79 protein-coding genes, 1 pseudogene and 1 riboswitch (1 of these 81 cut by a window edge) are annotated in these 102,096 nt (G+C 72.5%); of the genes and pseudogenes, 61 read left to right on the top strand and 19 right to left on the bottom strand.

Annotated elements, in window-relative coordinates:
• The 3 genes from AB0M92_RS25590 to hflX form a co-directional block, all read left to right on the top strand.
• Nucleotides 1-1,246, top strand: partial view of an HD domain-containing protein gene (locus AB0M92_RS25590; RefSeq protein WP_366104617.1) — the 3' portion only. Its footprint begins 839 nt before the window's first position; 1,246 of the gene's 2,085 nt are visible here — the last part of the coding sequence; its start codon lies off the left edge, out of view; it ends in the stop codon at nucleotides 1,244-1,246.
• Nucleotides 1,247-1,359: 113 nt separating this feature from the next.
• Nucleotides 1,360-2,805, top strand: a complete 1,446-nt coding sequence (locus AB0M92_RS25595; RefSeq protein WP_366104692.1) for a M1 family metallopeptidase — start codon at nucleotides 1,360-1,362, stop codon at nucleotides 2,803-2,805.
• Nucleotides 2,806-2,974: 169 nt separating this feature from the next.
• Nucleotides 2,975-4,480 (top strand): GTPase HflX, encoded by a 1,506-nt coding sequence (hflX, locus tag AB0M92_RS25600; RefSeq protein ID WP_366104618.1) that lies wholly within the window; start codon nucleotides 2,975-2,977, stop codon nucleotides 4,478-4,480.
• Between the two features lie 88 nt (nucleotides 4,481-4,568).
• Here hflX and AB0M92_RS25605 read toward each other — a convergent pair whose 3' ends face one another.
• Entirely contained in the window at nucleotides 4,569-5,744 is a 1,176-nt protein-coding gene (locus tag AB0M92_RS25605; protein ID WP_366104619.1) for a hypothetical protein, read from the bottom strand.
• A 353-nt stretch (nucleotides 5,745-6,097) separates the two neighbouring features.
• Here AB0M92_RS25605 and AB0M92_RS25610 point away from each other — a divergent pair, with 353 nt between their 5' ends.
• The 5 genes from AB0M92_RS25610 to AB0M92_RS25630 all read left to right on the top strand — a co-directional run bounded on the left by AB0M92_RS25610 (nucleotide 6,098) and on the right by AB0M92_RS25630 (nucleotide 14,168).
• On the top strand, nucleotides 6,098-7,462 hold the full coding sequence (locus tag AB0M92_RS25610; RefSeq protein ID WP_366104620.1) for a diaminobutyrate--2-oxoglutarate transaminase family protein: 1,365 nt from the start codon (nucleotides 6,098-6,100) through the stop codon (nucleotides 7,460-7,462).
• A gap of 17 nt (nucleotides 7,463-7,479) precedes the next feature.
• The gene (locus AB0M92_RS25615; protein ID WP_366104621.1) at nucleotides 7,480-9,474 is read left to right on the top strand and encodes an IucA/IucC family protein; all 1,995 of its coding nucleotides are present in this window, start codon (nucleotides 7,480-7,482) and stop codon (nucleotides 9,472-9,474) included.
• A 6-nt stretch (nucleotides 9,475-9,480) separates the two neighbouring features.
• The gene (locus tag AB0M92_RS25620) at nucleotides 9,481-10,182 is read left to right on the top strand and encodes a GNAT family N-acetyltransferase (RefSeq protein ID WP_366104622.1); all 702 of its coding nucleotides are present in this window, start codon (nucleotides 9,481-9,483) and stop codon (nucleotides 10,180-10,182) included.
• An 82-nt stretch (nucleotides 10,183-10,264) separates the two neighbouring features.
• The gene (locus AB0M92_RS25625; RefSeq protein WP_366104623.1) at nucleotides 10,265-12,145 is read left to right on the top strand and encodes an IucA/IucC family protein; all 1,881 of its coding nucleotides are present in this window, start codon (nucleotides 10,265-10,267) and stop codon (nucleotides 12,143-12,145) included.
• A gap of 52 nt (nucleotides 12,146-12,197) precedes the next feature.
• Entirely contained in the window at nucleotides 12,198-14,168 is a 1,971-nt protein-coding gene (locus tag AB0M92_RS25630) for an ATP-dependent DNA helicase (RefSeq protein WP_366104624.1), read from the top strand.
• 110 nt (nucleotides 14,169-14,278) lie between these two features.
• Here AB0M92_RS25630 and lexA read toward each other — a convergent pair whose 3' ends face one another.
• Complete coding sequence (lexA, locus tag AB0M92_RS25635; RefSeq protein WP_363179251.1) at nucleotides 14,279-15,070, bottom strand: transcriptional repressor LexA; 792 nt, start codon at nucleotides 15,068-15,070, stop codon at nucleotides 14,279-14,281.
• A 472-nt stretch (nucleotides 15,071-15,542) separates the two neighbouring features.
• On the opposite strand from lexA, the gene nrdR reads away from it, so the two are divergent.
• Together nrdR and AB0M92_RS25645 are read left to right on the top strand one after the other, a co-directional pair.
• On the top strand, nucleotides 15,543-16,055 hold the full coding sequence (gene nrdR / locus AB0M92_RS25640; protein WP_366104625.1) for a transcriptional regulator NrdR: 513 nt from the start codon (nucleotides 15,543-15,545) through the stop codon (nucleotides 16,053-16,055).
• Nucleotides 16,056-16,187: 132 nt separating this feature from the next.
• A complete protein-coding gene (locus tag AB0M92_RS25645) occupies nucleotides 16,188-19,076 on the top strand; it encodes a vitamin B12-dependent ribonucleotide reductase (RefSeq protein ID WP_366104626.1) in 2,889 nt (962 codons plus the stop codon).
• A 102-nt stretch (nucleotides 19,077-19,178) separates the two neighbouring features.
• Here AB0M92_RS25645 and AB0M92_RS25650 read toward each other — a convergent pair whose 3' ends face one another.
• Nucleotides 19,179-19,574, bottom strand: a complete 396-nt coding sequence (locus tag AB0M92_RS25650; RefSeq protein ID WP_366104627.1) for a helix-turn-helix domain-containing protein — start codon at nucleotides 19,572-19,574, stop codon at nucleotides 19,179-19,181.
• Nucleotides 19,575-19,656: 82 nt separating this feature from the next.
• Between AB0M92_RS25650 and AB0M92_RS25655 the strand changes: the two genes are divergently transcribed.
• The gene (locus AB0M92_RS25655) at nucleotides 19,657-20,319 is read left to right on the top strand and encodes a nitroreductase family protein (protein WP_366104628.1); all 663 of its coding nucleotides are present in this window, start codon (nucleotides 19,657-19,659) and stop codon (nucleotides 20,317-20,319) included.
• Between the two features lie 13 nt (nucleotides 20,320-20,332).
• On the opposite strand, the pseudogene AB0M92_RS25660 reads toward AB0M92_RS25655, so the two are convergent.
• Nucleotides 20,333-21,146, bottom strand: a pseudogene (locus AB0M92_RS25660) (DUF1152 domain-containing protein).
• A gap of 116 nt (nucleotides 21,147-21,262) precedes the next feature.
• Here AB0M92_RS25660 and AB0M92_RS25665 point away from each other — a divergent pair.
• The 5 genes from AB0M92_RS25665 (at nucleotide 21,263) to AB0M92_RS25685 (ending at nucleotide 26,381) form a co-directional block, all read left to right on the top strand.
• Nucleotides 21,263-22,114, top strand: coding sequence for an arylamine N-acetyltransferase (locus AB0M92_RS25665; protein ID WP_366104629.1), 852 nt, complete (start codon nucleotides 21,263-21,265; stop codon nucleotides 22,112-22,114).
• 32 nt (nucleotides 22,115-22,146) lie between these two features.
• Entirely contained in the window at nucleotides 22,147-22,752 is a 606-nt protein-coding gene (locus AB0M92_RS25670; RefSeq protein WP_366104630.1) for a YdbC family protein, read from the top strand.
• Between the two features lie 72 nt (nucleotides 22,753-22,824).
• Nucleotides 22,825-23,484 (top strand): histidine phosphatase family protein, encoded by a 660-nt coding sequence (locus AB0M92_RS25675; RefSeq protein WP_366104631.1) that lies wholly within the window; start codon nucleotides 22,825-22,827, stop codon nucleotides 23,482-23,484.
• A gap of 11 nt (nucleotides 23,485-23,495) precedes the next feature.
• Nucleotides 23,496-24,413: an ADP-ribosylglycohydrolase family protein gene (locus tag AB0M92_RS25680; RefSeq protein ID WP_366104632.1), complete on the top strand. Its 918-nt coding sequence runs from the start codon at nucleotides 23,496-23,498 to the stop codon at nucleotides 24,411-24,413.
• 159 nt (nucleotides 24,414-24,572) lie between these two features.
• A complete protein-coding gene (locus AB0M92_RS25685) occupies nucleotides 24,573-26,381 on the top strand; it encodes a DUF4173 domain-containing protein (protein WP_366104633.1) in 1,809 nt (602 codons plus the stop codon).
• A gap of 59 nt (nucleotides 26,382-26,440) precedes the next feature.
• Here the strand turns inward: AB0M92_RS25685 and AB0M92_RS25690 are convergent, their stop codons facing one another.
• Complete coding sequence (locus tag AB0M92_RS25690) at nucleotides 26,441-28,009, bottom strand: MFS transporter (protein WP_366104634.1); 1,569 nt, start codon at nucleotides 28,007-28,009, stop codon at nucleotides 26,441-26,443.
• A 125-nt stretch (nucleotides 28,010-28,134) separates the two neighbouring features.
• On the opposite strand from AB0M92_RS25690, the gene AB0M92_RS25695 reads away from it, so the two are divergent.
• The 3 genes from AB0M92_RS25695 (at nucleotide 28,135) to AB0M92_RS25705 (ending at nucleotide 30,230) form a co-directional block, all read left to right on the top strand.
• Nucleotides 28,135-28,737 carry a TetR/AcrR family transcriptional regulator gene (locus tag AB0M92_RS25695; RefSeq protein WP_366104693.1) on the top strand — a complete coding sequence of 201 codons (603 nt, stop codon included), beginning with the start codon at nucleotides 28,135-28,137 and terminating at the stop codon, nucleotides 28,735-28,737.
• A gap of 69 nt (nucleotides 28,738-28,806) precedes the next feature.
• Nucleotides 28,807-29,517: a ribonuclease HII gene (locus AB0M92_RS25700; RefSeq protein WP_366104635.1), complete on the top strand. Its 711-nt coding sequence runs from the start codon at nucleotides 28,807-28,809 to the stop codon at nucleotides 29,515-29,517.
• Between the two features lie 59 nt (nucleotides 29,518-29,576).
• Nucleotides 29,577-30,230, top strand: coding sequence for a hypothetical protein (locus AB0M92_RS25705; RefSeq protein WP_366104636.1), 654 nt, complete (start codon nucleotides 29,577-29,579; stop codon nucleotides 30,228-30,230).
• A gap of 179 nt (nucleotides 30,231-30,409) precedes the next feature.
• On the opposite strand, the gene AB0M92_RS25710 is transcribed toward AB0M92_RS25705, so the two are convergent.
• Complete coding sequence (locus AB0M92_RS25710; protein WP_366104637.1) at nucleotides 30,410-31,042, bottom strand: hypothetical protein; 633 nt, start codon at nucleotides 31,040-31,042, stop codon at nucleotides 30,410-30,412.
• Between the two features lie 368 nt (nucleotides 31,043-31,410).
• Between AB0M92_RS25710 and AB0M92_RS25715 the strand changes: the two genes are divergently transcribed.
• The 8 genes from AB0M92_RS25715 (at nucleotide 31,411) to AB0M92_RS25750 (ending at nucleotide 43,966) form a co-directional block, all read left to right on the top strand.
• Nucleotides 31,411-33,570: a RecQ family ATP-dependent DNA helicase gene (locus AB0M92_RS25715; RefSeq protein ID WP_366104638.1), complete on the top strand. Its 2,160-nt coding sequence runs from the start codon at nucleotides 31,411-31,413 to the stop codon at nucleotides 33,568-33,570.
• A gap of 163 nt (nucleotides 33,571-33,733) precedes the next feature.
• Nucleotides 33,734-34,996: a DUF4192 domain-containing protein gene (locus tag AB0M92_RS25720; RefSeq protein ID WP_366104639.1), complete on the top strand. Its 1,263-nt coding sequence runs from the start codon at nucleotides 33,734-33,736 to the stop codon at nucleotides 34,994-34,996.
• A 245-nt stretch (nucleotides 34,997-35,241) separates the two neighbouring features.
• Complete coding sequence (locus AB0M92_RS25725) at nucleotides 35,242-37,209, top strand: glycogen debranching N-terminal domain-containing protein (protein ID WP_366104640.1); 1,968 nt, start codon at nucleotides 35,242-35,244, stop codon at nucleotides 37,207-37,209.
• 69 nt (nucleotides 37,210-37,278) lie between these two features.
• Nucleotides 37,279-38,025, top strand: a complete 747-nt coding sequence (locus tag AB0M92_RS25730) for an NUDIX domain-containing protein (RefSeq protein WP_366104641.1) — start codon at nucleotides 37,279-37,281, stop codon at nucleotides 38,023-38,025.
• A 116-nt stretch (nucleotides 38,026-38,141) separates the two neighbouring features.
• A complete protein-coding gene (locus AB0M92_RS25735; RefSeq protein WP_366104642.1) occupies nucleotides 38,142-39,917 on the top strand; it encodes an ATP-binding cassette domain-containing protein in 1,776 nt (591 codons plus the stop codon).
• Nucleotides 39,918-40,068: 151 nt separating this feature from the next.
• Nucleotides 40,069-41,010 carry a FadR/GntR family transcriptional regulator gene (locus tag AB0M92_RS25740; RefSeq protein ID WP_366104643.1) on the top strand — a complete coding sequence of 314 codons (942 nt, stop codon included), beginning with the start codon at nucleotides 40,069-40,071 and terminating at the stop codon, nucleotides 41,008-41,010.
• A 273-nt stretch (nucleotides 41,011-41,283) separates the two neighbouring features.
• On the top strand, nucleotides 41,284-42,858 hold the full coding sequence (locus AB0M92_RS25745) for an RNA polymerase sigma factor (protein WP_366104644.1): 1,575 nt from the start codon (nucleotides 41,284-41,286) through the stop codon (nucleotides 42,856-42,858).
• A 127-nt stretch (nucleotides 42,859-42,985) separates the two neighbouring features.
• Complete coding sequence (locus AB0M92_RS25750; protein ID WP_366104645.1) at nucleotides 42,986-43,966, top strand: serine protease; 981 nt, start codon at nucleotides 42,986-42,988, stop codon at nucleotides 43,964-43,966.
• A 119-nt stretch (nucleotides 43,967-44,085) separates the two neighbouring features.
• Here the strand turns inward: AB0M92_RS25750 and AB0M92_RS25755 are convergent, their stop codons facing one another.
• Entirely contained in the window at nucleotides 44,086-44,319 is a 234-nt protein-coding gene (locus AB0M92_RS25755; RefSeq protein WP_030154305.1) for a hypothetical protein, read from the bottom strand.
• A gap of 445 nt (nucleotides 44,320-44,764) precedes the next feature.
• On the opposite strand from AB0M92_RS25755, the gene AB0M92_RS25760 reads away from it, so the two are divergent.
• The 3 genes from AB0M92_RS25760 to AB0M92_RS25770 all read left to right on the top strand — a co-directional run bounded on the left by AB0M92_RS25760 (nucleotide 44,765) and on the right by AB0M92_RS25770 (nucleotide 49,122).
• The gene (locus AB0M92_RS25760) at nucleotides 44,765-46,885 is read left to right on the top strand and encodes a DNA topoisomerase IV subunit B (RefSeq protein ID WP_366104646.1); all 2,121 of its coding nucleotides are present in this window, start codon (nucleotides 44,765-44,767) and stop codon (nucleotides 46,883-46,885) included.
• 150 nt (nucleotides 46,886-47,035) lie between these two features.
• On the top strand, nucleotides 47,036-47,533 hold the full coding sequence (locus AB0M92_RS25765; RefSeq protein ID WP_366104647.1) for a DUF485 domain-containing protein: 498 nt from the start codon (nucleotides 47,036-47,038) through the stop codon (nucleotides 47,531-47,533).
• Nucleotides 47,530-49,122, top strand: coding sequence for a cation acetate symporter (locus tag AB0M92_RS25770; protein WP_366104648.1), 1,593 nt, complete (start codon nucleotides 47,530-47,532; stop codon nucleotides 49,120-49,122). The genes AB0M92_RS25765 and AB0M92_RS25770 overlap by 4 nt, the downstream gene beginning before the upstream one ends.
• A 27-nt stretch (nucleotides 49,123-49,149) precedes the next feature.
• Here AB0M92_RS25770 and AB0M92_RS25775 read toward each other — a convergent pair whose 3' ends face one another.
• Together AB0M92_RS25775 and AB0M92_RS25780 are read right to left on the bottom strand one after the other, a co-directional pair.
• Nucleotides 49,150-49,866: a response regulator gene (locus AB0M92_RS25775; RefSeq protein WP_366104649.1), complete on the bottom strand. Its 717-nt coding sequence runs from the start codon at nucleotides 49,864-49,866 to the stop codon at nucleotides 49,150-49,152.
• On the bottom strand, nucleotides 49,863-51,479 hold the full coding sequence (locus tag AB0M92_RS25780; protein ID WP_366104650.1) for an ATP-binding protein: 1,617 nt from the start codon (nucleotides 51,477-51,479) through the stop codon (nucleotides 49,863-49,865). The genes AB0M92_RS25775 and AB0M92_RS25780 overlap by 4 nt, the downstream gene beginning before the upstream one ends.
• Before the next feature lie 215 nt (nucleotides 51,480-51,694).
• On the opposite strand from AB0M92_RS25780, the gene AB0M92_RS25785 reads away from it, so the two are divergent.
• The 6 genes from AB0M92_RS25785 (at nucleotide 51,695) to AB0M92_RS25810 (ending at nucleotide 62,159) form a co-directional block, all read left to right on the top strand.
• Nucleotides 51,695-55,999, top strand: coding sequence for a discoidin domain-containing protein (locus AB0M92_RS25785; RefSeq protein ID WP_366104651.1), 4,305 nt, complete (start codon nucleotides 51,695-51,697; stop codon nucleotides 55,997-55,999).
• A 105-nt stretch (nucleotides 56,000-56,104) separates the two neighbouring features.
• Nucleotides 56,105-57,115, top strand: a complete 1,011-nt coding sequence (locus AB0M92_RS25790; protein WP_366104652.1) for a LacI family DNA-binding transcriptional regulator — start codon at nucleotides 56,105-56,107, stop codon at nucleotides 57,113-57,115.
• A gap of 203 nt (nucleotides 57,116-57,318) precedes the next feature.
• The gene (locus AB0M92_RS25795) at nucleotides 57,319-58,719 is read left to right on the top strand and encodes an extracellular solute-binding protein (RefSeq protein WP_366104654.1); all 1,401 of its coding nucleotides are present in this window, start codon (nucleotides 57,319-57,321) and stop codon (nucleotides 58,717-58,719) included.
• Between the two features lie 11 nt (nucleotides 58,720-58,730).
• On the top strand, nucleotides 58,731-59,624 hold the full coding sequence (locus tag AB0M92_RS25800) for a sugar ABC transporter permease (RefSeq protein WP_366104655.1): 894 nt from the start codon (nucleotides 58,731-58,733) through the stop codon (nucleotides 59,622-59,624).
• Nucleotides 59,625-59,638: 14 nt separating this feature from the next.
• The gene (locus AB0M92_RS25805; protein WP_366104656.1) at nucleotides 59,639-60,514 is read left to right on the top strand and encodes a carbohydrate ABC transporter permease; all 876 of its coding nucleotides are present in this window, start codon (nucleotides 59,639-59,641) and stop codon (nucleotides 60,512-60,514) included.
• Between the two features lie 28 nt (nucleotides 60,515-60,542).
• Nucleotides 60,543-62,159, top strand: a complete 1,617-nt coding sequence (locus tag AB0M92_RS25810; RefSeq protein WP_366104657.1) for a glycoside hydrolase family 13 protein — start codon at nucleotides 60,543-60,545, stop codon at nucleotides 62,157-62,159.
• A 40-nt stretch (nucleotides 62,160-62,199) separates the two neighbouring features.
• On the opposite strand, the gene AB0M92_RS25815 is transcribed toward AB0M92_RS25810, so the two are convergent.
• Nucleotides 62,200-63,441 carry a citrate synthase gene (locus tag AB0M92_RS25815; RefSeq protein ID WP_366104658.1) on the bottom strand — a complete coding sequence of 414 codons (1,242 nt, stop codon included), beginning with the start codon at nucleotides 63,439-63,441 and terminating at the stop codon, nucleotides 62,200-62,202.
• Between the two features lie 55 nt (nucleotides 63,442-63,496).
• On the opposite strand from AB0M92_RS25815, the gene AB0M92_RS25820 reads away from it, so the two are divergent.
• Complete coding sequence (locus AB0M92_RS25820; RefSeq protein ID WP_366104694.1) at nucleotides 63,497-64,663, top strand: citrate synthase/methylcitrate synthase; 1,167 nt, start codon at nucleotides 63,497-63,499, stop codon at nucleotides 64,661-64,663.
• Nucleotides 64,664-64,740: 77 nt separating this feature from the next.
• Entirely contained in the window at nucleotides 64,741-65,850 is a 1,110-nt protein-coding gene (locus tag AB0M92_RS25825) for a GTP-binding protein (RefSeq protein ID WP_366104695.1), read from the top strand.
• Nucleotides 65,851-65,857: 7 nt separating this feature from the next.
• Here the strand turns inward: AB0M92_RS25825 and AB0M92_RS25830 are convergent, their stop codons facing one another.
• Together AB0M92_RS25830 and AB0M92_RS25835 are read right to left on the bottom strand one after the other, a co-directional pair.
• Complete coding sequence (locus AB0M92_RS25830; protein ID WP_366104659.1) at nucleotides 65,858-67,957, bottom strand: restriction endonuclease; 2,100 nt, start codon at nucleotides 67,955-67,957, stop codon at nucleotides 65,858-65,860.
• Nucleotides 67,958-68,057: 100 nt separating this feature from the next.
• On the bottom strand, nucleotides 68,058-70,514 hold the full coding sequence (locus AB0M92_RS25835; RefSeq protein WP_366104660.1) for a DNA topoisomerase IV subunit A: 2,457 nt from the start codon (nucleotides 70,512-70,514) through the stop codon (nucleotides 68,058-68,060).
• 251 nt (nucleotides 70,515-70,765) lie between these two features.
• Here AB0M92_RS25835 and AB0M92_RS25840 point away from each other — a divergent pair, with 251 nt between their 5' ends.
• From AB0M92_RS25840 to AB0M92_RS25855, 4 genes are all read left to right on the top strand, one after another.
• Complete coding sequence (locus AB0M92_RS25840) at nucleotides 70,766-72,115, top strand: pitrilysin family protein (RefSeq protein ID WP_366104661.1); 1,350 nt, start codon at nucleotides 70,766-70,768, stop codon at nucleotides 72,113-72,115.
• 20 nt (nucleotides 72,116-72,135) lie between these two features.
• Nucleotides 72,136-73,503, top strand: a complete 1,368-nt coding sequence (locus AB0M92_RS25845; RefSeq protein ID WP_366104696.1) for a pitrilysin family protein — start codon at nucleotides 72,136-72,138, stop codon at nucleotides 73,501-73,503.
• Nucleotides 73,504-73,687: 184 nt separating this feature from the next.
• A riboswitch (cyclic di-AMP (ydaO/yuaA leader) is annotated at nucleotides 73,688-73,846 on the top strand.
• Between the two features lie 13 nt (nucleotides 73,847-73,859).
• Nucleotides 73,860-74,654: a M23 family metallopeptidase gene (locus AB0M92_RS25850; protein WP_366104662.1), complete on the top strand. Its 795-nt coding sequence runs from the start codon at nucleotides 73,860-73,862 to the stop codon at nucleotides 74,652-74,654.
• 163 nt (nucleotides 74,655-74,817) lie between these two features.
• Nucleotides 74,818-75,483 (top strand): GntR family transcriptional regulator, encoded by a 666-nt coding sequence (locus AB0M92_RS25855; RefSeq protein WP_366104663.1) that lies wholly within the window; start codon nucleotides 74,818-74,820, stop codon nucleotides 75,481-75,483.
• 176 nt (nucleotides 75,484-75,659) lie between these two features.
• On the opposite strand, the gene AB0M92_RS25860 is transcribed toward AB0M92_RS25855, so the two are convergent.
• Nucleotides 75,660-75,941 carry an HPr family phosphocarrier protein gene (locus AB0M92_RS25860; RefSeq protein WP_048477591.1) on the bottom strand — a complete coding sequence of 94 codons (282 nt, stop codon included), beginning with the start codon at nucleotides 75,939-75,941 and terminating at the stop codon, nucleotides 75,660-75,662.
• Nucleotides 75,942-76,125: 184 nt separating this feature from the next.
• On the opposite strand from AB0M92_RS25860, the gene AB0M92_RS25865 reads away from it, so the two are divergent.
• From AB0M92_RS25865 to AB0M92_RS25880, 4 genes are all read left to right on the top strand, one after another.
• Entirely contained in the window at nucleotides 76,126-78,879 is a 2,754-nt protein-coding gene (locus tag AB0M92_RS25865; RefSeq protein WP_366104664.1) for a GNAT family N-acetyltransferase, read from the top strand.
• A gap of 64 nt (nucleotides 78,880-78,943) precedes the next feature.
• Nucleotides 78,944-79,549 carry a DUF5998 family protein gene (locus AB0M92_RS25870; protein WP_078864899.1) on the top strand — a complete coding sequence of 202 codons (606 nt, stop codon included), beginning with the start codon at nucleotides 78,944-78,946 and terminating at the stop codon, nucleotides 79,547-79,549.
• A complete protein-coding gene (locus tag AB0M92_RS25875) occupies nucleotides 79,549-80,751 on the top strand; it encodes a nucleotide pyrophosphatase/phosphodiesterase family protein (RefSeq protein ID WP_366104665.1) in 1,203 nt (400 codons plus the stop codon). The genes AB0M92_RS25870 and AB0M92_RS25875 overlap by 1 nt, the downstream gene beginning before the upstream one ends.
• A 66-nt stretch (nucleotides 80,752-80,817) precedes the next feature.
• On the top strand, nucleotides 80,818-81,468 hold the full coding sequence (locus AB0M92_RS25880; protein ID WP_366104666.1) for a thymidine kinase: 651 nt from the start codon (nucleotides 80,818-80,820) through the stop codon (nucleotides 81,466-81,468).
• A gap of 142 nt (nucleotides 81,469-81,610) precedes the next feature.
• On the opposite strand, the gene AB0M92_RS25885 is transcribed toward AB0M92_RS25880, so the two are convergent.
• A complete protein-coding gene (locus tag AB0M92_RS25885; RefSeq protein ID WP_366104667.1) occupies nucleotides 81,611-82,408 on the bottom strand; it encodes a VOC family protein in 798 nt (265 codons plus the stop codon).
• Nucleotides 82,409-82,583: 175 nt separating this feature from the next.
• On the opposite strand from AB0M92_RS25885, the gene AB0M92_RS25890 reads away from it, so the two are divergent.
• Nucleotides 82,584-83,438: a sulfurtransferase gene (locus AB0M92_RS25890; RefSeq protein ID WP_366104668.1), complete on the top strand. Its 855-nt coding sequence runs from the start codon at nucleotides 82,584-82,586 to the stop codon at nucleotides 83,436-83,438.
• A 126-nt stretch (nucleotides 83,439-83,564) separates the two neighbouring features.
• Here the strand turns inward: AB0M92_RS25890 and sepH are convergent, their stop codons facing one another.
• Nucleotides 83,565-84,617, bottom strand: a complete 1,053-nt coding sequence (gene sepH / locus AB0M92_RS25895) for a septation protein SepH (protein ID WP_366104669.1) — start codon at nucleotides 84,615-84,617, stop codon at nucleotides 83,565-83,567.
• 537 nt (nucleotides 84,618-85,154) lie between these two features.
• On the opposite strand from sepH, the gene AB0M92_RS25900 reads away from it, so the two are divergent.
• A complete protein-coding gene (locus AB0M92_RS25900; protein ID WP_366104670.1) occupies nucleotides 85,155-86,018 on the top strand; it encodes a hypothetical protein in 864 nt (287 codons plus the stop codon).
• 6 nt (nucleotides 86,019-86,024) lie between these two features.
• On the opposite strand, the gene AB0M92_RS25905 is transcribed toward AB0M92_RS25900, so the two are convergent.
• A complete protein-coding gene (locus AB0M92_RS25905) occupies nucleotides 86,025-87,353 on the bottom strand; it encodes a D-arabinono-1,4-lactone oxidase (protein WP_366104671.1) in 1,329 nt (442 codons plus the stop codon).
• Nucleotides 87,304-88,560 carry an MFS transporter gene (locus tag AB0M92_RS25910; protein WP_366104672.1) on the bottom strand — a complete coding sequence of 419 codons (1,257 nt, stop codon included), beginning with the start codon at nucleotides 88,558-88,560 and terminating at the stop codon, nucleotides 87,304-87,306. The genes AB0M92_RS25905 and AB0M92_RS25910 overlap by 50 nt, the downstream gene beginning before the upstream one ends.
• Nucleotides 88,561-88,754: 194 nt before the next feature.
• Here AB0M92_RS25910 and AB0M92_RS25915 point away from each other — a divergent pair, with 194 nt between their 5' ends.
• Together AB0M92_RS25915 and AB0M92_RS25920 are read left to right on the top strand one after the other, a co-directional pair.
• On the top strand, nucleotides 88,755-89,924 hold the full coding sequence (locus tag AB0M92_RS25915) for a ferrochelatase (RefSeq protein WP_366104673.1): 1,170 nt from the start codon (nucleotides 88,755-88,757) through the stop codon (nucleotides 89,922-89,924).
• 35 nt (nucleotides 89,925-89,959) lie between these two features.
• A complete protein-coding gene (locus AB0M92_RS25920) occupies nucleotides 89,960-90,790 on the top strand; it encodes an inositol monophosphatase family protein (RefSeq protein ID WP_366104697.1) in 831 nt (276 codons plus the stop codon).
• A gap of 91 nt (nucleotides 90,791-90,881) precedes the next feature.
• Here AB0M92_RS25920 and AB0M92_RS25925 read toward each other — a convergent pair whose 3' ends face one another.
• The gene (locus AB0M92_RS25925) at nucleotides 90,882-91,049 is read right to left on the bottom strand and encodes a hypothetical protein (protein ID WP_359168322.1); all 168 of its coding nucleotides are present in this window, start codon (nucleotides 91,047-91,049) and stop codon (nucleotides 90,882-90,884) included.
• Nucleotides 91,050-91,293: 244 nt separating this feature from the next.
• Here AB0M92_RS25925 and AB0M92_RS25930 point away from each other — a divergent pair, with 244 nt between their 5' ends.
• The 4 genes from AB0M92_RS25930 to AB0M92_RS25945 all read left to right on the top strand — a co-directional run bounded on the left by AB0M92_RS25930 (nucleotide 91,294) and on the right by AB0M92_RS25945 (nucleotide 94,807).
• Nucleotides 91,294-91,947 (top strand): response regulator transcription factor, encoded by a 654-nt coding sequence (locus AB0M92_RS25930; protein ID WP_030154340.1) that lies wholly within the window; start codon nucleotides 91,294-91,296, stop codon nucleotides 91,945-91,947.
• 5 nt (nucleotides 91,948-91,952) lie between these two features.
• Entirely contained in the window at nucleotides 91,953-93,197 is a 1,245-nt protein-coding gene (locus tag AB0M92_RS25935; protein WP_366104674.1) for a HAMP domain-containing sensor histidine kinase, read from the top strand.
• A gap of 383 nt (nucleotides 93,198-93,580) precedes the next feature.
• The gene (locus tag AB0M92_RS25940) at nucleotides 93,581-93,877 is read left to right on the top strand and encodes a DUF4193 domain-containing protein (protein ID WP_030154344.1); all 297 of its coding nucleotides are present in this window, start codon (nucleotides 93,581-93,583) and stop codon (nucleotides 93,875-93,877) included.
• A 12-nt stretch (nucleotides 93,878-93,889) separates the two neighbouring features.
• Nucleotides 93,890-94,807 (top strand): hypothetical protein, encoded by a 918-nt coding sequence (locus AB0M92_RS25945; RefSeq protein ID WP_366104675.1) that lies wholly within the window; start codon nucleotides 93,890-93,892, stop codon nucleotides 94,805-94,807.
• A gap of 77 nt (nucleotides 94,808-94,884) precedes the next feature.
• Here AB0M92_RS25945 and AB0M92_RS25950 read toward each other — a convergent pair whose 3' ends face one another.
• Nucleotides 94,885-95,340, bottom strand: a complete 456-nt coding sequence (locus AB0M92_RS25950; protein ID WP_366104676.1) for a DUF3093 domain-containing protein — start codon at nucleotides 95,338-95,340, stop codon at nucleotides 94,885-94,887.
• Between the two features lie 58 nt (nucleotides 95,341-95,398).
• Between AB0M92_RS25950 and AB0M92_RS25955 the strand changes: the two genes are divergently transcribed.
• From AB0M92_RS25955 to AB0M92_RS25985, 7 genes are all read left to right on the top strand, one after another.
• Nucleotides 95,399-95,983: a PaaI family thioesterase gene (locus tag AB0M92_RS25955; RefSeq protein WP_366104677.1), complete on the top strand. Its 585-nt coding sequence runs from the start codon at nucleotides 95,399-95,401 to the stop codon at nucleotides 95,981-95,983.
• Nucleotides 95,983-96,519, top strand: a complete 537-nt coding sequence (dut, locus tag AB0M92_RS25960; protein ID WP_048477606.1) for a dUTP diphosphatase — start codon at nucleotides 95,983-95,985, stop codon at nucleotides 96,517-96,519. Before AB0M92_RS25955 ends, dut begins: the two co-directional genes overlap by 1 nt.
• 1 nt (nucleotide 96,520) lies before the next feature.
• Complete coding sequence (locus AB0M92_RS25965) at nucleotides 96,521-97,306, top strand: DUF3710 domain-containing protein (RefSeq protein WP_366104678.1); 786 nt, start codon at nucleotides 96,521-96,523, stop codon at nucleotides 97,304-97,306.
• Nucleotides 97,307-97,482: 176 nt separating this feature from the next.
• Nucleotides 97,483-100,113, top strand: coding sequence for a sensor histidine kinase KdpD (locus AB0M92_RS25970; RefSeq protein WP_366104679.1), 2,631 nt, complete (start codon nucleotides 97,483-97,485; stop codon nucleotides 100,111-100,113).
• Complete coding sequence (locus AB0M92_RS25975; RefSeq protein ID WP_366104680.1) at nucleotides 100,110-100,796, top strand: response regulator; 687 nt, start codon at nucleotides 100,110-100,112, stop codon at nucleotides 100,794-100,796. The genes AB0M92_RS25970 and AB0M92_RS25975 overlap by 4 nt, the downstream gene beginning before the upstream one ends.
• 24 nt (nucleotides 100,797-100,820) lie before the next feature.
• Nucleotides 100,821-101,240 (top strand): OB-fold nucleic acid binding domain-containing protein, encoded by a 420-nt coding sequence (locus AB0M92_RS25980; protein WP_366104681.1) that lies wholly within the window; start codon nucleotides 100,821-100,823, stop codon nucleotides 101,238-101,240.
• Between the two features lie 3 nt (nucleotides 101,241-101,243).
• The gene (locus AB0M92_RS25985) at nucleotides 101,244-101,978 is read left to right on the top strand and encodes a DUF3159 domain-containing protein (protein WP_366104682.1); all 735 of its coding nucleotides are present in this window, start codon (nucleotides 101,244-101,246) and stop codon (nucleotides 101,976-101,978) included.
• The last annotated feature ends 118 nt before the right edge of the window (nucleotides 101,979-102,096 follow it).

A 102,096-nucleotide genomic window follows, 5' to 3' on the forward strand; every position in this document is an offset into this window, starting at 1 on the left:
GCACTTCGTCTCCGTCCACCGCATCGCCCGGGGCCGCGGCGAACTGCGCGGCTCCGACTTCGGCCGCATCCTCGTCCTCGTCGGCGAGAACGCCGACTGCTACGCCGTACTGGGCGAGCTGCACACCTGCTTCACCCCGGTCGTCTCGGAGTTCAAGGACTTCATCGCCGCCCCGAAGTTCAACCTCTACCAGTCGCTGCACACCGCCGTCGCCACCCCCGAGGGGTACGTGGCCGAAGTCATCGTCCGCACCCGCCAGATGCACCGGGTCGCCGAGGCCGGCGTCGTCGCCCTCGGCAATCCCTACGCCACCGCCCCGGCCGCCGAGGCCTCCCCCGACTGCGACGAGGAGCGGGTCGACCCGACCCGGCCCGGCTGGCTCTCGCGCCTCCTCGACTGGCAGCAGTCCGCGCCCGACCCCGACACCTTCTGGAGCGTGCTGCGCGCCGAGCTGGCGCAGGACGGCGAGATCACGGTGTTCCGTGCCGACGGGGGGACGCTCGGTCTGCCCGCCGGGGCCAGCTGTATCGACGCCGCCTACGCGCAGCACGGCGAGGCGGCGCACGGCTGTATCGGCGCCCGGGTCAACGGGCGCCTCACCTCCCTGGCCTCCCGGCTCTCCGACGGGGACACCGTTCAGCTGCTGCTCGCCCAGGACGCCTCCTCGGGGCCCGCCGCCGACTGGCTGGAGCACGCCAGGACCTCGGCCGCCCGCATCGCCATCGGCAGCTGGCTCCAGGCGCACCCCGACACCGCGAAGCCCGCCGCCACCCCCGCCCGGGCGCCGCTGTCCGTGGTGGGAGCCCGGGGCGGCGGCGGCAACGCCGTGGCCGACCTCCCGGACGCCACCGTACGGCTGGCCGGCTGCTGCACCCCGGTTCCGCCGGACGCCGTCGCCGGGTTCGTCGTACGGGGCGGGGCCGTCACCGTCCACCGCATCCACTGCGCGGCGGTGGCCCAGATGCGCGCACTGGGGCGGACCTCCGTCGCCGTGCACTGGCGGGCCACGGCGGACTGCCGGGTCACGCTGCTCGCCGAATCGTTCGGCCGCCCGCACCTGCTGGCCGACCTGACCGAGGCCATCGCCCGCGAAGGGGTCGAGGTGGTCTCCGCGACCGTGGAACCGCCCGTCGAGCAGCGGGTCCGCCACACGTACACCCTGCAACTGCCCGACGCGACCGGGCTGCCGTCCTTGATGCGGGCGATGAGGGACGTGCCGGGGGTCTACGACGTGCGCCGGGCCTAGTAGGCCGCCCGGGCGGCGCCAGGCCCGGGCGCACGGCCCCGGAAGGTCCCGTTCGGGTGGAACCGTCGCGCGCCGTACGCGGCCGCGCGGCGGGCGCTGGTAAGCGGTGGGGGATGCAGCTCTCCTCCCCGCGCCTGCGCGCCGCCCTGCTCGCCGCGGCCTCCCTCACCCTCGTCGCCGCCGTGCTGCCCCCGCCGAAGCCGCTGGGCATCGGCGACACGCTGTTCCCGCAGCTCGGGAACCCCGGGTACGACGTCCTCTCGTACGACCTGTCCTTCACGTACAAGGACAACAAGAGCCCGCTCGACGCGATCACCGTCATCGACGCCCGCGCGCTGGAGCCGCTGGAGCGGATCAACCTCGACTTCACCCACGGCACGGTGGCCTCCGCCCGGGTCAACGGCGAACCGGCGCGCTTCGAGAGCGCCGGCGAGGACCTCGTACTCACCCCGGCGAGCCCGGTCACGGCGAACGTGCCGCTCCACATCGAGATCCGGCACACCAGCGATCCGCGCGGCATCGCCGACGGGGGCTGGGTGCCCACCGACGACGGCCTGGCCATGGCCAACCAGGCCGACGCCGCCCACCGGGTCTTCCCGTGCAACGACCACCCCGCCGACAAGGCCTACTTCACCTTCCGGATCACCGCCCCGGCCGGCCTGACCGCCGTCGCCAACGGGGTGCAGGGTGCCCTCCCGGCCCCCCGGGCCGGGGGCGCGACCACCTGGACGTACCGCACCCTGCACCCGATGGCCACCGAGCTCGCCCAGGTCTCCGTCGGCGAATCGGCGGTGGTGGAGGCCACCGGCCCGCACGGGCTGCCGCTGCGCAGCGTGGTCCCGGCCGCCGACCGGGGGCGGCTGGACCCCTGGCTGAAGAAGACCGCCGGGCACGTCCGGTGGATGGAGGCGCGCGTCGGCGCCTACCCCTTCGAGAACTACGGGGTGCTGATCGCGAAGGCCAAGACCGGCTTCGAGCTGGAGACGCAGACCCTCTCGCTGTTCGAGAACGGCCTCTTCTCGGGGGTGGGCTACCCGGCCTGGTACGTCGAGGCCGTGATGGTCCACGAGCTCGCCCACCAGTGGTTCGGTGACAGCGTCACCCCGCGCACCTGGTCCGACCTGTGGCTCAACGAGGGACACGCCACCTGGTACGAAGCCCTGTACGCGGACGGCCTCGGCAAGTACTCCATGGAGCGGCGCATGCGCGAGGCGTACCAGCGCTCCGACCAGTGGCGGGCGGCCGGCGGGCCCCCGGCCGCGCCGAAGGCCCCCGCTCCCGGGGAGAAGGTCGGGCTCTTCCGGCCTGCGGTCTACGACGGCGCCGCGCTGATCCTGTACGCGCTGCGGCAGGAGATCGGCGAGAAGGCCTTCGACCGGGTCGAGCGGCGCTGGGTGGCCGAGAACAAGGACGGAACGGCCGGCACGGAGGACTTCGTGCGCCTGGCCTCGGAGGTGGCCGGACGGGACCTGACGGCCTTCCTGAAGCCGTGGCTGTACGGGACGACCACCCCGGCGATGCCCGGGCACCCGGAGTGGGGCGGCCCGAAAAGCGTGTGACCCGCGGGGAGCGGGCATGTCACCATCGACAGGGCCGGTCGACGCGGCCGCACGCCGGGGGAATCTCCCGGCGATGCGACACGTTGGACGTGACAGAGTGAGAGTCACGCTCACACCCGGCCGCGACCATGCGTGACACGGCCGCATTCGACATCGACGTAAGGATCCAATGACCTCCTCTTCTTCCCCTTCCCAGGACGCGCGGGACGCACAGGACGTGCCGGACCCGCAGAGCTTCACCGAGAGCCTTCGGGCCGACGCCCTGATGGAAGAGGACGTCGCCTGGAGCCACGAGGTCGACGGAGACCGGGACGGCGAGCAGTTCGAGCGCTCCGAGCGCGCGGCGCTGCGCCGAGTGGCCGGCCTCTCCACCGAGCTCGAAGACGTCACCGAGGTCGAGTACCGCCAGCTGCGCCTGGAGCGCGTCGTGCTGGTGGGCGTCTGGACCTCCGGAACGGTGCAGGACGCCGAGAACTCCCTCGCGGAGCTCGCGGCCCTCGCCGAGACGGCCGGCGCCCTCGTGCTCGACGGTGTGATCCAGCGCCGCGACAAGCCGGACCCGGCCACCTTCATCGGCTCGGGCAAGGCCCGCGAACTGCGCGACATCGTGCTGGAGAGCGGGGCCGACACCGTCGTCTGCGACGGCGAGCTCAGCCCCGGCCAGCTCATCGCCCTCGAAGACGTCGTCAAGGTCAAGGTGGTCGACCGGACCGCCCTGATCCTCGACATCTTCGCCCAGCACGCCAAGTCCCGAGAGGGCAAGGCACAGGTCGCCCTCGCGCAGATGCAGTACATGCTGCCGCGCCTGCGCGGCTGGGGTGCCTCGCTGTCCCGGCAGATGGGTGGCGGCGGCGGTGGCGGCATGGCCACCCGAGGCCCCGGTGAGACCAAGATCGAGACCGACCGGCGCCGGATCCGCGAGAAGATGGCGAAGATGCGCCGGGAGATCGCGGACATGAAGACCGGCCGCGACATCAAGCGGCAGGAACGCCGCCGAAACAAGGTGCCCTCGGTCGCCATCGCCGGTTACACCAACGCGGGCAAGTCCTCGCTGCTCAACCGCCTCACGGGCGCGGGCGTGCTGGTGGAGAACGCGCTGTTCGCCACCCTCGACCCGACCGTGCGCCGGGCCGAGACCCCCTCCGGCCGGATCTACACCCTGGCCGACACGGTCGGCTTCGTCCGGCACCTGCCCCACCACCTGGTCGAGGCCTTCCGCTCCACGATGGAGGAGGTCGGCGACTCCGACCTCATCCTGCACATCGTGGACGGCTCGCACCCGGCCCCGGAGGAGCAGCTGGCGGCGGTGCGCGAGGTCATCCGCGAGGTCGGCGCGGTCAACGTGCCCGAGATCGTGGTGATCAACAAGGCCGACGCCGCGGACCCGCTCGTACTGCAGCGCCTGCTGCGCATCGAGCGCCACTCCATCGCCGTCTCGGCGCGCACGGGGCAGGGCATCGAGGAGCTCCTCGCGCTCATCGACTCCGAGCTGCCGCGGCCCGAGGTCGAGGTCGAGGCGCTCGTGCCGTACACGCGCGGCTCGCTGGTCGCCCGGGCACACGCCGAGGGCGAGGTGATCTCCGAGGAGCACACCCCGGAGGGCACCCTGCTGAAGGCGCGGGTCCACCAGGAACTCGCCGCGGACCTGGCGCCGTACGTGCCGGCCAAGCGCTAGCGCCGGCGCCGACGGACGAGCGGACGCACGACGGAGGGCCCCCTGCGGTGCAGGGGGCCCTCCGTCCGTTCCGTGTACTCGGGCGGGACTACTTGAACTTGGCGCTCACCGCGTCGAAGATCCCCTTGGCTTCGGGGCCGAGCCGGGGTCCGGCCAGCCAGCCCGCCTTGGCGGGGCCGATCGAGGTGTTCGACACCAGCGCCGGCTTGCCGTCACTGCCCGTGGCCACCCAGCCGCCGCCGGAGGAGCCGCCGGTCATCGTGCAGCCGATGCGGTACATCACCGGGGTGTTCGCGGCCAGCGACAGCCGGCCCGGCTTGTCGGCGCACTGGAAGGCCTTCTGGCCGTCGAACGGGGCCGCCGCCGGGTAGCCCGTCGCCGTGATGCTCGCGACCTTCGGCACCGCCGGGGCGTTGAACTCCACCGGGAGCGCCGCGCCGACCGTCTCCTCCAGGGACTTGCCGCTGCTCTTCTCCGGGGTCACGTGCAGCACCGCGAAGTCGTACGGGGCGCCCGCGCCACCGGTCGGACCGCCGTTGGCGATCCACTGGTCCGAGGTCTGCGCCCAGTCGCTCCACCACACGCCGTAGGGGGCCACCTGCTCGCGCGGGGCGCCCTTGAGCTGCGCGGCCGGCTTGCCCGCGTTGTTGTACGAGGGGACGAAGGCGATGTTGCGGTACCAGCCGCCGGACTTGCCCGCGTGCACGCAGTGGCCGGCCGTCCAGACCATGTTGGACTTGCCCGGGTGGGCGGGGTCCTTCACCACGGTCGCCGAGCAGACCATGGAGCCCTCGGGGCCGTCGAAGAACACCTTGCCGGACACGGGAACGCTGCTGTGGTACGGCGCGCCGGCGGCCTTGGCCTGTACCGGCACGGGGGTCGGGTCGGTGACGCCCTGGTCCTTGCCGGCGTCGGGGTCGACGGCCGGGGGCTGCGGGGTCTTGTCGGCCTCACGCATCCGGTCCGGGTCCCAGAGGTCCTCGATGATCGGGTTGATGTAGTCGCCCGCCTCGCGGAGCCAGTCCTCCTGGTTCCAGTTCTTCCACGCACCCCCCTTCCACTTCTCCAGGTCGATGCCGTGCTGCTTGAGCCTCTCCTTGAGCTGGTCCGGGATCTTGATCCCGTCGGCTCCGGACGGGAGGCTCGCCGCCACGGTCGGCTTGGCGTCGCCGCCGGCCTCCCCGTCGCCGGGTCCGCAGGCCGCGGCGGTCATGGCGAGTGCCGCCGCGCACAGGATCGCGGTGACCGGTCGGTTCGGTCGCATGTCGTGAATCCCCCTGGTGATTCTGGGTGTCAGACGCGGTGCAGTTGAGGTGCGTGGGACACGCGAGGTGCGTGCCGCAGGGTGCAGCACCCCACTATGCCGCTGCCGTTGGGGACGGCACAGCCCGGGGCCGCGGTTCCGGAACCGCGGGACGCTGCGCAAGGACGCCGCGCAGTCCGGGCGAATCGGGGCGAAGTCCCGGAGGGTCCCGGAGGGTCCCGGAGGAACAAGGATCTTGGCGCCACCCGTGATCCGCCGCCGTCACCGTCGTTGGTACGTACGGGGGATGGGGGGCGGCGTTCATGTTCGAAGCGCAGTCCGATGGAGCAGTCCGTGCGGGAGGTCCGACAGTCGTGGCTTTGACCGAGCAGGGCGCGGCTGCCGCGCAGGTGCCGTCACAGGGAACCCGGGCCGTGGGACCCGGCGCGGTGGAGGGCATCCTGCGGCGGCAGGCGATGCGGGAGTCCGCAGCCCGGACGTACGCGCGCTCGCTGCCCATCGTTCCGGTGCGCGCCCGCGGGCTGACCATCGAGGGCGCGGACGGGCGGCGCTACCTGGACTGCCTCTCCGGGGCCGGCACCCTCGCCCTCGGGCACAACCATCCCGTGGTGCTCGAAGCCGTACGGGGCGTCCTCGACTCCGGAGCCCCGCTGCACGTCCTGGACCTGGCCACCCCGGTCAAGGACGCCTTCACCACGGAGCTGTTCGCCTGCCTCCCGCCGGAGCTGGCCGCCGACGCCCGCATCCAGTTCTGCGGGCCCGCCGGGACGGACGCGGTGGAGGCCGCGCTCAAGCTGGTCCGCACGGCCACCGGGCGCTCGGGGCTGCTGGCCTTCACGGGGGCGTACCACGGGATGACCGCCGGGGCGCTGGGCGCCTCGGGCGGAGCGCCGGACGTACGGGTGACCCGGCTGCCGTTCCCGCAGGACCTCCGCTGTCCGTTCGGGATCGGCGGTCCCGAGGGGGCGCGGCTCGGGGCCCGTTGGACCGAGAGCCTGCTCGACGACCCCAAGGGCGGGGTGGCGACGCCCGCGGCGATGATCGTCGAGCCGGTGCAGGGCGAGGGCGGGGTGTTCCCGGCCCCGGACGCGTGGCTGCGCCGGATGCGCGAGATCACCGAGGCCCGGGGGATCCCGCTGATCGCCGACGAGGTGCAGACGGGGGTGGGCCGCACCGGCGCCTTCTGGGGCGTCGACCACGCCGGGGTGGTGCCGGACGTGATGGTCCTGTCCAAGGCGATCGGCGGCAGCCTCCCGCTGGCGGTGATCGTGTACCGGTCGGGTCTGGACGTCTGGGCCCCGGGGGCCCATGCCGGCACGTTCCGTGGCAACCAGCTGGCCATGGCGGCCGGGACGGCCACCCTGGCGTACGTACGGAAGAACCGTCTCGCCGAGCGCGCAGGGGTCTTGGGCGAGCGGATGCTGACCGCCCTGCGCGGCCTGGCCTGCGAACACCCCTGCATCGGGGACGTCCGGGGCCGCGGCCTGATGATCGGCCTGGAACTGGTCGACCCGGAGACCGGGGCCACGGCGCCGGTCCTCGCCGCGGCGGTGCGCCAGGAGTGCCTGGACCGCGGCCTGATCGTCGAGCTCGGTGGCCGCAACGCCGGCGTGGTCCGCCTGCTGCCCCCGCTGACCCTGACCGACGACCAGGCCGCGGCGGTCCTGGACCGCCTGTCGGACGCCATCCCGGCGGCCGCCTCCCGACAACTCCACTGACCGCGAGGACCCCTGCCATGCCCGAAGCCCCCCTCTCCGCGCCGCCCGGCGCCCCCGCCGGACCGGGCGGGAGCGCCGGGACCGCCAGACCCGAGGCGACCGACCGGCTCGCCGCCCCCGCGCCCGGTGCCGCGCCGACGCAGACGGCAGAGCCCGTGCCCGCAACGGTGACCGGGGCCGTGCCCACGACCGGGGTCGGCGGCGCGGGCCGCGCGGGCAGTGTGCCGCGCCAGGAGAACGGCATGCTGTGGCACCGGATCGGCACCGGCGCTTCGGCCGGGACGGCCGACCCGCTGGACCATCCCGATCCGGGCCTCGCCGCCGAGGCCGCCTCCGTGGAGAACCTGCTGCGGTGCTGGGTCCGGGAGAACGGGATCCGGCGCCCGGGCGTCGGCGTGCTGCGCATTCCCCTCCCCGCCTCCGGCACCGCCCTGCTCGCCGCCGTCCGCCACTGGTCCGCCACCGGCTGGCACCGCTTCGGCCCCGCCCGGCTCGAAGGCACGCCCGCCCACGCCCCCGCCGTGGACGCCGCCACCGTCGCCTCGCTGCTCGCCCGCGAGGGCGGCTCCGAAGGGCGCGGCGGCGCCGACCTCGTCGGCCGGGTCTGCGACTCGGTCCGCCGCACGGCCGAGTTCATCGCCGACCGGCGCGAACGGCCCACCCCGCCCGAGCCCGTCGCCGGTGACCTCTTCCTCACCGCCGAACAGTCCCTCCTCCTCGGCCACCCCCTCCAGCCGGACCCGAAGAGCCGAGAAGGACTCTCCGAGGCCGAGATCCGCCGCTACTCACCCGAACTCCACGGCTCCTTCCCCCTGCACTGGCTCGCCGTCGCCCCCTCCGCCCTCGCCACCGACTCCGCCTGGACCGAACGCGGCCGCCCCGTCGCCGCCGCCCGGCTCCTCGGCCGGCTCACCCCCGGACTCCCCCTGCCCGAGGGCACGACCCCCCTTCCCCTGCACCCCTGGCAGGCCCGCGACCTGCTCCAGCGCCCCGCCGTCACCGCCCTCCGCGACGCGGGACTCCTGTACGACCTGGGCCCGTTCGGCGAACCCTGGCATCCGACCTCCTCCGTCCGCACCGTCCACCGCCCCGGCGCCCCCGCGATGCTCAAGCTCTCCCTGGGCCTGCGCATCACCAACTCCCGCCGTGAGAACCTCCGCAAGGAACTCCACCGCGGCGTCGAGGTGCACCGGCTGCTCCGCACCGGCCTCGCGGAACAGTGGCAGGCGGCCCACCCCGGCTTCGACATCGTGCGCGACCCCGCCTGGATCGCCGTCGACGCCCCGGACGGCACTCCCGTCCCCGGGCTCGATGCCGTCCTGCGACACAACCCCTTCCGCTCCCACGACGACGCCGTCTGCATCGCCGCACTCACCTCGCCCCGCCCATGGCCGGGCCGGGCCACCATGCGCTCCCGGCTCGCCGAGACCATCTCCCGGCTGGCCTCCGCCACCGGGCGCCCGACCGCCGCCGTCGCCGCCGAGTGGTTCCTGCGTTACCTCGACCACGTCGTGCTGCCGGTCCTGGCCTTCGACGCGCTCGCCGGCGTCGCCCTCGAAGCGCACCAGCAGAACACGCTGGTCCTCCTCGACCCGGCCGGCTGGCCGGTCGGCGGCCGCTACCGCGACAACCAGGGCTACTACTTCCGCGCCTCCCGCCGCGCGGAACTGGAGCGCCGGCTTCCCGGTATCGGCAGCGCCAGCGACACCTTCGTCTCCGACGCCGTCACCGACGAACGCTTCGCCTACTACCTCGGCATCAACAACGTCCTGGGCCTCATCGGCGCCTTCGGATCCCAGCAACTCGCCGACGAACGGGTCCTGCTCGCCGCCTTCCGCCGGTTCCTCGGCAAGGCCTCCGGACTCGGACCGCTCCCCACCCGGCTGCTCGACTCACCCACCCTGCGTTGCAAGGCGAACCTGCTCACCCGGCTGGGCGGCCTCGACGAGCTCGTCGGCCCCGTGGACTCCCAGTCCGTCTACGTCACCATCGCCAACCCCCTTCACGATTGAGTGCCGATGCCCTCCACCGACGCCTCCCCTTACGCGCCCACCGCCACCGCTGCCGCTGCCGTCGATCCCGCCACCGCGGGCATCCGGATCCCCGGACGCCGGCTCACCGCCCGGCTGCTGCCCCTGCTCGCCGAGGCCGAACTGCTCGACTCCCCGGCCGGCTGGGGTACCGCCGTCACCCCCGCCGGTCCCTTCCGCCTCGAACCCGTACGCCTCGGCCGCGACCTGGAGCTGCTGACCGGCTGGATGAACGACCCCGAGGTGGCCGCGTACTGGGAGCTCGCCGGCCCCGCCGCCGTCACCGCCACCCACGTGCGCTCCCAGCTCGACGGGAACGGCCACAGCATCCCCTGCCTCGGCGTCCTCGACGGCAAGCCGATGAGCTACTGGGAGATCTACCGGGCCGACCTCGACCCGCTCTCCCGCCACTACCCGGCGCGCCCCCACGACGCGGGTATCCACCTGCTCATCGGGGACGGCACGAACCGCGGCCGCGGTCTGGGTACCGCCCTGCTGCGGGCCGTCGCCAACCTCGTGCTCGACAACCGCCCCCGCTGCACCCGCGTCATCGCCGAACCGGACATCCGCAACACCCCCTCCGTATCAGCCTTCCTCAACTCCGGATTCCGCTGCTCCGCGGAGATCGACCTCCCCGGGAAGCGGGCGGCCCTGATGATCCGCGAGCGAGCCCTGCGCAACCTCATCTGATCCATCCGAGCCTCCCCGTTCACGCCTCACCCTTCGAAAACTCTGCGTCGCGCAGCAAAGTTCCCGATCCCCGAGGAGTCCCGTGCCGAATTTCCCCGCCGCCTCAGACTCCGCCGGCCGCCATTTCGCGGAAGCTGTCGCTCCGCCGTCTCCCCAACACCCCTGCACGCCCCCCGAACTCACCACCGAGACCTGGGAGTCCGCCGCCCGCCGGCTCCTCGCCAAGATGCTGGCCGAGTTCGCCTACGAGGAGATCGTCAGCCCCCTGCGGACTCCCGCTCCGGCCACCGCCGCCGGAGACGCCTGGCAGCTGACCCTCGACGACGGCAGCAGCCTCGGCTTCCGCGCCCGCCGTCGCGTGTACGGCAGCTGGCACGTCGCCCCCGACACCATCACGCTGACCCCGCCGCCCCCGTCCGCGGAGCCCCCGACCTCCTTCGGCGACCCGTTCGCCTTCCTCGTGCGCACCCGCGGCCTCATCGGCCTCGACGGCTCCACCCTCGGCCACCTCGTGCGCGAGCTCAGCGCCACCCTCGCCGCCGACGCCCGCATCGAGCACACCGCGCTCACCGCCGACGTCCTCGCCGATCTCGACCACGCGGAGCTGGAAGGCCACCAAACGGGACACCCCTGGCTCGTCCTCAACAAAGGCCGCATGGGACTCTCCGCCGCCGACACCGCCGCCTGGGCCCCCGAGTCCCGCACCCGCCAGCGGCTGCCCTGGCTCGCCGCCCACACCTCCCTCGCCGCCTACCGCGGCACGGCCGGACTGCAGGACCCGGCCCGCCTCTACGCCCAGGAACTCGACCCCGTCACCCGGGACGGCTTCGACCGGACCCTGCGCGCCCGCGGCCTCGACCCGCTCGGCTACCTCTACCTCCCGGTCCACCCCTGGCAGTGGGACGAGATCGTGCTGCCCCTCTTCGGCCCGGCCCTGGCCTCGGGCGCCCTGGTCCCGCTCCCCGCCGACCCCGACATACGCGTCCCGCAGCAGTCCATCCGCACCTTCCTCAACCTCACCCGCCCCGACCGGCACAGCGTCAAACTGCCGCTCTCCGTCTTCAACACCCTCGTCTGGCGCGGCCTGCCCTCCGACCGCTGCGCCGCCGCACCCGCCGTCACCGCCTGGATCCGGGGCCTCCACGACTCGGACCCCTTCCTCCGCGAGGAATGCCGCGTGGTCCTCCTCGGCGAGGTCGCCTCGGTCACCGTCCGCCACCCCGTCTACGACGAGCTCCCCGAGGCCCCGTACCAGTACAAGGAGCTCCTCGGCGCGATCTGGCGCGAGCCCCTGACCGGCCGGCTCGACCCCGGTGAGCGGGCCCGTACGCTCGCCTCCCTCCTCCACGTCGACCCGCGCGGCCGCTCCTTCACCGCCGAGCTCGTCGCCCGGTCCGGCCTGGCCCCGGCGCACTGGCTGCGGCGGCTCTTCGCCGCCCTGCTGCCCCCGCTGCTCCACTTCCTCTACCGCTACGGCACCGTCTTCTCCCCGCACGGCGAGAACGCCACCGTGATCTTCGACGAGCACGAGGTCCCCGTCCGGATCGCCCTCAAGGACTTCGTCGACGAGGTCAACATCTGCCGCGAACCGCTGCCCGAGCTCGCCGGCGTGCCGGCAGAGGTGCGCGCCGCGCTGCGCGACAAACCCGCGGCCTTCCTGCCCCAGTACATCCACTCCGGTCTCTTCGTCGGGGTCTTCCGCTACCTCTCCGCCCTGTGCGAGGACGGCCTCGGCGTCCCCGAGGAGGAGTTCTGGTCGCTCGTACGGGCGGAGATCCTGCGCCACCACGCCCGCTTCCCCGGGCTCAAGGAGCGCTACGCGCTCTTCGACCTGCTCGGCGAGCGCATCGGGCGGCTCTGCCTGAACCGCAACCGGCTGTACGAGGACGGCTACCGCGACCGCCCCGACCGCCCGCAGGCGGTGGAGTACGGCACCGTGCCCAACCCCTTGTACCGGCCATGAACCCCGGTCGTGGCGGTCACTGTCGGTGGCGCCCCGTAGGGTTGTCATCGCTATGACGAAGCCCTCCCTCCCCGACCTGCTGCACGCCGCCGTCTCCGCCGTCGGCGGCACGGAGCGGCCCGGCCAGGTGGCCATGGCCGAAGCCGTCGCCGAAGCGATCGACGACAGCACGCACCGGCTGATCCAGGCCGGTACCGGCACCGGAAAGTCGCTCGGCTACCTGGTGCCGGCCCTCGCGCACGGCGAGCGCGTGGTCGTGGCCACCGCCACCCTCGCCCTCCAGCGGCAGCTGGTCGAGCGCGATCTGCCCCGGACGGTGGACGCGCTGCACCCGCAGCTGCGCCGCCGCCCGCAGTTCGCCATGCTCAAGGGCCGGTCCAACTACCTGTGCCTGCACCGGTTGCACGAGGGTGCCCCGCAGGACGAGGAGGAGGGCCTCTTCGACCAGTTCGAGGCGGCCGCCCCCACCAGCAAGCTCGGCCAGGACCTGCTGCGCCTGCGCGACTGGGCCGACGAGACGGAGACCGGCGACCGGGACGACCTGACCCCCGGCGTCTCCGACAAGGCCTGGGCGCAGATCTCCGTCTCCTCCCGGGAGTGCCTGGGCGCGACGAAGTGCGCGTACGGGGCCGAGTGCTTCGCCGAGGCCGCCCGCGAGCGGGCCAAGCTGGCCGACGTGGTCGTCACCAACCACGCGCTGCTCGCCATCGACGCCATCGAGGGCGCCCCGGTGCTGCCGCAGCACGAGGTGCTGATCGTGGACGAGGCGCACGAGCTGGTCTCCCGGGTGACCGGGGTCGCCACCGGCGAGCTCACCCCCGGCCAGGTCAACCGCGCCGTGAAGCGCGCGGCCAAGCTGGTCGACGAGAAGGCCGCGGACTCGCTCCAGACCGCGTCCGAGTCGTTCGAGCGGGTCATGGAGCTGGCCCTTCCGGGCCGGCTGGAGCAGCTCCCCGAGGACCTCGGGTACGCGCTGGCCGCCCTGCGGGACGCCGCGCGCAATGTCATCTCGGCGATCGGCGCGACCCGCGACAAGTCCGTCCACGACGAGGACGCCGTCCGCAAGCAGGCCCTGGCCGCGGTGGAGAGCGTCCACGCGGTGGCCGAGCGGATCCTGCTGGGCTCCGAGTACGACGTGCTCTGGTACGAGCGGCACGACCGCTTCGGAGCCACCCTGCGCGTCGCCCCGCTGTCGGTGTCGGGGCTCCTGCGCGAGAAGCTGTTCGCGGACCGCTCGGTGGTCCTGACCTCGGCGACCCTCAAGCTGGGCGGGGACTTCAACGGGGTCGCGGCCTCGCTGGGCCTGTCCCCGGAAGGGATCGAGGGGGAGGACGCCCCGGCCTGGAAGGGTCTGGACGTCGGCTCGCCGTTCGACTATCCGAAGCAGGGCATCCTCTACGTCGCGAAGCACCTGGCCACGCCCGGCCGGGAGGGCACGCGCGGGGACATGATGGACGAGCTCGCAGAGCTGATCGAGGCGGCCGGCGGCCGCACGCTCGGCCTGTTCTCCTCCATGCGGGGTGCGAAGGCCGCCGCCGAGGAGCTGCGCGGCCGGCTCGACAACCCGATCCTGCTCCAGGGCGAGGAGACGCTGGGCGAGCTGATCAAGGCGTTCGCGGCGGACCCGAAGACCTGCCTGTTCGGGACGCTGTCGCTCTGGCAGGGCGTGGACGTGCCCGGTCCCAGCTGCCAGCTCGTGATCATGGACCGCATCCCGTTCCCGCGCCCGGACGATCCGCTGATGAGCGCCCGGCAGAAGTCGGTCGAGGAGCACGGGGGCAACGGCTTCATGGCCGTCGCGGCCACGCACGCGGCGCTGCTGATGGCCCAGGGGGCCGGCCGGCTCGTACGGGCCTCCGGTGACCGGGGCGTCGTCGCGGTCCTGGACCCCCGGCTGGCCACGGCCCGGTACGGGAGCTTCCTGCGGGCCACGCTGCCGGACTTCTGGTACACCACGGACCGCAACCAGGTCCGCCGCTCGCTGGCCGCCATCGACGCTGCCGCCCAGGCGGACGGGAAGTAGCTCGGCCGAGCGGTCCCGTACAGAACGTACGAGCAGCTCCGCACAGAACGAAAACAGCCCCCGGGACCGGCGCAGTGGGTCCCGGGGGCTGGCTAGGAAGGGGCGCGGAGTCAGACGCGGCGCAGCACCGCGACGACCTTGCCGAGGATGGTCGCCTCGTCACCGGGGATCGGCTGGTAGGCGGCGTTGTGCGGGAGCAGCCAGACGTGGCCGTCCTCGCGCTTGAAGCGCTTGACCGTGGCCTCGCCGTCGAGCATCGCGGCCACGATGTCGCCGTTCTCCGCGACCGGCTGGCGGCGGACCGTGACCCAGTCGCCGTCGCAGATGGCGGCCTCGATCATCGAGTCGCCGACGACCTTCAGCACGAAGAGCTCACCGTCGCCGACGAGCTGGCGGGGGAGCGGGAAGACGTCCTCCACCGACTCCTCGGCGAGGATCGGGCCGCCGGCCGCGATCCGGCCGACCAGCGGTACGTACGAGGCGGCGGGCTTGCCGGTGGTGTCCGTGGGCTGCGAGCTGGGCTGGTCCGAGCCCCGGACCTCGTACGCCCGGGGGCGGTGCGGGTCCCGGCGCAGGAAGCCCTTGCGCTCCAGGGCCATCAGCTGGTGGGCCACCGACGACGTGCTGGACAGGCCGACCGCCTGGCCGATCTCCCGCATCGACGGCGGGTAGCCGCGCCGCTGCACCGAGTCGCGGATGACCTCGATGACCCTGCGCTGCCGGTCGGTGAGCCCGGAGCTGTCGGCGCGGATGCCCGGAGGTCGCCCTGGCAGCGACCGCGCGGGGCGCGCGGGCTCCGCCTCCGGGTTCAGGCTTGCGTCGTTCATGGGATGCACCGGCTCAAGTCGGCTCTGGGAGCGGTTCTGGGCAGTGATGGTGGCACTGTCTGCGGTGGTGGTCACGTCGGCGGCCCCTCTCGAAATGTTCTCCCTAGCTGGACAACGGTAGTTGCTTTCGAAAGGTTGCGCCAAACACACGTTCGAGTGAAAAATCGAGAATCGTCCAACCTGGGCACATCGAGGGGTGTATGGACGATCGGTCCGCCGAACGCGGGTTCGGTCCGGCGTCCGCTGATTACGGTACCCTTCCCGATCGGATCGCCGCCTTCCGGTCCTGTGCCCAGTGTGGCACCGGGAACGCCCCCGTCCGGGCATCGCGCGGGGCGACACGCGGATCGAAGTAAATCCACCACAACCCAAGATCTAGTGGTTGGATGAGCGCTGCCGCCCAGAAGTTGTGGTCCTCGGTCCTCCGAGGTCCCCGGCATCGCATATGCTGGTGGCTGCTTCACCAGCCCCCGACCTGGACCCGTCCCGGTCGTTCAGGGGCCTCGTGAGGTGATTCGGTCGTGCCAAGAGGGAGGGTGAGGGAACCATGCACTGCCCCTTCTGCAGGCACCCCGACAGCCGCGTCGTCGACAGCCGCACCACGGACGACGGCACGTCGATCCGTCGGCGCCGTCAGTGCCCCGACTGCTCCCGTCGCTTCACGACGGTGGAGACGGCCTCGCTGATGGTGATCAAGCGCAGCGGGGTGACCGAACCCTTCAGTCGTACCAAGGTCATCTCCGGCGTGCGCAAGGCGTGCCAGGGGCGGCCGGTCACCGAGGACGCCCTCGCCAAGCTCGGCCAGCGGGTCGAGGAGGCGCTGCGCGCCACCGGGAGCGCCGAGCTGACCACCCACGACGTGGGTCTGGCCATACTCGGCCCGTTGCAGGAGCTCGACCTGGTCGCGTACCTGCGGTTCGCGTCCGTTTACAAGGCGTTCGACACCCTCGAAGACTTCGAGACCGCCATCGCGGAACTCCGCGTGCCGCGGCCTCACCCCCAAGAGTGCGAGCCCGGTCGGACCTCTGCGGTCCCCGTGCCCGCCTCCGCCGCCGACTGACCGGGCGGCCGCAGCGCAGCGTGGCCGCGGCCCGGGACAGCCAGGCGAAGAAACGTAGATACAAGACAGGCAGTGCCGCGGAATAACGCTGGCACTTTAGGGCGTTTTTGCCCGCATATGGGAGGAAGCGGCATGACAGAGACGGCGAGCGGCTCGGCACGAGGTTCCCGCGCCAAGGGGACCAAGACTGCCAAGAGCGGCCTGCGGATCGAGCGCATCCACACCACCCCCGGCGTGCACCCGTACGACGAGGTGAGCTGGGAGCGCCGTGACGTCGTCATGACGAACTGGCGCGACGGCTCGGTGAACTTCGAGCAGCGTGGCGTCGAGTTCCCCGACTTCTGGTCGGTCAACGCGGTCAACATCGTCACCAGCAAGTACTTCCGCGGCGCGGTGGGCACCCCGCAGCGCGAGACCGGTCTCAAGCAGCTCATCGACCGCATCGTGAAGACCTACACGAAGGCCGGCGAGGACCACGACTACTTCGCGTCCCCGGCCGACGCGGAGATCTTCGAGCACGAGCTGACCTACGCCCTCCTGCACCAGATCTTCAGCTTCAACTCCCCGGTGTGGTTCAACGTCGGCACGCCCCAGCCGCAGCAGGTCTCCGCCTGCTTCATCCTCGCCGTCGACGACTCCATGGAGTCGATCCTCGACTGGTACAAGGAAGAGGGCATGATCTTCAAGGGCGGCTCAGGCGCCGGCCTGAACCTCTCCCGCATCCGCTCCTCCAAGGAGCTCCTCTCCTCCGGCGGCAACGCCTCGGGTCCGGTCTCCTTCATGCGCGGCGCCGACGCGTCCGCCGGAACGATCAAGTCGGGCGGCGCCACCCGCCGCGCGGCCAAGATGGTCGTCCTGGACGTGGACCACCCGGACGTCGAGGACTTCATCGCCACCAAGGTGAAGGAAGAGGAGAAGATCCGCGCCCTGCGCGACGCGGGCTTCGACATGGACCTGGGCGGCGACGACATCACGTCCGTCCAGTACCAGAACGCCAACAACTCCGTCCGCGTGAACGACGAGTTCATGACGGCCGTCGAGAACGGCACCCAGTTCGGCCTGCGCGCCCGCATGACCGGCGAGATCATCGAGAAGGTCGACGCGAAGGCCCTCTTCCGCAAGCTGGCCGAGGCCGCCTGGGCCTGCGCCGACCCGGGCATCCAGTACGACGGTGTGATCAACAACTGGCACACCTGCCCCGAGTCCGGCCGCATCACCGCGTCGAACCCGTGCAGCGAGTACATGCACCTGGACAACACGTCCTGCAACCTCGCCTCGCTGAACCTGATGAAGTTCCTCAGCGACGACGGCAAGGGCGACCAGTCCTTCGACGCCGAGCGCTTCGCCAAGGTCGTCGAGCTCGTCATCACCGCGATGGACATCTCCATCTGCTTCGCGGACTTCCCGACGCAGAAGATCGGCGAGAACACCCGCGCCTTCCGCCAGCTCGGCATCGGCTACGCCAACCTGGGCGCCCTGCTCATGGCCACCGGCCACGCGTACGACTCGGACGGCGGCCGCACCCTCGCCGCGTCGATCACCTCGCTGATGACCGGCACCGCCTACAAGCGCTCCGCCGAGCTGGCCGCCATCGTCGGCCCGTACGACGGCTACGCCCGCAACGCCGAGGCGCACAAGCGCGTCATGAAGCAGCACGCCGACGCCAACGCCGTCGCGCCGCGCACCGAGGACCTGGACAACTCGATCTGGGCCGCGGCCACCGAGGCCTGGCAGGACGTCCTGCGCCTCGGCGAGAAGAACGGCTTCCGCAACTCCCAGGCCTCCGTCCTCGCGCCGACCGGCACCATCGGTCTCGCGATGTCCTGCGACACCACGGGCGTCGAGCCGGACCTGGCCCTGGTCAAGTTCAAGAAGCTCGTCGGCGGCGGCTCGATGCAGATCGTCAACGGCACCGTCCCGCAGGCCCTGCGCCGCCTGGGTTACCAGGAGGAGCAGATCGAGGCGATCGTCGCCCACATCGCCGAGCACGGCGTGGTCGTCGACGCCCCGGGCCTGAAGACCGAGCACTACGAGGTCTTCGACTGCGCGATGGGCGAGCGCTCCATCTCCGCGATGGGCCACGTCCGCATGATGGCTGCGATCCAGCCCTGGATCTCCGGCGCGATCTCGAAGACGGTCAACATGCCGGAGACGGCGACCGTCGAGGAGATCGAGGAGATCTACTTCGAGGCGTGGAAGATGGGCGTCAAGGCGCTCGCGATCTACCGCGACAACTGCAAGGTCGGCCAGCCCCTCTCCGCGAAGAAGAAGGAAGCGGAGAAGGAGGAGGTCACCGCCAAGGCGCAGGACACCATCCGCGCGGCCGTCGAGAAGGTCATCGAGTACCGCCCCGTCCGCAAGCGCCTCCCCAAGGGCCGCCCGGGCATCACCACCTCCTTCACGGTGGGCGGCGCCGAGGGCTACATGACCGCCAACTCCTACCCGGACGACGGCCTGGGCGAGGTCTTCCTGAAGATGTCCAAGCAGGGTTCGACCCTCGCGGGCATGATGGACGCCTTCTCGATCGCCGTCTCGGTCGGTCTGCAGTACGGCGTCCCGCTGGAGACGTACGTCTCGAAGTTCACGAACATGCGCTTCGAGCCGGCCGGCATGACGGACGACCCGGACGTGCGGATGGCGCAGTCGATCGTCGACTACATCTTCCGCCGCCTGGCGCTGGACTTCCTGCCCTTCGAGACCCGCTCCGCGCTCGGCATCCACACCGCCGAGGAGCGCCAGCGCCACCTGGACACCGGTTCGTACGAGCCGCTGGAGGAGGACATCGACACGGAGTCCCTCGCCCAGTCGGCCCCGCTGGCCGCCGTCCCGGCAGCACCCAGGCCGGCCGCGGTCGTCGAGGTCCAGGCCCCGAAGACGGCGCACTCCAGCGCCGAACTGGTCGAGATGCAGCTCGGCGTCTCCGCCGACGCCCCGCTCTGCTTCTCCTGCGGTACGAAGATGCAGCGCGCCGGCTCCTGCTACATCTGCGAGGGCTGCGGCTCCACCAGCGGCTGCAGCTGAAACTAGGCGCCCACCAGGCATGACGTGCCTGGTCAGAACGGGGAGTCGGCGAAATGCCGGCTCCCCGTCGGCGTCATTGCCCGGTGCGTCCGGTGCGACTGCTCAGGTGGCTTGCGCCGCCTCCGAGGTGCTCCGGGCCCGGGCCCGTTCGATCTCGTTGATATGGGTTTCCGTCCAGTGGCGGAGGGCGCTGATCGGCTCCGCCAGACTGCGACCGAGCTCCGTCAGGTCGTATTCGACCCGGGGCGGGACGGTGGGGTACACGGTGCGGGTGACGAACCCGTCTGCCTCCAGGGCGCGCAGCGTCTGGGTGAGCATCTTCTGTGAGACGCCCTCGATGCGCCGCATCAAGCCGGTGTACCGCAGGGTCCCTTCGAGGAGGGCGTCCACGACGAGGATCGTCCACTTGCCGGAGATGTGGTCGAGGACCTGACGCGTCGGGCACTTCGCGGAGTAGACGTCGGCAGGCAGTCCGGATGCTTCCACCGTGGTCTTCATACGGGAGAGTAACGCACAAAAAGGTGCCCTCTTCCCGATGGAGAGTCACTCTCCAATAGTGAGTGGCATGACGAGCCACACGATGTCTGTCGCTGAAGCGATCCGCACCCGCCGCACCGTCCGCCACTACCGGCCCGATCCGATTGCGCCGAGCGCGCTCGAAGCGCTCCTCGATCTCGCGGTCGAGGCCCCCACCAGCTGGAACCTGCAGGACCGGTCGATCGTCGTGGTGTCCGCAGCAGAAGGACGCGCGGGGCTGGCACGGGCCACCGCCGGCCAGCCCCAGCCCCAAGAGGCCCCGGTCGTACTGGTCTTCGTCGCCGAGCCGCAGTCCTGGCGTGATGACCACAGCGACGTCTACGAGCAGGCGCGGCGCGGCGGGGCATGGAACGACGAGTTCATCGCGCTGTTCTCCGCCGCGTCGACGGCCTTCCAGGAGGATCTCGACCGGCGCGGACTGCTTCGGGAGTACGCGGTCAAGGACGCCATGATCGCGGCCTCGTTCCTGATGCTCGCCGCCACGGAGATGGGACTGGCGACCTCGCCCATGAACGGCTGGGACGAGGCCGAGGTCAAAAAGGTGATCGGGATCGACGGCCGTGACGATCTGGCCATCGCCCTGTTGGTCTCGGTCGGTTACCCGGCGGAGGAACGGCGCCATCCGGGTCGGCGCGCCACGGAGCACAACGTATTCCGCGGATCGCACGGGACCCGCGACGCGGGGAGTGCCGCACGCCGGGAGTAGCCGGGGCGGTGGGTCAGTGGGGGATGCGGCGGGACGGGCGGGGGATGAGATCCTCGCGGAATTCCGCGATGCGGGAGTGGACCTGGCGCATCAGGTGGGTGTCCTCGATGCGGTCCAGGTAGAGGCAGCGCGCGGCCAGGCCCGGCAGGTCGAAGGCGAAGCACAGCGACATCAGCGGGCGCGCCCTCACGGGTGGCGCGCGGTACGGAGAACGCGCCGAGGTACGCGCCCTCGCGCTCCAACGCGGCGATGTTCTCCAGTACGAGGGCGTGGCTGACCCCGTGGTACGCGTCCACGCCGAAGCCGACCGACACGACGAGGCGCTGCGGTACGTCGTCCAGGGCGGCCAGCGCCGCGAGGCTGGTCAGGTCCTCCTCGGGGGTGCCGAGGCCCGCTTCGTCACCCCGCATGAGGATGTCGGTCCCGCCGTCGACCAGGACGACGGCGTCGATGCGGTGGAGGTCGATCAGCGCGCGGTAGGCGGCGCGCAGCGGCTGCACCCCGGTCTGGGGGAAGGCGTAGACGGTGGCCGGGTAGTCGTGTGCCTCCAGCCACTGGGCCAGGGTCCGCTCGGGGAAGTACGCCTGGTGGGGGGCGGTGTGCGGGGTGATGGCGGCGAGGTCGGGGGCCGCCCAGTCCTCGACGGGCAGCCCGGCGAGGTGGCTGAAGGAGAGGTTCGCCAGGTGGACCTCCTTGCCCTGGTGGAGGAGCGAGAGGGCGAGGGGCAGGCCGGCGTAGATGTCGAAGCCGCCGCCCGCTCCCGCGACCAGGACGCGTTCGGCGTCGGCGAGGCGGTCGAAGAGCGGGTTGGTGTGCAGGGCGGTCATGGAGATCATTGTGCGGGGCGCGCAAGCGCAGCCGCCCCGCAATTTCCGGGATCGGACGGCGGCATGCACCGGGGCCGGAACGACCTGAACCAGGGCAGCGCGGAGACGGGGGAGACATGTGGAGCGGTGACCAACTGGATCTGGACGCCTATCTGGCGCGGATCGGATACGACGGCCCGGTCGGGGAGGACGGGGAACTCCGCGCGGACCTGCCGACGTTGTACGCAGTGCACCGCGCCCACACCGGTGCCATCACCTTCGAGAACCTGGACGTGCTGCTCGGCCGCCCCGTCGAGCTGGACGTCAAGGCTCTGGAGGAAAAGCTCGTGCACGGCCGCCGCGGTGGCTACTGCTACGAGCAGAACTCGCTGCTGGCCGCCGCCCTGGAGCGGATCGGCTTCGAGGTCTCCGGCCGCGGCGCCCGCAACCGCACCCGGGGGGACACCCTGCTCGCGGTGACGCACGCCGTCCTCGTCGTCACCGTCGAGGGCGAACCCTGGCTGTGCGACGCCGGGTTCGGGCACCAAGGGCCGCGCGAGCCCGTCCCGCTGGCGCGGCCCGGTGCCGAAGTGGTGCAGGGGGAGTGGACGTACGCCGTCCGCGAGGAGGACGAAGGGATCCTCGCGCTGTCCATCCTGCGCGAGGGCGTCCGGCGGGACCTGTACGCGTTCTCCCCGCAGCGCTACCACCCCGTCGACTACGTCCTGCTCAACCACTACAGCTCCACCCACCCCCGCTCCGTCTTCGTCGGGCGGGTGATCGTCCAGCACCCGGGCGACTCCGTCCGCCAACCCGTCCGCCGGGCGCTCGTGGGGCGGGAGCTCACCCGACTCCACGCCGACGGACGGGTCGAGCGGCGGTCCGCGGACCCCGCCGAGCTCCTCGCATTGCTCGACCGGGAGTTCGGGCTTCGGCTGTCCGGGCGGGATGCGGAGGAACTGGTGCGGATCAACCGCGCTGGGGACTGACCGGGGCCGCGCCGGGCCCGTACGATGGCGCGGTGCTGGTCAAGTGGATTCGCTGCACGGTGACGGACCGACGCGGGTTCGAGCGCGGGCAACGCAAATGGGCGGGGCTGCCTGGCGAGCCGGGATTCCGGGGGCAGGGCGGCGGATGGAGCCGGGGGCGGCAGGGGGTCGCGCATGTCTTCGCGTTTTGGGAGAGCCGTTCGTTCTACGACTCGTTCATGGCCCGATCGCACGACCGGCTCGCCGCGTCCCAGACCGGGACCTTCACCAACGCGCGGGTCACGCTCTTCGACCACCGCTTCGACGTGAAGACCGGCTTCGAGCCGCGCTTCACCGACGCGGACGTCGTGCGGGTCGCCCACACCCGGGTGCGGGAGGGGCGGGTGGACCACTTCGCCCTCATGCAGGAGAAGGTGTGGAACCCGGCCATGGCTGGCTCACCCGGAATGATCCGGGGCCTGTTCGGGGAGGCGCCGGGCCGGGAGTTCCTCGTCCTGTCGATGTGGCATGCCGCCGCCGAGCACGGCAAATACCGCCAGGAGCGGGTCGAGCGGCTCTCGTTGCGGGCCCAGACCGAGGCCGATGTGGAAGCCCTCACCGGTGACGTCGTCGACCTCGAATCCTCCTGGACGGTATGACCGTACGACGATCGGCGGGCCGACCGGCGAGCCCGGGTGCTCGGCCCGCCGGCCGCCGCATAGGGTCGGGGGATGGCACGACCACGGCGCATCGTCCTTGTCCGGCACGGGGAATCGGAGGGCAATGCCGATGACACGGTGTACGAACGGGAGCCCGACCACGCCCTGCGGCTGACCGGCAAGGGCCGCGAGCAGGCCGCGGAGGCCGGAGTACGGCTGCGCGAGCTGTTCGGGGACGAGGCCATCAGCGCGTACGTCTCCCCTTACCGCCGGACCCTCCAGACCTTCCGGGAGCTGCGGCTGGACCCGGCGCGGGTGCGGATGCGCGAGGAGCCGCGGCTGCGCGAGCAGGACTGGGGGAACTGGCAGGACCGGGACGACGTACGGCTGCAGAAGGCCTACCGCGACGCCTACGGCCACTTCTTCTACCGCTTCGCGCAGGGGGAGTCCGGCGCGGACGTCTACGACCGGGTCGGATCCTTCCTGGAGAGCCTCTACCGCAGCTTCGAGGCGCCGGACCACCCGCCGAACGTGCTGCTGGTGACGCACGGGCTGACCATGCGGCTGTTCTGCATGCGGTGGTTCCACTGGTCGGTGGCCGAGTTCGAGGCACTGTCGAACCCCGGGAACGGCGAATACCGGGTGCTCCTGCTGGGGCCGGACGGGCGCTACCGGATGGACCGCCCGTTCGAGAGGTGGACCACACCGGAGCCTTATGACCTGGACGGCTAAACTGACGCGGGATGACCGCTGACTCCGCTTCCGAACCGCGCTACGCACGCGCCATGGCCAGCCTCCGCGGGCTGGCCCTGGGTGACGCCCTGGGCTCCCAGTACTTCGTCCCCGTGAACTACCCCCTCCTCAAGCGCCGCGAGCTGCCCGCCGGCACCGGCACCTGGCAGTGGACCGACGACACCGAGATGGCCTGCTCGGTGGTCGCCGTCCTCGCCGCGCACGGGCGCATCGACCAGGACGCCCTGGCGAGCTCCTTCGCCCACCACCACGACTTCGACCGCGGCTACGGGCCCGCCGTCAACCGGATGCTGCGCCTCGTCCGGGAGGGCGAGGACTGGCGCACGCTGGCCGCCGAGCTGTTCAACGGGCAGGGCTCGTGGGGCAACGGCGCGGCCATGCGGATCGCTCCGCTGGGTGCCTGGTACGCCGACGATCCCGAGCAGGCCACGCACCAGGCGGAGATCTCCGCCTACACCACGCACCAGCACCGCGAGGCGGTCTGCGGGGCGATGGCCGTGGCAGCGGCGGCCGCGCTGGCGGCGGCCCCCGCGGGTCCGCCGAAAGCCGGCGACCTGCTGGACGGGGTGATCGCCCTGGTGCCGCGCAGTGCGGTGGGGGCCGGGCTGCGGCGGGCGCGGGACATGCTGGACTACGGCGACGCGACGACGGTCGCGGCGGTGCTGGGCTGCGGGCGGCGGACGAGCGCGCACGACACGGTGCCGTTCGCCCTGTGGTCGGCGGCGCGGTCGCTGGGCGATTACGAGCGGGCGTTCTGGACCACCGCGCAGGTGGGCGGGGACGTGGACACGACCTGCGCCATCGTGGGCGGGGTGCTGGGGGCGCGCGGCGACGCGGCACTGCCGGCCGCCTGGCTGTCCCGTACGGAGGCCCTGCCGGCCTGGCTGCCGGAGACCGCGGCGCACTAGCCCCGTGGGGGCCCGGGCCGCCGTGAGGCCGTTGTGATTGTCACGGTCCTGCCACAGGGGCCCTCCGGGCGGGCTGAACGCCCACGTCACGGGCCTAACCTGTCCGCTCCGCCGCCTCCGTCGTGATGACGCGGGCGGCCGACAGGGGAGGGGAACCCGATGCCAGACGACACCGACGGCGCGCCCGACAAGGCGACCGGCGGCCCGCCCGCCGATCCCGCGCGGCCGGCTCCGCCGCGCAGCGAGCCGGGTGCGGCCGGGGGAGGGGCGGGCGGAGGCGCCGGCGGAGCGCATCTGGCGGGGCGGGCCGGGGCGCCTGCGCCCGGCGTGGCCCGGGCGCAGGCAGCGGGCGCGGGCGCGGGTACGGCTGAGGGCGCGGCCGTGGTCGGCGGTGGGGCGCCGGACGGGTGGGATCCCAAGGCCTGGCAGGCCTACCAGGTGCGCCGGCAGCGCGCCGCCTCCGGGGCCTGGTCCATCCTGCCGCCGGCCTGGGCCGAGGCCGCCCGGCCGGCTTCGGCCGCGCCCGTGTCCACCGCCGTGCTCCTCGCCGCAGTGGCGGCCGGCCTCGCCGCGGGCCTGTTCCTCGGCGACGGCCTGGGACTCGGACTGCTGATCGCCGCCGTGCCCGCCGCCATCGGTGCGTACCTCGCCGCCCGCGCGGCCCGGCGCCGTGCGCGGGCCTGGAGCGTGACCTGGGCCCTGGGGTGCGTCGCACTCCTCGGGATCCCCGCGCTGCGCGACGCCGACTGGCCGTCCGCCCTCGCGCTGCTCGCCGCCGCCTTGCTGGGCGCACTGGCCCTGCACGGCAGCCGCACCTGGCACGGCGTCCTGCTCAGCCCGCTCGGCTTCGTCGACTCCGCCGTGCTCGGGATCCGCTGGGCCTGGAGCGGGCTGCGCTCGCGCGGCAGCGGAGTCGACCGCGCCCGCTGGCTGCCGGTGGTCAAGGCCACCGCCGTGGCCCTCGTCCTGCTGGTGCTCTTCGGCACCCTCTTCGCCTCCGCCGATGCCGCCTTCGCCGACCTGCTGGACGGGCTCACCCCCGAGATCTCCCTCGGCGACGGCCCCTTGCGCATCGTCCTCTTCCTGCTCGGAGCCGTCCTCGCGCTCGCCGCCGCCCGCGCCGCCGCCGGGCCCTCGCGCTGGGACCGGATCCGGATCGCGCCCGGAAAGCCGCGCTCCCGCGTCGAATGGGCGCTTCCGCTCATCGTGCTCGACCTGCTCTTCGCCGGCTTCAACGCCGTCCAGCTCGCCGTCCTGTTCGGCGGCTACGACAAGGTCCTGGAGAGCACCGGGCTCACCTACGCCGAGTACGCCCGCCAGGGTTTCTGGCAACTGCTCTGGGCCACCCTGCTCACCCTCGCCGTGATCGCGCTCGCCCTGCGCTGGGCCCCGCGCACCGGAGCCGGCGACCGCCGGTTCGTCCGCGTGGTCCTCGGCACGCTGTGCGCGCTGACCCTGGTCGTGGTCGCCGCCGCGCTGCGCCGGATGGACTTGTACGTGGACGCGTACGGACTGACCCGGCTGCGCGTGTCGGTGGCCGCGATGGAGCTCTGGCTCGGGCTGGTCATCGTACTGATCATGGCCGCGGGAGCCTTCGGCGCCCGCCTGCTGCCGCGCGCGGTCGCGGCGGGCATGGCCGCCGCCGTCCTGGCCTTCGGGCTGCTGTCCCCGGACGGCATGGTCGCCGAGAAGAACGTGGCCCGCTTCGAGCAGTCCGGCAAGCTGGACCTGGCCTACTTCCAGGACCTGTCGGCGGACGCCGTGCCCGCGCTGGACCGGCTGCCCGAACCCCGCCGCTCCTGCGCCCTGCGCGGGATCAACGACGATCTGTCGCGCCGCGGCCCGGTCCCCTGGTACGCGGTCAGCCTCGGCGAGTACCGGGCCCGGCAGATCCTGCGCGAGCGCCCGGTCACGGCCTCGTACGAGGTGTGCCGGAGCCTGGGCACCTTCCACGGCCGCATCGAGTAGCGGCCGGATCGCGTACGGGGGGCCCGGGACCGGGGCCCCCGTACGCCACGCCGTGCGGCTCAGGCCACCGGACCGGCCTCCGCGGCAGCGCCGTTGAGGGCGTCCAGATCGCTCTTGCGCACCCGGATCACCAGCAGCGCGGTGGCCACCGCGAGCGCGGCCATGGCGACGGCCGCGACGAGCGCGGTGGAGATGCCCTGGGTGAGGACGAGGTCGCCCCACGGGTCGGGCAGCCGCCCGGTCTCCTTGAACGCCGCCATCTGATCGGGATCCGCGTGGGCCACGAAGTCCGGCACCTGCTTCGCGCCCTCGTTGCGGCTGGCCGTGCCGAAGACGGTGACCAGGATCGACAGGCCGAGGGAGCCGCCGACCTGCTGGCTGGCGTTGAGCAGACCGGAGGCCGCGCCCGCCTCCTTCTGGGCCACCCCGGAGACGGCGGTCAGGGTGAGGGTCACGAAGTTCAGGCCCATCCCGAAGCCGAAGACCAGCATCGGCCCGAGGACGCCGGAGACGTACGAGCTGTCGGTGCGGATGAAGGTCAGCCAGGCCAGGCCGACGCCGGTGAGGGCGGAGCCGGTGACCATGAACGGCTTGGGGCCGAAGCGCGGCAGGAAGCGCTGGGAGAGCCCGGCGGCGGTGACGATCGCCACGGTCACGGGCAGGAACCCGAGCCCGGACCGGATGGGGGAGAAGCCCAGCACGTTCTGCACGAACTGGACGATGAAGAAGAACATCCCGAACATCGCGGCGGCGAGCCCCAGCATGATCAGGTAGGTGCCGGCGCGGTTGCGGTCGGCGAACATCCGCAGCGGGACGATCGGCTCGTGGGCGCGCGACTCGATGACCACGAAGAGCGCGAGCAGGACCGCGGCCGCGGCGAAGGAGGCGAGGGTGCCCCCGTCGCGCCAGCCGTCCTCGGAGGCGCGGATGAACCCGTAGACCAGCGAGGCCATGCCGCCGGTGGAGGTGAGGGCCCCCGCGATGTCGAAGCGGCCCGGGTGGCGCTCGGACTCGGTGATGTAGAGCGGCGCGAGGACGGCGATCAGCAGGCCGATCGGCACGTTGACGAAGAGCACCCAGCGCCAGTCGAGCCACTCGGTGAGCATGCCGCCCGCCAGGAGGCCGATCGCGCCGCCGCCGGCGGAGACGGCGGCGAACACGCCGAACGCGCGGTTGCGCTCGGGGCCTTCGGCGAACGTCGTGGTGATCAGGGCCAGGGAGGTCGGCGAGGCGATCGCGCCGCCGACCCCCTGGAGTGCGCGGGCGGCCAGCAGTTGCCAGGGTTCCTGGGCGAAGCCGCCCAGCAGGGAGGCCAGCGTGAAGAGCAGGATGCCGGTCAGGAACACGCGGCGCCGGCCGAGGATGTCGCCGGCCCGGCCGCCGAGCAGCAGGAGCCCGCCGAAGGCCAGGGTGTAGGCGCTGATCACCCAGGACAGGTCGGTCGTGGAGAAGGACAGGGCGGTCTGGATGTGCGGGAGCGCTATGTTCACGATCGTCGCGTCGAGGACGACCATCAGCTGACAGGCGGCGATGACCGTGAGGGCCACGCCGGGCCGCCCTTCCCGGCGGGCCGCGCCCGGTATCCGGGGTGTGGCGAGTGGAGAACTTTTCACTGAGGATCCCCCCATAGTGAAATAGTGAACGCAGCCGTTCACTGCGGCCCCACGGTAGGAGCCCCCGGTTAGTGAACGCAACCGTTCACTAAGGCTGAAAATGCGTACGAGGGCCCCCGGTTCGGCGGGAGGTGGAAGTGGTGGTGGGTTCGCGCTGGTCGGTGACCTCGCCGGGCCGCAGACGCGGTCCGGAACTCGAACGGGCGATCCTCGACGCGGCGTTGGAGCAGCTGAGCACCGTGGGCTGGAACGCGCTCACCATGGAAGGCGTCGCGGCCGGCGCGCACACCGGCAAGGCGGCGGTCTACCGCCGGTGGCCCTCGAAGGCCGACCTGGTGGCCGAGGTGCTGCGGGCCGGGCTGCCCCCCATCGGCGAGATCGCCGACTGCGGATCGGTCCGGGGCGACTTCCTCCGGTTGTGTGTGCGGATGCGTGACGTGATGGAGTCGCGCGCCGGTCAGGCACTGCGAGCGGTCCTTCACGAATGCGACCACGCCCATGCGGGCCGGTTCCACGACGTGGTCCGCGCCGGGCTGCACGAGCCCGCCCATCGCCTGATCAGGGAGCTTGTGCAGCGCGGGATCGAGCGGGGCGACGTGCGCGCGGACGCGGTGGGTCCGTTCGTCGCCGACGTCATTCCGGCCATGATGATGTACCGCGCGAAGGTGTGCGGGAGTGAATGGACGGATGTGGACATCACGGAAATGATCGATCAGGTGATGGTGCCGCTGCTCAAGGCGTGAGACGCCGTACGGACTCCACCCGGGGCGGGGTGTGCAGGCGGCGCGGGGCGGCGTACCCTTGCTGGCGCCATGCCGTACGAAGCACCCACCCACACCGTCGAACGCTCCCTCCGTGCAACCACCGGCGCCAAGGTCATCGCCGGGGTAGACGAAGTCGGACGAGGGGCCTGGGCCGGTCCCGTCACCGTGTGCGCGGCGGTCACCGGTCTGCGCCGGCCGCCCGCCGGTCTCACCGATTCCAAACTGCTCACCCAAAAACGTCGCGACGCGCTTCTCGACGTCCTGGAGGACTGGGTCACCGCCTACGCCCTCGGGCACGCCTCTCCGGAGGAGATCGACGCGCTCGGGATGACGGCCGCCCTGCGGCTCGCCGCGGAACGCGCCCTGGCGGCGCTGCCCGAGCGGCCCGACGCGGTGATCCTCGACGGCAAGCACGACTACCTCGGCGTGCCCTGGCGGGTCCGCACGGTGATCAAGGGCGACCAGTCCTGCGTCGCCGTCGCCGCGGCCTCGGTGATCGCCAAGGTCAGGCGCGACCGGATGATGGCCGAACTCGGCCGACAGGGCGGCGGATGTGCGGAGTTCGCCTTCGGCGACAACGCCGGATACCCCTCGCCGGTGCACCGGGCCGCGCTCGAAGAGCTGGGGCCCACCCCGTACCACCGGCTCTCGTGGTCGTACCTCGACGGGCTGCCCCGGTGGCGGCACCTCAAGAAGGTGCGGCGCAGCGAGGAAGCCATGGAGCTGGAAAACGGAGGCCAACTCGGCTTCGATTTCTGATCGCACCCACGTGCCACCCGCCGGTACGTTTCGTACCGGTGTTTGATAGACATCAACTCATGCCTCTCACCACCGAGGAGCCTCAGATTCACGAGAGTGCCCAGGGTCCCCGCGTCACGCCGGCCGCGAGCCGCACCGCGCAGACCCCCCGCCCCGTACCTGGTCCGCGTCCCGCCGCCGTTCCGCGGCCCGGGCGCCCCGGTCCCTCCCCCGCGGCGGCGAGCCGTGCGGGCGGGGCTCCCAGGCCCGCACCGCCCGCGCAGCGAGCGCCGCAGGCCACCCCCGCACCCGCAGCCCCCACCGCACCGTCCGTCTCCGCGGCGGTGCCCCAGATCCAGCTGATCCCGGCCTCCGCCGAGGGTGCGCTGGACGCGGCCGAAGAGGCCGTCGACCTGCTGCTCGACACCGGGCGCGCGCCCGGCGACATCCTGGTGCTCACCACCGGCGACCCGCACCCGTGGGCCGCGCACGAGCTGTCCTTCGGCGAGGCCGCCTACTGGGCCCTGCACGACGCCGGGGACGACGTCTTCTACGCGGACGCGGCGCAGGCCGAGCGCGCCGCGGAACGTCCCGTCGTGGTCTTCGCGACCAACGGCGGACCGGCCGACGCGACCATCGCCGCCCTGCCGACCGCGCTCGCGCGGGCCGGCACGCTGCTGATCGTGTGCGGCGACCCGCAGCAGGTCAACTCCGTGCTGGGCACGGGCGTCTGACGCCCCGTGTCCGGCAGGGGCAAGGGGCGGGGCCGGCCGGACCGGCCCCGCTGAAGCCCGAGGCCCGACCAGCCGTACGCCCGATCCAGGGTGTACGGCCGTGAGGGCTGCCCGCGTACGCGAACGGTGCGCGGGCGGGCTTCGAGCGCCCCGGGCGGGCTCCGGCGCACGGCGGACCCTCAGCGCGCGGCGGTACGGCGCCGCATGATCTCGCTCGCGCCGCCGCCGGTACGCAGGCTCAGCGCGGGGAAGTCGGCCACCGCGTCGCCGAGCCGCTCGGGCCGCGAGTCGGAGCCGGGATGCCGGCCGCCCCGGCCCTCGCCCAGCACCTGCCAGCCGCCGCGGGTCAGCGTGATGTACGCGCCGCAGCGCAACCCGTGCAGGGTGCAGGCGTCCCGCAGCCCCCACATCCAGGCGCCGTCCTCCTCGGTCCACCGCTCGTCGCCCTCGCGGCAGTAGAGCAGCACCGCGGTCCGCACCGGACTCCGGCGCCGCAGGTCGTGCGGGATGACCCGGCGCAGAGCGGCGAGCAGGGCGTTGCGGTAGTCCCAGCCGTCGGCCGAGGACGAGCGCTGCGCGAAGGAGGCGCTCGCGACGAGGCGTTCCTCGGGGCCGAGCACGGCGATCACCGCCGTCGAGGGCGCCGGAGCGTGGCGGGAGTGCAGCCCGCTCACGACCTCGCGCGGATTGCGCAGCAGGGGGACGCCGGCCGCCGTCCATTCGGCGGGTTCCAGCCGTCTGCCGTGCCGGCTGGCGACGCCGGCCGCCGTGGTCAGTGACGACGTCGAAGGCGGGGCGAATCCGAAGGTCACGGTCCTCCCTTCGGGTACACGCCCGCGGACGGGCACAGCTGTCGTGCGGGCGCGCCGCGGCGAGGCCCGGAAGAGCGCCGTCGAGCCGAGCGGGGGCAGCCCAATTCTCGCGTGGCCCGCGAGCATGCGGCAACGAGCAATTGGCGCCGCCGACCGGAATTCGCCGGTATGCCGTTCATATCCTTGCCCCGTCAAGCCGAAGATGACTCATCCGACTCCGCCCGAAGCGCCCGCACCAGCGGAAACACCCCTTCGGGGGCCGGGTCGAGACCGGGTGGAGCGGGTGTCCGACCCGTGGACGCTCCGCGACGATCTTCCCACGCTGGGTGAATTGGCCGATTGTCCGTGCCATCCGGTTGCATGGGGGCATGGACAACCTGGAGCTCCGCACCGAAGCCGATGCCATCCTCGCTGAGCTCGTCGGCGCGCCCGGGAGCGGGGCGCGGCTGCGGGAGGACCAGTGGCAGGCCGTGGCCGCCCTGGTTCAGGAGCGCCGTCGGGCCCTGGTCGTGCAGCGCACCGGCTGGGGCAAGTCAGCGGTGTACTTCGTCGCCACGGCGCTGCTGCGCCGGCGAGGATCCGGCCCCACGGTGATCATCTCGCCGCTGCTGGCGCTGATGCGCAACCAGGTCGAGGCGGCGGCGCGGGCAGGCATCCAGGCGCGCACCATCAACTCGGCCAACCCGGAGGAGTGGGACGCCATCTACGGGGAGGTCGAGCGCGGCGAGACCGACGTGCTCCTCGTCAGCCCCGAACGGCTCAACTCCGTGGACTTCCGCGAGCAGGTGCTGCCCAAGCTGGCGGCGACGACCGGTCTGCTCGTGGTCGACGAGGCCCACTGCATCTCCGACTGGGGCCACGACTTCCGCCCCGACTACCGACGGCTGCGGGCCATGCTCGCCGAGCTCGCCCCCGGCGTCCCGGTCCTGGCCACCACCGCCACCGCCAACGCCCGCGTCACCGCTGACGTGGCGGAACAGCTGGGCACGGGGGCCGGCGAGGCCCTGGTGCTGCGCGGCCCGCTCGACCGGGAGAGCCTGCGCCTGGGCGTGGTCGAGCTGCCGGACGCGGCGCACCGGCTGGCCTGGCTCGCCGAGCACCTCGACGAGCTGCCCGGCTCGGGGATCATCTACACGCTGACGGTGGCCGCGGCCGAGGAGGCCGCCGCGTTCCTGCGCCAGCGCGGCTTCCCGGTGGCCTCGTACACGGGCAAGACGGAGAACGCCGACCGCCTGCAGGCCGAGGACGACCTCCAGGCGAACCGGGTCAAGGCGCTCGTGGCGACCTCGGCGCTGGGCATGGGCTTCGACAAGCCCGACCTGGGCTTCGTGATCCACCTCGGTTCCCCGTCCTCGCCGATCGCCTACTACCAGCAGGTCGGCCGCGCCGGGCGCGGGGTCGAGCACGCCGAGGTCCTGCTGCTGCCGGGCAAGGAGGACGAGGCCATCTGGCGCTACTTCGCCGATACCGCCTTCCCGCCGGAGGCCCAGGTACGGCAGACCCTGGCGGCCCTCGCCGACGCCGGGCGGCCGCTGTCCGTCCCGGCGCTGGAGGCGGCGGTGGAGCTGCGGCGCACGCGGCTGGAGACGATGCTCAAGGTGCTCGACGTCGACGGGGCCGTCAAGCGGGTCAAGGGCGGCTGGAGCTCCACCGGCCGGGAGTGGACGTACGACTCCGAGCGGTACGCCTGGGTCGCCCGCCAGCGCGCCGCCGAGCAGCAGGCCATGCGGGACTACGTGAGCACCTCCGGGTGCCGGATGGAGTTCCTGCGACGCCAGCTGGACGACGAGGGCGCGGCCCCGTGCGGCCGGTGCGACAACTGCGCGGGCGCCTGGGCCGATTCCTCCGTGTCGGCCGAGACCCTGACCGGCGCGACGAAGGAACTGGACCGCCCGGGGGTGGAGGTGGAGCCGCGCCGGATGTGGCCGACCGGCATGGCGGCCCTGGGCGTCAGCCTGAAGGGACGCATCCCGGCCGGGGAGCAGTGCTCCACCGGTCGGGCGCTCGGCCGGCTCTCGGACATCGGCTGGGGCAACCGGCTGCGCCCGCTGCTCGCCGAGAACGCCCCCGACGGGCAGGTCCCCGACGACGTGCTGAACGCCGCGGTGGCCGTCCTCGCCGACTGGGCGCGCTCGGCGGGCGGCTGGGCCCCCGGGGTCCCGGACGCCTCCGCCCGGCCCGTGGGCGTCGTCGCCGTGCCCTCCCTCGCCCGCCCGCAGCTCGTGGGTTCCCTGGCGGAGGGGATCGCGCGCATCGGCCGCCTCCCGTACCTGGGCACGCTGACGTACACCGGGCCGGACGGCGCGCACGCGGCGCGCCGCAGCAACTCCGCCCAGCGCCTGCGGGCCCTTGCAGGGGCCTTCGCGGTCTCCGGGGAACTGGCCGCGGCCCTGGCGCAGTCGCCCGGGCCCGTCCTCCTCGTGGACGACTACTCCGACTCCGGCTGGACCCTGGCGGTCGCCGCCCGCCTGATCCGCCAGGCGGGTGGCGGACAGGTCCTTCCGCTGATCCTGGCGACGGCCGGCTGATCTTCACAGGCGGGTACGGGCGTTTCGGTTCCGTGGTCATGTCCCCATGGAACCCACTGGTTGTGACCTTGCGTCAAGGGGTGTCCCGAGCCTGTGGATGTTGAAGGATCAAGAGTTATCCACAGGGCTTTCGGGATCTGATCGTCCGCGGGACCGTCGGGGCATGACGAACGACCGCGAACCACGCACCCCGTCCGACCGGCCCGCCATCAGCGCGTCCGGACCCGCCCTCCCTCCCCGCATCACCTTGCGCAGCCCTGCCGAACTGGCCGACGCGCTGCCCTACATGCTCGGGTTCCACCCGACCGACTCCCTCGTCATGGTCACCGTGCACGGGGAGGGCGGGCGCTTCGGCGGCCGGCTCCGCGTCGGCATCCCCACGGCCCCGGCGGAATGGGAGGACACCGCCCGACAGGTCGCCGACTGCCTGGTCCGGGGCAGCGAGCGGCGCGAGGCCAAGCCCGACGGCATCGTCGTCTTCCTCTGCCAGGACCCGGAGGCCGGCGAGAGCGGTCAGCGGGTGATGACCCGGCTGCGGCCGCTGGCCCAGCGCATCCGGCTGGCGTGCGGCGCGCTCGACGTGCCGGTGATGGAGGCGCTGTGCATCTCGGGCGGCCGGTACTGGTCCTACTGCTGCCCCGACGAGCGGTGCTGTCCCGCCGAGGGCAGCCCGCTGGCCGCGACCGGCACCTCGGTGATGGCGGCGACGGCCACCTTCGCCGGACTCCGGGTCAGGGGTTCGCTCCGGGAGATCGAGGACCGCATGACACCGCTGCGCGGGGGCGGGGCGGCCGAGATGGAACGGGCCCTGGACCGGGCGGCCGCCGCCCTCGTGCCGAAGATCCTCGACGGGGCCACCCGGGAGGAGGTCGGTGCGGAGACGGTCACGCTGGCCCGGACCCTGATGCGGCGCATGACCCTCGCCCCGCCCGTCGAGGGCGGACCGGCAGCCGACGACTGGGACGACGCGCTGCTCGGGCACGACGAGGCCGCCACCGTGATCCTCGGCCTCCAGGACCGCGAGATCCGGGACGTGGCCGCCGAGTGGATGGAGGGCGAGGACGCGGCCCCCGCCCTGCGGCTGTGGCGGGCCCTGGCCCGTCGCTGCGTCGGGGCCTACGGCGAGCACGCGGCGGCCCCGCTCACCCTCGCGGGCTGGGTGTCGTGGTCCACCGGGGACGAACCGACGGCCCGGATCGCCCTCGGGCTCGCCCTGCGCGCCGACGCCGACTACCGCTTCGCGCAGCTGCTCCACCACGCCTGCAACGAGGGCATCGACCCGGAGGGGCTGCGCGCCTGCCTGCGGGAGGAGCGGCGGCGCCGGGAACCCCGCCGGGGGCGTGCCGCGGCCACGACCCGTCCTCCCGGCCGCCGGGAGGCGAAGCCCCGCCGGGAGCCCCGCCGCACGGCGGGGAGCGACCAGTGAGCCGGGACCGGGGCTCCGGCGCGGGCCGGGGCGCGGGGAGTCGCGCGCGGTGGATCCGGGACGCCGCCGCGAGCGCCCTGCGGCGAAGGCCGCGTCACCGGCACGGCCCAGTACGGGCGCAGCCGCCACCGGGGCCCGTGACCCGGGCGGGGGCGGGGGCGTTCAGCTGGAGGGTGGCGGGGGCCCGGCCGCGCCGCCGCCCAGCGAAACAGGCCGGAGCGCAGACAGCCCAGACAAGGCGACCCATGGCCCACTCCGTACCGCCCGCCCGCAGGACCGAGTTGCCGCCCGTGCACGGCGCCGTCATCTGCGTCGCCGCGCCCTGCCTGGTCATCTCGCCGGAGCACGGCCAGCTGACCGGGCGGGGGATCGACGGGATCTACCGCTCCGGGCGCCGGCTGCTCTCGCGCTGCGTGCTCCGGATCGGCGGCCGGGATCCGGTCGCCGTCCAGGGACGCAGCCTCGGCTCCGACCGGGCCGCCTTCACCGCGACCGTCCGTACCGGGGCGGAGGCGGGGCCCGACCCCGACATCGGCGTGGAGCGGGTGCGGCACGCGGACGGCACCGAGCGGATCACCGTGCGCAGCTTCGCGGCCAGGCCGCTGCGCCTGCCCGTCGAGCTGCTGCTCGGCACCGACTTGGCGGAGCTGGCCGCGGTGGCCGCCGGCCGGGCCGGGCCCGAACTGCCCGCAGGGGTGCACGCCGCCGGGCTGCGGTGGAGCAGCGGGGAGGCCCAGGCCGTCACCGTCGCCGAGCCGGCCCCCGACGACGCCCTGGCCTCGGCAGGACTGCTGCGCTGGCAGCTCGAACTGGGGCCGGGCGAGTCCCGCACCATCGAGCTGCGGACCACGCGGGACCGCGTGTCCCGGGCCCCGGCCGGGCAGGTGGCCAATCCGCTGGCCACCGCCCGGGCCGAGGGGGACGACCCGCGGGTCGACGCCTGGTTCCGGCGCAGCGTCGAGGACCTCGGAGCCCTGCTGATGCGGGATCCGCAGGAGCCGGCCGACGCGTTCGCCGCGGCCGGAGTGCCGTGGCGGCTCGGACTGGCTCCGGCGGAGTCCCTCTGGGCGGCCAGGATGGCGCTGCCGCTCGGTACCGGTCTCGCGGCGGCCACGCTGCGCACCCTGGCCCGGACCCAGACCGGCGGCCGGGGCCCCGACGCCGGGAAGATCCCCGGACCGCTGCGCGGGGCCGGTCCGCAGCTGCCGCCCGGGTGCACCGGCACCGAGGCGACCCTCGCCTTCCCGGCGGTGCTCGCCGAAGCCCGGCGCTGGGGGATGCCCGAGGAAGAGGTGGCCCGGCTCCTCCCGGCGGCCGAACGGTGCCTGGAATGGCTGCGCGGCGCCCTGGGGCCGGACGGCCTCCTGGCCGACCCCGACCCCGGGCCCCGGCGCTGCGAGACCCAGGCCCACGCGCACCGGGCCGCGCTGCTCGGAGCCGACCTGCTTGACGGGTTCGGGCGGCCCGGCGCCGAGGAGTGGCGGGAGTGGGCGGCCGCACTGCGCAAGCGGTTCCGGGACGGGTTCTGGATCGACGGTCCGCACGGCGGGCGGCCCGCCGCGGCCCTGCACCCCGACGGGCGGCCGCTGCCCCGGCTGACGGGGGCCGCCGCCCATCTCCTGGACACCGGCCTGCTCGGCGGCGGCCTGCTCGCCCCCGGACTGCTGGATCGCGTTCGCACCGAGCAGCTCGCCCGCCTGCTCGGCGCCCCTCCCATGGATTCCGGCTGGGGGCTGCGGAGCATGGGCTCCCGGGAGCCGGGCCACAACCCCTTCGGCCACCGCTCCGGCGCGGTGCGTGCGTACGAGAGCGCCGTCGCGGTCGCCGGCCTCGCCCAGGCGGGCTTCGAGAAGGAGGCCGCCGGGCTGCTGCGGGGCCTGCTGGACGCTGCGGAGAGCTTCGGGTACCGGCTGCCGGAGATGTACGCCGCCGAGCAGCGCACCACGGGCAGCGCGCCGCTCCCGCATCCGGCGGCCTGCCGCCCCGCCGCGGTGGCCGCGGCCGCCGGGGTGCACGCGCTGACCGCCCTCGCCGGGGTGCGCCCCGACGCCCCCGCGGGCACGGTCGCCCTCGTCCCGCTGCCCGGGGCTCCGCTCGGCGCCCTGCGCTTGTGTGACCTGCGGGTCTCGGGGGAACCGTTCGCCGTCCGGATCAGCCGGCTCGGCCTCGGCATGGTGGAGGAGGCGGCCGATGCGCTCCAACTCGGCGGGTAGCCGGGCAGTCGCCGCCTCCGTGGTGACCAAAGCTCTGTTTATCGTCAGGCAGACGACTATGATCGCGGCATGTCGCCCTACGACCCGTCGGCCTATCCGCCCTTCGCTGTCACCGTCGACCTGGTCGTGCTCACCGTGCGGCGTCACGCGCTCTGTGCGCTCGTCGTCCGGCGGGGTGAGCAGCCGTTCCAGGGACGCTGGGCCCTGCCCGGCGGCTTCGTCCGCGGCGACGAGGACCTGGCCGCGGCCGCGGCCCGCGAGCTCTCCGAGGAAACCGGCCTGTGCGCCCACGACCCGGCCGAGCCGGGCGCGGACAACGGCGCGCACCTGGAACAGCTGGCCACCTATGGGGATCCCAAGCGCGATCCGCGCATGCGCGTCGTCAGCGTCGCGCATCTGGTCCTGGCTCCGGACCTGCCCGCGCCCCGGGCCGGCGGAGACGCCAACAGCGCCCGCTGGGCCCCCGTCGACGAACTCCTGGCCGCCTCGGACCAGGCGGCCGCCGGGCTCGCCTTCGACCACGCCCGGATCCTCGCCGACGGCGTGGAGCGCGCCCGCTCCAAGATCGAGTACTCCTCGCTGGCCACGGCCTTCTGCCCGCCCGCGTTCACCGTCGGCGAGCTGCGCCGGGTCTACGAGGCCGTGTGGGGCGTGGCCCTCGACCCCCGCAACTTCCACCGCAAGGTCACCGGGACCCCCGGATTCCTGGTGCCGGCCGGCGGGACGACGACCCGTCAGGGCGGCAGGCCCGCCCAGCTGTTCCGGGCCGGCGGGGCGAACCTGCTCAATCCGCCGATGCTGCGTCCCGAGGTCTGACGCGTCGACACGGACGCGAACGCGCCCCGGCTACCCCGAAAATCGGACATATCGCGTTATCTTGCTTGCGGTACTCACATTGCCGCAGAGCGGTCTCACCCCCCGCGAGAGAAGCGATGCTCCAGGCCATCGGACTCACCAGCACACCCCGTCGAGACCTCCCACCCCTGGTGGACGACCTCACCTTCGAGGCCCGCCCGGGAACCGTGACCGCCCTCCTCGGCGAGCCGGGATCGGGCAAGACCACCGCACTGCGGCTCATGCTCGAACTCGAACCGGGCCGCGGTGTCACCTACTTCCGCGGCCGCCCGCTGCACCGGATCCCGTATCCCGGCCGTGAGGTCGGGGTGCTGCTCGGCGACGTGCCCGGCAACCCCTCGCGGACCGTCCTGAGCCAGCTGCGGATGCTGTGCGCCGCCGCAGGGGTGCCGGCCTCCCGGGCCGACACCATGCTGGCGGTCGTCGGCATCGCGGGCCTGCGCGACCAGCGGCTCGGCTCGCTCTCGCTCGGCATGGAGCGCCGGGTCGCGCTGGCCGCCGCCCTGCTCGCCGACCCGTGCACCCTGCTCCTCGACGAGCCCACCGCCGGACTCTCGCCCCGCGAACGCGGCTGGCTCCACGGGCTGCTGCGCGGGCACGCCTCCCTCGGCGGCGTGGTGCTCTTCACCACCGACGACGCCAAGGAAGCCGCCCGCAGCGCCGACCGGGTCGTCAGCATCGAGGCGGGCCGGCTCGTCGCCGACCAGGACGCGGCCGAGTTCGCCCGGACCCGGCTGCGACCGCGGGTCGCCGTGCGCAGCCCGTACGCCGCCCGGCTGGCCGACGTACTCGGCCGGGAGGCGCGGGCCGCCCAGCGCGCGGTGGAGATCGTCGAGGAGAGCGGCAGCCGTCTGTCGGTGTACGGCAGCAGCTGCGCGGAGGTGGGGGAGGCGGCGTTCCGGCACGGCGTGCTGGTCCACCAACTCGCCGACGAAACCGGGGACGCCGGCGCGCCCTGCCCGCCCGTACCGCCGGTCCCGCAGGCGCGCACCGAGCCGGATGGCGCCGCAGCCCAGGCGCACGCGATCGCCGCCACCGCCGCGGCGCGCAGCATGCGCCCGGCCTCCACGGTGCGCCGGGTGGGCGGACCGCTGCGGCCACTGCGCTACGAGCTGCGCCGGGTCTTCGGCACCGCCACGCCGCTGCTCACCGCGGCCGCCGTCGTCGCCGTCTCCGTCGTCACCGCCCTGGTGCTGGCCCGGTCCGGCGGGACCCCGCAGAACCGGCTGCTCGCCGCCTGGCCGAAGCTGCTGCCCCTGCCCCCCGCCGCCCTCGGCGCCGGACTGCTCGGCGCCCTGGCCTTCGGTGAGGAGTACCGCTACCCCGCGCTCGCCGCCGACCGGGGCACCGTGCCGCGCCGCGTGGGCCTGCTCGCCGCCAAGCTGGTGGTCGCCGCCGCCCTCGCCCTGGCCTTCGGCGCCCTCGCGGTCACCGCGGACGCCGCCGCCCTCAAGCTCGTCTTCGACCGCGGCCCGCTGCGCGCGCCCGGGCAATGGACGGCCCCGGCCGTGAGTTGGGCCGGGCTGCTCATCGGCTGCGCGTGGGCCGGCGTCCTGGCCTCCGGCGTCTTCCGGTCGGCGGTCGCGGGCCTGGCCGCCGTGCTCGCCGTACCGCTCATCGTGGTCCCCCTCGTGCGCAAAGCACTGGAGGGGCCGTCCGCGTACGCGGCGAGCGGGCTCGCGGCCCGGCTGCGCGGACTGGCCTGGGCGCAATGGCCCCCCGAGGCCGACCGCCTGGTCCTGGGCGCCCTGCGGGTGATGGCCCAACCCGTCGGCACGGCTCTGCTGTTGTCGCTGATGGTCCTGTTGTGCGCCTATGGGTTCACAGGACTGCGCAGCCGCGTCCGTTGGTAAAGGACCGATGGTGATCGCTGCGGTGCCGGAGAAAGTCCGAAGGGGACCGAACCCGGCCGCATCACGTGAACCGGACCACAACTCCCCGCAAAGAGCCCGGTTCTTTACGATAAGTCGTCAATTGCGTAGGTGGCACCGATCACCCTTTCGTGTGCTTTTCACCAAAGACCTCAAGGGTCATCCGGACACGGCCGACAAAGGATTCGTGAGTACCCTTGCGCACACCATGATGACCGCCGCCCGCCACGCCGACTCCGGCCTCGCCGGCCCGGGCGAACTCGACCGCTACCCCTACGCGGAGGCCTCCGGGACCGACCGCGTCGCAGCGCCCCACTGGGACGGCGCCGACGTCGAGTTGAGCCGGGTCGGCCGCCGCGCGGCAGGCAGCCGCGGCCGCGGACTGCACGGCCAACTCGTCCAGCAGCTCGGCCAGATGATCGTCTCCGGCGACCTCGGCGCAGACCGGCCCCTGGTCCCCGAGGAGATCGGCCAGCGCTTCGAGGTCTCCCGCACGGTGGTCCGCGAATCGCTGCGCGTCCTGGAGGCCAAGGGCCTCGTCAGCGCCCGCCCCAATGTCGGCACCCGCGTCCGGCCGGTCGCCGACTGGAACCTGCTCGACCCCGACATCATCGAGTGGCGCGCCTTCGGCCCCCAGCGCGACGACCAGCGCCGCGAGCTCAACGAGCTCCGCTGGACCATCGAGCCCCTCGCCGCCCGCCTCGCGGCAGGCCACGGGCGCCCGGACATCCAGCAGCGCCTCGCCGACATGGTCGAGATCATGGGCCACGCCCTCGGCCAGGGCGACGCGATCACCTTCGCGCGCGCCGACAACGAGTTCCACGCCCTCCTCATCCAGGTCGCGGGCAACCGCATGCTGGAGCACCTCTCCGGCATCGTCTCCTCCGCCCTCCAGGTCTCCGGCAGCCCCATCACCGCCTGCGACCGCCCGGGCGAGACGTGCGTCGCGCACCACGCCCGCATCGTCGAGGCCCTCGCCGCCGGCGACGCGACGGGTGCCGAGACCGCCATGCGTCAGCTGCTGATGGTGCACCCGGAGGTCGAGCGCGTGGTCCCCGCCCCGCGCGAACACTGACGCGCGGACGGGCGGCGGGGCGGGCGCCGGGGCGGTCGGGAGGCCGGGGTGTGACTCGGGCCACGAAGATTGGGCGTAACACTCCGCGAGGTCGAGCGATGACCTAGAGAGGTGATGGCCGACGGAGGGAAGACAGCAGCCCTTGCGGGTGCTGTGCAGCTCCCCGGCCCCTGCCCGCGCCCCCGGCCCATCCCCAGTCGGTGGTCGTCGGCTCCGGTCCAGCACCATCCGGCCGGGGTCGGAAGCCGTTTCCATCGTTCCGAGAGGTTGTTCGTGTCGGCCAGCACATCCCGTACGCTCCCGCCGGAGATCGCCGATTCCGAGTCTGTGATGGCGCTCATCGAGCGGGGCAAGGCCGAGGGGCAGATCGCCGGCGATGACGTGCGTCGGGCCTTCGAGGCTGACCAGATTCCTGCGACCCAGTGGAAGAATGTTCTGCGCAGCCTCAACCAGATCCTCGAGGAAGAGGGTGTGACGCTGATGGTCAGTGCCGCGGAGTCGCCCAAGCGCACCACCCGTAAGAGCGTCGCAGCGAAGACCCCGGCCAAGCGGACGGCCACGAAGACCGTCGCGGCGAAGACGACGGCTGCGCAGCCCGTCGCCGCCGCGGCACCCGAGGCCCAGACGGTGGATCCGGAGCCCGTGGACGCTCCCGCGGAGGAGCCCGGAACCGAGCCCGCCGCGAAGAAGACCGCGGCGAAGAAGACGGCGGCCAAGAAGGCGGCCCCCGCCAAGAAGACCGCGGCGAAGAAGACGGCCGCGAAGAAGACCGCCGCCAAGAAGGACGCCGACGACGGGGGCGAGGAGGAGTCCTCGGAGGAAGGCCCCGGCGCGGCCAAGGCGGAGGGCGAGGAGGAAGAGGACGGCGGCGAGAGCAAGGGCTTCGTCATCTCCGACGACGAGGACGACGCCCCGGCCCAGCAGGTCGCCGTGGCCGGCGCCACCGCCGACCCCGTCAAGGACTACCTCAAGCAGATCGGCAAGGTCCCCCTCCTCAACGCCGAGCAGGAGGTGGAGCTCGCCAAGCGCATCGAGGCGGGCCTCTTCGGCGAGGACAAGCTGGCCAACTCCGACAAGCTGGCGCCCAAGCTCAAGCGCGAGCTGGAGATCATCGCCGAGGACGGCCGCCGCGCCAAGAACCACCTGCTGGAGGCCAACCTCCGCCTCGTGGTCTCGCTGGCCAAGCGCTACACCGGCCGCGGCATGCTCTTCCTGGACCTGATCCAGGAGGGCAACCTCGGCCTGATCCGCGCGGTCGAGAAGTTCGACTACACCAAGGGCTACAAGTTCTCCACGTACGCGACCTGGTGGATCCGCCAGGCGATCACGCGCGCCATGGCCGACCAGGCCCGCACCATCCGCATCCCGGTGCACATGGTCGAGGTCATCAACAAGCTCGCCCGCGTGCAGCGCCAGATGCTCCAGGACCTGGGCCGCGAGCCCACCCCGGAGGAGCTGGCCAAGGAACTCGACATGACCCCCGAGAAGGTCATCGAGGTCCAGAAGTACGGCCGCGAGCCGATCTCCCTGCACACCCCGCTCGGCGAGGACGGCGACAGCGAGTTCGGCGACCTCATCGAGGACTCCGAGGCGGTCGTCCCGGCCGACGCCGTGAGCTTCACGCTCCTTCAGGAGCAGCTGCACTCGGTGCTCGACACCCTCAGCGAGCGCGAGGCGGGCGTGGTCTCGATGCGCTTCGGCCTCACCGACGGCCAGCCGAAGACCCTCGACGAGATCGGCAAGGTCTACGGGGTCACGCGCGAGCGGATCCGACAGATCGAGTCCAAGACGATGTCGAAGCTGCGCCACCCGTCCCGCTCCCAGGTCCTGCGCGACTACCTGGACTGACAGGGGCGCCGACCGGCCCGAAGACGGCGGGCCGAGGACGCTGCGGAGGTGGCCGTGCGCGGGTGCGCACGGCCACTTGGCGTCCCACTCTGGGTGGAGTCATGCACACTCAGAGTCAGGAGGCCTCATGCGTCGTCCCTTTTCCCGTGCTCTGGCGGGCGCGCTGACCCTGGTGGCGGGGGCGGCCGCGGCGCCGCTGGCCCAGGCGCCGCACGCAGCCGCGGACAGTGTGGTGATCGGCGGGAAGCCGGTGAAGGCGGCCGACAACCCGTGGGTGGTGGCCCTCGCCAGCCGTGACCGGTTCGGGGGTACGCGGGGCGGCCAGTTCTGCGGAGGCGTCATCGTGGGCCCGACCAAGGTGCTGACCGCCGCCCACTGCCTGGGCCGGCAGGTGCTGGGCGGACCGGTCGAGTCCGTCCGCGACTTCCGGGTGATCACCGGGCGTACGGAGCTGCGCGCGGCCGAGGGCCGCGAGATCCCGATCCGCTCGGCCCGGGTGAACCCGGCGTACGACGTCCGCAGCAACGCCGGGGACCTGGCCGTACTGGAGCTGGCCGAGGCCGTGCCCGCCCACTACGTGCTCCCCATGGCCGGTGCGGGGCATCCCGGATACGCGGCGGGCGGCGAGGCGGCCGTGTACGGCTGGGGCGATACGAGCGGGTTCGGCGACTACGCGTACGCGCTGCGTGCCGCACGCGTGACGGTGCTGGCCGACGACGTCTGCCGGCGGGCCTACCCCGGCGACGCCGACGGGCAGTACCGGCCCGACTCCATGGTGTGCGCGGGACACCGCGACGGCGGCCGGGACGCCTGCCAGGGGGACAGCGGCGGACCGTTGGTCGCGCAGGGCAGGCTCATCGGGCTGGTGTCCTGGGGGCGGGGCTGCGGGCGCCCCGACAGCCCGGGGGTGTACACGAAGATCGCGCCGCTCACCGGCTTCGTGACGGCTCCGGAGACGGCCCCGCGGCGAAGCGAGGGCCATGACGTCGCGTGGGGTGCCCAAAGGGGCTCCGGACCGGCCGCACGGCCCGTACAGGGGCATGTGGCCGAGGAGCCTCGGGGATCCGCGGGTGCGCCGGGCGGACGGCACCGGCCCGGGGGCCGCTAGTCGAACCGCGTCGAGAGCCGCCGGACGTGAGGACGGGCGGCACCCCTGGGTCTCAGGGGTGCCGCCCGTCGACCGGCCTGGCCGGTCCTGGCTCGTCGGATGCGAGGTACAGGCCTGTGTCAGCGGTCCTCGGTGTCGGCATTGGCCGTCGGAGCGGACGTGAGCCGCTCGGTCTCATCCTGTATATCCGCGGCGATCTTCTTGAGTTCCGGCTCGAACTTACGCCCGTGGTGGGCGCAGAACAGCAGTTCACCGCCGCTCAGCAGGACGACGCGCAGATATGCCTGGGCGCCGCAACGGTCGCATCGGTCAGCGGCCGTCAGCGGGGTCGCGGGTGTCAGAACAGTAGTCACGTCGCCTCTTCTCTAGCTCGACGAGCTGTCGTACCAGGGTCAACATCCAACCAGGCCGAAAACGTTCCCGCTCGCGGCTTTTCCTCGAAACTTCCTTCCGAAGCTGGCCGGCTGCTGCCGGTTGGCGGCGAAGGAGCCGTATTGCGTTGCTTTACGGTTTCGCGTTGTCAGTCGTTCGCTTGTTGCAGTTCCGTCCTCGCCGGCTGAGTGCCGGTTGTGAATGAGGACGTGCCCGAACCCTAAATGGTTCATGCCTGGAAGGGAACGTGATGTTTGCTTCACCCGGCTGGGGGATCGAACACCCGTGCGGTCCTGCACTAGGCTGATGTAGGCGCGAGGGTGGCGTTGCATCGGCTCTACCAGGCCTCGGTACCCTTCGACGGGCAACCGAGCCACCCTGCGCCCGACAGGGCCAGGAAAAGAAATTCAGCGAGGAGCGAACTGCGTGACCGCCGACACGTCCGTGCCTTCCAGCGCACTGCTGTCCGGAGCAGACCGGGACGGCTCCAACTACACCGCGCGGCACCTGCTCGTCCTCGAAGGCCTAGAGGCCGTTCGCAAGCGCCCCGGCATGTATATCGGTTCCACCGACTCCCGAGGCCTCATGCACTGCCTCTGGGAGATCATCGACAACGCCGTCGACGAGGCCCTGGGGGGCTACTGCGACCACATCGAGGTGATCCTCCACGAGGACGCCTCGGTCGAGGTCCGTGACAACGGCCGCGGCATCCCCGTCGACGTCGAGCCCAAGACCGGGCTGTCCGGCGTCGAGGTCGTCATGACCAAGCTGCACGCGGGCGGCAAGTTCGGCGGCGGCTCGTACGCGGCCTCCGGCGGCCTGCACGGCGTCGGCGCCTCCGTGGTCAACGCCCTCTCCGCCCGGCTCGACGTGGAGGTGGACCGCAACAGCTCCACCCACGCGATCAGCTTCCGCCGCGGCGTTCCGGGCATGTTCACCGAGCAGGGCCCCGACAGCCCGTTCGACCCCGCCAACGGCCTGCGCAAGGCCAAGCGCGTCGCCAAGGGCAAGACCGGCACCCGGATCCGCTACTGGGCCGACCGCCAGATCTTCCTCAAGGACGCCAAGCTCTCCCTGGAGACGCTCTACCAGCGTGCCCGCCAGACCGCCTTCCTCGTCCCCGGCCTGACCCTCGTCGTCCGCGACGAGCGCGCCATCGACGGGGCCGGCAAGACGGAGGAGACCTTCCGCTTCGACGGGGGCATCAGCGAGTTCTGCGACTACCTCGCGCAGGACAAGGCCGTCTGCGACGTGCTGCGCCTGAGCGGACAGGGCACCTTCAAGGAGACCGTCCCCGTCCTCGACGAGCGCGGCCACATGACCCCCACCGAGGTCACCCGCGAGCTCGGCGTGGACATCGCTCTGCGCTGGGGCACCGGGTACGAGACGCAGGTCAAGTCCTTCGTCAACATCATCGCCACGCCCAAGGGCGGCACCCACATGACCGGCTTCGAGCGCTCGGTCGCCAAGACGGTGAACGAGGTGCTCCGCTCGGCGAAGCTGCTGCGCGTCGCCGAGGACGACGTGGTCAAGGACGACGCGATGGAGGGCATGACGGCGGTCGTCACCGTCCGGCTGGCCGAGCCGCAGTTCGAGGGCCAGACCAAGGAGGTGCTCGGTACCTCGGCGGCCGCCCGGATCGTCGCGGCCGTGGTCGCCAAGGAGCTGAAGGCCTTCCTGACCAGCACGAAGCGTGACGACAAGCAGCAGGCACGCGCCGTGATGGAGAAGATCGTCGCGGCTGCCCGGACCCGGATCGCCGCCCGCCAGCACAAGGAGGCGCAGCGCCGCAAGACCGCGCTGGAGACCTCCTCGCTGCCGGCCAAGCTGGCCGACTGCCGCAGCGACGACGTGGAGCGCAGCGAGCTCTTCATCGTCGAGGGCGACTCCGCCCTCGGTACGGCCAAGCTGGCGCGGAACTCGGAGTTCCAGGCGCTCCTGCCGATCCGCGGCAAGATCCTCAACGTCCAGAAGTCGTCGGTCTCGGACATGCTCAAGAACGCCGAGTGCGGCGCGATCATCCAGGTCATAGGGGCCGGCTCGGGCCGGACCTTCGACATCGACGCCGCGCGGTACGGCAAGATCGTCCTGCTCGTCGACGCCGATGTCGACGGCGCGCACATCCGCTGCCTGCTGCTCACGCTCTTCCAGCGGTACATGCGCCCGATGGTCGAGGCGGGCCGGGTGTTCGCCGCGGTGCCGCCGCTGCACCGGATCGAACTCGTCCAGCCCAAGAAGGGCCAGGACAAGTACGTCTACACCTATTCGGACAACGAGCTGCGCCAGACCCTGCTCGAATTCCAGCGCAAGAACGTCCGGTACAAGGATTCGATCCAGCGCTACAAGGGCCTCGGCGAGATGGACGCGGACCAGCTGGCGGAAACGACCATGGACCCCCGCTTCCGCACGCTGCGCCGCATCAACATCGGCGACCTGGACTCCGCCGAGCAGGTCTTCGACCTGCTGATGGGCAACGAGGTGGCGCCGCGCAAGGAGTTCATCACGAGCTCCGCGGCCACCCTGGACCGCTCCCGCATCGACGCCTGACCGACGCACACACCGGCACCACGGCACACCGGTGCTCTTCGCTCCATCACCTGTTGGAGTGAAGAGCACCGGGACACCAGTCCGGAAAACGTCCATACCGCACATCCTTGTGAGCACGCGGCCAATGCGGCAGCGGACAAGGAGAGTTCGGTGGACAAGCACGAAGGTCCCGATGCCGGAACGATCCGGCTCGACGACCCCTGGTACGACGCGCTCGCCGTCGGCTGGGGGGAGGGCGAGGGCGGGGAACCGCCGCCCCCGCGCCCGGCCGTCGGCGGCCGGGCCGCGCCCGGGGCGTCCGACATCTACCTCGAAGTGCAGCGCAGCGCCGCCTTCCAGGAGGTCCGCAGCCGCTACCGCGGGTTCGTCGTCCCCGCGACCGCCGGATTCCTCCTCTGGTACGTCGCCTACGTGGTCGCGGCGACCATGGCCCCCGGCATCATGGCCCGGCCCGTGTTCGGGGCCGTCAACGTGGCCCTGCTGGCGGGTCTCGGCCAGTTCCTCAGCACCTTCCTGCTGACCTGGGCGTACTCCCGGCACGCGCGGCTGCGCCGGGACCGGGCCGCGCTCGACCTGCGCTGGACGGTCTTCGAGCAGGAACGCGGCCAGGAGCGGAACCGGAACCAGAGCCGGGGGGCCGGCCGGTGACCACGGAACACCAGACGCTCGCCCTGATCCTGTTCAGCCTCTTCATCGCGGTCACCCTGGGGATCACCACCTGGGTCAGCCGCAACCGGCACGGCTCCGCCGAGGAGTTCTACGCGGGCGGGAGGCTGTTCTCGCCCATGGAGAACGGTTTCGCCATCGCCGGCGACTACATGTCCGCCGCCTCCTTCCTCGGCATCTCCGGCCTGATCGCCCTCTTCGGCTACGACGGCCTGCTGTACTCGGTGGGCTTCCTCGTCGCCTGGCTCGTCGTGCTCTTCCTCGTCGCCGAACTGGTCCGCAACTGCGGCCGCTTCACCCTCGCCGACGTGGTCGCGGCCCGGATGAGCGAGCGCCCCGTACGGATCGCCGCCGGCGCCTCCTCCGTCACCGTCTCGGTGCTGTACCTCGTCGCGCAGATGGTCGGTGCGGGCAGCCTGGTCGGCCTGCTGCTCGGCGATTCGGGCACCGCCGCCCGCACGCTGACCGTGATCGGGGTCGGCGCGCTCATGGTGGTCTACGTGTCCTTCGGCGGCATGCGGGCCACGACCTGGATCCAGATCGTGAAGGCCGTGCTGCTCATGGGCGGGGCCGTCACCCTCACCGTGCTCGTCCTGCTGCGCTTCCACGGGGACTTCGACCAGCTGCTCACCAGTGCCGCCGAGCGCAGCGGGCACGGGCGGCGGTTCCTGAGCCCGGGGCTCAAGTACGGCGCCGACTGGACCTCGCGCTTCGACTTCATGAGCCTCGGCCTCGCGCTGGTCCTCGGGACGGCCGGGCTGCCGCACATCCTGTCGCGCTTCTACACGGTGCCCACGGCGCGGGCGGCCCGCCGGTCGGTGGTGTGGGCGATCGCGCTGATCGGCGGCTTCTACCTCATGACCATCGTGCTCGGGTTCGGGGCGGCCGCCCTGGTGGGCCCCGATGAGGTGCGGGCCTCCAACGCCTCGGGGAACACGGCGGTCCCGCTGCTCGCGGCGTTCCTGGGCGGCGGGGCCGGATCGACCGGGGGAGCGGTGCTGTTCGCGTTCGTGGCGGCGATCGCCTTCGCCACGATCCTGGCCGTGGTCGCCGGGATCACGCTGGCCTCCTCGGCCTCGGTGGCGCACGACCTGTACGCCTCGCTCAAGCGCCGCCACGCGCGTCAGCGCAGCGAGGTCGCGGTCGCCAGGGTCGCGGCGGTCGGGATCGGGGCGGTGGCGATCGCCCTGGGGCTGCTCGCCCAGGACCTGAACGTGGCGTTCCTGGTGGGGCTGGCCTTCGCGGTGGCGGCCTCGGCCAATCTGCCGGTGCTGCTGTACTCGCTCTTCTGGAGGGGTTTCACCACGCGGGGCGCGGTCTGGTCGGTTTACGGCGGGCTGGTTCCGGCCGTCGTGCTGGTCGTCCTGTCGCCGGTGGTCTCCGGCAGCCCGGAGTCCCTCTTCCCGGGTGTGAGCTTCCAGTTCTTCCCGTTGCAGAACCCCGGTCTGGTCTCGATCCCGCTGGGCTTCCTGGCGGGCTGGCTGGGCACGGTGACCTCGGCCGAGGAGCCGGGCGAGGCGAAGTACGCGGAGACGGAGGTCCGTTCGCTGACCGGAGCCGGGGCCGTCTGAGCGCGGCTCCCGTTGCGGTCCGCCGGATCAGGTGCCCTCGGACGGGAGCCAGGAATAGCGGTGTTCCGGGCGCCCCGTCTCGCCGTAGCGCAGGGCCAGGGTGACCCGGCCGCTGCGCTCCAGGAGCTTGAGGTAGCGCTGGGCGGTCTGGCGGCTGATGCCGGCGCGGTCGGCGATCCGCTGGGTGGAGAGCGGGCCTTCCGCGGAGCGCAGGACCTGGCGGACCAGCTCGGCGGTGGTGGCGGAGTGGCCCTTGGGCAGCTCGTTCGGGGAGCCGGCGGCGGCGAGGGCGCCGAAGATCCGGTCCACCTCGTCCTGTTCGGCCTCGCCGCCCGTCTCCAGGGTGCGGCGCAGGGCCCCGTACGCCTCCAGGCGGGTGCGCAGGCCGGCGAAGGTGAAGGGTTTGACCAGGTATTGAAGGGCGCCGAGGCGCATGGCGTTCTGGACGGTGGCCAGGTCGCGGGCGGCCGTGACCATGATCACGTCGGTGCGGTGGCCGAGCTGGCGCAGTCGGCGGACCAGGTCCAGGCCGTTCTCGTCCGGGAGGTAGTGGTCGAGGAGGATCAGGTCCACGGGATGGGTGTCGAGACGGGCCAGCGCCTCGGCCGCCGAATGGGCCTGGGCGACGACACGGAAGCCGGGAACCTTGGCCACGTACGCCGCGTTGATCCGGGAAACACGCACGTCGTCGTCGACGACCAATACGTGGATGTCCTGGATGTCGTGGATCGGGGCCCCGGTCATCGCAGGGCCTCCGGGAGTACGACGGAGAACTCCGCCCCTCCGTCCGCTGCCTCGCCGGCCCGGGCCGTGCCGCCCTGGCGTTCCGCGAGGCGGCGTACGAGCGCGAGACCGAGCCCGCGCTCGCGGTGGGCCTTGGGCTGCTTGGTCGACCAGCCTTCGGTGAAGATCTCCTCGCGGCGGGCGGCCGGGACGCCGGGGCCGCTGTCGCGTACCCGGAGGATCGCGGTACGGCCTTCGGCGCGCAGCTCGACCTCGACCAGGGGTGCGGCGGAGCCGGCCGCCGCGTCCAGCGCGTTGTCCACCAGGTTGCCCGTGATGGTGACCAGCCCGCCGGGGTCGACGAGGCCGTCGGGCAGGAAGGTGGCGTCGGCGAGCCGCAGCGGGACGCCGCGCTCGGCCGCGACGGTCGCCTTGCCCACCAGGAGGGCGGCCAGCAGCGGGTCGTGGACCTTCTCGGTGACCTGTTCGGCGGTGCTGCGATGCACTCCGACGACCTCGGTGACGAACTCCACCGCCTCCTCGTGCAGGCCCAGCTCCAGCAGGCCGAGGAGGGTGTGGAGGCGGTTGGCGTGTTCGTGGTCCTGTGCGCGCAGGGCGTCGATCAGGCCCTTGGTGGAGTCGAGTTCGCGGCCGAGGTGTTCCAGCTCGGTGCGGTCGCGCAGGGTGGCGACGGCGCCGCCGTCCTCGGTGGGCATCCGGTTGGAGACCAGCACCCGGGGGCCCTGGACGGTCAGCAGGTCTCGGCCGGTGACGCGGCCGGCGAGGACGTCGGTGGTGCGGCCGGCGCCCAGTACGTCGTCCAGCGGGCGGCCGGCGACGGTGGCGGCCGTGCCGGGGGCGAGGCCCAGCAGCCGGGCGGCCTCGTCGTTGACCAGCCGGACCCGGCCGTCGCTGTCGAGGGCGATCACACCCTCGCGGATGGAGTGCAGCATCGCCTCGCGCTCCGCGAGGAGCCCGGCTATGTCGGAGAAGGCCAGATCGCGGGTCTGGCGCTGGATCCGGCGGGAGAGCAGGTAGGCGGCCAGCGCGCCGGCCGCCAGGGCGCCGCCCGCGTAGGCGAGCAGACCCGGGATGGCGCCGAGCAGCCGGTCGTGGACGCTGTCGTAGGCGATGCCGACGGAGACGGCGCCGACGATTTCCCCGTCGGCGGCGATCAGCGGGACCTTGCCGCGGGCGGAGCGGCCGAGCGTGCCCTCGTCGATCTCCATGACCTCGCGGCCCGCCAGGGCGTCGCTCGGGTCGGTGGAGACGGGCAGTCCGATCCGGTCGGCGCCGGGGTGCGAGCGCCGGATGCCGTCCAGGTCCATGACCACCACGTACTCGGCTCCCGTGGCGCGGCGGATCCGCTCGGCCGAAGCCTGGACCGGGCTGTCGGCGCTCGGCCCGGAATCGAGGAGGTCGGCGGCCAGCGACGGGTCCGCCGCCGCGCTCTGGGCGATGGCCAGGGCGCGCCGCATGGCCTGGTCGTCGAGCTGCGCGCCGAGCGGGGCCAGGAAGAGCCCGGTGGCCAGTACGACGACCCCGGCGGCGATGGCCAGCTGGGTGAGCAGGATCTGCGAGACGGCCCGTCTGGGCAGCCCGAGGCGCCGAGCGCTCATGTGGAGGAACCGCATGACCAGCAACGGTAGGTCGCCTTCGGCCGAAGCGGAATTTCTCATGTGTACGCAAATGGCTTGCGTGATTTGCGTCCAGGTTGCGCAAGTGATGACGCGACGAAAATGCGGTCGCAGCAGTAGACCTCTCGGCAAAGCTCTGCAACTCTCGCACGGCATAGCGCAAATTCCTGTCTCACCTGGTTCAGAAAACTCATGCCGAGGGACGAGGACATATGAGAAGGCTCCACTGGAGAGGACGGGCGCTGGCCGCCCTGACCGCCACGGCCCTGCTGATGGTGGGATGGCCCGCCCTGACCGCCGAGGCCGCCGGCGGCCCGAGCATCGCGGCGGGCCGCCCCGCCGCGGCGAGCAGCAGCAGCGCCGCCTACCCGGCCGCCAACGCCACCGACGGCAACCGGTCCACGTATTGGGAGAGCACGGCCTGGGAGAGCGCCGGCGGCGCCTCCCCGCAATGGGTGCAGACCGATCTCGGTGCCACCACCCGCGTCGACCAGGTGGTGCTCAAGCTGCCCGCCGCCTGGGAGAGCCGCAACGAGACCTTGTCCGTCCAGGGCAGCGACGACGGCACCGCCTTCACCACCCTGGTGAGCTCGGCGACGTACACCTTCGGCCAGGGCAGCGGGAACACCGTCACGATCACCTTCCCCGCCTCCCGGACCCGGTACGTCCGGATCGACATCACGGCGAACACCGGCCGGCAGGCGGCCCAGCTCTCCGAGCTGGAGGTACGCGCCGCCGGTGAGTCCTCGGCCAACCTGGCCCTCGGCAAGACCCTGACCACCAGCAGCAGCACCCAGACCTACCTCCCGCCCCACGCCAACGACGGCAGCCCGGACAGCTACTGGGAGAGCGCCAACAACGCCCTGCCCCAGTGGCTGCAGGCCGACCTCGGCGCCTCCGTCCGCGTGGACCGCGTGGTGCTGCGCCTGCCCGGGGGCTGGGGAGCCCGCACCCAGACCCTGAAGCTCCAGGGCAGCGCCAACGGCACCGACTTCACCGACCTGACCGCGTCCAAGGCCTACGCCTTCGACCCGGCGAGCGCCAACACGGTGACCGTCACCTTCGACGCCACCACCACCCGCCACCTGCGGGTCCTCGTCTCGGCCAACTCCGTCCAGCCCGGCGGACAGATATCCGAGCTGGAGATCTACGGCCCGCGGACCGGCGACACCCAGCCCCCGACGGCCCCCGCGGAACTCGCCTACACGGAGCCCGCCACCGGCCAGATCAAGATCACCTGGAAGGCAGCCACCGACAACACCGCCGTCACCGGCTACGACGTGTACGCGAACAACCAGCTGCGCACCAGCGTGGCCGGCGACGTGACCACCTACACCGACACCCAGCCCACCGGTACGAGCGTCACCTACCGGGTCCGGGCCAGGGACGCCGCCGGGAACCAGTCGCCCGACAGCAACAGCGTGACCCGGGCCGCCGACGCCGGAGACACCCAGGCGCCCACCGCCCCCGGCGCCCTGGCCTTCACCCAGCCCGCCGCCGACCAGGTCAAGCTGGCCTGGCAGGCGTCCACCGACAACGTCGGCGTCACCGGCTACGAGGTGTACGCGAACAACGTGCTGCGCACGACGGTCGCCGGAAGCGCCACCACGTACACCGACACCCAGCCGGCCGACGCCACCGTCAGTTACTTCGTCCGGGCCAAGGACGCGGCGGGCAACCGCTCCGGCGACAGCTTCACCGTCACCCGCAACGGCGCCGGAGGCGACGGCTCCAACCTGGCCGTCGGAAAGCCGATCACCGGCTCTTCCGTGATCCACACCTACGTCGCGGAGAACGCCAACGACAACAGCACCTCCACCTACTGGGAGGGCGCGGCCGGGGCCTACCCCAGCACCCTGACGGTCAAGCTCGGCGCCAACGCCGACGTCGACCGCCTGGTCCTCAAGCTCAACCCGGACAGCAGCTGGGGCACCCGCACCCAGAACATCCAGGTCCTGGGCCGGGAGCAGGGCGCCCCGGGCCCCACGAACCTGGTCGCGGCACAGGACTACGTCTTCGACCCGGCGTCCGGCGCCAACACCGTCAGCGTGCCGGTGCACGCCCGCGTCGCGGACGTGCAGCTCCGCTTCACCGCCAATACCGGGGCCTCGGGCGGCCAGATCGCCGAGTTCCAGGTCATCGGCGTCCCCGCGCCCAACCCCGACCTGGAGGTCACGGGCCTGAGCGCGACCCCCGCGGCCCCGGTCGAATCGGACCCGGTCACGCTGTCCGCCACCGTCCGCAACAGCGGTCCGGCCCCGGCCGCCGCCACCGCCGTCACCTTCAAGCTCGGCGGCAGCCCGGTGGGCGCGGCGAACGTACCCGCCCTTGCCGCGGGAGCCACGGCCACCGTCACCGCCGGCATCGGCGCGCGCGACGCCGGCACCTATCCGCTGAGCGCGACCGTCGACGAGGCGAACACGGTCATCGAGCAGAACGACACCAACAACACCCGCACCGGCTCCCCGCTGGTGGTCCGCCCGGTCGACAGCTCCGACCTGGTCGCCTCCGCCGTGAGCTGGTCCCCGAGCGCCCCGTCCGCCGGCCGGCCGGTCGACTTCACCGTCGCCGTCCGGAACCAGGGCACCCTCGCGGCCGCCTCCGGCGCGCACGGAATCACCCTCACCCTCCAGGACGCGGCCGGCGCCACCGTACGTACGCTCACGGGCTCCTTCAGCGGGGCTCTGGCTCCCGGCGCCTCGACCGCCCCGATCGCGCTCGGCAGCTGGCCGGCCGTCAACGGCAAGTACACCGTCAAGGCGGTTCTCGCCGACGACGCCAACGAGCTCCCGGTCAAGCGCGCGAACAACACCTCCACCAAGCCCTTCTTCGTCGGCCGCGGGGCGAACATGCCCTTCGACACGTACGAGGCGGAGGAGGCCGCGGTCGGCGGCGGAGCCACGGTCGTCGGCCCCAACCGCACCATCGGCGACATCGCCGGAGAGGCCTCCGGCCGCAAGGCCGTACACCTCGACGCGACGGGCGAGTACGTCGAGTTCACCACCCGCGCCGCCACCAACACCCTGGTCACCCGCTTCTCCATCCCGGACGCCCCGGGCGGCGGCGGGATCGACTCCACCATCGACGTCTACGTCAACGGCACCTTCAAGAAGGCCCTGCCGCTGACCTCGAAGTACGCCTGGCTGTACGGAGCCGAGGCCGCCCCGGGCAACTCGCCGGGCTCCGGAGCCCCGCGGCACATCTACGACGAGGCCAACCTGCTGCTGGGCGAGACCGTCCCGGCGGGGAGCAGGATCCGCCTGCAGAAGGACGCGGCCAACACCACGAGTTACGCGATCGACTTCGTCAGCCTGGAGGAGGCCGCCGTCACGCCCAACCCGGACCCGGCGACGTACACCGTGCCCGCCGGCTTCACCCACCAGGACGTGCAGAACGCCCTGGACAAGGTCCGCATGGACACCGGCGGCAAGCTGGTCGGCGTCTACCTGCCACCGGGCGATTACGAGACGGCCGGCAAGTTCCAGGTGTACGGCAAAGCCGTCCAGGTGCTCGGCGCCGGGCCCTGGTTCACCCGCTTCCGCGCCCCGGCCGGGCAGGACAACACCGACAACGGCTGGCGTGCGGAAGCCAGTGCCAAGGGCTCGTCCTTCGCGGGGTTCGCCTCCTTCGGCAACTACACCTCGCGCATCGACGGCCCCGGCAAGGTGTTCGACTTCTCCAACGTCACCGACATCACCATCGAGGACATCTGGAACGAGCACACCGTGTGCCTCTACTGGGGTGCCAACACCGATCGCATCACGATCAAGAACTCCCGGATCCGCGACACGTTCGCCGACGGCATCAACATGACGAACGGCAGCACGGACAACCTCGTGTCCAACAACGAGGCGCGCTCCACGGGCGACGACAGCTTCGCCCTGTTCTCCGCGATCGACGCGGGCGGCGCGGACATGAAGAACAACCTGTACGAGAACCTGACCGCGATCCTGACCTGGCGCGCGGCCGGTGTGGCCGTCTACGGCGGGTACGACAACACCTTCCGCAACATCCACATCGCCGACACCCTCGTCTACTCGGGCGTCACCGTCAGCTCGCTGGACTTCGGGTACCCGATGAACGGTTTCGGCACCGATCCGACGACGTTCGAGAACGTCTCGATCGTCCGCTCCGGCGGCCATTTCTGGGGCGCGCAGACCTTCCCCGGGATCTGGCTGTTCTCGGCCTCGAAGGTGTTCCAGGGCATCAGGATCAACAATGTCGACATCGTCGATCCGACGTACAGCGGCATCATGTTCCAGACGCAGTACATCGGGGGCCGGCCGGTCAACCCGATCAAGGACACCGTCCTGAAGGACATCACCATCACCGGGGCGAAGAAGAGCGGCGACGCCTTAGACGCCAAGTCCGGCTTCGGACTCTGGGCGAACGAGATGCCCGAGGACGGGCAGGGTCCGGCGGTCGGTGAGGTCACCATCCACAACCTGAAGACGAGCGACAACGCCGTGGGCGTGCGGAACACGACCTCGACGTTCAGGATCAACCAACTGCCCTAGCCCCGGCGGGGCGCGAGGACGGGTGGTGGGGCGGCTCCGGGGTGCTTCCGGGGCCGCCCCATCGACCCGCAAGCGACTTGCATTTCTTGCGCTACTCTTGCGCGCATGACGCGACGACTTGCTCAAGTGGCGAAGAAGGTGGGAGTCAGCGAGGCAACGGTCAGCCGGGTGCTCAACGGCAAGCCGGGCGTCTCGGAGACCACCCGGCAGTCCGTGCTCACCGCCCTCGACGTCCTCGGCTACGAGCGGCCCACCCAGCTGCGCGGCGAGCGCGCCCGGCTGGTCGGCCTGGTGCTGCCGGAGCTGCAGAATCCGATCTTTCCCGCGTTCGCCGAGGTCATCGGCGGGGCGCTGGCGCAGCAGGGACTGACCCCGGTGCTCTGTACGCAGACCACCGGCGGGGTCTCCGAGGCGGACTACGTCGAACTCCTCCTCCAGCAGCAGGTGTCCGGCGTCGTCTTCGCCGGCGGCCTCTTCGCGCAGGCCGACGCCCCGCACGGGCACTACCGGCTGCTGTCCGACCGCAAGGTCCCGGTGGTGCTCATCAACGCCTCCATAGAGGACCTCGGCTTCCCCTGCGTGGCCTGCGACGACGCCGTCGCCGTGGAGCAGGCCTGGCGCCACCTGGCCTCCCTGGGGCACGAGCGCATCGGCCTGGTGCTGGGCCCGCCCGACCACATCCCCTCCCTGCGCAAGCTGACGGCCGCCCAGGCGGTCGCCGCGGCGGCCGGCGCCGAGCTGCCCCCCGCCCACGTGGAGCGGGCCCTGTTCTCGCTGGAGGGGGGCCACGCGGCCGCCTCCCGGCTGCTCGACCGCGGGGTCACCGGCATCATCTGCGCGAGCGACCCGCTCGCGCTCGGCGCCGTACGGGCAGCCCGCCGCCGAGGGCTCAACGTGCCCCGGGAGGTCTCCGTGGTCGGCTACGACGATTCGGCGTTCATGAACTGCACCGAACCCCCGCTGACCACCGTCCGCCAGCCCATCGAAGCCATGGGCCGGGCCGCCGTCGAGCTGCTGACCGCGCAGATCCAGGGCGCGGCCGTACAGCCCGGTGAGCTGCTCTTCGAGCCCGAGCTCGTGGTCCGCGGCTCCACCGCCCAGGCCCCGCGCGCGTAGCTCCGTACCCACCCCGTACACGCGGGGAAGGGCTCCGGAACGTCACCAGGACGTTCCGGAGCCCTTTTTGTGTCCCGTGTCCGACGCGAGGATGTCAATGTCTTACGGAATCTGCACGAGATATTGCGTCCATCTGTGGGCGGTGGTTGAGTGTGCCGCGCTCGCCCCCACGCCTCCTGCCCGATGCTCGAAGGGGACCACCGATGAGAACCAGCCTCCGCCGCGGCACCGCGGCCGCCCTTGTCTCCGCCCTCGCCGTCTCGGCCCTCGCGGCCTGCGGTACGAGCAGCAGTGGGGACGGCACGTCAGCGCAGCCGAGCGGCGGTTCCGCCGACGCCACCGCACCGCTCGACCCGAAAACGAAGGTCACCCTCTCCATCGACTGCATGCCGCCCGCGGCCAAGGCGGCCGAGCTCAAGGAGTGGAAGGAGGACGTGGCGGAGTTCAACAAGGCGTACCCGAACGTCACGATCGAGGGCCGCTCCACCCCCGGCCAATGCCTGGAGCCCCCGCGCTTCACCGCGATGCTCAAGGCCAAGTCCCAGCCGGACGTGTTCTACGCGTACTTCACGGACCTGCAGCAGGTGCTCGACAACGACGGAGCCGAGGACATCTCCGCCTACGTCACCCCGCAGTCGGTGCCCGCCCTCGACGACATCGACAAGAACGTCCTGGGCGTCCTCAAACGGGACGGCAAGCTCTACGGCCTGCCCACCAGCAACTACACGATGGGCCTGCTGGTCAACCGCAAGCTCTTCCAGCAGGCCGGACTGAACCCCGACACCCCGCCGCGCACCTGGGAAGAGGTCCGGGCGGCCGCCAAGAAGATCGCGGCCCTCGGCAACGGCACCGCCGGCTACGGCGAATACAGCGTCGAGAACACCGGCGGCTGGCACTACACGGCCGCCATGTACGGCCTCGGCGCAGACATCGTCGGCGCCGACGGCAAGGCCGCCTTCAACAACCCCACCGGACAGCGGATCGCCGGCAACCTCCACGCCATGCGCTGGGAGGACGACAGCATGGGCAAGACGCAGCTGCTCAAGTGGGGCGACCTGCAGAAGCAGATGGCCTCCGACAAACTCGGCATGTTCCTCGCCGCGCCCGACGACATCACGTACATGGTCCAGCAGCTCGGTGCCACGTACGAGAACTTCGGCATGGGCCCGCTCCCCGGCGGCGCGGCCACCCTGGCCGGCGGCAACGGGTACATGATCAAGAAGGGCGGCTCGCCCGACAAGATCAAGGCCGCCGTGGCCTGGCTGAACTTCAAGACCCTCGCGGTCGGCAAGGGCCAGTTCCGGTACGACCGCTCCAAGGCCGACGGCCTGCCGGTCGGACTCCCGCAGCCGGCCTTCTTCACCGGCGCGAGCAAGGCGAAGGACGACGAGCTGAAGGCCGCGAGCGCCACCATGCCCGTGGCCAACTTCAAGGCCTTCCTGGACGACCCGGTACCCGGCAAGGCGGAGCCGCGGAAGGCGCAGGAGGTCTACAAGATCCTCGACAAGGTGGTGTCCGGGGTCCTCACCGACAAGGACGCCGACGCCGCGCAGCTCCTCGCCGAGGCGGAGAGAGCCGTCAACCGGCTGCTGGCGAACCAGTAGGAGGGGGCGGGATGTCGGCCACCGCCCCGGAGGGCTTCCGCCGGGCGCTCAAGCGGAACCTCACGGCCCACGGCTTCCTGATCGGCGCCGTCCTCTGCTTCTCCTTCTTCTCCTGGTACCCGATGGTCAGGGAGTTCCTGCTGGCCTTCCAGAAGACGGAGTCCGGCACCACCCGATGGGTCGGCTGGGACAACTTCCGTCACGTCTTCCAGGACCCGGGCTTCTGGCAGGCCTGGCGCAACACCCTGCTCTTCACCGCACTCGCCCTGGTCCTCGGCTTCCTGCTGCCCTTCCTGGTCGCCGTCGTCATCAACGAATTCCGGCACGCGCAGGGCTACCTGCGCCTGCTGGTCTACCTGCCCGTGATGATGCCCCCGGTGGCCTCGGTCCTGCTGTTCAAGTACTTCTACGACCCCGGTTACGGCCTGTTCAACAAGGCCCTGGAATTCCTGCACCTGCCGGCGCAAGACTGGCTGCAATCCAGCGACACCGCCATGCTGTCCGTGGTCATCGCGTCGACCTGGATGAACATGGGCAGCGCGACCCTGATCTACCTCGCCGCCCTCCAGGGCATCCCGGGGGAGCTGTACGAGGCCGCCGAGCTCGACGGCGCCGGAGTGCTGCGCAAGGTCTGGCACGTCACCGTTCCGCAGACCAAGCTCATCCTCTCGCTCATGCTGCTGATGCAGATCATCGCGACGATGCAGGTGTTCACCGAACCGTTTCTGCTGACCGGCGGCGCCGGCCCCGAAGGCTCGACCACCACCGTCGTCGTCCTCGTCTACCAGTACGCCTTCGACTTCAACCAGTACGGCGGCGCCGCGGCCCTCGGCCTGTGCCTGCTCGTCCTGCTCTCCGGCTTCTCCGCCCTGTACGTCCGCCTCAGCCGCGACAACGAGAGCTGACAGGAGCCCCGCCCATGGCAGAGCGCACCCTGATATCCCCCGCCCGGCTGGGCCGCACCCGGGGAAAGGTCCTCTACTGGTCCGTCCTCGCCGTGGTGGTCACCGGCTTCACCGTCGTCTTCCTCGGCCCCCTCTACTGGATGGTGGCGAACGGCCTCAAGAGCACCGAGGAGTTCGCCCGCGTCCCGCCCACCCTGGTGCCGCACTCCGCGCACACCGCCAACTACACGGCCGCCTGGAAGGTCATGGACCTCGCCAGGCTGCTGTTCAACACCCTCTACTACGCCATCGGAGCCCTCGCCTTCCAGCTCGTCTTCGACGTCGGCGCCGCCTACTCGCTGTCCCGGCTGCGCCCGGTGCTCGGCAAGGCGGTCCTCGGCATGATGCTGGCGACCCTCATGATCCCGGCCGCCGTCCTCGTCGTGCCGCAGTACCTCACCGTCCTCGACATGCCGCTCATCCGGCGGAACCTGCTCGACTCACCCTGGGTCATCTGGCTGCCGTCGGTCACCAACGCCTTCAACATCTTCCTGCTGAAGCGGTTCTTCGACTCCATCCCGCAGGAGATCCTCGACGCCGCCTCCATCGACGGGGCGAGCGCCCTGCGCGCCCTGCGCTCCGTGGTCCTGCCGATGTCCCGGCCCGTCCTCGGCGTCGTGTCGATCTTCGCGGTCGTCGGGGTCTGGAAGGACTTCCTCTGGCCGATGCTGACCCTCCCCGACCCCGCGCTGCAGACCCTGAACGTCGGCATCTACTCGCTGTCCTCCGGGGTGCCCGAGAACCACCTCATCGCCGCCCTCGCCCTGGCCTGCGCGCCCACGCTCCTCATCTTCCTGGTCTTCCAGCGCAACATCACGAGCGGTCTGACGGCGGGCTCCCTCAAGGGCTGACCGGCCGCCCCCTGTGAAAGGAGCCCCCGTGGCTGACCTTCCCCTGCCCGTGGACGCCGCCGACTGGTGGCGCTCGGCCGCCATCTACCAGGTGTACGTCCGCAGCTTCGCCGACGGCGACGGGGACGGCACCGGCGATCTCGCGGGCGTCCGGGCCCGCCTTCCGTACCTCGCCGAACTGGGCGTGGACGCCCTCTGGTTCACGCCCTGGTACCTCTCCCCGCTCGCCGACGGGGGCTACGACGTCGCCGACTACCGCACCATCGACCCGGCCTTCGGCACCCTCGCCGAGGCCGAGAAGCTCATCGCCGAGGCCCGCGCGCTGGGGCTGCGCACCATCGTCGACATCGTCCCCAACCACGTCTCGGACCAGCACGCCTGGTTCCGGGCCGCCCTCGCCGCCGGCCCGGGCAGCCCCGAGCGCGAGCTCTTCCACTTCCGGCCCGGCCGCGGCGAGAGGGGCGAACTGCCCCCGGGGGACTGGCCCTCGCAGTTCAACGGCGCCGCGACCTGGACCCGCGTACCGGACGGCGAGTGGTACCTGCACCTGTTCACCCCGCAGCAGCCCGACCTCAACTGGGCCCACCCGGCCGTGCGCCGGGAGCACGAGGAGGTGCTGCGCTTCTGGTTCGATCGCGGCGTGTCCGGGGTGCGGATCGACTCCGCCGCCCTGCTCGCCAAGGACCCGGCCCTGCCCGATCTGGCCGGCCGGCCGGCCGAGCCCTGGCCGCCCGGCACCGGTGAGGTACACCCGTACATCGACCGTGACGACCTGCACGTCATCTACCGCTCCTGGCGCGCGATCGCCGACTCCTACGGAGCCGTATTCGTCGGCGAGGTCTGGCTGCCCGACTCCGAGCGCTTCGCCCGCTACCTGCGCCCCGACGAGCTGCACACCGCCTTCAACTTCTCCTTCCTCAGCTGTCCCTGGGACGCCGGACGGCTGCGCACCTCCATCGAGGAGACCCTCGCCGAGCACGCTCCGGTCGGCGCCCCGGCGACCTGGGTGCTCTGCAACCACGACGTGACCCGTACCGTCACCCGCTACGGGCGCGCCGACACCGGATTCGACTTCGCCGCCAAGGCCTTCGGCACCCCCACCGACCCGGCCCTCGGCACCCGGCGGGCGCGCGCCGCGGCCCTGCTGACGCTCGCGCTGCCCGGCGCCGTGTACGTCTACCAGGGGGAGGAACTGGGTCTGCCGGAAGCGGACGTACCGATCGACCGGATCCAGGACCCCATGCACTTCCGCTCCGGCGGCACCGACCCGGGGCGCGACGGGTGCCGGGTGCCGCTGCCGTGGACCGCCGAGCCCTGGCACGACCCCTGGCTGCCGCAGCCCGCCGACTGGGGCACGTACGCCGCGGACCGCCAAGACGGAGACCCGGATTCGATGCTCGGCCTGTACCGGACGGCCCTCGGGCTGCGCCGCGCGGCCGGCGGCTTCGGGGGCGGCTCGCTCGCGTGGCTGGAGACTGCGCCCGGGGTGCTGGCCTTCGCCCGCCCGGACGGGCTGGTCTGCGTGGTCAACCTGGCCACCGGGGCGGTCCCGCTGCCCGCGCACACGAGCCTCCTGCTGAGCAGTTCGGCCCTGGACGCGGCCGGGCTGCTTCCGCAGGACACGGCGGTCTGGCTGCGGACCTGACTCCGCGGCCGGACCGCCGCCGCCCGCCCCACGAGAGGCGCTACGGCATCGGCTGTGGCGGACGGGGCCCCTGGTACTGGCCGCTCGGGCGCATCCGGAGCGGCCGCTCCTGGTACTCCTCCAGGGCGTGCGCCATCCAGCCCGCGGTGCGGGACACGGCGAACACCGTCTCCCCGGCCTCGGCCGGCATCCCGCAGGACACCGTCAGCACCGCCAGCGCCAGGTCGACATTGGCGTGCAGCCCGCCCCGTCGGGCCGCCGCCGTCGCGACGACCTCGCGGGCGGCCGCCAGCGCCGGACCGGCCCGCGGCACGTCCTCCAGCCGGGCGAACAGCGCCGTGGCCCGCGGGTCCTCGCCCTCGTACAGCCGGTGCCCGAGCCCCGGAACCCGTCGTCCCGAGCGCAGGTGGTCCGCGACCACGGGTGCGGCCCCGCCCCGATCCAGCGCCTCCGCCAGCATCCGGTGCGCGAGCCGTCCGGCCGCGCCGTGCAGCGGGCCTTCGAGGGCGCCGAGGCCGGCCGAGACCGCCGCGTACGGATGGGCCCGCGCGGACGCCGCCACCCGTACGGCCAGGGTGGAGGCGGCCAGATCGTGGTCGATGAGCAGGGTGAGGGCCAGGTCCAGCACGGCCAGCGCGTCCGGGTCCGGCTCCCGCTCCGTCAGCCGGCTCCACAGCTGCCGGGCCAGCCGCCCGTCCCCGCGCCAGCCGGCCGGGCCCACCTCGGGCAGTGCGCCGACCAGCGTCGGGATCAGGCAGCGCGCGGAGCCCAGTACGGCCTCCTCGGACAGGTCGAAGCGCAGCGGATCCGCCACCGCGGCGGCGGCCGTCGCCACCCGGAGCCGGTCGATCGGACCGCTGTGCTCGGGCAGCGCGGCGACCGCGCGCCGGGCGGCGGCCAGCACCTGCGGGGGAGCCGTGAACCGTGCGCCGCGCGGCAGCGTCCCGGTCCAGAGCCACTCGGCGACTTCCTCGTAGCGGTACCGGGACGCCAGCTCGACGGCGTCCACGCCCCGGAAGTAGTACCGGTCGGGCTCGATCAGCGTGAGCGAGGTCCGTACGGAGAGCTCCGCGCCCGGGGGCGCCGCCGCCTCGCGCCGGCTGCGCAGGGCCAGGGCCTCCACCTCGCGCGCGTCGAAGCTGCTGCCGCGGCCGACCGGATCGCGGCGGCTGGTGAGCTGGCCGCGGCTGACGTACGCGTACACCGTCGCGGGCTTCACCCCCAGCAGTTCCGCCGCCTGCCGGGTGCTGATCCGGCGCTCGCCGTCCGCCTGGTCGTTCATGACACACACCCTACATATATTGATTCAATCAATATTGACAAGGATTCAATCCATGATGGATGGTCGATCCATGAACACCACCGTCGATGTGCCCCGCGGTCTCGCGGGAGTCGTGGTCACCGAGACCGAACTCGGTGACGTCCGAGGCCGCGAGGGCTTCTACCACTACCGCCAGTACTCGGCCGTCGAGCTCGCCACGAGCCGCACCTTCGAGGACGTGTGGCACCTGATGTTCCGCGGCGCCCTCCCGGCCGACGCCGCCGAGCGGGCCGCGTTCGCCGCCGAGATCGCCCCGCTGCGCCGGCTGCCCGACGCGGTGCGCGGCGCGCTGCCCGCCCTCGCCCGGGCCACCGCGCTCTCCGGCCCGCTCGCCGGGCTGCGGACCGCGCTCTCCCTGCTCGGGGCCTCCGCGGGCTTGCGCCCGGTGTACGACATCGACCCGGAGCGGCGGGCCGCCGACGCCCTGGCCGCCTGCGCCGCCGTACCGACCCTGCTCACGGCGCTGCACCGGCTGGGGCAGGGCCTGGAGCCGGTCGAGCCGCGCGCGGACCTGCCGTACGCCGCCAACTACCTGTACATGCTCACGGGTCGGGAACCCGACCCCGTCAAGGCGCGGGCCGTCGAGCAGTACCTGATCTCGACCATCGACCACGGCTTCAACGCCTCCACCTTCACCGCGCGCGTGATCGCCTCCACCGGCGCGGACGTGGCCGCCGCCCTCACCGGGGCGATCGGCGCGCTCTCCGGCCCGTTGCACGGCGGCGCGCCCAGCCGGGCCCTGGACACCCTGGACGCCATCGGCACGGCGGACCGCATCGAGCCGTGGATCCGCGAGCGGGTGCTCGCCGGGGACCGGATCATGGGCTTCGGCCACCCCGTGTACCGCACCGAGGACCCGCGCTCGCGCATGCTGCGCGACATCGCCCTCGGGTTCGGCGGCCCGCTCGTGGACTTCGCCGTGGAAGTGGAGCGGCACGTGGAGCAGATCCTCGCGGAGCTCAAGCCGGGGCGGGAGCTGCACACCAACGTGGAGTTCTACGCCGGTGTGGTCATGGAGCTGTGCGGGCTGCCGCGCGAGATGTTCACGCCGACCTTCTGCGCGGCACGCGTGGTCGGATGGAGCGCGAACATCCTCGAACAGGCCGCCGATTCGAAGATCATCCGTCCGGCCGCCCGGTACGCGGGCCCGACCCCGCCCGAGCCGGTTCCGGCGCTCGGCTGACTACGATCGGCCGTGTGAACAGCAGTCAGCCCACCCCGCAGCCCGATCAGCCGCCCGTCCGGCCGCCCGCCCAGCCGATTCCCGTCGTCGTGCTGTCCGGATTCCTCGGATCCGGCAAGACGACGCTGCTCAACCACCTCCTCGGCAACAGGGGAGGCACCCGGATCGGCGTCGTCGTCAACGACTTCGGCTCGATCGAGATCGACGCGATGGCCGTGGCGGGCCAGGTCGGCGACTCGATGGTCTCGCTCGGCGGCGGCTGCCTGTGCTGCGCGGTCGACGGCAGCGAGCTGGACGCGTACCTGGAGAAGCTCTCCGCGCCCGTCCACCGGATCGACGTGATCGTCATCGAGGCGAGCGGGCTGGCCGAGCCCCAGGAGATGATCCGGATGCTGGTGGCCGGCGAGAACCCGGCGATCCGGTACGGCGGACTGGTCCAGGTCGTGGACGCGGCGGAGTTCGACGCGACCCGGGTCAAGCACCCCGAGACCGACCGCCACCTGGCCGTCGCGGACCTGGTGGTGCTGAACAAGACCGACCGGGTGGAGCCGGCCGGCCTCACCCGGATCGCGGCCGAGCTGGCCGCGCTCTGCCCCGGCACGCCGGTGGTGGCCGCCGACCACGGCCGGATCGACCCGGAGCTGCTCTTCGACCGGCGCCCGTGGACCGAGACCCGGGGCCAGCTGTCCTTCGAGGACCTGATCTCCCAGACCAGGGAGTCCGAAGAAGCGGAGGACTCCGGTCACGAGGACCACACCGGGCACGCCCACACGGTCTACGAGAGCACGGAGTTCGTCTCCGAGCAGGCCCTGAACCCGCGCCGGTTCATCGACTTCCTCGACCGCCGCCCGGCCGGGCTGTACCGGATCAAGGGCTACGTCCACTTCGGCGTCCCCGGCCACGAGGAGCGCTACGAGGTCCACGCCGTCGGCCGCTTCCTGCGCTTCGTGCCGGGCCCCTGGGGCCGGGGCGAGCCGCGCCGGAGCCAGCTGGTCCTGATCGGCGCCGGTACAGACGGCCCCGCGCTCCTCGGCGAGCTGGAGGCCTGCCGCGAACCGGCCCCGCAGCAGGCGCCGCCGGAGAGCATGTGGGGCGTCCTGCGCTACGTCGACCGCCCGGCGCGGCCGGCCGACGAACCCGAACGACCGGACCCGTACGACTTCGTCGCCGACCCGGAGGAGCCGTAGCGGGGGGTCAGGCGACCTCGACCCCGTACTCGGCCAGCAGGTCCTCCAGGCCGCCGCGGTAGCCCTTGCCGCCGATCACGAAGTCCCAGTCGCCGTTGGGGCGGTGCCGGAACGAGCCGAGGACCAGCGCGGTCTCCCCGGCGCGCCCGTCGGAGACCTCCAGCCGGCCGAGTTCCCCGCCGCCCGCGGACAGCAGGCGGATGTAGGCGTCCGTGAACCCCGCGAGGTCGGCGTGCGGATCGACGTCCGGGTCGATCGCCGCCACGAGGACCAGTCGGTCGGCGGCCTCGGGCAGCGCGTCGAAGGAGACCTCCAGAGCCGCCTTGTCCGGCTCCGCGTGCGCGCGGGCGCGCACCGAACCGTCCGGGGTCCGGGGGTTGTTGTAGAACACGAAGTGTTCCTCGCTCAGCACCCGGTTGCCCGTGCAGACGAGGGCGCACACGTCCAGCGCGACCGAGCCCGACCAGGACATGCCGAGCACGTTGTGGTCCGCCCCGGGGCCGTCGGGCGCGGGCTCGGACTCGGCCGCGCGCTGCGCCGGTGCGCCGCCGCCGAGCCGCCCGCGCAGCCCGTACTGGTGCAGCAGCTCGACGAGATCCGCCCCGGGAACCAACTCCAGCGGCTTGCCGTTGGCAAAGGTGTACGACCCGGGCCCGAAGGACGCGGTGGTGACGAGCACCCCCTTGTTCGCCCCCTTGTCCTGGACCGTGCCGTACAGATCACGCACGGCCGTCGGCGGCACCGTGTTCCGGTAGCGCTTGACCTGCACCACGATCCGCCCGCCCCGGATCGGCGCCGGGTCCAGCGCCTCCACGTCCACCCCGCCGTCGCCCGACCGCTGCGTGGTCACCGCCTCCATGCCCATCGCCCGGAACAGCTCGGCGACGAGGTTCTCGAAGGCGATCGGATCCATCGCGAAGAGGTCCGGCTCGTCCTCGTCCGCGCCTCCCGCCTGCCCGCCGTGGCTGACGACCCCGCCGCCGACCTCGTCGGGCCGCCGCCCGGGGCGCACCGCCGTCAGCTGGTCCGGGCGCCCCGACAACTGCCCGCCCAGTCCCGACACCAGACAGTCCACGGCGCTGACCTGCTCCAGGCGCAGGCCTGCGAACGCGCCGCGCTCCGCCGGCACGGTCGCCATGACCACCCGTGCCTCCCGGCCCGTCGCCGGATCGTGGGCGTCCACGAACCCGTTGACCACGACCGAGTCCAGTACGCCGAACTCGTCCGCCGCGTACAGCTCGCGCACGACCAGCAGCATGGACTGCGCCAGCAGGTCCCGGTAGAGGGCCCGACGCTCCGTCACCGGGCGGGGTTTGATCCTGTCCTGGTCCGTGCTCGGCAGGTACTGCACCGCCCTGGCCTGCGGCACCACCGCGTATCCGGGGAGCTCCCAGTCCAGCACCAGCTGGCGCGCCGCCGGGTCGTAGGCGGCCGACACCTGCCGGGGCAGCGCCTCGGGCCAGGCCGTGGAGGCGTACAGCGCCGCCGAGAAGTACTCCACCGCCGCCTCGGCGTCGCCCGTGCGCAGGGCGGCGGCGAGCTCGGTGAGCCCGCTGTTGTGCGCCCGCACCCCGGCGAGCTGCTCGGCGGCCCACCGGTCGTACTGCTGCCGGTACGCGGCCAGTTGCCGCTGCCGCTGGGCCTCCGCGGCGCTCGCGGCCTGCCAGGCCTCGGTGTACCGGGCGTGGGCCTCCCGCTCCGCCTGCGCCCGGTGGCCGGATCCGAGCGTCCAGCCGCTGCTCTGCTGCTGGAACTGGTCGATGCGCGGCATGGGCACCGGATGCGCCAGGGCGCCGGGGTTGAAGGGCTCCGGCTGCTCGGGCCGCGACAGCGCCGAGATCCGGAACGCGGGCGCCCGGCAGCCCGCCACCAGCAGCCCCTTGAGGGCGTCCACCTCGGCGTCGATCAGAGCGGTCCGCCGCAGGGCTTCGGCCTCGCGGTACTGCCGGTGGCTGCGGTTCGCGTCCCGCTCCTGGGTCCGATCCCGGTCCCGTTCGTACGCCAGCAGCCGGCGCTCCGCCTCCCGCTGCTGGATCACCTGCGTCTGCTGCTGCCGACGCTGGGCCTCGGCCCAGTCCCCGATCAATCCGCCCGGCCGACGACTCATCAGCTGTGTACTCCCCCCACCAACACCCAGAGGGAAAACACTAGTCGGCATTCGGGTGGTACGTCCCCCCGGTCGCACCACCCGAATGCCGCGCCACGTCCTACAGCGCGCCCCCCGCCAGAGCGGCGACGACCGCGGGCAGCGCGGCCCCCGAACCGTCTCGGCGCGGGTCCACGGGCGGAAGTTCGGCCGGGCCGCCGTTGGCCGCGGCCGCACGCACCGGCGCGTTGCCGGCCCAGGCCAGCACCAGCAGGTCCTCGCCCTTCAGGAACCGCTGGCAGCGCACGCCGCCGGTGGCCCGGCCCTTGCGCGGGTACTGGTCGAACGGGGTGAGCTTCCCGGACAGCATCGAGTCGTCCAGCGTCCCGTGCGAGCCCGCCACCGTGAACACCACGGCGTCACGTGCCGGGTCCACCGCCGAGAAGTGGATCACCTTGGCGTTCTCGGAGAGCTTGACGCCGGCCATACCGCCCGCCGGGCGGCCCTGCGGGCGCACCTGGCCCGCCGGATAGCGCAGCAGCTGGGCGTCGTCGGTGAGGAAGACCAGATCCTCCTCGCCCGTGCGCAGTTCGACCGCGCCGACGATCCGGTCGCCCTCCTTGAGGGTGATGACCTCCAGCTCCTCCTTGTTCGCCGGGTAGTCCGGCACGACCCGCTTGACCACGCCCTGCTCCGTGCCGAGCGCCAGGCCCTGGGAGGACTCGTCCAGCGAGGTCAGGCAGATCACCTTCTCGTCCGCCTCCAGCCCGGAGAGGAACTCCGAGACCGGGGCCCCGCCCGCCAGGTTCGGCGCGGCGTGGGTGTCCGGCAGCTGCGGCAGGTCGATCACCGCGAGCCGCAGGAGCCGTCCGTACGAGGTGACCACGCCGACGTCGGCCCGGGCCGACGCGGCGACCTGCGAGACGATCAGGTCGTGCTTGGCGCGGGCGCCGCCCTCCTCCTCCGGCAGCGGGTCGCCGTTGGCGGTGCGCGCCAGCAGGCCCGTCGAGGACAGCAGGACCCGGCACGGGTCGTCCGCGACCTCCAGCGGGACCGCGGCCACCGGAGTGCCCGCCGACTCCAGCAGGACCGTACGGCGCTCGGTGCCGAACTTCTTCGCGACCGCGGCCAGTTCCGCGGAGACCAGCTTGCGCAGCTCCGTGTCGGAGTCCAGGATCCCGGTCAGCTCGTCGATCTCGCCGGTCAGCCGGTCGCGCTCGGACTCCAGCTCGATCCGGTCGAAACGGGTCAGGCGGCGCAGCGGGGTGTCCAGGATGTACTGGGTCTGGATCTCGCTCAGCGAGAAGCGCTCGATGAGCCGCTCCTTCGCCTGCGCCGAGTTGTCGCTGTCCCGGATGATCCGGATGACCTCGTCGATGTCGACCAGGGCCACCAGCAGGCCCTCGACCAGGTGCAGCCGGTCGCGCCGCTTGGTGCGGCGGAACTCGCTGCGCCGGCGCACGACCTCGAAGCGGTGGTCGAGGTAGACCTCCAGCAGTTCCTTGAGGCCCAGCGTCAGGGGCTGGCCGTCGACCAGCGCGACGTTGTTGATGCCGAAGGACTCCTCCATCGGCGTCAGCTTGTACAGCTGCTCCAGGACGGCCTCCGGGTGGAAGCCGTTCTTGATCTCGATGACCAGGCGCAGGCCGTGCGAGCGGTCGGTGAGGTCCTTGACGTCCGCGATGCCCTGGAGCTTCTTGGAGCCGACCAGGTCCTTGATCTTCGCGATGACCTTCTCGGGGCCGACCGTGAAGGGCAGTTCCGTGACGACCAGGCCCTTGCGGCGCGCCGTCACGTTCTCCACGGCCACCGTCGCGCGGATCTTGAACGTGCCGCGGCCGTTCTCGTAGGCGTCCTTGATCCCCGAGAGGCCCACGATCCGGCCGCCCGTGGGCAGGTCCGGACCCGGCACGAAGCGCATCAGCGCCTCCAGGTCCGCCTGCGGGTAGCGGATCAGGTGGCGGGCGGCCGCGATGACCTCGCCCAGGTTGTGCGGGGGCATGTTGGTGGCCATGCCGACCGCGATCCCGGAGGCGCCGTTGACCAGCAGGTTGGGGTACGCCGCGGGCAGCGCGACCGGTTCCCGTTCCTGGCCGTCGTAGTTGGCGGTGAAGTCGACGGTGTCCTCGTCGATCGACTCCGTCATCAGCGACGTGGCGTCCGCCATCTTGCACTCGGTGTAACGCATCGCGGCCGGCGGGTCGTCGTTGCCGAGCGAACCGAAGTTGCCGTGGCCGTCGACCAGCGGCAGCCGCATCGAGAAGGGCTGGGCCATGCGCACGAGGGCGTCGTAGATCGACGCGTCACCGTGCGGGTGCAGCTTGCCCATGACCTCGCCGACGACGCGGGCGCACTTCACGTAGCCGCGGTCGGGGCGCAGGCCCATCTCGTTCATCTGGTAGACGATGCGCCGGTGCACCGGCTTCATGCCGTCCCGGGCGTCGGGCAGGGCGCGGGAGTAGATCACCGAGTACGCGTACTCGAGGAAGGAGCCCTGCATTTCGTCGACGACGTCGATGTCGAGGATCTTCTCCTCGAAATCCTCCGGCGGCGGGGTCTTCGTGCTGCGGCGGGCCATCGCTGCGCGGCTCCTTAACCAAGAAAGAAAGTGTGCTGGGGGTCTGGCGGCTGGTCTGATCGGCGTGGACGGGGTTGTCGCGGACCATTGTGGCCCGAGGCACCGACAACGCCGACTCCGACCCTGGGGTCACCCCCGGACGGAGGCGTGGGTGAGTGTCAGGCGGGAACTTCTCCGGTGCCCGACGCGCTTGCATACAGTGGCAGGTCTGACGGAAAACTCTGCATCGCGATCGAAGGGACCACATGCCCATGGGTCACACGGCCACAGCCCAGGCCGGCTCCGGCGGCCTGACAGCGACCGAGCACCGGCTGGCCAACGGCCTGCGCGTGGTGCTCTCCGAGGATCACCTGACCCCGGTCGCCGCGGTCTGCCTCTGGTACGACGTCGGCTCGCGCCACGAAGTCAAGGGACGGACCGGCCTGGCTCACCTCTTCGAGCACCTGATGTTCCAGGGCTCGGCGAGCGTACCCGGCAACGGGCACTTCGAGCTGGTCCAGGGGGCCGGCGGTTCGCTCAACGGCACCACCAGCTTCGAGCGCACCAACTACTTCGAGACCATGCCGACCCACCAGCTGGAGCTCGCGCTCTGGCTGGAAGCCGACCGGATGGGCTCGCTGCTGGCCGCCCTGGACGACGAGTCCATGGAGAACCAGCGCGACGTCGTGAAGAACGAGCGCCGCCAGCGGTACGACAACGTCCCGTACGGCACGGCCTTCGAGAAGCTGACCGCCCTCGCCTACCCCGAGGGCCACCCGTACCACCACACGCCGATCGGCTCCATGGCCGACCTGGACGCGGCCTCCCTGGAGGACGCCCGCGCCTTCTTCCGCACGTACTACGCGCCCAACAACGCGGTGCTGTCGGTCGTCGGCGACATCGACCCCGAGCAGACGCTCGCCTGGGTCGAGAAGTACTTCGCCACCATCCCCGGGCACGACGGCAAGCAGCCGCCGCGCGACGGCACGCTGCCCGAGATCATGGGCCGCGAGCTCCGCGAGGAGATCGTCGAGGAGGTCCCTGCCCGCGCGCTGATGGCCGCCTACCGGCTCCCGCACGACGGCAGCCGCGAGTGCGACGCCGCCGACGTGGCGCTGACCGTGCTGGGCGGCGGCGAGTCCTCCCGGCTCCACAACCGCCTCGTGCGCCGCGACCAGACGGCGGTCGCGGCCGGCTTCGGCATGTTGCGGCTCGCCGGCGCGCCCTCGCTGGGCTGGCTGGACGTGAAGACCTCCAGCGGCGTCGAGGTGCCCGCCATCGAGGCGGCCGTGGACGAGGAGCTCGCGCGGTTCGCCGCCGAGGGCCCCACGGCCGAGGAGATGGAGCGCGCCCAGGCGCAGCTGGAGCGGGAATGGCTGGACCGGCTGAGCACGGTGGCCGGGCGCGCCGACGAACTGTGCCGCTTCGCGGTGCTGTTCGGCGACCCGCAGCTGGCGCTGACCGCGGTGGGCCGCGTCCTCGACATCACCGCCGAGGAGGTGCAGGCCGTGGCCGCGGCCCGACTGCGCCCCGACAACCGCGCGGTGCTGGTGTACGAGCCGCTCCCGGCAGAAGCCGGCGAGAACGGTGAGAGCGACGAGAACGAAGGGGCGGAGCAGTGAGCGACACCGCAGCCGTCACGATGACCTTCCACCCGCAGCCGCAGGCCGGCCAGGCCCGGCCGTGGGCCTTCCCGGCCCCCGAGCGGGGCTCGCTGCCCAACGGCCTGACCGTGCTGCGCTGCCACCGGCCCGGCCAGCAGGTCGTCGCCGTCGAGGTCAACCTCGCCGCACCGCTGGACGCCGAGCCGCAAGGCCTGGACGGCGTGGCGACCATCATGGCCCGTGCGCTGTCCGAGGGCACGGACAAGCGCTCCGCCGAGGAGTTCGCGGCCGAGCTGGAGCGCTGCGGCGCCACGCTCGACGCGCACGCCGACCACCCGGGCCTGCGGGTCTCCCTGGAGGTCCCGGCCTCCCGTCTGAACAAGGCGCTCGGCCTGCTCGCCGAGGCGCTGCGCGCGCCGGCCTTCGCCGACAGCGAGGTCGACCGGCTGGTGCGCAACCGGCTCGACGAGATCCCGCACGAGCTGGCCAGCCCGCAGCGCCGGGCCGCCAAGGAGCTCTCCCGGCAGCTCTTCCCGCCGACCCTGCGGATGTCCCGGCCGCGCCAGGGCACCGAGGAGACGGTCGCCCGGATCGACTCCGCGGCCGTACGCGCCTTCTACGAGGCCCACGTACGTCCCGCCACCGCCACCGCGGTGGTCGTCGGCGACCTGACCGGCATCGACCTGGACGCCGTCCTGGGGGACACCCTGGGCGCCTGGACCGGCAATTCCGCCGAGCCGCTCCCGGTCCCCGCGGTCACCGCCGACGACACCGGCCGCGTGGTCATCGTGGACCGGCCCGGCGCGGTCCAGACGCAGCTGCTCATCGGCCGCATCGGGCCGGACCGTCACGAGCGGGTCTGGGCGGCGCAGGTGCTCGGCACGTACTGCCTGGGCGGCACCCTCACCTCGCGCCTGGACAAGGTGCTGCGCGAGGAGAAGGGCTACACGTACGGCGTGCGCGCCTTCGGCCAGGTGCTGCGCTCCACGGCCGACGGCAAGGGCGCCTCGATGCTCGCCATCAGCGGCTCGGTGGACACCCCCAACACCGGCCCGGCGCTCGACGACCTCTGGAAGGTGCTCCGCACCCTCGCGGAGGGCGGCCTGACCGACGCCGAACGGGACGTGGCGGTGCAGAACTTGGTGGGCGTGGCCCCGCTGAAGTTCGAGACGGCCGCGGCCGTCGCCGGCACGCTCGCCGACCAGGTCGAGCAGGAGCTCCCGGACGACTACCAGTCGCAGTTGTACGCGCAGCTGGCCCAAACCGGCACGGTGGAGGCGACGTCGGCCGTCCTGGCCGCGTTCCCGGTGGACCGCCTGGTCACGGTCCTGGTGGGCGACGCCGCGCAGATCGAGGAGCCGGTGCGGGCGCTGGGCATCGGCGAGGTCACCGTCGTCACCAACTGACGGACATTCCAAGGGGCTCCGGCGGCTTGTCCGCCGGGGCCCCTTTTGTCTGTTTCGCGGAGAGGTTGCTCGTATGGGGTGTGGCGTATGCAACAAAAACGCGTGGGTGTTTGGCGATTGACTGATGATCCGCCTAGCGTCGGCCGTGCTGTCCGTCAGTTGTACCCGCCGCACCCGCGGCACCGGGCAGCGATCGCCGAGTCCCCGTCAGGCGCGAGCCTGGGGAGCCGGGGACCCACATGTGTCCCTGGGGTGAATCGGACCGCCTCGCCAGAGGGGGCCCGTAGGAGACCTTCCTGCTCCGAACCCGTCAGCTAACCCGGTAGGCGAGAAGGAAGGAAAGGATCAACCCCTTCATGGCGTTTGGCAGTCGTGCCGCCGGTAAGCACCGTGGTTCCAGTCGTCTGAGCCGCAAGACCGCCGGTTACGCCGGCATAGCCGCCCTCGCCACCACCGGTGTCGTCGGCTCCCTCGCAGGCCCGGCGTTCGCCGCGTCGGACAAGGCCCCCTCCATGGAGGACACCGGCCTGAACGCCGTCGTGACCGCCGAGGACCTCCAGGGCCAGATCGAGGCCCAGGCCGACGCCCAGGAGCACGCGGCCGAGGCCGCGGCCCTCAAGGCGAAGGCGGAGGCCGACGCCAAGGCCCGCGCCGCCGAGGCCAAGCAGAAGGCCGAGGAGAAGGCGAAGGCCGAGCGCGAGGCCGCCGAGCGCGCCGCCCGCGAGGAGGAGCGCAAGCGCCTCAACACCTTCGTCGCCCCCGTCGACGGGTCCTACGTCAGCACCCAGTGGCACGCGGGCGGCGGCATGTGGTCCTCCGGCAGCCACACCGGCATCGACTTCCACGCGGCCTCCGGCACCACCGTGCACGCGGTCGGCACCGGCACCGTGGTCGAGGCCGGCTGGGGCGGCGCGTACGGCAACAACGTCGTCATCAAGCACGCCGACGGCACGTACACGCAGTACGGCCACATGTCCTCGCTGAGCGTCTCCGTCGGCGACCAGGTCACCGCCGGCCAGCAGATCGGCCTGTCGGGCTCCACCGGCAACTCCAGCGGCCCGCACCTGCACTTCGAGGCCCGTACCGGCGCCCAGTACGGCTCGGACATCGACCCGGTCGCGTACCTGCGCAGCCACGGCGTCGACGTCTGATCAGCGGCACCCCGCACTTCACCGAAGGCCCCGGCTCCCCGAGCCGGGGCCTTCGTGTTGGCCGTAAACGTCTGCTATTTTCGCCCGCGCTCGGAATTTATCGCCCGGTGCAATAGAGTCCCCGTAAGGCGGTCGGCAGTCGGAAATAGGCGGAGGTCCGGACTTGCGAATTCCTGCGCACGCGGTATGCACGGCAATCCGCGAAGACATCGTCACCGGCGTCTTCGAACCGGGCGCCCGGCTCACCGAGGAGCTGCTGGCCCGCCGGTACGGGGTCTCCCGCGTCCCGGTCCGCGAGGCGCTGCGGACCCTGGAGTCCGAGGGCTTCGTCACCACCCGGCGGCACGCGGGCGCCTGCGTCGCCGAACCCACCGAGCAGGAGGCGGCCGACCTGCTGGAGCTGCGGCTGGTGCTGGAGCCGCTGGCGGCCGCGCGCGCGGCCCGGCGGCGCACCGAGGGCCACCTCAAGGTGCTCCGCGGGCTGGTCAGACTGGGTCAGGAGCGGGCCAGACGGGGCCAGGGCGAGGATCTGCGGTCCCTGGGCGGCTGGTTCCACGAGACCCTCGCCCAGGCCTCCGCCAGCCCCGGGCTGATCGTGCTGCTCACGCAGATGCGGCACAAGGTCGCCTGGATGTACGCGGTGGAGGCGCCGGCCCGGCCCGTGGACTCCTGGGCGGAGCACGGCGCGATCGTGGACGCGGTCGCGCGCGGTGACGCCGAGCGGGCCCGCGCGCTGACGGTGATGCACGCGGACCGCGCGGCCGGGGCGCACCGGCTGCGGGTGAGGACTTCGCAACATGCCGTAAACACGGCGGGCGGTCCGCATTAACAAAAGGCGGGTATCAAAGAGTGGGGCCCGCAATTCAATTCACGCCGCAAATGCTCTCACCCGGCGCCCTGCGATGAATTCCCGAATGCGCAGACGCCCGGAACGCGGAAGCCGCGGCCACCGGAATATCGGTGGTGGCCGCGGCTCCTTCGTGTGCCCGGGGTGAACCCGAAGGGTCAGACGGTCTCGGGGAGCTCCTCAAGACCTTCGGCGACCAGCTTCGCGAGGCGGTCCAGCGCCGCCTCGGCGCCCTCGGCGTCGGACGCGAGGACGATCTCTTCGCCGCCCTGCGCGCCCAGGCCCAGCACCGCGAGCATGGAGGCGGCGTTGACGGGGTTCCCGTCGGCCTTCGCGATGGTCACCGGGACGCCGGAAGCGGTCGTCGCGCGGACGAAGATCGAGGCGGGACGAGCGTGCAGGCCCTCGGCCCAGCCGACGTTGACGCGGCGCTCTGCCATGGTGATGCCCTTCAGGTTCTTACGGTTGTCTAGACCAGTCTCTCACGACGTCCCTCATGCTCCGACCGACCTTCGGCCCGAATCCACCGCCGCTCGACCTACCCCAGCTTGCACTGGTTTGCCCCTGCTTGCCTCGTGCGCCGCGCAGGAGCCGTTCGGCCGGTCCTGGCCTTAAGATCGCCGCATGACCACCGCGTCGGACCCCTCGTACCCGGCCCACTGGGAAGCGGACGTCGTCCTGCGCGACGGCGGTACCGCCCGCATCAGGCCGATCACCACGGAGGACGCGGGCCGGCTGGTCAGCTTCTACGAGCAGGTCTCCGACGAGTCGAAGTACTACCGCTTCTTCGCGCCCTACCCCCGGCTCTCCGCCCGCGACGTGCACCGCTTCACCCACCACGACTACGTGGACCGGGTCGGCCTCGCGGCGACCATCGGCGAGGAGTTCATCGGCACCGTCCGCTACGACCGGATCGGCCCCGACGGCCGGCCCGCCTCCGCACCCGCCGACGAGGCCGAGGTCGCCTTCCTCGTCCAGGACGCCCACCAGGGCCGCGGGGTCGCCTCCGCGCTCCTCGAACACATCGGCGCGGTCGCCCGTGAGCGGGGCATCCGCCGGTTCGCGGCCGAGGTGCTGCCCGCCAACAACAAGATGATCAAGGTGTTCAAGGACGCCGGGTACGAACAGAAGCGCAGCTTCGAGGACGGCTCCGTCCACCTCACCCTCGACCTCGAACCCACCGCCGAGTCCCTGGCCGTACAGCGCGCCCGCGAGCAGCGCGCGGAGGCACGCTCCGTGCAGCGGCTGCTGACCCCCCGCTCGGTGGCCGTCATCGGGGTCAGCCGCTCCGGCGGGGGCGTCGGCGCGGCCGCCCTGCGCAACCTGCGCGACAGCGGCTTCCGCGGCCACCTCTACGCCGTGAACGAGGCCGCCACCACCGATCTGCTGGACGGCGTACGGGCCTACCGCGCGCTCGGCGCCGTCGACGACCCCGTCGACCTCGCGGTGATCGCGGTCCCCGCCGAGCGCGTCCCCGAGGCCGTGGCCGCCTGCGGCGAGCACGGGGTGCAGGGGCTCGTGGTGCTGTCCGCCGGATACGGGGAGAGCGGCGCCGCCGGGCTCGACCGCCAGCGCGAACTGGTGCGCCAGGTGCGCTCGTACGGGATGCGGCTCATCGGGCCGAACGCGTACGGGGTGATCAACACCGCCCCCGAGGTCGGGCTCAACGCCTCCCTGACCCCGGCGCCCGCCCCGATCCACGGCCGCATCGGGCTGTTCACCCAGTCCGGGGCCATCGGCATCTCGCTGCTCTCGGCGCTGCTGCGGCGGGGCGAGGGGCTGTCGTCGTTCGTCTCGGCGGGCAACCGGGCGGACGTCTCCGGGAACGACATCCTCCAGTACTGGTACGAGGACGAGGCCACCGACGTCGCCCTGATGTACCTCGAAACCCTCGGCAACCCGCGGAAGTTCACCCGGCTCGCGCGGCGCACGGCGGCCGTGAAGCCGGTGGTCGTCGCACGCGGCGGCCGCCACACCCCGGCGGGCCACGTGGTCCCCGGGACCAGACTGCCGGACGCCACCGTCTCCGCCCTGCTGCGCCAGGCCGGGGTGATCCGGGTCGGCACGGTGACGGAGCTGGTGGACGTCGGACTGCTGCTGGCCTCGCAGCCGCTGCCGGCCGGGCCGCGCGTGGCGATCCTCGGGAACTCCGAGTCGCTCGGAGTCCTCTCGTACGACGCCTGCCTCGCCCAGGGGCTGCGGCCCGGAGCCCCGCAGGACCTGACGACCGCGGCGACGGCCGCGGACTTCCGCACGGCACTGGGCGCGGCGCTCGGCTCCGCCGAGAGCGACGCGGTGATCGTCACCGTGATCCCGTGGGTGAACGAGCAGGAGCCGCAGGACGACCTGGCGGGCGCCCTGCGCGACGCGGTCGCCGCGCACCCCGGCAAGCCGGTGGCGGTGGTCCACGTGGAACTGGCCGAACTCGTCGACGCCCTGGCCCCGGCGGGGGCGCTGTCCCCGCGCCTGCGCCCCACCGGCCAGGACGAGGGCGGGTACGCCCGGCCGGACGTACGGATCCCGGCGTACCCGGCCGCCGAGCGGGCCGTACGTGCGGTCGCCGAGGCCGTGCGCTACGGGCAGTGGCGCCGGACCAACGCCGACACCGGACAGGTCCCCGAGTACGAGGACATCGACGAGGCCGGGGCCGCCGCCCGGCTCGCCACCCTCCTCGCCGACGTCGGCGAGGACGTCCTCACCCTCACCGAGCCCGACGCCGCCGCCCTCCTCGCCCACTACGGGATCCGGGTCCTGCCCACCCTGCCCGCGCCCACCGCCGACGCCGCCGTCCGGGCCGCCCGGAGCCTGGGCTACCCCGTCGCCCTCAAGACCACCGCCCCGCACCTGCGCCACCGCGCCGACCTCGGCGGCGTACGCCTCGACCTCGCGACCGAGGCCGACCTGCGCCGCTCGTACGAGGAGCTGACCGACCTCCTCGGAGGCCCCGGCGAACTGCTCCCCGTGGTGCAGGCCATGGTGCCGCGCGGGGTCGACACGGTCGTGCGGTCCGTCATCGACCCGGCCGCCGGAGCCGTCCTCTCCTTCGGGCTCGCCGGCGTCGCCTCCGAGCTGCTCGGCGACACCGCCCACCGCCTCGTCCCCGCCACCGACCGGGACGCCGCCGGGCTGATCCGGTCCATCCGGACCGCACCCCTCCTCTTCGGCTGGCGCGGCAGCGACCCCGTCGACACCCCCGCCCTCGAAGAGCTCCTGCTGCGGCTGTCCCGGCTCGTCGACGACCACCCCGAAGTGGTGGGCGTCACGCTCGAACCCGTCGTCGTCGCCCCCGAGGGCCTCTCGGTACTCGGCGCCGCCGTCCGCGTGGCCCACCCTCCGGCACGCACCGATCTCGGCCCCCGGACGCTCCCGAGCTACTGACCGGCACCGCAACCTCGGGAAGACGGGTCCGCGGGCGCCCGGGGTGCCCCGTACGGGCCTTAGGATGGACCCCATGGCGAAATCCGGTACGACGACCCAGGGGCTGCGCACGGCGATCGAGCGCAGCGGCTACTACCCGGCCCTCGTGGCCGAGGCCGTGGAGGCCGCGGTGGGCGGCGAGCCGATCTCGTCGTACCTGGTCCACCAGGAGACGACCTTCGACTCCAACGAGGTGCGCCGGCACGTCACGGTCCTGGTCCTGACCGGCAACCGCTTCATCGTGAGCCACACCGACGAGCAGGCCGCCGACGCCGGGTCCCCGTCCCCGTACGCGACCACCTCCACCGAGTCCGTCAAGATCGGCGCGATCTCCTCCGTGGTGCTCAGCCGCGTCGTCGCCAACCCCGAGTCGTACACGCCGGGCACCCTGCCCCGCGAGGTCGTCCTGACCATCGGCTGGGGCGCGGTCTCCCGGATCGACCTGGAGCCCGCCGCCTGCGGCGACCCGAACTGCGACTCCGACCACGGCTACACCGGCAACTCCACCGCCGACGACCTCAGCCTGCGCGTCAGCGAGGCCGGCGACGGCCCGGAGGCGGTCCGCCAGACCCTCGTCTTCGCGCAGGCGCTCAGTGAGGCAACGGCAGCCACGTCCACCTCCGCCCGCTGATGTCGCATTCCGCACCGTCGAACTGGGACGAGCCGGAGCTGCTGGACCTCGCCGGCGCCCCCGTACCGCAGTACGGCACCGGCTCGCTCGCCGACCTGCTGCCGACCCTCGTGGCCGGCCAGGGCGTCCCCGGGTTCACCGCCTCGATCGCCGAGCTCGTCCCGGCCGACCGGAACTGCGTGTTCCTGGTCGACGGCATGGGCTGGGAGCAGATCAAGGCCCACCCGGACGAGGCCCCGTACCTGACCTCCCTCCTCGGCACCTCGCGCGGCGGCACCGGCCGTCCGGTCACCGCGGGCTTCCCGGCGACCACCGCCACCTCGCTGGCCTCCGTCGGCACCGGCCTGCCGCCCGCCCGGCACGGCCTGCCCGGCTACACCGTGCGCAACCCGGCCACCGGCGGGCTGATGAACCAGCTCCGCTGGCACCCGTGGACCGCACCGAAGCCCTGGCAGCCGTACCCGACCGTCTTCCAGCAGGCCGACAAGGCGGGAGTGGCCACGGCGCAGGTGTCCTCGCCCGCCTTCCAGACCACCCCGCTCACCAAGGTCGCCCTGAGCGGCGGCACCTTCCTCGGCCGGATGACCGGCGAGGAGCGGATGGACCTCGCCGCCGAGCGCCTCGCCGCGGGCGACCGCTCGCTGGTGTACACGTACTACAGCGAGCTCGACGGGGCCGGCCACCGGCACGGCGTGAACTCCGACGCGTGGCGCGGCCAGCTGATGTACGTCGACCGGCTCGTGCAGCGGCTCGCCGAACAACTCCCGCCGCGCACGGCGCTGTACGTGACCGCCGACCACGGCATGGTGGACATCCCCTTCGACGAGGACTCCCGGATCGACTACGACGAGGACTGGGAGCTGGGCGCGGGCGTGGCCCTGCTCGGCGGCGAGGGCCGGGCCCGGCACGTGTACGCCGTCCCCGGAGCAGAGGCCGACGTCCTGACCGTGTGGCGCGAGGTGCTGGGCGACCGGTTCTGGATCGCGAGCCGCGAAGAGGCCCTGGAACTGGGCTGGTTCGGCCCGCCGGGGGAGTGCGACGAGCGCGTCCTCGGCCGGATCGGCGACGTGGTCGCCGCCGCGCAGGCCGATGTGGCGATCACCGCGTCCGTGAACGAGCCCAACGAATCGGCGCTCGCCGGGATGCACGGCTCCATGACCGCGGCCGAGCAGCTGGTCCCGCTGCTCGAAATCCGCACCTGAGACGACCGACCCGCCCACCCCGTACGCCCGTCCCGCCGACCACGACTCGAAAGGCCCCGTTCCTCCATGCCCGAATTGGTGTTTTTCTCCGGCACGATGGACTGCGGGAAGAGTACGTTGGCGCTCCAGATCGCGCACAACCGCGACGCGCGGGGTCTCCAGGGCGTCATCTTCACCCGTGACGACCGGGCGGGCGAGGGCAAGCTGTCCTCCCGCCTGGGTCTGGTGACGGAGGCGGTCGAGGCGCCGGAGGGCATGGACCTGTACGGGTACCTGGTGGCGCAGCTGTCCCAGGGCGGCAAGGCGGACTACGTGATCGTGGACGAGGCGCAGTTCCTGGCGCCCGACCAGATCGACCAGTTGGCCCGCATCGTGGACGACCTGGGCCTGGACGTGTTCGCCTTCGGCATCACCACGGACTTCCGCACCAAGCTCTTCCCCGGCTCGCAGCGTCTGATCGAACTGGCGGACCGCCTGGAACAGCTCCAGGTCGAGGCCCTGTGCTGGTGCGGCGCCCGCGCCACCCACAACGCCCGGACGGTGGGCGGCGAAATGGTCGTCGAGGGCGCCCAGGTGGTGGTCGGCGACGTGAACCGTCCGGCGGAGGAGATCGGCTACGAGGTCCTGTGCCGCCGCCACCACCGCAAGCGCATGACGAGCGGCTCCGTCTCCGCCGGCGCGCTCTCACCGGACGTCCTGCCGGTGGCCTCCGACTGAGGGAGTCAGGCGTCTGCGCGCCGTGTCGCGGGCCGGATCGGCATGGGGCCGCCGGGGGACGGACCGGGCCGGCGAGGATTTCGGCGCCTGACCGATTCGCCCGTACACGACCCCACCGAGCCGTGTGCGGGCGTCCTCGCGGTCAACGGGCCTTCGCGGGGCGTGACTCCACGAGCGTGAACACCGCGCCCTCCGGGTCGGTGACCGTGGAGACCCTGCCGGTCAGTCCCTCGCGGGGCGGCTGGATGACGCGGCCGCCGAGCCGGTGCACCCGGGCCGCGGCCGTGTCCACGTCCTCGACCTCGAAGTACGTCATCCAGTGCGGGCCCCGGTCGTGCGGGAGCGAGCGCCCGACCCCGTGCACGGCGGCGACCGGACGCCCGTCCAGCAGCAGCGTCACGTAGTCGAAGTCGGGGGCGGCCGTGGCGTGCGTCTCGGCCTCGTGGCCGAAGACGTGCTGGTAGAACTTGCCCACGGTCGAGGTGTCCTGCGTGACCAGCTCGGCCCAGACCGGGGTGCCGGGAACGCCCGACAGGCGGGTCCCGATGTGCTCCTCGGCCTGCCAGATCCCGAAGATCGCCCCCAGCGGGTCGGAGCAGATCGCCAGCCGTCCCTCGCCGCCCGCGTCCAGGGGCCCCACCGCGACCGTGCCGCCGCAGGAGCGGATCGTCTCGGCCGTCGAGTCCGCGTCGTCGGTGGCGAAGTACGTGGTCCAGGCCACCGGAAGGTGCCGGTCCGGGGGCATCTCGCCGATGCCGGTGACCTCTTGGCCGTCGAGGAGGGCGCGGACGTACGGGCCGAAGGGCTGGGGGCCGGGCTCGTACTCCCAGCGGAACAGGTCGGTGTAGAAGGCCTCGGTGGTCCCGAGGCCGTGCACCATCAGACTCGACCAGCACGGGGTGCCGGGCGGGCGCCGCGTTTCTTCCGGTTCCTCGGTCATGTCAGCCGTCTCCTCCGTCGTCGCTCATCCCGGACCAGATGCTTCCACTACGGCGGGTCCGGCGCGCCTCGACCGGCCGGGTTTCGCCGGTGCGGGGAGAGATGACCGAATCGATGCGGCCTGTCGGTGTCGGGCTTGTAACACGGGCCCCGGAGCGGGGAGGAAGATGGGCCGCATGACTGCGAATCCTGCGCCCTCCGTGATCGTTTCCGCCGCCGAACTGATGGACGAGACGGCCGGGTCACGCCCGCCCGTACTGCTCGACGTCCGCTGGCAGCTGGGCGGTCCGAACCTGCGCTCCGCGTACGACGCCGGCCACCTGCCGGGGGCCGTGTACGTGGACCTCGACGGCGAACTGGCAGGTCCGCCGGGATCGGGCGGTCGCCACCCGCTGCCGCAGCCGGAGGAGTTCGGGGCCGTCATGCGCCGGGCCGGCGTCTCGGCCGACGCGCCGGTGGTCGTGTACGACGGGGGCCTGGGCTGGGCCGCCGCCCGGGCGTGGTGGCTCCTGCGCTGGACGGGTCACACGGACGTGCGGGTACTGGACGGGGGGCTGGCCGCGTGGGTGGCCGCGGGCGGTCCGGTCACGGAGGATGCCGTCACCGTCACGGAGGGCGATTTCAAGCCAAACCCGGGGGCGTTGGGGCTGTTGGACGCGGACGCGGCGGCCGCGCTCGCGCGCAGCGGCATCCTGCTGGACGCGCGGGCGGGGGAGCGGTACCGGGGCGAGATCGAGCCGATCGACCGGGTCGGCGGGCACATCCCGGGCGCGGTGTCGGCGCCGACGACCGAGAACGTGGACGCGGACGGGAAGTTCCTCGCGGCGGACGCCCTGCGGGCGCGCTTCGCCGGGCTGGGCGCTTCGGGCGCGGCGCCGGTCGGCGTGTACTGCGGTTCCGGGGTCTCGGGGGCGCACGAGGTGCTGGCACTGGCGGTGTCGGGGGTTCCGGCCGCCCTGTACGCGGGCAGCTGGTCGGAATGGTCCGCGGACCCGGCGCGGCCCGTGGCCACCGGTCCGGACCCGCGCTAGGGGGCGCCGCGGGGCAGGCGGGACTTTGCGGACACCCCATAGGGGCCTGCGCCCCGGTTGCCGTTCCCCGGCCCGTGCCGCGGCCCCCGTGCCTCGGGCGCGGCGGGGCCGGGGGCGGCCGCTCCGCTACTCCTGCTTCTTGCGGCGCGTGCCGAAGACGATCTCGTCCCAGCTCGGGACCGCCGCGCGGCGGCCGGGGCGGACGCCGTCGGCCTCCGCCTGCCGGTCCGTGGTGCCCGTCAGACGGTCGCGGTGGCCCGCCACCGTGCGCGGCATCAGGACGTCCGCGTACGCGGAGCCGGCGCCGGCGCTCGCCGAGGCCGCCGGGGGCTCCTCCGCCTCCGGCTCCTCCTCCGCTTCGGGCTCGGGGCGTTCGGGGACCACCAGGTCGCCGCGGAAGCTGGGCACGGCCTCCAACAGGCTCGTCAGCGTGTCCCGTTCCTCCTCCGGCTCCGGCGCGGGCGCCGCGCTGTTGGCGGCCCGCTCCAACTGCCGGTCGAGGGCGCGGTCCAGCGGCCGGTCCAAGGTGCGGTCCAGCGGCCGGTCCCGCGGCAGTCGCGCGATCCTCGGCACGAACGGGAAGCTGGGCTCCGGCGTCGCGGGGAGGTCGTCGGCCTCGCCGATCAGCGAACGGGCCTCGTCGTCCACGGCCACGACCAGCCGGCGCGGCGGGTCGTACGTCCAGCTCGCCGAGTGCGGTTCGCCCGCGACCCGGTAGACGAGCAGGACCTCCCAGGTGCCGTCGTCGCGGCGCCAGGAGTCCCACTGCACGGACTCCTTCTCGGCGCCGCGCAGCGTCAGCCGCTCCTGCACGGCCTCGCCGAGCTGGGGGCCGGTGTTCTCGCCGGGGCGGCGTACGGGCGTCTTGCGGGCCCGCTCGGCCATGAACGCGCGCTCGGCCAGCACCGGGCCCTCGAAGCGGCGTACGCGGTCGACGGGGATGCCCGCGAGTTGAGCGACCTCCTCGGCGGAGGCACCGGCTCGTATGCGGGCCTGGATGTCACGGGGGCGGAGGTGGCTCTCCACCTCGATCTCGATCTGGTTCAGGCGCGCGCGGTCGTTGCGCACGGCAGCCCGCAGCCGCTCGTCGATCGGAAGCGTGTACTCCGTGCTGTCCGCAGCCTTGAGCACCAGTCGTGTGCCGTCATTTGAGACGGCCACGACACGCAGTTCGGGCATGGGGACCTCCCGGGTGGTGCCTGCCGACGTCACGTGCGTCGCTGCTTCCGCTAGTCGAGTGTGGCCTGCCCGGGTGCAGCCTGCCACAACCTTGCCGAGTTCAACCGGCGTGTCGGGCATGCGCCCTTGATCGCCGTTATGGCACGGTTACCTGTTGGGTACGCACAGTGACCGAACGATTACTGTGCGCATCAGGAATGCGTGCAATGCCGCGGCATCACCGGTTTCGAGTGCCGTTTCTCCATCAGTCGGCCCCCTCTCCCGAGTCCGGACATCCGTAAGGAAGGACGGCCCCAGGGCTCGCCACAGTACTCCATTCGGGCCACCTGGGTGGACCGCCGCGCCGCCGAACTTGTCGCGGGCGGCGGGAGTTGGGCTGCCCCGAATCGGGCGGGACCTGCGCCCGCACCCGAATCCGCGTGTCCTGCTTCACAGAATCCCCAGAAACGGAACTATCCGTTTCGCTCGGCGGTCAGTAACTGCTGAGAGCGGTGAAGCGCGAGACGTCGCGAGAGGCAGCACACACAGGGGATGAGGATGGGTCAGAAGGCCACGCCAGAGGTCGAACCCGGGTCCGCCCCGAGCGGGACGGGCGGCGCGGGGCCCGCGGGCGGCGCGGACGGCGCCGAGAAGAAGAAGCTCGATCTGAGCGTGGCCCAGATCGCGGGCTCCTCCCTCGCCACCGTCGCGGCCGCCCTGCTCGCCTCGCAGCTGGGCGTCTACGGGACCATCCTCGGCGCCGGCGTGGTGAGCGTGGTCGCCACCGCAGGCGGCCCCGTCATCCAGCACTTCTTCAAGCGCACCGGCGACCAGCTCCGCGAGAGCGCCCGCCCCAGGGCCCGTCAGGTCCCGCCCGCCGGAGGGGAGAAGGCGCCCGGCGGCACCCTGGCGCTCCGCTCCGCGGCGCCCCCCGGGGAGTTCGGCGAGGCCACCGTGCACGGCGCCCGCGTACGGGGCTGGAAGCGGACCGCGGCGGCCTCGGGCGCGGCCTTCGCCATCGCGCTCGGCGGCCTCGGGGCGTACGAGGCCTTCTCCGGCACGGCGATCAGCCAGGGCGGCGGAACCATCTGGTCCGGTGGCACGCACAAGGTGGACGACGAGAAGCCGGCCGGCCCCGGCAAGGAGAGCGGCACCGGCGGCAGGGGCGGGACGACCCCGGGGTCCGGGACCTCCCCGAGCCCTTCGGCCCCGCACGGCGACCGGGGCCCGGACCGGGAGCCGAGCCCCGGCCCCGCCTCCCCGGACCCCTCCGGCTCCGGTGGCCCGGCGCCGAGCCCCGACCCGCCGAACCCGCCGAACCCGCCGAGTCCGAGCCCGAAGCCCACGCCCACCCCCACGCCGACACCGACGCCCACCCCCACCCCGGTCCCGAGCGGGAAGGGGCGGCAGCAGGCTCCGTGAGCCGGGCTACTCGCCCAGGACCCGGCGCAGGTAGTCGTTGCCGAACAGCCGGTCCGGGTCCAGCCGGTCCCGCAGCGCGGTGAACTCGCCGAAGCGCGGGTAGACGCCGGCGAAGTACCCGGCGTCCCGCGTGTGCACCTTGCCCCAGTGGGGCCGCCCGCCGTGCGCGGTGAAGATCCGCTCGGCGGCCGTGAAGTAGGCCTGGTACGGGGTGCCCTTGTACATGTGCACCGCGATGTACGCGGTCTCCCGACCCGAGGCCGTCGACAGCGCGATGTCGTCCGCCGGAGCCGTGCGCACCTCGACCGGGAAGCTGATGCGCAGCCCGGAGCGGTCCACCATCGACTTGAGCTCCCGCAGCGCCTCGACCACCTGTTCGCGCGGGAGCGCGTACTCCATCTCGACGAACCGCACCCGGCGCGGGCTGGTGAACACCTTGTACGGGATGTCCGTGTAGGTGCGCGCGGACAGGGCGCGGCTCGCGATCCGGGCGATGGAGGGGATCGTCGCCGGGACGGCGCGGCCGAGGGAGTTGACGGCCTGGAAGACGCCGTTGGACAGCAGCTCGTCCTCGACCCAGGCGCTCACGGCTCCGGGCGGGGCGGCGGGGCCCTGGCTGCGGTTGTTGCGCTTGGTGTTGCAGTTGCCGGTGTGCGGGAACCAGTAGAACTCGAAGTGCTCGTTCTCCGCGAAGTGCTGCTCGAACTCGGCGGTCACCCGGTCGAAGCCCATGGGCTCCTCACGGGCGGTCAGGAAGAAGACCGGCTCCACGGCGAAGGTGATCGCGGTGACGATGCCCAGGGCGCCGATGCCGATCCGGGCGGCCGCGAAGACGTCCGGGTTCTCCTTCTCGGAGCACGTGAGCAGCCGGCCGTCCGCCGTGACCAGGTCCAGGCCGCGGATCTGGGCCGCGATGGAGGCCGAGTCGCGGCCGGTGCCGTGGGTTCCGGTGCTGGTGGCGCCGGAGACCGTCTGCTCCATGATGTCGCCCATGTTGGTGAGCGAGAGGCCCTCCCGGGCCAGGGCCGTGTTCAGGTCCTTGAGCACCGTGCCCGCGGCCACCGTCACCGTGCCGGCGGCGCGGTCGATCTCCCGGATCCCGGCCAGCGCCTGCGGACGTACGAGCACGCCGTCGGTCGCGGCGGCCGCGGTGAACGAATGGCCGGTGCCGACCGCCTTCACCTTCAGCCCGTCCTCGGCGGCCCGGCGCACCGCCTCCTGAAGCTCCCCGACCGAGGCCGGGGTCACCACGCGGGCGGGGGTGGCCGTGACCGTGCCCGCCCAGTTATGCCACGCGGTCGCCCTGCTGTTCCGCCCTGCTGTCGCCGTCCCCATCGGTTGCTGGCTCCTCCCCTTGCGCCGGCTTCGTCAGCCGGCGGTATCCCGCGAACGCAACCGCCGCCGCGGCCACTCCCGACGAGATGGAGACGACGTACCCGCTGCGCGCCCCGGAGGCGTCGATGACCAGTCCGGTCACCGATGAGCCGACCGCGACGCCGACCGCGAGGCCGGTGCTGATCCAGGTCATGCCCTCGGTCAGCTTCGCGCGTGGTACGTGCGCCTCGATCAGGGCCATCGTGGTGATCATCGTGGGAGCGATGGCGAGGCCCGAGACGAAGAGCGCCACGGCCAGAAACGGAAGGTTCCCGGCCAGTAGGAGGGGGATCATACTCACGGCCATCGCACATACGCCCAGTACCCAACGGCGTTCGCTCTTGCCCTTGAGGTGGAGGAGGCCGAAGACGATGCCCGCCAGGCAGGATCCGAACGCCCAGATGGCCAGGATGAAGCTGGCGGCGGACTTGTGGCCCTGCTCCTCGGCGAAGGCGAGCGTGGACACGTCGATGGAGCCGAAGATCGCGCCGGTCGCCACGAAGGTCGCGGTCAGGACCTGGAGTCCGGGGGAGCGCAGGGCGGAGGTGCGGTCCCCGTGCTCCTCGCGCGGGTGCGGCTCGGGCTCGGTGGAGCGCTGCGCGGTCAGGAGCCAGACGCCGACGAGCAGGCACAGGGCGGCGATCAGCGGACCGGCCTCGGGGAACCAGGTGGTGGACAGTCCGATGGCGATGATCGGGCCGAAGATGAAGCACACCTCGTCCACGACGGACTCGAAGGAGTACGCGGTGTGCAGTTCGCGGGGGGAGTCCCGGTAGATCACGGTCCACCGGGCGCGGACCATCGAGCCGACGCTCGGCACGCAGCCGGCGACGGCCGCGCAGACGAAGAGGGTCCAGTCCGGCCACCCGTTGGCGGCGGCCGCCAGCAGGACGGCGACCGAGGCCACGCAGATGAGGGTGGCGGGGCGGAGCACCCGGCGTTGCCCGTACTGGTCCACCAGGCGGGATACCTGGGGGCCGATGAACGCGGCGGCCAGGGCGAGGGTGCCGGTGAGGGCGCTCGCCATCGCGTAGCGGCCGGTGATCTCGGAGATCATCGTCAGGATGCCGACGCCGACCATGGATATGGGCAGGCGGCCTATGAGGCCTGCGGCGCTGAACCCCACTGTGCCGGGGGCCGCGAATATCGCGCGGTAGGGACTGGGCAAGGTGCCCTCCGTAAGGGACGTCATTGGCCCATACAGGTTACGACCGCCGACAAGGCACCCGCACGGGGAGAATCCGGACCAGAACCCCGGACGGGATCCGGAAGGGAACTTAGGGTCACCTTACCCAGCTCGGGGGGCGGGCGCGCCGCCGGGCCGGTTCCCGGCCGGGGACGCCGGGTGGCAGGATTCGAACCATGTCAGACCAGCTCCGCGCCGCCGCCCCGCCCCCGGCCGAAGGCCTCGCCGCCCCCTACGACGCCCTCCTGCTGCTCTCCTTCGGCGGTCCCGAAGGACCCGACGACGTCGTGCCGTTCCTGGAGAACGTCACGCGCGGGCGCGGCATCCCGCGCGAGCGGCTCAAGGAGGTCGGGCAGCACTACTTCGGTTTCGGCGGGGTCAGCCCGATCAACGGGCAGAACCGTGAGCTGCTGGACGCCCTGCGCAAGGACTTCGCCGAGCACGGGCTGGACCTGCCCGTGTACTGGGGCAACCGGAACTGGGCCCCCTACCTCGACGACGTGATGCGGGAGCTGGCCGCCGACGGGCGCCGCCGGATCGCGGTGCTCGCCACCAGCGCGTACGCGTCCTACTCCGGCTGCCGGCAGTACCGCGAGAACCTCGCGGACGCGCTGGCGGCGCTGGCCGCCGACGGCGCCGCCGAACTGCCGCGGGTCGACAAACTGCGGCACTACTTCAACCACCCGGGCTTCGTGCAGCCGATGATCGACGGGGTGCTCGCCGCGCTGGAGTCGCTGCCGCAGGAGGTGCGCTCCGGCGCGCACCTCGCCTTCACCACCCATTCGATCCCCACCGCGGCCGCCGACGCCTCCGGCCCGGTCGAGGAGCACACCGCCGGCGGCGAGGGCGGGGCGTACGTCGGGCAGCACCTGGACGTCGCCCGGGTGATCGCGGACGCGGTACGGGCCGAGACGGGCACGGAGCTGCCCTGGGAGCTCGTCTACCAGTCGCGCAGCGGCGCCCCGCACATCCCGTGGCTGGAGCCCGACATCTGCGACCACCTGGAGTCGCTGCACGGGGCCGGGGCGCCCGCGGTGGTGATGGTGCCGATCGGGTTCGTGTCGGACCACATGGAGGTCCTGTACGACCTCGACACGGAGGCGACGGCGAAGGCCGCCGAACTCGGGCTGCCGATCGCCCGGTCGGCGACCGTCGGGGCCGACCCGCGGTTCGCGGCCGCGGTCCGCGAACTGGTGCTGGAGCGGGCGGCCGCGGAGCGGGGAGAGCCGGTGGAGCGGTGCGCGCTGGGGACGCTCGGGCCCAGCCACGACCTGTGCGCCGTGGGTTGCTGCCCGGCGCGCGGCCCCCGGCCGGCGGCCGCCGGCGCCGACAGCCCCTACGCCTAGGCCGACAGTCCCTACGCCTGGAAAGGGCGAGCGTGATCTCCGAAGAGCTGAAGGCCGAGCTGCTGGACGTGGCGCTGGACGCCGCCCGGCAGGCCGGGGAGCTGCTGCGCGACGGCCGTCCCGCCGACCTCGCGGTGGCGGCGACGAAGAGCAGTCCGATCGACGTGGTGACCGAGATGGACATCGCGGCGGAAAAACTGATCACCGGGATCCTCGCGCGACGGCGCCCCGAGGACGGGCTGCTGGGCGAGGAGGGCGCGGACGTCCCCGGGACCAGCGGGGTGCGGTGGGTCGTGGACCCGCTGGACGGCACCGTCAACTACCTGTACGGGCTGCCGAGCTGGAGCGTGTCGATCGCCGCCGAGTACGGGGGCGGGACGGTGGTCGGGGTCGTGGCGGCGCCGATGCGGCGCGAGACCTACCGCGCGGTGCTCGGCGGCGGGGCCTGGCTGGACGGGGACGGGCCGGACGGCGACCGGCCGGACGGGCTCCGCCTCGCCTGCCGGGCGGCGGCGCCGCTGGACCAGGCACTGGTCGGGACCGGCTTCGCCTACCTCCAGGCGCGCAAGGAGCAGCAGGCGGAGGTGGCCCTGCGGGTGATCCCCCGGGTGCGGGACATCCGGCGCGGGGGGTCGGCGGCCCTGGACCTCAGCGACGTGGCCGCCGGGCGGCTGGACGCGTACTACGAGCGCGGGCTCAACCCCTGGGACCTGGCCGCGGGCGAGCTGATCGCCCGGGAGGCCGGGGCGCTCACCGGCGGGCGGCCCGGGCGGCCCGCCTCGGGCGAGCTCGCGCTGGCCGCGACGCCGGCGGTGTTCGCCTCGCTCCAGCCGCTGCTGGAAGAGGCCGGGGCCTGGCACGACTGACACGGGCGCCGACGCGGCACCGCTGCCCCGGCATGAGGGAACCCCGGCTGCCGCGATGCGGCCGCCGGGGTTCTGGCTGGACGGGAGTTCGTCAGCAGACGGAGACGGGAACGCCGTGTTCGGCGGCGAGGCGCTGGAGATCTTCCAGTTCCGCCTGCTCCACTTCCACGAGGAAGTCGTCGCCCGTTTCGCGGGCCTGGTTGAGGTCCGACTGCGTGGCCCGGATGCGCTGCAGGAGACCCGCGGTGAATGCGTCCATGGTGGGTTCGCCCCCTCTTCGTGGGTCGGCGGTGGCACGTGGCAGTCCGCCGTCAGGGAGTGGTTGGGGTGTGCTGTCGTCCTCCCCGGCACCCTGGGCCCAGAAACCTCGGAAGGCGAGGGAATCCTCACTTCCGGCCCCCGCGGGCCCCGGAGGGGCGCCTTACAGCCGGTTTACGGCTGAAACGGGCAGGATGGACGACGCAATACACGTGTGCCCTCAGGGCTCGATGGAAGGAAACGACGTGCGCGTACTCGTCGTCGAGGACGAGCAGCTGCTCGCCGATGCGGTGGCCACCGGGCTGCGCCGGGAGGCCATGGCCGTGGACGTCGTGTACGACGGCGCCGCGGCCCTGGAGCGCGTCGGGGTGAACGACTACGACGTGGTCGTCCTCGACCGGGACCTCCCGCTCGTGCACGGTGACGACGTCTGCCGCAAGATCGTCGAGCTCGGCATGCCCACGCGCGTGCTGATGCTGACGGCGTCCGGCGATGTGAGCGACCGGGTGGAGGGCCTGGAGCTGGGCGCGGACGACTACCTGCCCAAGCCCTTCGCGTTCAGCGAGCTGACCGCCCGCGTGCGCGCCCTGGGGCGGCGCACCACCGTGGCCCTGCCCCCCGTGCTGGAGCGGGCCGGCATCAAGCTCGACCCGAACCGGCGCGAGGTGTTCCGAGAGGGCAGGGAGGTGCAGCTGGCGCCCAAGGAGTTTGCGGTGCTGGAGGTTCTCATGCGGAGCGAGGGGACCGTCGTCTCCGCCGAGCAGCTGCTGGAGAAGGCATGGGACGAGAACACCGACCCCTTCACGAACGTGGTGCGGGTGACGGTCATGACCCTGCGGCGCAAGCTGGGGGAGCCGCCGGTCATCGTGACCGTGCCTGGCTCCGGCTACCGGATCTGACGCGGGTGGCGGCGACCCCGGCACCGCCAGCGGTGCCGCCGAGACCGACCTGGGACCCCGGCCAGCCCGAGGGTCCCTTCCCTTGGCTGCGGCCGACCATCCGCATACGCCTGACCCTGCTCTACGGCGGCATGTTCCTGATCGCGGGCATCCTGCTGCTGTCGATCATCTACCTGCTGGCGGCACAGGCGCTGCGGGAGGGCAACGGACTGCCGTTCAAGATCGTGGGCGGTACGGACATCCAGGTCACCAGCACGTGCCCCGGTGTGATCGGCAAGGGGCAGAACTACGACCAGTTCAACGGCGCGATCAACACCTGCATCCTGGAGCAGCGCCGGCACGCTCTGGACGACCTGCTCAGCCGGTCGCTGATGGCCCTGCTGGGCCTCAGCATCATCGCCTTCGCCTTCGGCTACGCGATGGCCGGCCGGGTGCTCTCGCCGCTGGGCAAGATCACCCGTACCGCCCGCCGGGTGGTCGGCTCCGACCTGACCCGGCGGATCGAGCTGGACGGGCCGGAGGACGAGCTGAAGGAGCTCGCCGACACCTTCGACGAGATGCTCGACCGCCTGGAGCGGGCCTTCACCGCCCAGCAGCGGTTCGTCGCGAACGCCTCGCACGAGCTGCGCACGCCGCTGGCGATCAACCGGACGCTGCTGGAGGTGCACCTTTCGGACCCGGGCGCGCCGGTGGAGCTCCAGCAGCTGGGCAAGACGCTGCTGGCCACCAACGAGCGCAGCGAGCAGCTGGTCGAGGGCCTGTTGCTGCTGGCCCGCAGCGACAACCAGATAGTCGAGCGCAAGCCCGTGGACCTGGCGGAGGTCGCCTCGCGCGCCATCGACCAGGCGCGCGGCGAGGCTGCCGCGAAGGGCGTGGAGATCCGCGGCGAGCGGGCGCTCGCCGTGGTCCAGGGCAACGGCGTCCTGCTGGAGCGGATCGCGCTCAACCTGGTGCAGAACGCCGTCCGGTACAACGTGCCGGAGGACGGCTGGGTGGAGGTCACCACCGAGTCCCAGCACGGTCAGGCGATCCTCATCGTCTCGAACACGGGTCCCGTGGTTCCCGCGTACGAGGTGGACAACCTCTTCGAGCCCTTCAGGCGGCTGCGTACGGAGCGCACGGGCAGTGACAAGGGTGTGGGGCTCGGCCTGTCGATCGCGCGCTCCGTGGCCCGCGCTCACGGCGGACGGATCTCGGCGACGCCGCGCGAGGGGGGTGGCCTCGTGATGCGTGTCACTTTGCCCCTGTGAGTCCCCGGCCGCTTGTTCGCTGTTGGCTGAATGGCGAGGAGGGGGCCGGGAGGGTATCTGTGTGATCGATCACATTGGCGAGTGTCGGGTCATGTGCGTTCAGTGACCCCCGAGGGGGCCGGAAAGCCCGGGAAGTCCGGGTTTCCCGCCCCTCGAACAGCGGGAAATACACGGGGTGGCGTTTGTGCAAGACGGCCCCCGGACCGTGTACGGTCCCGGTCGTCATCCCAGCCAATCGCTCCTTCAGGTGTGCGGCTGGGTGTCGATTGAGTAACAGACCTTGATGTGAGGCAAAATCTCCGCCTCAGGTCGGGCACAAGTCCGGCCTCTCGCGCGTTACGTGCGCTGAGACACCGCTAAATCCCAGAGGGGGAGAGCGAAAAATGGCAACGGACTACGACACCCCACGCAAGACCGACGACGACGTCGACAACGACAGCATTGAAGAGCTGAAGGCCCGGCGTAACGAGAAGTCGTCTTCGAGCGTCGACGTCGACGACTTCGACGCGGCGGAGGGCATGGAGCTCCCCGGCGCAGACCTCTCCAACGAGGAACTGGCCGTTCGGGTGCTGCCCAAGCAGGCCGATGAGTTCACCTGCATGAGCTGCTTCCTGGTTCACCACCGCAGCCAGCTGGCACGCGAGAAGAACGGCCAGCCGATCTGCCGCGACTGCGACTGAGAGGCGTCGGCCGTGACCGGCTCGACACCGTTTCGGAAGCGCCGCTTCCGAAAAGCTGGTGATCCGGCGGAGGCGCAAGAGGTGGCGGGTCCGGAAACGGGCCCAGCGGCCTCGGGCGTAGCCGCCGTGTCGTCCGGCACCGCCGCGGCGGTGCCGTCGGCCGCAGAGTCCGACGAGGGAGCCCGGCGCTGGTCCGGGGCTCGTCGGCTACAAGCCGTCAAAAGCGGTGTGCGCAAGGGCGGCGAACATGCCAGGGCCGCCGTCCTGCACATCACGGACCGCGTCATCGAGAACGCACCGCGCGTTCCGGTTCGGGACCTCGCGACCCTGCGCGCGCAGTTCCCGGGCCTCGGTCCCGATCAGCTTGCCGACAAGCTGATCGCGGGCGCCGCGTACGGAACCTCCACGGTCGGCGCGGGCATCGGGGCCGCGGCCATGCTCCCGGTGCCGCCCGCCATGCCCGCCGAACTGGCCGCGGAGATCACCGGGGTCGCCGCCATCGAGCTCAAGCTCGTCGCGGAACTCCACGAGGTGTACGGCCAGCGGCCGCCCGGAAACCTCAAGGACCGCAGCTTCGCCTACCTGACCGCGTGGACGGAGGAGCGCGGGGTCGACCTGACCAAGCCGACGACGCTGAACATCGCGCTCGGCGGTCAGATGAAGCGCGAACTGCGCCAACAGATCATGAAGCGGACGTTCCGCAACCTGCCGAACCTGCTGCCGTTCATGGTGGGCGCCACCGTCGGCGCGGTCATGAACCACCGCGACACCCGCAAACTCGCCGAGAAGGTCCGTGCCGACCTGCGGAGCAGGGCCGTGGCGTGGGACTCGCTGCCGCAGCTCCCGCCCCTTGAGCAGCCCTCCCAGCCCCTTCCCGAGGCCACCAGGGCGGCACTCGAAGGCTCCGAAGGCGACTGGCCCCCGGCCTGACCCCCGGCCCGACCCCCGCAGACCCCTGCCCGGCCCGAAGCCTTCAGGGCCCTCGGGGCCCTCAGGGCCCCGGTGGATCAGCCCTTGGCCGACCGGATCGCCCTGACCAGAGCCTGCGGCTCGCGCGTGGAGACGTACGCGTACGGAGTCGGGTCCTCGGGGTCGGTGATCGGGATGCGCACCGCCGTCGGCACGTAGCTGCGCAGCAGCATGAACGCGCGCGTGTCCGCCTTGTACGTGCGCCAGGCGCGCGCCTCCTCCGCGTCCAGCACCTCGGGCTCGCCCAGCGCCGTCACCGGGATCCGCGCCTCGCCGGCCGCCAGCGCACCGTTCACCACGCGCACGCGCGCGGAGCCGTACGAACTCACCAGCATCCCCGCCAGCGCGGTGCCCCCGACGAGCCCGGCCAGCAGCGGCAGCGTGCCCAGCGGCAGCAGCATCAGCGCGCACGCCAGGCCGATGAGTACGGCGATGGCCCACCAGGAGCGGGGGGCGGTCAGGCGTTCGTCGTGGTGCGCGGGGGAGAGCTGCATGGCGCCAAGCCTGCCACGAGGCGACCGGTGGGTAGTGGCGCGGGTAAGGTCTGCGCCTGTGAGTGGACGAAACACAGCGTTGACGCCCCCGGACGATGCCGCCGCACCGGTCCGGCACCCCGACGCCCCCGCGCCCGGCGAGCTGCTCGGTGCGCACTACGGGCACTGCTTCGGCTGTGGCGAGGGCCAGCCCCACGGACTCCACCTGGAGGCCCGTGCCGGGGAGGGCGTCCGCGTCAGCGCCGAGTTCACCGTGAAGCCCGCGCACCAGGGAGCCCCCGGCCTCGCCCACGGCGGCGTGCTCGCCACCGCGCTCGACGAGACGCTGGGCTCCCTGAACTGGCTGCTGCGCGTCATCGCGGTGACGGGCCGGCTGGAGACCGACTTCGTGCGGCCGGTGCCCGTGGGCACCGTGCTGTACCTGGAGGCCGAGGTGACCGCCGTCGCCGGGCGCAAGATCTACTCCACCGCGGTCGGCCGGATAGGCGGGCCCGAGGGCCCGGTCGCCGTGCGCGCAGACGCGCTCTTCATCGAGGTGAAGGTCGACCACTTCATCGACAACGGTCGGCCCGAGGAGATCCGGGCGGCGATGTCCGACCCGGACCAGGTCAGGCGCGCACGCGCCTTCGAGGTGAACCCCTGATGTCTGAGAACAACCACCCGCCCGTCGACGTGCTGATCAAGCGGGTCGACCCCGAGGTGCCCCTGCCCGCCTACGGCCACCCCGGCGACGCCGGCTGCGACCTGGTGACCACGGAGGCGGCCGTGCTGGAACCCGGGGAGCGCGCCGTGCTGCCCACGGGGGTGTCCATCGCCCTGCCCGACGGGTACGCGGCGTTCGTGCACCCGCGCTCGGGCCTCGCCGCACGCTGCGGGCTCGCGCTCGTGAATGCCCCGGGGACGGTGGATGCCGGGTACCGTGGGGAGATCAAGGTGATCGTGGTCAATCTCGACCCGCGCGAGAGCGTCCGGTTCGAGCGCTTCGACCGCATTGCCCAGCTGGTTGTCCAGAGGGTCGAGAAGGTGCGCTTCCACGAGGTGGCGGAACTTCCCGGCTCGGCGCGGGCCGAGGGGGGTTTCGGCTCCACCGGCGGTCATGCGGCCGTGGCCGGATCCGGCGCTGGTCAGCAGGGTGGGAATGGCTACGCTTCGGTCGTATCCGACCGGGAAGGACAGTGACGTGTTCGGACGTCGCAAGAAGAACGACTCCGCCAGGGACGGCGGCGCGGCCGAGCAGGTCGTGGACGGCGTGGCCGGCGATGAGCAGGACGGCGGCGAGGAGCTCGGCACCGACTCCGCGCCCCGCAGGGTGAATCTGCCGCCGGCCCCGCGGCCCGACGGCCCGTGGGACGTCTCCGAGGTGCCCGGCGCACCCGAGGAGGGTCGCGTGGACCTGGGCGGCATTCTCGTACCGGGCGTCGAGGGCATGGAGCTGCGCGTCGAGGTCGCCGGTGACGCGATCGTCGCCGCGACGGTCGTCCTCGGCGACAGTGCCGTACAGCTGCAGGCCTTCGCGGCGCCCAAGAAGGAAGGCATCTGGGGCGAGGTCCGCGACGAGATCGCCACGGGCATCACCCAGCAGGGCGGCATCATCGACGAGGTCGAGGGTCCGCTGGGCTGGGAGCTGCGCGCCCAGGTGCCCGTACCGATGCCCGACGGCCAGACCGGCGCCCAGCTGGTCCGCTTCGTCGGCGTCGACGGCCCGCGCTGGTTCCTGCGCGGCGTCATCTCCGGCCAGGGCGCCGTGCGTCCCGAGTCGGCGGGCGTGCTGGAGCAGATCTTCCGCGAGACCGTCATCGTGCGCGGCGACGGCCCGATGGCTCCGCGCGACCCGATCGTGCTGAAGCTGCCGAACGACGCCCAGATGGTGCCGGACGGCGTGCAGACCGAGGACCAGGAGGGCTCGCGCTTCTCCGGCGGCATGGGCCAGCTGGAGCAGGGTCCGACGATCACCGAGGTCCGCTGACCGACGCCGACCGGGCGCCGGCCGACCGTTTTCGGCCGCGGGCCGTACTCCTTCGGGGGTGCGGCCCGCTGTCGTACCCCCGAGGTGCGGGCCCCGGGTGTCAGGGATCCGTCAGGGATGGGCGGACGGGCCCCGAAAGGTGCGTGATCGGCCGGAACGTCCCGGAGAATGGGCCCATGGGACGCGGCAAGCTACGGATCTACCTCGGCGCGGCACCCGGTGTGGGCAAGACGTACGCGATGCTGTCCGAGGCCCACCGCCGGGTGGAGCGGGGTACCGACTGCGTCGTCGGCTTCGTCGAGCACCACGGGCGGCCCCGGACCGAGGTGATGCTGCACGGGCTGGAACAGGTCCCGCGCCGGCAGCTCCCGTACCGGGGCGCCGACTTCACCGAGATGGACGTGGACGCCGTACTGGCGCGCCGGCCCGCGATCGCGCTGGTCGACGAGCTCGCCCACACCAACGTGCCCGGTTCGCGCAACGCCAAGCGCTGGCAGGACGTGGAGGAGCTGCTGCGGGCGGGCGTCGACGTCGTGTCCACCGTGAACATCCAGCACCTGGAATCGCTCGGCGACGTGGTGGAGTCCATCACCGGGGTGCGGCAGCGGGAGACGGTGCCGGACGAGGTGGTGCGGCGGGCCGACCAGATCGAACTCGTCGACATGTCCCCGCAGGCGCTGCGCCGGCGGATGGCGCACGGGAACATCTACCAGTCGGACAAGGTCGACGCGGCCCTGTCCAACTACTTCCGGCCGGGCAACCTCACCGCCCTGCGCGAGCTGGCGCTGTTGTGGGTGGCCGACCGGGCCGACGAACACCTCCAGCAGTACCGGGGCGAGCACGGCATCCGCTCGACCTGGCAGGCCCGCGAGCGGATCGTCGTCGGGCTGACGGGCGGCCCCGAGGGCCGCACCCTCATCCGCCGCGCCTCGCGGATGGCCGCCAAGGGCTCGGGCAGCGAGATCCTCGCCGTCTACATCGCCCGCAGCGACGGGCTGACCGCGGCCTCGCCGAAGGAGCTCGCGGTCCAGCGGACGCTGGTCGAAGATCTTGGCGGAACGTTTCACCATGTGATCGGCGACAACGTCCCCGACGCGCTGCTCGAATTCGCCCGCGGGGTCAACGCCACCCAGATCGTGCTCGGATCCAGCCGCCGCAAGGCCTGGCAGTACGTCTTCGGCCCCGGCGTCGGCGCCACCGTGGCCCGCGACTCGGGGCCCGACCTCGACGTGCACATCGTCACGCACGAGGAGGTCGCCCGGGGCCGCGGCCTGCCGGTGGTCCGCTCGGCGGCCCGGCTCGGCCGGCCCCGGATCGTCGCCGGCTGGATCGTCGGGATGGTCCTCCCCGCCCTGCTGGCCGTCCTGCTCACGCACGTGAACGCCGATCCGGGCCTCGCCAACGAGATGCTGCTGTTCCTCTCGCTGACCGTGGCCGCCGCCCTGCTCGGCGGGCTCTGGCCGGCGCTGGCCTCGGCCGCCTTCGGCTCGCTCCTGCTGAACTACTTCTTCGCCCCGCCCGTCCACCGGTTCACCGTCTCCGATCCGAAGAACATCGTGGCCATCGCCGTCTTCTTCGGGGTGGCGGTCTCCGTGGCCTCCGTCGTGGACCTGGCCGCCCGGCGCACCCACCAGGCCGCCCGGCTGCGCGCCGAGTCCGAGATCCTCTCGTTCCTGGCCGGCAGCGTGCTCCGCGGCGAGACCACGCTGGACGCGCTGCTGGAGCGGGTGCGCGAGACCTTCGCCATGGAGTCGGTGGCCCTGCTGGAGCGCGCGGGCGACGTGGATCCCTGGAAGCGGGCCGGCAGCGTCGGCCCGCGCCCGGTCGACCGCCCCGGGGAAGCCGATGTGGACATGCCCATCGGGGACCACATGGCGCTGGCCCTGTCCGGCCGGGTGCTGCCCGCCGAGGACCGGCGCGTGCTCGGCGCCTTCGCCGCGCAGGCCGCCGTGGTCCTGGACCGGCAGCGGCTGGTCGGGGAGGCCGAGGGGGCCCGGCGGCTGGCGGAGGGCAACCGGATCCGGACCGCGCTGCTGGCCGCCGTCAGCCACGACCTCCGTACGCCGCTGGCCTCCATCAAGGCCTCCGTGTCCTCCTTGCGCTCCGACGACGTGGACTGGTCCGAGGAGGACCGGGCCGAGCTCCTCGAAGGCATCGAGGACGGCGCCGACCGGCTCGACCACCTGGTGGGCAACCTGCTCGACATGTCCCGGCTGCAGACCGGCACCGTGACCCCGCTGATCCGGGAGATCGACCTCGACGAGGTGGTCCCGATGGCGCTGGGCGGCGTACCGGAGGGCAGCGTGGTCCTGGACGTCCCGGAGACCCTGCCGATGGTGGCGGTGGACCCCGGGCTGCTGGAGCGGAGCGTGGCCAACGTGGTGGAGAACGCCGTCAAGTACAGCCCGGCCGGCGAGCGGGTGCTGGTCCGGGCGAGCCACCTGGGCGACCGGGTCGAGGTACGCGTCGTGGACCGCGGGCAGGGAGTGCCCGACGAGGCCAAGGACCGGATCTTCGCCCCCTTCCAGCGGCACGGGGACGCCCCGCGCGGCGCCGGGGTCGGCCTCGGCCTCGCGGTGGCCCGCGGCTTCGCCGAGGCCATGGACGGCACCCTCACGGCCGAGGACACCCCCGGCGGCGGGCTGACCATGGTGCTGACGCTGCGCGCCGCGAGGCGCGACAGTGGACCGGAACGCGTCGCCGCGCCGGACGGCGGCGTGCCCGCCGACGCCGACGCCGACGCCGACGTCAACGCCGACGATCCCATCGCTCTCGACCCCGTACGACAGAAAGCAGGACCTCAATGACCCGGGTGCTCGTGGTGGACGACGAGCCGCAGATCGTCCGAGCCCTCGTGATCAATCTGAAGGCGCGCAAGTACGAGGTCGACGCCGCGGCGGACGGGGCCCAGGCCCTGGAGCTCGCGGCCGCCCGCCACCCCGACGTGGTCGTCCTCGACCTGGGCCTGCCCGACATGGACGGCGTCGAGGTGATCAAGGGCCTGCGCGGCTGGACCCGGGTGCCGATCCTGGTCCTCTCGGCCCGGCACAGCTCCGACGAGAAGGTCGAGGCCCTGGACGCCGGGGCCGACGACTACGTCACCAAGCCCTTCGGCATGGACGAGCTGCTGGCGCGGCTGCGCGCGGCCGTCCGCCGGGCCGAGCCGGGACCGGGCTCCGGTGGGGACGAGGTGATCGTGGAGACCGACGGCTTCACGGTGGACCTGGCCGCCAAGAAGGCGGTGCGCGAGGGGCGCGACGTACGGCTCACGCCCACCGAATGGCACCTGCTGGAAGTGCTGGTCCGCAACGGGGGCAAGCTGGTGAGCCAGAAGCAGCTCCTCCAGGAGGTCTGGGGGCCCTCGTACGGCACCGAGACCAACTACCTGCGGGTCTACATGGCCCAGCTGCGGCGCAAGCTGGAGGCGGACCCCTCGCATCCGCGGCACTTCATCACGGAACCGGGCATGGGATACCGCTTCGAGAGGTAGCGGGGGCGCCGGTACGCTTCCTGTATGAGTGCTGAACCGCGTCCCGAGAAGTCCGTCAAGCCGGTCAGGCCGGCGGGCCGGTTCCGGAGGATGATAGAGCGGCTGTCCACCTCGCAGGAGGAGCTGCATTCGGCGGAACTGCAGGAGGACGCAGAAGCCGCGGGCTGCACGCGGATCTGCGACTGCCACGACCGCCAGATAGTCAAGGTGACGGGAACGCTGCGCACCGTCACCCTCCGCCCGCGCGCCGGGGTGCCCGCCCTGGAGGCGGAGCTCTTCGACGGCTCCGCGGCACTGGACGTGGTCTGGCTCGGGCGTCGCTCGATCGTGGGAATCGAACCGGGCCGGCGCATGATCGCCTCGGGGCGGATCGCGATGAGCCACGGCCGCCGGACCCTCTTCAATCCGAAGTACGAACTCCGACCGCTCGGACAGGAGCAGTAGCCGGTGGCCTCACTCGACAAACCGATCACCCCGGATCCCGCGGGCGAACCGTCCGCGGACCAGAAGGCCGTGACGCAGGCGGCGCTCTTCGACGCCTTCGGAGGCGTACGGGGCACCGTGGAGACGATGCTCCCCGGACTGCTCTTCGTGATGATCTACACGGTCAACAAGGACGTGAAGATGTCCGCGATCGCGGCGGGGGCGGTCGCCGTCCTGCTCGTGATCGTGCGCCTGCTGCGCAAGGACACCGTCAAGCACGCGTTCAGCGGGGTCTTCGGCGTGGCCGTCGGCGTGGCCTTCGCCCTGTTCACGGGCACCGCCAAGGGCTTCTACCTGCCCGGCATGATCTACGGCGCCGGGCTGGGCGTGGCCTTCACGCTCTCCGCGCTGGTGGGCTTCCCGCTGCTGGGGGTGATCCTGGGACCGGTCTTCAAGGAGAACCTGTCCTGGCGGACGCGCAATCCCGGGCGCAAGAAGGCGTACACCAAGGCCAGCCTGGCCTGGGGGCTCATCTTCCTCGCGAAGTACGCGATCCTCTTCCCGCTGTACTGGTGGGGGGACGCGACCCAGCTGGGCTGGGTGCTGATCGCGCTGAAGCTGCCGCCGATGGTGCTCGCCGTGTACTTCACGTGGGTCTTCCTGGCGAAGGCCCCGCCGCCGATCGACGTGATCGCGGAGTGGGAGGCCGAGGAGGCCGCGGAGAAGGCCCGCAAGACCCAGGCCAAGCACGCCAAGTGATGTAGGTCCAGATGTGGGAGGGGCGGGGGGCCCCCCCGGGGGCCCCCCCCCCCCCCCCGGCGGGGGGCGGCAGTGGGGGGGGCGGTGGGGGGGGGGGCGCCGGGGGCCACGGGGCGGG

It is taken from the genome of Streptomyces sp. NPDC051582 (assembly GCF_040681715.1).
Taxonomy (GTDB): Bacteria; Actinomycetota; Actinomycetes; order Streptomycetales; family Streptomycetaceae; genus Streptomyces.

What these genes read in the sequence shown, in the direction of transcription:
- AB0M92_RS25690 (WP_366104634.1), bottom strand. Translation starts at nt 28,009, where the DNA reads ATGGGGGGATCCTCAGTGAAAAGTTCTCCACTCGCCACACCCCGGATA.
- AB0M92_RS25925 (WP_359168322.1), bottom strand. Translation starts at nt 91,049, where the DNA reads ATGGACGCATTCACCGCGGGTCTCCTGCAGCGCATCCGGGCCACGCAG.
- AB0M92_RS25685 (WP_366104633.1), top strand. Translation starts at nt 24,573, where the DNA reads ATGCCAGACGACACCGACGGCGCGCCCGACAAGGCGACCGGCGGCCCG.
- AB0M92_RS25735 (WP_366104642.1), top strand. Translation starts at nt 38,142, where the DNA reads ATGCTCCAGGCCATCGGACTCACCAGCACACCCCGTCGAGACCTCCCA.
- hflX (WP_366104618.1), top strand. Translation starts at nt 2,975, where the DNA reads ATGACCTCCTCTTCTTCCCCTTCCCAGGACGCGCGGGACGCACAGGAC.
- AB0M92_RS25615 (WP_366104621.1), top strand. Translation starts at nt 7,480, where the DNA reads ATGCCCGAAGCCCCCCTCTCCGCGCCGCCCGGCGCCCCCGCCGGACCG.
- AB0M92_RS25915 (WP_366104673.1), top strand. Translation starts at nt 88,755, where the DNA reads ATGTCAGACCAGCTCCGCGCCGCCGCCCCGCCCCCGGCCGAAGGCCTC.
- AB0M92_RS25725 (WP_366104640.1), top strand. Translation starts at nt 35,242, where the DNA reads ATGGCCCACTCCGTACCGCCCGCCCGCAGGACCGAGTTGCCGCCCGTG.
- AB0M92_RS25875 (WP_366104665.1), top strand. Translation starts at nt 79,549, where the DNA reads ATGTCGCATTCCGCACCGTCGAACTGGGACGAGCCGGAGCTGCTGGAC.
- AB0M92_RS25750 (WP_366104645.1), top strand. Translation starts at nt 42,986, where the DNA reads ATGCGTCGTCCCTTTTCCCGTGCTCTGGCGGGCGCGCTGACCCTGGTG.
- AB0M92_RS25865 (WP_366104664.1), top strand. Translation starts at nt 76,126, where the DNA reads ATGACCACCGCGTCGGACCCCTCGTACCCGGCCCACTGGGAAGCGGAC.
- AB0M92_RS25800 (WP_366104655.1), top strand. Translation starts at nt 58,731, where the DNA reads ATGTCGGCCACCGCCCCGGAGGGCTTCCGCCGGGCGCTCAAGCGGAAC.
- AB0M92_RS25605 (WP_366104619.1), bottom strand. Translation starts at nt 5,744, where the DNA reads ATGCGACCGAACCGACCGGTCACCGCGATCCTGTGCGCGGCGGCACTC.
- AB0M92_RS25705 (WP_366104636.1), top strand. Translation starts at nt 29,577, where the DNA reads ATGCCTCTCACCACCGAGGAGCCTCAGATTCACGAGAGTGCCCAGGGT.
- AB0M92_RS25850 (WP_366104662.1), top strand. Translation starts at nt 73,860, where the DNA reads ATGGCGTTTGGCAGTCGTGCCGCCGGTAAGCACCGTGGTTCCAGTCGT.
- AB0M92_RS25940 (WP_030154344.1), top strand. Translation starts at nt 93,581, where the DNA reads ATGGCAACGGACTACGACACCCCACGCAAGACCGACGACGACGTCGAC.
- AB0M92_RS25785 (WP_366104651.1), top strand. Translation starts at nt 51,695, where the DNA reads ATGAGAAGGCTCCACTGGAGAGGACGGGCGCTGGCCGCCCTGACCGCC.
- AB0M92_RS25950 (WP_366104676.1), bottom strand. Translation starts at nt 95,340, where the DNA reads ATGCAGCTCTCCCCCGCGCACCACGACGAACGCCTGACCGCCCCCCGC.
- AB0M92_RS25815 (WP_366104658.1), bottom strand. Translation starts at nt 63,441, where the DNA reads ATGAACGACCAGGCGGACGGCGAGCGCCGGATCAGCACCCGGCAGGCG.
- AB0M92_RS25840 (WP_366104661.1), top strand. Translation starts at nt 70,766, where the DNA reads ATGGGTCACACGGCCACAGCCCAGGCCGGCTCCGGCGGCCTGACAGCG.
- nrdR (WP_366104625.1), top strand. Translation starts at nt 15,543, where the DNA reads ATGCACTGCCCCTTCTGCAGGCACCCCGACAGCCGCGTCGTCGACAGC.
- AB0M92_RS25970 (WP_366104679.1), top strand. Translation starts at nt 97,483, where the DNA reads ATGGGACGCGGCAAGCTACGGATCTACCTCGGCGCGGCACCCGGTGTG.
- AB0M92_RS25775 (WP_366104649.1), bottom strand. Translation starts at nt 49,866, where the DNA reads ATGACCGGGGCCCCGATCCACGACATCCAGGACATCCACGTATTGGTC.
- AB0M92_RS25720 (WP_366104639.1), top strand. Translation starts at nt 33,734, where the DNA reads ATGACGAACGACCGCGAACCACGCACCCCGTCCGACCGGCCCGCCATC.
- AB0M92_RS25790 (WP_366104652.1), top strand. Translation starts at nt 56,105, where the DNA reads ATGACGCGACGACTTGCTCAAGTGGCGAAGAAGGTGGGAGTCAGCGAG.
- AB0M92_RS25730 (WP_366104641.1), top strand. Translation starts at nt 37,279, where the DNA reads ATGTCGCCCTACGACCCGTCGGCCTATCCGCCCTTCGCTGTCACCGTC.
- AB0M92_RS25595 (WP_366104692.1), top strand. Translation starts at nt 1,360, where the DNA reads ATGCAGCTCTCCTCCCCGCGCCTGCGCGCCGCCCTGCTCGCCGCGGCC.
- AB0M92_RS25715 (WP_366104638.1), top strand. Translation starts at nt 31,411, where the DNA reads ATGGACAACCTGGAGCTCCGCACCGAAGCCGATGCCATCCTCGCTGAG.
- AB0M92_RS25620 (WP_366104622.1), top strand. Translation starts at nt 9,481, where the DNA reads ATGCCCTCCACCGACGCCTCCCCTTACGCGCCCACCGCCACCGCTGCC.
- AB0M92_RS25630 (WP_366104624.1), top strand. Translation starts at nt 12,198, where the DNA reads ATGACGAAGCCCTCCCTCCCCGACCTGCTGCACGCCGCCGTCTCCGCC.
- AB0M92_RS25780 (WP_366104650.1), bottom strand. Translation starts at nt 51,479, where the DNA reads ATGCGGTTCCTCCACATGAGCGCTCGGCGCCTCGGGCTGCCCAGACGG.
- AB0M92_RS25975 (WP_366104680.1), top strand. Translation starts at nt 100,110, where the DNA reads ATGACCCGGGTGCTCGTGGTGGACGACGAGCCGCAGATCGTCCGAGCC.
- AB0M92_RS25655 (WP_366104628.1), top strand. Translation starts at nt 19,657, where the DNA reads ATGTCTGTCGCTGAAGCGATCCGCACCCGCCGCACCGTCCGCCACTAC.
- AB0M92_RS25805 (WP_366104656.1), top strand. Translation starts at nt 59,639, where the DNA reads ATGGCAGAGCGCACCCTGATATCCCCCGCCCGGCTGGGCCGCACCCGG.
- dut (WP_048477606.1), top strand. Translation starts at nt 95,983, where the DNA reads ATGTCTGAGAACAACCACCCGCCCGTCGACGTGCTGATCAAGCGGGTC.
- AB0M92_RS25905 (WP_366104671.1), bottom strand. Translation starts at nt 87,353, where the DNA reads ATGGGGACGGCGACAGCAGGGCGGAACAGCAGGGCGACCGCGTGGCAT.
- AB0M92_RS25845 (WP_366104696.1), top strand. Translation starts at nt 72,136, where the DNA reads ATGACCTTCCACCCGCAGCCGCAGGCCGGCCAGGCCCGGCCGTGGGCC.
- AB0M92_RS25795 (WP_366104654.1), top strand. Translation starts at nt 57,319, where the DNA reads ATGAGAACCAGCCTCCGCCGCGGCACCGCGGCCGCCCTTGTCTCCGCC.
- AB0M92_RS25650 (WP_366104627.1), bottom strand. Translation starts at nt 19,574, where the DNA reads ATGAAGACCACGGTGGAAGCATCCGGACTGCCTGCCGACGTCTACTCC.
- AB0M92_RS25860 (WP_048477591.1), bottom strand. Translation starts at nt 75,941, where the DNA reads ATGGCAGAGCGCCGCGTCAACGTCGGCTGGGCCGAGGGCCTGCACGCT.
- AB0M92_RS25820 (WP_366104694.1), top strand. Translation starts at nt 63,497, where the DNA reads ATGGATGGTCGATCCATGAACACCACCGTCGATGTGCCCCGCGGTCTC.
- AB0M92_RS25830 (WP_366104659.1), bottom strand. Translation starts at nt 67,957, where the DNA reads ATGAGTCGTCGGCCGGGCGGATTGATCGGGGACTGGGCCGAGGCCCAG.
- sepH (WP_366104669.1), bottom strand. Translation starts at nt 84,617, where the DNA reads ATGCCCGAACTGCGTGTCGTGGCCGTCTCAAATGACGGCACACGACTG.
- AB0M92_RS25870 (WP_078864899.1), top strand. Translation starts at nt 78,944, where the DNA reads ATGGACCCCATGGCGAAATCCGGTACGACGACCCAGGGGCTGCGCACG.
- AB0M92_RS25900 (WP_366104670.1), top strand. Translation starts at nt 85,155, where the DNA reads ATGGGTCAGAAGGCCACGCCAGAGGTCGAACCCGGGTCCGCCCCGAGC.
- AB0M92_RS25835 (WP_366104660.1), bottom strand. Translation starts at nt 70,514, where the DNA reads ATGGCCCGCCGCAGCACGAAGACCCCGCCGCCGGAGGATTTCGAGGAG.
- AB0M92_RS25680 (WP_366104632.1), top strand. Translation starts at nt 23,496, where the DNA reads ATGACCGCTGACTCCGCTTCCGAACCGCGCTACGCACGCGCCATGGCC.
- AB0M92_RS25890 (WP_366104668.1), top strand. Translation starts at nt 82,584, where the DNA reads ATGACTGCGAATCCTGCGCCCTCCGTGATCGTTTCCGCCGCCGAACTG.
- AB0M92_RS25645 (WP_366104626.1), top strand. Translation starts at nt 16,188, where the DNA reads ATGACAGAGACGGCGAGCGGCTCGGCACGAGGTTCCCGCGCCAAGGGG.
- AB0M92_RS25880 (WP_366104666.1), top strand. Translation starts at nt 80,818, where the DNA reads ATGCCCGAATTGGTGTTTTTCTCCGGCACGATGGACTGCGGGAAGAGT.
- AB0M92_RS25700 (WP_366104635.1), top strand. Translation starts at nt 28,807, where the DNA reads ATGCCGTACGAAGCACCCACCCACACCGTCGAACGCTCCCTCCGTGCA.
- AB0M92_RS25980 (WP_366104681.1), top strand. Translation starts at nt 100,821, where the DNA reads ATGAGTGCTGAACCGCGTCCCGAGAAGTCCGTCAAGCCGGTCAGGCCG.
- AB0M92_RS25665 (WP_366104629.1), top strand. Translation starts at nt 21,263, where the DNA reads ATGTGGAGCGGTGACCAACTGGATCTGGACGCCTATCTGGCGCGGATC.
- AB0M92_RS25885 (WP_366104667.1), bottom strand. Translation starts at nt 82,408, where the DNA reads ATGACCGAGGAACCGGAAGAAACGCGGCGCCCGCCCGGCACCCCGTGC.
- AB0M92_RS25675 (WP_366104631.1), top strand. Translation starts at nt 22,825, where the DNA reads ATGGCACGACCACGGCGCATCGTCCTTGTCCGGCACGGGGAATCGGAG.